This is a genomic window from Porphyrobacter sp. HT-58-2, assembly GCF_002952215.1.
In the GTDB taxonomy this organism is placed as follows: Bacteria; Pseudomonadota; Alphaproteobacteria; order Sphingomonadales; family Sphingomonadaceae; genus Erythrobacter.
Window position 1 is genome coordinate 395446 of the sequence record NZ_CP022600.1, and the last position, 111557, is coordinate 507002.

The following is a 111557-nucleotide window of genomic DNA, read 5'->3' on the forward strand; positions in this document are numbered from 1 at the left end:
GGACCGACCATGATGGTGATGTCCGCGATTGCTGGCGCGGTAAACTACCTCTGCCTTCGGCTGCTTCAACGCATCAAGGAACCGGACGTCAATCTCCGGGCCGCGACCACTTTCAGCTTCAACGACTTCATCTCCAACGGCGGCATCCTGATTGCCGGCGTGCTGGTGTTCTGGCTGGGTACGAACTGGCCGGACTTGCTCGTCGGTTTCGCTACCGCCCTCATCGCCATCAAGGGCGGCGTCGAAATCCTGCGCGACGCACGCACCGAACCCAATACAACGACGGGAGGTCGTCATGAATGACAAGCTCGAACTCGACATTCCGGTGCTATTGCCCGACCTTCCCGACGCAGCTGACGCATGTCTCGATCGTCTCTTAGCAACGCTGACGAAGCGCGAAGGCGTCGAGCGGGCGCATGTCATCTGTGTCGACGACGATACGCCAGCGGCGCTGTGCATCCATTTCGACGCTGCCAAGCTGCCTTTGCCGCGTTTGCGCGAAATCGTGCGCGCGGCCGGCGCTGAAATCACCGAGCGCTATGGTCATGCAATCTGGCAAGCGACGGGGATCAACCACGAGCGTCGCGCTCGAACGATCAGCGCTGCGCTGTGCGCCTTGCCCGGCGTGGTACAGGCCAGCGCCAGTTCAGGGGGGTCTGTGCGGGTCGAATATGATCGCCGCGAGACCACCGAAGAGGAAGTGCTTTCGGCCCTTCGCAAACTCAAGGTTGGCATCGAAAAGCGGGTCAGTGCCGATGATCATGCCGGTCATGATCATGGGGCTGGTAGCCATGGTGCGGCCGAGGAACGGCATAGCTCCGGTGATGGTCACGATCACAGCCACGCTGATTTTCTAGGCCCCAACACTGAACTGATCTTTGCCCTCGCCTGCGGCGCGCTGCTGGGAATGGGCTTCGCAATTGAGAAGCTGATAGCCGGTCCGCCCGCTTGGCTCCCGACCGCCTGCTATATGGCAGCCTATTTTTTCGGTGGTTTCTTCACGCTGCGCGAGGCGAATGACAACCTTCGGTTGAAGAAGTTCGAGATCGACACCCTGATGCTGGTCGCCGCCGCCGGGGCAGCCGCCTTGGGGGCGTGGGCCGAAGGCGCACTACTCCTGTTCCTGTTCAGTCTCGGACACGCGCTGGAGCATTATGCCATGGGCCGTGCCAAGAAGGCAATTGAAGCCCTGGCGAAGCTCGCCCCTGAGACCGCAACGGTGCGCCGCGATGGGGCGACCAGCGAAATCGACGTCGAACAATTGGTGGTCGGCGACATAGTCATCGTGCGTCCGAACGAGCGCTTGTCCGCCGACGGCTTCGTTCTGAAGGGATCGAGCGCGATCAACCAGGCGCCCGTCACCGGCGAAAGTATCCCGGTCGACAAGATACCGGTAGCTGACGTGGTCGCCGCACGCGCCAAGCCCGACATGGTTGATCCGCAAAGCCGGGTATTTGCCGGTACGATCAATGGCAGCGGCGCGATCGAGATTGAGGTGACCCGCCGCTCCAGTGAAAGCGCGCTCGCGAAAGTTGTGAAGATGGTGAGCGAAGCGGAGACGCAAAAATCCCCGACGCAGCGCTTTACCGACCGTTTCGAAAGGGTCTTCGTCCCCGCTGTCCTGATTATGTCGGTCGTGCTGCTATTTGCCTGGACCGTTATCGACGAGCCGTTCCGCGACAGCTTCTACCGCGCGATGGCGGTGCTGGTTGCGGCGAGCCCCTGCGCGCTTGCCATTGCGACGCCAAGCGCGGTTCTATCGGGTGTGGCGCGCGCAGCGCGCGGCGGTGTACTTATCAAGGGCGGCGCACCCTTGGAAAATCTCGGTTCCCTCAAGGCAATAGCATTCGACAAGACCGGCACTTTGACCGAAGGCCGCCCGCGCATTACCGACATCGTCCCTCTCGGTGGCACTGATGAAAGTGAACTGCTTGCGACTGCGGTCGCTGTCGAAGCATTGAGCGATCATCCACTGGCCCAGGCGATCGTCAGGGATGGTAGCGCACGTCTGGGGGCGCGCGCCCTGCCCCATGCCGCCGATCTCAAGAATCTTACCGGCCGGGGTGTTACCGCGACCGTGGACGGCGAGACGGTGTGGATCGGCAAATCCGAAATGTTCGGTAAGGACGCAATTCCGGCGCTGGGGCAGGAGGCACAGGACGCGATAGCGTCACTGCGCGAAAACGGACGAACGACGATGCTGGTCCGAAAAGGGAATCGTGACCTCGGCGCGATCGGCCTGCTTGATACACCTCGCGAAGCGGCCAAATCCGCGCTGCTCCGCTTGCGTGAGTTGGGCATCACCCGGATGATCATGATCTCGGGGGATCATCAAAAGGTTGCCGAAGCCATCGCCAAGGACGTCGGGATTGATGAAGCATGGGGTGATCTCATGCCGGAGGACAAGGTTTTCGCGATCAAAAAGCTTGCGGGCGAAGACAGGGTCGCGATGGTTGGCGACGGCGTCAATGATGCACCTGCCATGGCCAGTGCTACGGTCGGCATCGCCATGGGGGCAGCAGGATCGGATGTGGCGCTGGAGACAGCCGACGTTGCCCTCATGGCCGACGACCTCGCGCACTTGCCATTCGCTGTGGGCTTGAGCCGGCACACACGCGGGATCATCAGGCAGAACGTATTTGTGAGCCTCGGCGTTGTAGGGTTCCTGGTTCCCGCCACGATCATGGGTCTCGGCATCGGTCCAGCAGTGGCCGTGCATGAGGGATCGACCATCATTGTGGTGGTTAATGCACTTCGGCTTTTGGCGTACCGCGCCTGACCAATTGGGGGTTCTAACCCTAAGGCAGCGCACGCTCTGACAATCAATCACGGCCTGCATTCACGATCTGCGCAATATCCGCCGGTATTGGCATAGAGGCAAAAGCACTGACGTCCGATCGCCCGGTATTTCCCATCGGCGTGCGACCGGTCAGTGTGCCCAATGGCGCTAGAAACAGACGCAGCACCTGGCCTGCAACCTCGGCCCATTCGCGCCGCGACACCGCGAATGCCAGCATTACGCCGTGCGAGTGGAGATGCAGCGGCAGACTACCCTGAGCGATGATGTGCCCGCGTTCGAGCCTTTGCCAGGCACTGACGTGATCGCCGTTGGCACGCGCGACGCGATATGCCGCCAGCTCTTTTCGATAGGCTGTTCGAATGATGCTCATTGCCCCAATCTTCGCTTTGTGTTCGAGTCGCTGAGGCTTATGCACCCTGTAGCAGCTACAGGGTCAAGCGATGAAAATCGGCGAACTATCGAAGGCCACCGGCACCAATGTCGAAACCATCCGGTATTACGAGCGGATCGGGCTGCTGCCGCCACCACCGCGCACATCAGGCAATTACCGCTCTTACGGGCTATCGGAACGTCAGCGACTTTCTTTCATCCGCCATTCGCGCGATCTGGGGTTCACTATCGAGGACATCCGCTCGCTGCTCGATTTGTCCGATCATCCAGACCGCGACTGCCAGGCGGGTGACCTTATCGCCTCTCGCCAACTCGCGCAGGTTGAAGCCAAAATTTTCCAGCTCACTGCTTTGCGGGACGAATTGAGCAGGATTATTGGCCGCTGTCGTGGGGGCCTTTCCATCGACTGCCGGGTAATCGCTGCGTTAGCGAAACATGAGCTGTGTGACGGCGACCACCGTTCCGACTGTTGAAGGGCTGTGGCAAGCGTGCGGGCCCAATCGATAACTAAGTGTGCGCCCCCTGCCGTCACTCACCACTGGAACGCAAGCGATGCCCTCACCGCGCGGCTTTCGATAGCGGAGAGGCTTTCATCGTCGTTCGCGTCCCACCCTCGGTTGTCGAGCAGGTTTGATCCGGCGATACGCAGGGTGGGTGCAGTCTCGCCCTCGCCCAGCGCCCAAGTGATGCCGAGCGACAGGTCGGTGCGCGCCGGGATGATGGCGGTGCCGTCGCGCCGGGCAGGGGCGTTGCCGAGCAGATATGCGCCCGCATCGACCGCAAGGCGCGGTGTCGCTTGCCACTGGGCGTTGACCGAACCACGCCAGCGCGGCTGGTTCACCACCTCGGCGCGAAGACCGCTCGCTTCGGTAATGATCGCATCGAGATAGAGCGCCCCCGCAACCACCTGCACCGGGCCGAGGGGCGCGACCAGTGAGGCCTCGATCCCCCGGTGCCTGCGGGTGCCGTTCAGCAGCCACACGCCCGCGTTGTCGAACCCCGGCGCGCCCTTGGTGATGTCGAAGCCGGAGACCAGCAGCGTTGCCTCGGGCGTGATCCGCCACTTGGCCCCGACCTCACGCTGAGTGGCGCGCAAGGCGGGCAGCGTCTCGTTGGCGTTGACCGCGATGGCAGGCGCGGTGCCGCTTTCCTCCAGCCCCGTGACCCACGCGCCATAGACCGAGATTTCATCGGCCAGCGCCACTGTGGCGGCGAGGTGCCCGGCCCACTCGCGGTCAGTGCGCGGGGCAGCGCTGGTGCCGGTGGGGGTGTAGGCCTTCGTGTAATGCACCCGCTGGACACTGCCCGAGACCAGCAACCACTTGGCAAGCGGATAGCTGGCCGAGGCGGCAAGGCGCCCCTCGCGGATCGCATCGCGCGCGGCGATGGTATCAGGCGCGCCGGGATCGGCGATGGCGAGCGGCTCACCGATGGTGACGTTCCCCCCGGTATCGTCGCGCGCGTCCGACAGGTCGGAGCGTTGATCGCGGCCAATCACGGCAAAGCTCACTCGCGCCGGTCCGTAGGGCGCGTTCCATTGGCGTTCGAGCAGGCCCTCGCCCGAGACTGCGCGCCCGTTGGTCTCGCCAAAGGCGCTGGCATTGATCGTCCCCACCCCGTCTGCGCTGACATTGTCGAGGAAGACGAAAGCCTCGCGGTCGGTGGCGAAGGTGCCGTAGGCAAGCGCAGCCCTAGCGCGCCAGCCATCGCCCAGCGCGCGTTCGGCTGCGCCCCAGCTCAACGTCTCCCAGCCCTTGGTGCGCGCCCAGTCCGGGGCGGCGGCGGTGTCGGGGGCAAAGGTGGGCGTCACCTCAAGGTTTGTTCGCCAGACAACGATTTCTCGGACATAAGCGGAACATGGGCTACGCTAAACGCTTCAACCGCGCCATTGGCTCGTTGAGTGGGTGGAATTCACCTGCTGGAAGTCGCCTGGCCTGCTCCCAGAGGTAATCGCCGGTCAGACTGATGTGCGCCCAGCCCATCGGAGAAAGGTGCGCAAGCAGTGCCGCATCGAACGTCGTGCCGACAGCGTTGAGGTGCTGGGCGGCCCGGTCGAGATAGACCGTGTTCCAGTAGGAAATCGCCGCAATCAGCAGGTTCAGCCCAGATGCGCGAAATTCCTGATTTTCCAGCGAGCGATCGGTGAACCGACCCTGCCGGTTGGTATAGATGGCGGCGGCAAGCGTGTGCCTCGCCTCGCCTTTGTTGAGACCGGCCTGACAGGCACGTCGCAGTTCCGGTTGTTCAAGCCAATCGAGCGTGAACAAAGTGCGCTCGATACGGCCCAGTTCAGCCAATGCAAAATCCAGCCTGTTCTGGCGTTTGTAGGCGGCAAGTTTTCGCAAGATTACTGACGGCGCCACCGTGCCATCCTTGATTGAGGCGACAATCCTGACGATGTCATCCCAATCGGCCTCGATCGCTGCCGTTTTGATGGTGCGGCCCATCAGATTTTCGATGCCCTTGTATGTCGATGGCGCAGCGATCGAACCCAGCTTGCGGTCGCCAATATCGCGCAGCCGGGGCGCGAAGCGGAACCCGAGTAGGTGGCAGAGTGCGAAAACATGATCGGTGGCGCCGCCGGTATCGGTATAGTGCTCATGCAACGGAAGGTTGCCGGCGCCCAGGACAAGCCCGTCGAGCACGTAAGGCGCTTCACCTGCCGTCGCGGACATGATCCGTGATCCGAATGATGCGAAGTGATCGGAAAGGTGAGAATAGATTTTCACGCCAGGTTCGGCGCCATATTTGGCATTGACGTCCGCCGCCCCTGAACGGCTCCGCCCCGACCGGAAGAACTGGCCATCGGACGACGAACTGGTGCCAGCGCCCCAATGCCGCGCGAAGGGTAATTCGTGATGGGCTGAGATGATCATGGCCAGCGCGGCCTGATAGTTCTCGGGTGAAAGATACCAGTTGTGGGTCCATGCGAGTTGGGCATAGCTGACGCCTTCGCTGGCATTGGCCATCCGCTCCAGCCCGAGGTTGGTGCCATCAGCCAGAATTGCGGCGAGTACCGTGCTGGGGTTGTCGTGCTCCTTGCCTGAGCGCAGGTCACGGAATGCGTTCAAAAAACCAGTGCGTTCGGCGACTTCAAGCAGCAGCTCGGTGATGCGCACGCGGGGAAGCAGGGTATCGAGCTTGCGATCGAGGGCTTCAGCTTCCGGTGGGGTGACAGGCGGCATTTGCTGAAGCTTGAGCCGGTCTCGTTCGAGCGACACTCCCTCAAGCTTGTTTGTTTTCAACTGCTTGGCAAATCGGCGCAGCCGCCAGTCAAGATTTCGTGCCCGGTCAGCGAGGTAGGATGCAGCATTTGAATCGAACGGAAGCACATCCGCCACTTTGGCGGCGTCGCGCCGACCCAGCAAATAGGCATCGAAGCGCTGATAGTTGCGGGTTCCCTCGATCCATACATCACCGGCGCGCAAACGATCACGCAAGGTTGCCATGATCGCAATTTCATAACGTCGGCGGTCGATACGGCCGCTTTCGGTGATGAGACGCTTCCACTGCCGATTGGGGAATGGCAGTGGAACGCCATCGGGAAGGTCGCGCGACTTTCGTGTGTTCGCATCGCGAATGACATCGATGGCTTTGATCAGTGCCGTCCCTGTTCCAGACGCCTTGAAGGTGAAGGCGTCCAGAAATGCCGGGCTGAAACGCCGTAGCGTGGCGTAACGCTCGGTTGCCGTTACCAGTGCGTCCTCGCCGGCAAGATCAGCAAGGGCATCTACTTGGGCCTTTGCCGCAACAAGCCGGTGCCAGCCCACCGCTTCGTCAATCAATTCGAGCGGATCGCCGCCATTCTGGACAGCCTCATCAAGTGCTGTAATCGTGGCGCCAAACAGCCGCATGAGTTGCCCCACCGACTGAATACTATCTTGGTAGCGACGCTCGCGCCCACGCCGCGCGCGCGTGAACATGCCGCCGATAAGTCGGTCAAACATTTGGATCGCGCCATCGGCAAGTCTGGCCTCAAGGTCGATCACTGCGGCCGTCAACGTCGCCCGCCTGCGATTGACGCTGTAATCCGAAAGCAGGAATGCCGGTGCCACGCCGCCCTCGCGGACAAATTGGGCAAAGCGGAATTCCGGAATGGCGCCCCCAACTACCGGGTGGATACCTATGCCGCGAACATAGCGCAGGCGCTCAAGCAAGCCATTGATATTGGCCGCAGTCGGGGCTTCTTCGAAATTACGCAACCACGCCAGCGGTGTCATGCCGAAATCCGGGTTGTTGATTACGAGTTCGTCTAGTCGTGTCAGTCCAGCAGAGCTGAGGCCTTCGACGATTGCGGCTGCGGCAGCTTTGCGTGCGCGTGCCCGGCCAGCAAGACCGGCGCGTTCCAGTGTGTCGCCTGACGGAAGAATGAACCGCTCACCCTTCAGGCCAACCATGAGGGCGCGAACAATCGGTTCACCTCTGTCTGTATACTCGGCGGCTTGCGCGGCAAGATTCAGGGCAAGTGCCAGGTCGCCGCGTCGAAACGGGCGTATGCCAAGATAACGCGCCACGAGATCGGCATGATCGGTACGGGTTTGCGCGCGCTGACCATATGCAGAGAAGGAGGAAGGATCGACGAATAACTGTGCCGCGAGGTACTGAAGAATGACGTCGGGAAGCCCGATCTCGGGTTGCAGACCAAAGCCGGGATGTCGCATCAAAGCGATTTGTGCAGCCAGACCGAGGCGATTTGCTGGACCATAGCGGCGCCCAACCAATTCAACATCTTCCGCAGAAAGGGTATAATGCCCAATGATCGCGGTTTCTTGGACAGGAGGATCGAACAGGCGCCGGCGCTCGTCTCCGGTCAGAAGTCGGCGTCGTGCCATTTTGCTCTCCCGCTGAGGCGAATAACAAAATTGACACCAAAGCGGCTTGCACTGGAGGGAGGCCATTCGTTGCCGGTTGATCCCCGAGCAATCACCCGGCGCAGCAAGACAGTTTGGCGACATCCTTATCAAACGTTTGGGCCGCCAGTTTGAGGCCTTCCACAGTGGTCAGGTAAGGAAATATCGTTGCACCCAATTCCAGGGTGGTCATGCCGTGTTTGATCGCCAGCACCAGTGTCTGGATCGAATCCGCGCCTTCGGGTGCCATGATCTGGCCGCCCAGCAAACGGTCGTTCGCCTTGTCGGCAATCAGTTTGATGAGACCCCGCGTATCGCGTGCTGCCAGTGCCCTTGGCACAGCATCGAGCGGGAGCAGCGAAACCTTGATGTCCAGGCCTTGCGCCCGTGCTGTCGTTTCAGTGAGGCCGGCGCTGGCGACTTGCGGGTCGGTGAAGACGACGGATGGCATGGAGGAATTGTCGTAGCGGTATTGGTTGCCCGTCACCGCGTTGCGCGCGGCCAGTTTTGCGCCATAGGCGGCCATGTAGACGAACTGGTCCCGTCCCGTTACATCGCCCGCCGCGTAAATGCCTGGAACCGACGTTTCGAGGTGGTCATCGACGACGATTCCACCATTACGGGCAAGCACTATGCCGCGCTCCTCCAGCCCAAGCCCGTCGCTATTGGGTCGGCGTCCGGTGGCGATGAGCACCTGTTCCGCCGCGACTGTGTCACAATGCCCCTCGCAGGTCAATTCGACCCCGCTCTGTGTTTGGGCGATACGCTGATAGCCGACACCTGCGCAAACCCGCACGCCCTCGGCTTCCAAATAGTTTTTCAGCGCGGCACTCACTTCCGGGTCCATTTCGGGGAGCAGGCGGCTTCGGCAGCAGATGGTGACATCAACGCCCAGACGCGAAAACATCTGTCCCAGTTCTACCCCGATCACCCCGCCACCGATCACCAGCAGCGATTTGGGCAAGCGATCCAGCGCCAGCGCCGATGTGCTGGTTAGGTAGGGCACGCTGTCCATCCCCGGAATCGGCGGCACGGCGGCGTGCGCACCCATCGCCAATATGACCTTGCCGACCTTCATGGGCGCATCGCCGACAATCAGCGCACCATCGGCAAAGCGTGCCTTGCCCTCGATATAGCTCACACCGTCATAGGCGGGCAGCAGATCGACATATTTTTTTTGGCGCAGCGTCGTGACAAGATCGTCCTTCGACGCCGCCAATACGGACCAGTCATCCATCTGGACAGCGCCCCCAAGGCCGGGAAAGCGCGCGGCGGCAAGCCCACCATGCACCGCTTCGGCGGCGCGGATCAGCGTCTTGGAAGGAACGCAGCCAACATTGACACAGGTGCCGCCAATCGTGCCGTGACCGACGAGCGCCACTTTCGCGCCCAGATCGGCAGCGGCGATCGCGGCGGAGAACCCGGCAGAACCCGCGCCGATGACGGCCACGTCAAATCCTTCCTGCCCGGGGCGGTTGCAACAGTCGTTCATTGCTTATCGCTTTCTTGAGGCGCTGGCGGCGCCCCGCTCAGTTTTGAATAGCGCGCGCCGGATAACCCGCGTTGGTTGATGCAGCGGCAATCGCAGCAGCATTGGTGCGGCGCGGGTTATAGGTTGCGCGCGCGGTCTTGGCTGCGAAATCGACCGTGACCGCCGTTACCCCGGCGACGCCTTCCATCGCCTTCTTCACGGTGATCGGGCAGGTGGCGCAGGTCATGTTCTCTATGGCAAAGGTGGTTTGCTTCTGAGCGGTTGCGGTAGCCGCGGGGCGATCTTGCGCCGTGCCACTAACTGCATAGGCGACCCCGCCGCCAGCCATAGCCAGCACGGCCATAGCGATACATACTGTCTTTTTCATGGGTATTTCCTTTCAATAGAACCAGGGTGCCCACCAGTCGATGGTGAGCGCCAGGATGGCGACGGCAAGGCCCAGCCACAGCACCGCCTTGGTGGTCCAAGCCGATTGTGGACGAGCGCAGTAGGAACCGTCTTCACAGGGCGGTTTCGGCTTGAAATAGACATGCCAGAAGCCGTAGCCGAGCAGCGCGAGCGTTACGCCTGCGACATAGGGCTTGTAAGGTTCGAGCGCCGTCAGGTTGGCGATCCACGCGCCGGAAATTCCGAGCATAACCAACAGTAGCGGGACGACGCAGCAAGCCGAGGCGAGCCCCGCGCCGATCAATGCGCCCGCCGCAACCCAGTTTGCCTGCTTCGGCTCGTGGTTTTCGGTGAGGGCTGGCTGTCCCGCTTCCGGCGTTGAGACCATGGCTTGAATCCCTTGTTCCAACTGAGTGATTCGCAGTGTAGGCTCTGTAGCCACTACAGACTCAAGAGGTATTTTCATGGAGCAACAGGTCGGCATCTTGCGTGCCCAGCTTGCCCGGAAAACAGGCTGCAATCTCGAAACCATCCGCTATTACGAGAAGGTGGGATTGCTGCCGGGGCCGCCTCGCAGTTCCAACGGCTACCGCGTCTATTCGCCGGAACTGGTGCAAAGGTTGCAGTTCATCCTGCGCGCGCGCGACCTTGGCTATGCAATGGATGAGATACGGTCATTGTTGTCGCTCACCGATACCGGTGCACAAACCTGCGCGGAGGTTATGGCGAGAACCGAACTCCACCTTGAAGATGTCCGCCGCCGCATTGCAGATTTGCAGAAGATAGCGGTGACGCTGGCGACCACGTTAGCCAGATGCACTGGAGATGACGTTGCCGAATGTCCCCTCCTGGAAGCACTCCAGTTTTTACCCCATCAAGGCAATTGACGCCATCTTTGAGGGATTTGATTTTGTGATGTCAGCTTGGAGTATAGCCTAACCGGACGTCAGGGCGCTACCGCGGTTTCTGTCAGATTAGGGTACTAAACGGAATTTGTTGACGAATGTCGTTGCGTATCATAGATTTCAACCTGACATTTTGATGGAGAGAGTGCGCAGTGAAGGGGCAACGGATCGGCTATGTCCGGGTCAGCACGTTCGATCAGAATGTGGATCGCCAATTGGAAGGTCAGTCGCTCGATCGGACCTTCACCGACAAGGCATCGGGCAAGGACGTCAACCGCCCCCAGCTTGAGGCTCTGCTCACTTTCGCCCGCGAAGGCGATACCGTCGTCGTCCACAGCATGGATCGGTTGGCCCGCAATCTGGATGACCTGCGCAAGCTGGTCCAAGGCCTCACCAAGCGAGGTATCCGGATCGAGTTTGAGAAGGAAAGCCTGTCCTTCTCGGGGGAGGACTCCCCGATGGCCAATCTGATGCTCTCGGTCATGGGTGCGTTTGCTGAGTTCGAGCGCGCCCTGATCCGCGAACGGCAACGCGAAGGCATTGCGATCGCTCGGCAGCGCGGCGCCTATCGGGGGCGGAAACGGTCGCTCTCGGATGAGATGATTGCCGATCTGCACCGCCGCGTTGCCGCCGGTGAACGCAAGGCGACCATCGCGCGCGACATGGGCATCAGCCGCGAAACCCTCTACCAGTACCTTCGCGCCGCTGCCTGACACCAATGTTCACATTATGTCCGGAAAATCGTTGTTCAGCGTACAAAGCTTGAGGTGACGCCACCAAGCTCCACGCAAGGTGCGATGCCAGAGGTCTCCCGCTCGGCTTCGTGCTGACACCGGGACAGGCCCACGATGTGCAGGGCTTTGCTCCACTGTTCCGCATGATAACCGACCGGATCGAGGCCTTCTTGGCCGATCGGGGATACGATGCCGATGCCATCCGCGAGGAGATCGAGGCGGCAGGCGTCGAGGCCGTGATCCCGGCCAAGGTCAACCGTCGTAACCCCGCTCCGCATGACCGCGCCAAATACAAATGGCGAAACCTGATCGAGCGGCTGTTCAACAAACTCAAGAACTGGCGCAGGGTCGCGACACGCTACGACAAGACCAAGGAATCCTACCTCGGCTTCGTCGCGCTCGCCTCAGTCAAACTCTGGATACCCGTTGTCCACGAAACCTAGATCTCAACAAAATGCAGATTGAGACACCAACTATTAGATGGGCCACATAGAGGCTTGTGTGTCACATCCCTTGAAAAGCGGCTCAACGACACGTTGCTGCCAGTGCCCTCGCCTTTCGCAACAGCGATGGCACCTTTCCGCCGCTTGTCCGAAAGGGATCGCTCAACGGACACCTTGCGCTTGCCAAAGGTCAGACTTCCCTGTCCTCCGCATATCCGGCTGGCCCGCTCTCTCATTGAGGTGGTACGCGCCATGTTCTCACAAGGGGGCCTCATCCGTTACAAATGAACTACGAGCGCCAAACTATAACTCTCGGACGATTACGAGTGGCGTATATCAACCAAGGGCATACGGTTTCCGATGCCGCGGCAGGGCGACTTCGCAACAGTGTTTGTGCCCGCAGAAGAAAGCGGCGTCGCCCGGTCGCACTTCGAGCCCTTTCTTAAAATAGACGAGCAGCCTGTGTGTGGTGGGAGCGCGAGCTTCACCTCCCCCACCGATGTGCCCCAAATTGATGTCGAAAGGTAAGGCGGCATCAATCGGATCCGGCGAGTCGCCCATCCAACGGAAAATCGAGCCTATTCAACAGGCTACGGACCTGTCAATCAGATGCGATTGGCGATTTCTGGTTCAATCAGATTTGATTGGAAAGCTGCCACTTCCAGAGCGCGCTCGCTATCACCCTGTATTACCACGATAATTCTGGGGAATAGATGCTGCGATCCGTCGCGTAGGGTGTATAACGTTCCCCACTGCCCGAGCGGAGCCGGTCTCTGATCCAGATTCGATCCGAGGGATTTGAGGCGGCCTAGCCACGGCGTATTTTCCGTACTCATTCCATACGAAACGCCGAACCGCGTTCTAAGTGCCTGAAAACTGGTGCTGCTGGGGAGGATTGAACTCCCGACCTCACCCTTACCAAGGGTGCGCTCTACCACTGAGCTACAGCAGCGCCGGAACAGGCGCGCCCTATTGTCGCGCTGCCCCCCATTGTCAAGCGGGGGTTGATGACGGCGCGTCTATTCTCCAAGGCGTTTCATATGAGTGAAGAGCCCCGCAAGAATCTTTCCCGTGAGGAGCGCCTAGCGGCGAAGCTGCGCGAAAATCTGCGACGCCGCAAGGCGCAGGCGCGCGCGCTTGGTGATTCGGATAGCGCGCGGCCCCTTCCCAATTCACCCCCGGAAAGCTAACGCGGCGCCCAGAGATTGATCGTCTGGACCAAGCCGCCCGCTCCCTGCGCCCTTCCACCCGGAGCCTATCGGGTTACCATCCGGGTGGAAGGGCGGGGGAGTGGGCGGCGCGGCACAACGGAGAAAGAATGCCCAAGCTCATCCTTGTTCGCCACGGCCAGAGCCAGTGGAACCTCGAAAACCGCTTCACCGGCTGGTGGGATGTTGACCTTACCGAAAGGGGCATAGCCGAAGCGATCGCAGCGGGCGCGTTGATGAAGGACAAAGGCGTGCTGCCGTCCTATGCCTTCACCTCGCTCCAGACCCGCGCGATCAAGACGCTGCATCTGGCGCTCGAAGCGGCGGGACGCCTGTGGATCCCCGAGGTCAAGGACTGGCGCCTCAACGAGCGGCACTATGGCGGGCTGACCGGGCTCGACAAGGCCGAAACTGCGGCAAAGCATGGCGATGATCAGGTGAAGATCTGGCGCCGCAGCTTCGACATTCCGCCCCCGGTTCTGGAAGCGGGGAGCACCTATGACCTCGCGTCAGACCCGCGCTATGCCGGGATTGCCATCCCCAACACCGAAAGCCTCAAGCTGACGATCGAGCGCGTGCTGCCTTATTGGGAAAGCACGATCCTGCCGATGCTCGCGGCGGGTGAAACCGTGATCATCGCCGCCCACGGCAATTCCCTGCGCGCGCTGGTGAAGCACCTGTCGGGCATTTCGGATGCGGACATCACCGATCTGGAAATTCCCACCGGCCAGCCGATCATCTATGACTTCGATGGCGATCAGGTCGCAGGCGAACGCTATTATCTGAAGGACGCATGATGGACGTGACCGGGGGCAAGGTTGCCATCGTTATGGGGAGCCAGTCGGACTGGCCGACCATGAAGTGCGCCGCCGAGGTGCTCGACGAACTGGAAGTCGCCCATGAAGCGCGGATCGTCTCGGCCCATCGCACCCCTGACCGGATGGTGGCCTTCGCCAAAGGGGCCGAGGGCGAGGGCTTCAGCGTCATCATTGCAGGCGCGGGCGGTGCGGCGCATCTGCCCGGCATGATCGCCAGCATGACCCACCTGCCGGTGCTGGGCGTGCCGGTGCAGTCGAAGGCGCTGTCGGGGCTCGATAGCCTGCTCTCGATCGTGCAGATGCCGGGCGGCATTCCCGTCGGTACGCTGGCAATCGGCGAGGCCGGCGCACGCAATGCCGGACTGATGGCTGCTGCGATCCTCGCGCTGGGGGACGAGTCGCTGTCGGAACGCCTGCAGGACTGGCGTGCCGCGAAGAGCGCCGCCGTGGGCGAGGTTCCGGAGGACTGATGCTTCCACCCGGTTCCACCATCGGCATTCTTGGCGGCGGGCAGCTGGGCCGGATGATGGCCGTGTCCGCGCTCCAGCTCGGCTACCGCGTAATCGGCTATGCCCCCGAAGGCGACAATGTCGCGGCCGATGCCTGTTCGGATTTCATCACCGCCGATTGGGACGATGCGGCGGCGCTCGCGCAGTTCGCGGCGGCCTGCGATGTGGTGACGTGGGAGTTCGAGAACGTCCCCGTTGCCACCGTCCAGGCCCTGCCCAGCCCCCTGCTCGCCTGCCCCTTGCGCGCTTTGGAGGTCGCGCAGGACAGGTTTCACGAGAAACATTTCGTCAGTCAGCTGGGCGGCACCCCTGCGCCCTATGCGAAGGTCGAGAGCGAGCAGGACCTCGCCGACGCCTTTATCACCATCGGCACCCCCGGCATCCTCAAGACCGCGCGCGATGGCTATGACGGCAAGGGCCAGTGGCGGGTGCGCACGGTGCTGGAGGCGGGCAGCACGCATTTCCCGGGCGTGCCGTGCGTCTACGAAGGCTTCGTCACCTACGAGACCGAATTCTCGGTCATCCTCGTGCGGGGCAAGGACGGAACGATAAAGTTCTGGGATTCGACCGCGAACCTGCACGAAGGCGGGATGCTGGCGCTGTCGGTGCTGCCGGCGGGCGCGCTGGTCGAGGCACAGGTGCGCGAGGCGCGCGATCTGGCGGGCAAGGTGGCCGATGAACTCGGCTATGTCGGCGTCCTCACGCTGGAATTCTTCGCCACCCGCGATGGCCCGGTGTTCAACGAAATGGCGCCTCGCGTCCACAATTCGGGCCACTGGACCATCGAGGGCGCGGCCACCAGCCAGTTCGAAAACCACATCCGCGCGATCTGCGGCCTGCCGCTGGGCGTGACGAAGACCCGCTTCGCCAGCATCGAGATGCGCAACATCGTCGGCGAGGATGCTCTGAAAGCCCACGCGATTCTGGCTGAACCGGGTGAGCCGCACCTCCACCTCTACGGCAAGGCCGAAGCCCGCGAGGGGCGCAAGATGGGCCATGTCACCCGCGTCGGGCACGTGCTGAAATGAAGCCGGAAATCGTGCTGATCTACGCCCGCGCCGCCAATGGCGCGATCGGCAATGAAGGCGACCTGCCCTGGCGCCTGCCCGCCGATCTCAAGCGGTTCAAGGCGCTGACCATGAACAAGCCGATGGTGATGGGCCGCAAGACCTTCGAGAGCCTGCCCGGCCTGCTCCCCGGCCGCCGTCATATCGTGCTTTCCCGCCGTGACTGCTTTACCGCCGAGGGTGTGGAGATGGCCGGATCGGTGCAGGAGGCACTGGCGCTGGCGGCGACAGGCAATGACAGCGGCGAGGTCGCGGTGATCGGCGGGGCGGCGATCTACGACGTGTTCATGCCGCTTGCCCACCGCATCGAGATGACGCAGATCCATGCCGATTATCAGGGTGATACCTTCATGGCCGAGCCGGGACGCGAATGGGTGCTGACCGCGCGCGAGGATCACGCTGCGGCAGGCGGGCATCCGGCGTTCTCCTTCCTGACCTACCGCCGCGCGGGGGCGCACGCCTGATGCGCTGGCTCGATCACCGCCGCCCGATCCCTGCCGCCCTGCGCGGAGCCATAATCGCGCTCGGCAATTTCGACGGATTCCACCGCGGCCATCAGGCCGTGGCGGGCGAGGCGATCGGGTGGGCCAAGGCGGAAGGCCGCCCCTCGATCATCGCCACCTTCGATCCGCATCCGGTGCGCTTCTTCAAGCCCGACGTGCCGCCGTTCCGGCTGACAACGCTCGAACAGCGGCAGGAGCTCTATCTCGCGGCGGGCGCGACCGCGATGCTGGTGTTCCACTTCGACGCCGAGCTGGCAGGCACGAGTGCGGAGGATTTCATCGCCAAGATCCTGATCGACCGCTTCGGCGCGCATGGCGTGGTGACAGGGGGCGATTTCACCTTCGGCAAGGGCGCCAAGGGCAATGTCGAACTGCTGCGCGATTTCGGCGGCGCGATGGGGTTGCAATCGCGGGTGGTTGAGGCGGTCGCAGAAGGAGGCGAGGTCGTCTCCTCCAGCCGCATCCGCCAGGCGCTGCGCGACGGCGATCCGCAGCAGGCCGCGCGCCTGCTCACCCGGCCCTTCGCGATCCGCGGCATTGTCGAACACGGCGACAAGCGGGGCCGGACGATCGGCTATCCCACCGCCAATGTCGCGATCGACAGCTACCTGCGGCCCAGATACGGCATCTACGCCGTCACGGGCCGCATTCTGGCGACCGGCGAGGTGCTGAAAGGCGCGGCCAATATCGGCATCCGCCCGCAATTCGAACCGCCCAAGGAATTGCTCGAACCCTATTTCTTCGACTTCTCGGGCGATCTCTACGGGCAGGAAATCGAAGTCGCCTTCCACCATTACCTGCGCGGCGAGGCGAAGTTCGACAGCCTTGAGGCGCTGATCGAACAGATGGACAAGGATTGCGCCGAGGCGCGGCGACTATTAGGGCAGCGCGGAATTTGAACCCAGCCCGTTCGTCTCGAGCGGAGGTTCGAGCGCAGCCGAGAACCGCAGTCGAGAGACCCCGCGCCAATGTGTCTCGACTTCGCTCGACACGAACGGAAATGTGAAGTGCGATGACCGACGAAACCACAGCGCGCGCCAAAGAAGCGAAAGACTATCGGGACACCGTCTTCCTGCCGAAGACCGATTTCCCCATGAAGGCCGGCCTCCCCCAGAAGGAGCCGGGCATTGCCGCGCGCTGGGAGCAGATCGGGCTCTATGACGCCCTGCGCAAAGCCCGTCGGGGTCGGGAAAAGTTCATCCTTCACGACGGCCCGCCCTATGCCAATGGCGACATCCACGTGGGCCATGCGCTGAACCACATCCTCAAGGACATGGTCTGCCGCACCCAGAACCTGCTGGGCCGCGATGCGCCTTACGTGCCCGGCTGGGACTGCCACGGCCTGCCCATCGAGTGGAAGGTCGAAGAGCAGTATCGCAAGGAGAAGAAGGCCAAGCCCGTCCTCACCGGCGCGGGGCGTGACGAGGCGGCGGTCATGGCGTTCCGCGACGAATGCCGCGCCTATGCGCAGAAGTGGGTCGACGTGCAGCGCGGGCAGCTGAAGCGCCTCGGCATCATGGGCGATTGGGACCACCCCTACCTCACCATGCAGAAGGAGAGCGAGGCGGTGATCGTCGCCGAGCTGCTCAAGCTGGCCGAGGCGGGGAACCTCTATCGCGGCTCGAAGCCGGTGATGTGGTCGCCGGTCGAACAGACCGCGCTGGCTGAGGCGGAGGTCGAATACGAGGACATTGTTTCCACGCAGATCGACGTGGCGTTCGAGATTGTGGAATCGCAGTCGCCGACGATCCAAGCACTTCTCGACAAGGGCTGGCCGGTCGCAGCTGTCGTTTGGACGACAACTCCTTGGACGATCCCCGTCAACCAAGCGATCGCATTCAGCGAAACGACGGATTACGTTCTATTCTACGAGGGCGGTGGCGTTCAGCACTATCTGGTCGCGGCTGACCTCGCCAGGCAATTCGAACGACGCGCTGGCTTGATTTCTGGTCCTGACACTTATGAGCTTCCAAAAGAGGGTGATCCGTCCTGTTACATCTATGCTGAGCGGGTGAAAGGCTCCGAACTCGCTGGCACCCTCGTCCGCCACCCGATGCACCACCTCGGCGGGTTCTACGCGACCCCGCGCCCGTTGTTGCCCGGCGACTTCGTCACCACCGATAGCGGTACCGGCCTCGTCCACATGGCGCCCGATCATGGCGAGGACGACTTCGACCTCTGCAAAGCCAACGGCATCAACCCCGTCTTCGCGGTGATGGACGACGGGCGTTATCGGGACGACTGGGGCTGGCTGGGCGGCGCGGACGAGCGCCGCATGAGCGTCATCAACCCCAAGTTCAACGCGCCCGACGGCCCGATCTGCTCGGACCTGCGCGAAGCGGGCGCGCTGCTCGCCGCGAGCGCGGATTACGCGCACTCCTACCCGCACTCGTGGCGCTCCAAGGCCAAGGTGATCTTCCGCTGCACCCCGCAATGGTTCGTGCCGATGGACAAGCCTTTGCCGGGTGTCTCGACTTCGCTCGACACGAACGGAGTTGAGAGCACCACCCCCCAGCCGTTCGCGTCGAGCGAAGTCGAGACGCTGAGAAGCACCGCCCTCGCAGAAATCCAGCGCGTGCAGTTCATCCCCGAAAAGGGCCGCAACCGGATCGGTGCGATGGTCGAAGGCCGGCCCGACTGGGTGCTCTCCCGCCAGCGCGCATGGGGTGTGCCGATCACGCTGTTCGTGCGGCCTGACGGCTCCTATCTGCAAGACCCCGCCGTCAACGCCCGCATCGTCGCGGCGGTGAACGCGGAAGGCATGGACGCGTGGAACAGCGCCAACAAGGCGGCGTTCCTTGGGCCCAACTACGACCCCGACGACTACGCAATGGTCACCGACATTCTCGACGTGTGGTTCGATAGCGGCTGCACTCACGCCTTCGTGCTCGAAAGCGGGCGCTGGCCCGACCTGCAATGGCCCGCCAACCTCTACCTCGAAGGCTCCGACCAGCACCGCGGCTGGTTCCAGTCCTCGCTGCTGCAATCCAGCGCCACGCGCGGGCGTGCGCCTTACGATCAGGTCTTGACCCACGGCTTCACCATGGATGCCAAGGGCAAGAAGATGTCGAAGAGCCTCGGCAACACGGTCGATCCGCTGAAGGTGATGGAAACCTACGGCGCGGACATCATCCGGCTGTGGGCGCTTTCGGTCGACTTCACCGAGGATCACCGCATCGGCGACGAGATCCTCAAGGGCGTCGGCGACCAGTATCGCAAGCTGCGCAACACCTTCCGCTACCTGCTCGGCGCGCTCGACGGCTTCGTGGGCGACATGAGCGATGCGGGGGAATTGCCGGAGCTGGAGGTCTATATCCTCGCACTGCTGTCCGAACTGGACGGCAAGCTGCGCGCGGCGGCTGAGGCTTACGACTTCAACCTCTACACCCGCCTGCTGGTGGATTTCTGCAACGAAGACCTCTCGGCCTTCTTCTTCGATATCCGCAAGGACTCGCTCTATTGCGACGGGCCGGATTCGACCACGCGCAACGCCTATCGCACGGTGCTCGACCTGCTGTTCCACGCGCTGGTGCGCTATGCCGCGCCGGTGCTGGTGTTCACGGCGGAGGAAGTGTGGCTCTCCCGCTATCCCGAGGACGGCGAGGAAGATGACGCGGGCCAGCGCGGAAGCGTCCACCTGCTCGAATGGCCGAGCGTGCCGGGCGTGCGGGCCGATACCGCCAAATGGGACGCGCTCAGGGCGCTGCGGGATCAGGTCAACGAAGCGATCGAGCCGCTGCGCCGCGACAAGACCATCCGCTCCAGCCTCGAAGCGGAAGTGGTGGTCCCCGCCAGCGCCGTGCCAGAGGGCGTGTCGGACGAACAACTCGCCGAACTGTTCATCACCGCGACAGTCACGCGCGGGCAGGGCGAGAGCGTGATCGTGACCAAGACACAGCACCACAAATGCAGCCGCTGCTGGCGCCATCTGCCCGACGTGGCTGAGGAAGGCGCGCTGTGCGGTCGCTGCGATGAAGTGGTCAGCGCGATGGATGCGGGGGCTGGGGCATGAAGGGCCTTTTCACCCGCAACCGGCTGATCGGCCTGGTGCTGGCGGCCATCGTCGCCATCATCGATCAGGCGGTGAAATGGTACGTGGTCGGCCCGCTCGCGCTCCGGCAAGTCGGCAGCATCGACCTGCTGCCCTTCTTCGACCTCACCTATACCGAAAACCGGGGTGTCTCGCTCGGGATGTTCCAGGCGACCGACATGGAGACGCGCTGGGCGCTGGTGCTGCTGACTGCGGTGATTGCGCTGGTGGTGCTGGTGTGGATGATGCGCGAGAAGGTGCTGGCCGACATCATCGGCCTTGCGCTGATCCTCGGCGGGGCGATCGGCAATATCCGCGATCGCTATGATCTGGGCTATGTCATCGACTATGCCGATTTCCACATCGGGGACTTCCGCCCCTTCCTGATCTTCAACATCGCCGACGCCGCGATCACCATCGGCGTTCTAATCATCCTTGCCCGCAGCCTGTTCGTGCGCGACAAGGAGGAAACCGAAACCGGGGATGCGCCCCGTGGAGAGCCCAATGATGCGTAACCTCACACCCGTGATCCTGCTGGCCGGCGTTTCAGCGATGCTGGCGGCCTGTGGCGGCGGCGGCGGGGTGTTCAACCGCGCCCGTCCCGATGAATTCGCGGTGCAGCGTCAGGCGCCGCTGGTGGTGCCGCCCGATTTCACCCTCACCCCGCCCGCCCCCGGCGCCCCGCGCCCGGCGGAAGGCAATGCGGCTGAGCAGGCGCTTGATGCGCTGTTCGGTGGCCCCGCGCCGCGCAGCCGGATCGAAGCGAGCCTGATCGACCGTGCCGGCAATGCCGCGCCGAGCATCCGCAGCCAGGTCGGCGACACCGGCACCAACACCGTCGCCAAGGGCCGGGTCACCCGCGACATCATCGCCGCACCGGAAGGTGACGGGCAGTCGGCTTCTACCGTAATTCCGAGCGCCTAAAGCCTCGCCGCACTGCGCCTCACGGTCTAGAGCTGAAAACGGTCGCGCAGCGACCGCCATCGCGACCGCCCGCCCGCAGCGCCGAAGGCGCGAGGATTTCGCATCGCGGAGGCGATGCGGACAACAAAAACGTTGAGCCCCCACCCCCGGCCCCTCCCCAAGGGGAGGGGGGTAGAGTCAGTCCTCACCCTCGCGGGTCACCAGCAGCTTGTCGATGCGGCGGCCGTCCATGTCGACCACCTCGAAGCGCCAGCCCTGATCGTTGAAGTGTTCACCTTCGTGCGGCAGTTTCTTGAGCACCGAGAGGGCATAGCCCGCCGCCGTGCCGAACTCGCGGTCCTCGCCATATTCCAGCCCCAACCTGTCAGCCAGAGCGTCGGCTGACAGCGAGCCTGAAACCAGCAAGGATCCGTCCTCGCGCTCGATCACGCTCGGCAGATCGCCATCATCGCTGTCGCTGGCGAAATTGCCGACGATCGCGGTGAGCAGATCGACGGGGGTGACGATCCCTTCGAAATGGCCGTATTCATCATGCACCACCGCCATCGCCACTTCGGCCTGCTGGAGCACCCGCAGCGCGTCCATCGCGTCAAGCTGATCCGGCACCACTTCGACTTTGCGCATCATGTCGCGCAGGGCCACCGGGCGGCCCGCCACCAGCGCCGCGAGCACATCGCGCACCTTGACGACGCCGAGGATCGTGTCGGGCGAGCCTTCGGCCACCGGCAGCAGCGAATGGGAGCTGTCTTCGATCGTCTCGCGGATTTCCGCCAGGCCGGCGTCGGCCTCGATCCAGTCGACTTCGGTGCGCGGGGTCATCATTTCGCGCACCGGGCGTTCGGCCAGCCGGACAACGCCGGTGAGGATCTGGCGCTGTTCCGCCTCGATCACGCCTGACCGGGTCGCTTCGGCAAAGATCATGCGCAGCTCTTCGGCGGTAACGGTACCCTCGTCGCCGCCACGAATGCCGAACAGGCGGATGATCGCGGCCGAGCTGGAATCCAGCAGCCACACCAACGGCGCAGCGGCCTTGGCGAGAAACGCCATCGGGCGGGCCATCACCAGCGATACCGGCACCGCCGCGCGCAGGGCCAGCTGCTTTGGCACCAGTTCGCCGACGATCAGGCTGAGATAGGTGGTGAAGGCGATCACCACGGCAAAGCCGGTCTCGTCCGCGAATTTCTCGGGCAGGCCCATGGCCGCCAGCCGTTCGCCCACCGGCCCGCCCAGACTGGCCCCCGAATAGGCCCCGGCGATGATCCCGATCAGCGTGATGCCAATCTGCACGGTGGAGAGGAACTTGCCCGGGTTCGCCGCCAGAGCAATGGCGATGCGTGCACTGGCAGAGCCGGCTTCCGCCTTGGCTTCGAGCGCGCTGGTCTTGGCCGAGACGATGGCGAGTTCGGACATGGCAAACACACCGTTGAGCACAACGAGCGCGAGAATGATGGCCAGATCGATCCAGGGAAAAGGTGTCACGCTGCCCGCGCTAGCACAAACTGCGCGCCGTGCCACCAATCCAGAGCATCCAATGCGACATGGCGCCTGTTGTTCAACATCGGTCAATACAGGCCGCGCCATCGGGTGGAGCGTCAGACCCTGGCCGAAGCCTTGCTGTCATCCGGGCGGCGTGGCATTCTCGGAACAAGACAAGAGGGAGGAATGGCTTATGACGTTTTCACGGATCCTGCTGTCAGGCACCGCCGCGCTTGCCCTGCTGGGCACCAGCGCCTGCGTGACCGACCCCAACACCGGTGAAAGGAAGATCTCCCGCACTGCCATCGGCACTGGCCTTGGCGGCACGCTTGGCTATCTGCTCGGCGGGGCGATCGGCGGCGATGCCGGGCGCATCATCGGTGCCGGGATCGGCGGATCAGCCGGGGCGATCCTCGGCAAGCAGTATGACGACCAGATCAAGGAACTGAAGGAACAGACCGCGGGCAGCGGTGTGGATGTCGAGGAAGTGGGCGATCAGGAAGCGATCCTCGTGCGCCTGCCTGACGGGGTGACCTTCGCCACCGGGTCGGCGGCGATCAATCCCGGCTTCTACGAAACACTCAACAATGTCGCCGAAACGCTGATCAAGTACCCGAACAGCCTGATCGACGTCTACGGCTTCACCGACACCACCGGCTCGCCCGCCACCAACCAGCGCCTGTCCGAACAGCGCGCGCAGGCCGTCGCCGACTATATTGCCGCGCGCGGCGTGGCCCGGTCGCGCATTGCGACACAGGGTTTCGGCGAACAATATGACTATCTGCGCGTCAAGACCGGCGACAATGTCAACGAACCGCTCAACCGCCGGGTCGAGATCAAGATCATCCCGATCAGCCAGGACGATGTGAACGCCGCGCGCGCCGGGAACTGATCGTTTTCGAGGCGGGGCTGCCTCCGCAGCCCCGCTTCCTCGCTCACGCGGCCTGAGGGCCGCATCGCTGCGGACGCGCGGTCGCGCTTGCGGGCCACCCAGATGGGTGGCCCGTTTCAGTTCCGCCCCAAGAATTGTCGAGTTGGTGCTGCTCTACCGGAGCGCCTTGGCCCGCTCCGCCAGCCGCTCCACCGCCGCGGCATGGATCGCGGGCGAGCACACCAGCACGCCGAAATCGCGCGGGTCATGCTTGTTGTAGGCGAGCGGCTGGCCGAAAGCATCGGTGACTTCCGCCCCCGCCTCGCGCGCAATCAGCGTCGCAGCGGCGATATCCCATTCGTAGCCCCAGCGCAGCGTCGCGACCAGATCGGCGCGGTCATCGGCGACCATCGCGATCCTCAGCGCGATCGAATTGGGCTGATCGACCGCGACCAGATCGCTGTCCTCGCGCGGCAGGCTGTGGGTCGGCACCCGCGCACCTGCGAATTCCGTGCGCTGGCTCGCCCGGATCGGCAAGCCGTTGAGGGTCGCGCCCTGTCCCGCCACCGCCAGCCACTCCTCGCCCCGCGCCGGTGCCGCCAGCATCCCGATCAGCGGACGACCCGCGCTCACCAGTGCGACGGAAATCGCCCAGCCCGCCCTGCCGCGAACGAAGTCGCGCGTGCCGTCGACCGGATCGACCAGCCAGATCAGCCCGCTGGCGGTGCGCACCTTGTCATCGGCCGTCTCCTCCGAAAGCCACGCGGCAGACGGCAGCAGGCGATGCAATTCGCGCTTCAGAAACCGGTCCACTTCGAGGTCGGCCTCGCTCACCGGATTGTCAGGACTCTTGTCCCAGCTGCGCAGGGCATGGCCCGCTCCTGGCCAGCGCGCATGGGCGATCCGGCCCGCCTCGCGGACGATTGCTTGAAGGCGATCCCTGTCAATCATGAGAGCCTTGCTGTTGCGCCTGCACAGAGCACTTTTCAAGAGGGTCGATCCGTGCTTAGGCCCCGCGTGGACGAACCTCTCCCCAGAGACACGCATTGAAGGGATCGATACGCAATGAACGTTCACGAATATCAGGCCAAGGAACTGCTCGCCAAGCACGGGATCGCGGTGCCGGCAGGCCATGCCGCGCTCAGCGTCGAAGAAGCGGTGGAAGCCGCCAAGAAGCTGCCCGGGCCGCTCTATGTCGTGAAGGCGCAGATCCATGCAGGCGGACGCGGGAAGGGCAAGTTCAAGGAGCTTCCGGCTGACGCCAAGGGCGGCGTGCGCCTCGCCAAGAGCCTCGATGAAGTGCGCGCCCATGCCGAGGAAATGCTCGGCAACACGCTGGTCACTATCCAGACGGGCGAAGCGGGCAAGCAGGTCAACCGCCTCTACATCACCGACGGCGTCGACATCGCCAAGGAATACTACCTCTCGCTGCTGGTCGACCGCGCGTCGGGCCGCGTCGCCTTCGTCGTCTCGACCGAGGGCGGGATGGATATCGAGACCGTGGCGCATGACACGCCGGAACTCATCACCACCTTCAGCGTCGATCCGGCGCAGGGCTTCCAGCCGCACCACGGCCGCGCGGTGGCCTTTGCGCTGAAGCTTCAGGGCGATCTCAACAAGCAGGCGCAGAAACTCGCCAAGCAGCTCTATGACGCCTTCCTCGCCACCGATTGCGAGATGCTGGAGATCAACCCGCTGGTCGAAAGCGAAGATGGCAAGCTGCTGGTGCTCGACGCCAAGATGAGCTTTGACGGCAACGCGCTCTACCGCCACCCCGATATCGAAGCCCTGCGCGACGAGACCGAGGAAGACCCGGCCGAAGTCGAAGCCAGCGAATATGACCTCGCCTACATCAAGCTCGACGGCAACATCGGCTGCATGGTCAACGGCGCGGGCCTCGCCATGGCGACGATGGACATCATCAAGCTGAACGGCGCCTTCCCGGCCAACTTCCTCGACGTGGGCGGCGGCGCCACCACCGAAAAGGTGACCGCGGCGTTCAAGATCATCCTCAAGGACCCGGCGGTGGAAGGCATCCTCGTCAACATCTTCGGCGGGATCATGAAGTGCGACGTGATCGCCAACGGCATCGTGCAGGCGGCCAAGGACGTGAACCTGCAGGTGCCGCTGGTGGTGCGTCTGGAAGGCACCAACGTGGCCGAAGGCAAGGCGATCCTCGACAATTCGGGCCTCGCCATCGTGAGCGCCGACAATCTGGGTGACGCCGCGCAGAAGATCGTCGCGGAAGTGAAGAAGGCCGCCTGATAGGGCGCCAATACATCCCGGGCGAAGCGGATCGCGTATCATCTTCGCCCGCATTTATGGCAACCCGCCCTGCTTGACGTTTACGTAAACGCAAGCTAGGCGGGCGGCCAAGGCGCTGAAGGGCGTCACGTGATTCTTTGAGAGGAAGGACAAGCCATGAAGATCCTCGTCCCCGTCAAGCGGGTGATCGATTACAACGTCAAGCCGCGGGTCAAGGCCGACGGCACCGGCGTTGACCTTGCCAACGTCAAGATGAGCATGAACCCGTTCGACGAGATCGCGGTCGAGGAAGCCATCCGCCTCAAGGAAAAGGGCGCGGCCACGGAAATCGTCGCCGTCTCGATCGGCCCGGCCAAGGCGCAGGAAACCCTGCGCACCGCGCTCGCCATGGGTGCGGACCGCGCGATCCTCGTCGAGACCGAAGAAGAAGTCGAGCCGCTGGCGGTTGCGAAGATCCTCAAGGCGATTGCCGATGAAGAAGCCCCCGGCCTCGTCATCCTCGGCAAGCAGTCGATCAGCGACGACAGCAACCAGACCGGCCAGATGCTCGCCGCGCTGATGGGCCGTCCGCAGGGCACCTTTGCCAACACCGTCGAAGTCGACGGCGACTCTGTCACCGTGAAGCGCGAAGTTGATGGCGGCCTCCAGACCGTGAAGCTCGCGCTCCCCGCGATCGTCACCACCGACCTGCGCCTGAACGAGCCGCGCTATGCCTCGCTGCCGAACATCATGAAGGCGAAGCAGAAGCCGCTCGCGACCAAGACCGCCGGTGATTACGGCGTCGATCTGACCCCGCGCCTCAAGACCCTCAAGGTCGCCGAGCCACCGGTGCGCCAGGCGGGCGAAAAGGTCGCCGACGTCGCCGCGCTGGTCGAGAAGGTCAAGGCGCTCGGCATCGCTTGAAGCCACTGATTTTTCCCGCGGTGCCGTTCGTGTCGAGCGAAGTCGAGACACACCGCACCGGCCTCTCGACGACGCTCGAGGCGAACGGGACAGGGAATTGAAAGGATTATCAGATGAAGACTCTGGTTCTCGTCGAACATGACAACACCAAGGTGAACGACGCGACGCTCGCGGTGGTCACCGCTGCATCGAAGCTCGGCGAAGTCCACCTGCTGGTTGCCGGTCACAACTGCGGCTCGGTGGCCGAAGCTGCCGCCAAGATCGCGGGCGTGGCCAAGGTCCACGTTGCGGACGATGCGGCTTACGCCAACGGCCTTGCCGAAAACGTCGCCCCGCTCGCCGCCGCGCTGATGGCCGAGCACGACGCCTTCCTCGCCCCCGCCACCACGCAGGGCAAGAACATCGCCCCGCGCGTCGCCGCGCATCTCGACGTGATGCAGGTCAGCGAGATCCTGTCGGTCGAAGGCCCCAAGACCTTCACCCGCCCGATCTACGCCGGCAACGCCATCGCCACCGTCGAATCGACCGATGCCAAGCTCGTCATCACCGTGCGCGGCACCGCCTTTGAAAAGGCGGCGACCGAAGGCGGCTCGGCTGCCATCGAAGCCGTCAGCGGCCCCGGTGATGCCGGCACCTCCAGCTTCGTCAGCTCGGAAATCGCCAAGAGCGAGCGTCCGGAACTGACCAGCGCCAAGATCATCGTCTCGGGCGGCCGCGCGCTGAAGGACGCGGAGACCTTCGAAGCGACCATCACGCCGCTCGCCGACAAGCTCGGCGCCGCCATCGGCGCGAGCCGCGCGGCGGTCGATGCGGGCTATGTCCCCAACGACTATCAGGTCGGCCAGACCGGCAAGATCGTCGCCCCGGAAGTGTACTTCGCCATCGGCATCTCGGGCGCGATCCAGCACCTTGCGGGCATGAAGGATTCCAAGGTCATCATCGCCATCAACAAGGACGAAGACGCCCCGATCTTCCAGGTCGCGGATATCGGCCTTGTCGCGGACCTCTATGCCGCTGTGCCGGAGCTGACCGGCGCGCTGTAAAATCATCAAACATTTGCAGACTTGAGCTTGCAAGAACCTCCGGTAGGATGATCGTCCTACTGGAGGTTTTTTCATGCGATCTGGCTTTCTCGCGTGCTGCGCGCTTGCTGTTTCAGCACAGGCGGCGCTGGCAGCGGACGAATATCCTGCCGACCTGTTGGCGCGCGAAGAGGTCAGCATACTCAAGCCGATCACGCAGTGGAGCATTGATTACGGCGAAAACAAGTGCCGTATCTCTCGCCTGTTCGGGACGCAGGAAGCGCCGCACCTGCTGTATATGGAACAGGCCGCGCCCGGAAACCTCTTTGCGCTGGCCATCGCCGGCTCCGAACTTGGAAAGGTCCAGCGTGACAGCGTCCTTAAGCTGGGCTTGGCCGAAGACCAGATCGCCCGCGAGATTAGCGGATTGACCGCCGATTTCGGCCAGATCGGGCGCGGCGTCATCAAGAAGGACGCGCGGCTTCGCGAAGCCACGCCCCTGAAAGAGGGCGAGGTGCGGTGGCTGAACGGACGGCTCGATCCGAAGGAGGGCGCCGCGATCAAGCGCATCGTGCTGGCCCGCCGCAACAAGGCAGTCGTCTTCGAAACGGGCGCACTGGACATGGCGGCCGATGCGATGAATGCCTGCACCAGCGATCTGTTGGCGCATTGGGGTCTCGACCCCGATCAGCACAAGCAGTTTCGTGCCGCCAGGATTCTCAACATCGACGCGATCGTCAAACGCATCTTCAACACCTACCCGCGCAGAGCCGCGCTGCAGGAGGAAGAAGGCGATGTCAGCACACGCCTGATCGTGGAAGCAGACGGAACCGTGTCGGACTGCATGATCGAAGGGCTGACCGCCAACGAGGCGCTGAAGCCCGAATTGTGCAAGATCCTGCGGGACGCGCGCTTCGAACCGGCCCAAGGCGCGGACGGGCAGCCGATAAGATCATTCTACATCGTCCCGGTTGCCTATCGCCTGTTCTGATCGAAAGGCTGCATCATCCCCACCGGCCCCTGCACAGGTCTGCGTTGATGCAGCGGATCGTCGCAACGTGATGCCGCCTTGTCCGGTCAGAAGCTAAACGCTTCATCGCAAAAGACTTTATTCTGATCGAAGCCTTTGGCAGGTTGCAAGCTTGCCGGAGGTATCCCGATGATCGCACGCAAAGCATCCGCCCCGCTGGCCCTTGCCGGGATAGCGCTTGCGGCCCTTGCCGCACCTGCCCATGCCAAGCCGGTGGTGCTGAAACCCACAACCAACTGGAATGTCGATTATGGCGACGAGGTATGCGCGCTCACCCGCATTTTCGGCGAGGGAAAGAACAGGCATCTCCTGACGCTGAGGCAATATTGGCCTTCCGGGGAGGCCGGCGTCATCGTTGCCGGCCCAGCCTTCCAGAACTTCGCCAATTTCGAGAAAACCCGCTTCCGTGTCTCGGCCGATGATCCAGAACGGGTCGTTCGCCCGATGAAGGGCAGCGCCGGGTCTTTCGGCCCTGCCGTGATCTTCTCGACGATCAGCTTCACCGGAGATCAGCCTGCCCCGAACACGCCGGACAGCCCCGAAGCCAAACCGGCGCTTGAACAGCTTGCCGCCGCCGATGGCGAGAAGGTGCAATATCTCGAAGTCCAGCAAGGCTGGCGCATCATCCGGTTCGACACCGGGCCGCTGACCGAGGCCTTCAGGGTGATGAATGACTGCACCGCCGCGCTTGCGAAGGACTGGGGGCTTGAACCCGAGCGCCTTCGGACAGCGCTGAACGGGCCACGCCTGGTCGATGAGGCTGCGGTCATCAAGGCAATCGTTGCCCGCTACCCCAGAGGCGCGCAGGCAATCGGCGAGCAGGGGGTCATGCGGCTGCGTATGATCGTGAGCCCTCAGGGCGAGGTGGAAGAATGCACTCTGGTCAAGGCAACCGCGACATCGAAGCTGGAATCGCCCGCCTGTGAAGTGATGCAGGCCGCCACATTCGAACCCGCACGCGATGCTACGGGGGAGCCGATCCGGGCATTCTCCGCCACCAGCATCACCTATGTGATCGAATGACAGGCCTCGTCACATCACCACAGTGGTGATGAAATGCAGCGTCATCCCCACCAGCCCGCCGACCAGTGTGCCGTTGATGCGGATGAACTGGAGGTCGCGGCCCACCGCGCCTTCGACCCGGTCGGTGATGGTCTGCGCGTCCCAGCGGCGCACAGTCTCTGACACCAGCCGCACGATCTGGTCGCCATAGCGGGTCGCCACGCCCACCATGGTGCGCCGCGCGAAGCGGTTGATCTGTTCCTGCAACCGCTCGTCCTGCTGGAGCGCCTGCCCCAGCTCTGACAGCATGTTGCGCATATCCGCCCCCATCCCGCTTTCAGGGTCGCGCGCGCGGCGGATCAGCGACTGGCGGATGCGCTCCCACACGCCGGTCCACCACACCGCCACCGCCGGATTGGCGATCAGGTCGCGTTTCATCTCCTCAACCTTGGCGCGGGTTTCGGGATCGTGCTGCAGGTCCTGGCCGAGCTTCGCCAGTCCCTCCTCAACCTTCCCGCGCAAGGGATGGTCGGGGTTCACCAGCACCTCAGCCAGAAGTTTATAGAGCCCGTCGAGCACGTTGGAGGAGATGGTCTTGTCCAGCCCCGTCCAGCGCAGCACGCCCGCCACGCGCTGGTGGATGATGTCGCGCAGGGTGTCCTCGTTGTCCTCGATGGTCAGGCCCGCCCAGCGCACGAAGCCGTCAATCAGCGGCTGGTGACGCTTGTCCGCCATCGCGCTCTCGATCATCCGACCCGCCAGCGGTGCGATGTCGAGCTTGGCGAGCTGCCCCGCCAACCCGGCCCGCACCTGATTGCCGAGCCGGTCGGGATCGAGGCTTTCCAGCACCTCGGCCAGCAGCTCCGCCGCGCCCGAGGTGATCCGCGAACGGTCATCGATGCTGCCATTCGCGCCCCGTTCAGGTGACGCGGCCAGAAACTCCCCCGCCGCCTTGGCAATATTCATGCCGCTCATGCGCCGCGCCACCACTGCTGGCGTGAGGAAGTTCTCGCGCAGGAATTGCGCCATGGTGTCGGCGATGCGGTCCTTGTTTTCCGGGATGATCGCGGTGTGCGGGATCGGCAGGCCGAGGGGCGCACGGAACAGCGCCGTCACCGCGAACCAATCCGCCAGCCCGCCCACCATCGCCGCTTCGGCAAAGGCATTGACATAGCCCCAGGCCGGATGACCCGTCACCGCCAGTGCGTGGGTGGCAAAGAAGATGCCCGCCATTGCCGCCAGCATCCCCGTCGCGGTCCAGCGCATCCGCCGGGCGCGGTCGACCGTGAGCGGCTGACCGCCGAACGTGAGTGGCCTCGAAAGACGCGTTGCCATGACCCGCCCTTAGCGCGGTTGGGGCGTAACAGTCACGCCCTTACCGTCACTCGGCCGGTTCTGCGCCGGGGGGGAGCCGACGCGCCGGAGCAGGCTTCGCTCCGCCGGGAAGGCCGGGGAACGGCAGATCGGGTTCGGAATCGCCCCGCGGACGGGTTTCGTCGCTCCGATCGTCGCCGGGCTTGTAGGTCAGCATCTTCGCTCTCAGCCACGGCCCGACACGCTTTTCGAAACCATCGGCCAGACTGAAGCCGGCCGGCACGATCAGCAAGGTCAGCAAGGTCGAAAGGATCAGCCCCCCGATCACCACGATGCCCATCGGCTGACGCCATGCCCCGTCGCCCGACAGCGACAGCGCCACCGGCACCATCCCCGCCGTCATCGCCACGGTGGTCATGACAATCGGCTGCGCCCGCTTGTGTCCGGCATCAAGGATCGCGTCGAGCTTGCCCACGCCCTTGTTCATTTCCTCGATGGCGAAGTCGATCAGCAGGATCGAGTTCTTCGACACGATGCCCAGCAACAGCAGGATGCCGATATAGACCGGCATGGAATTGGGCAGCCCGATCAGCCAGATCAGCAGCACGCCCCCCAGCGGCGCCAGCGCCAGCGAGGTCATGTTGACCAGCGGGCTCATCAACCGCTTGTAGAGCAGCACCAGCACCGCAAACACCAGCAGCACGCCCGCGATCACAGCGATGATGAGGTTCTGCACCAGCTCCTGCTGCCACTGATCTTCGCCCACCACGTCGCGGATGACGCCGGTGGGCAATTCCTTCAGCACCGGCAGCGCATCGATCTGGGCCTGCGCTTCGCCCTTGAGCACGCCCGCGGCCAGATCCGCGCCGACCAGCACCCGGCGGTTCTGGTTGTAACGCTGGATCGCGGTCGGGCCGGAACCGAAAGTGATGTCGGCCACGCGGCTCAGCGGCACCGATCCGCCATTGGCGGTCGGCACGGGCAGGTTCTCGATCGTGCGGAAATCGGACCGCGATTCGCGCGAAAGCCGCACCACGATCGGAATCTGGCGATCCGAGAGCGAGAAGCGCGCGGCGTTCTGCTCGATCTCGCCAAGCGTCGCGATGCGGATCGTCTGCGACAGTGCCGCGGTCGTGATCCCGAGCTCTGCGGCGATCTTGTCGCGCGGGGTGATGATGATTTCGGGCCGGTTGATGTCGGCGTTGATGCGCGGCGCGACGAGCGATTTCAGCCCCTTCATCTCCTCGACCAGCCGGGTTGCGGTCTGATCGAGCAGTTCGGGATCCGAACCGGCCAGCATCACCGTCATGTCACGGCCCGAACCGAAGCCGCCGGATTGCGATCTGAACCGCACGCGGGCATCGGGCATCCGCGCCAGCACCGGTGCCAGCTCGCGCTCGAAATCGATCGAGCTGCGCTCCCGGTCATCCTTGAGCTTGATGAAGATCGACGAGCTTTCGCCCAGCCGGATGCGTTCCAGCAGACGTTCGACCTCAGGCTCCTGCCGCAGGCGGTCAGCCACGGCGTTGACCGCCGCCTTGGTCTGGGCGAGCGTGGTGCCAGGCACCATCTCGACTTCGACCTGGCTGTTTTCGTCATCGATGTTTGGCTGGAACTGGCCGGGAATCTGGGTGAACAGCACGATCGTCACCAGCAGCGAGAACCAGCCGATGCCGAGCATCCACACCCGGTGATCATAGAACCGCGCAACCATCCAGCGGGTGCCGCTGGCCAGTGCGCCGCCTCCCGCTGCGAGCATTTCGATCAGCTTGAACGTCCCAAGCGCGGCGACGAAGGACGCCAGCGATACGAACAGCACGATCACCACCTCGAACAGCTTGGCAACCAGCGCGTTGGCCATGGTGTTGGTATCGGCCGAGACGACGGCAGCAATTTCCTTGTGCACGCCCAGCCCGAGCAGGCCTTTCCACGGGGCGGCCACTTTCAGCTGTTCGGCAATGGCGGCAGACACGGTGCCGCCCGCCAGTTCGAACATCACCACCGCCGGAACCGCGAGCAGCACGATGACGGTCAACAGCAGCGCCGGGACATAGATGAACCGGTGGCGCGGGCCTTCCAGCCCGGCGCGGCGGGCGCCCATCTTGCCGCTGTCGAGCGTCCAGGCCAACACTCGCATGTACATGTCGAGCGCCGGGCCGCCGCCATGTTCGGCATGGCCTTTGGCCTTGAGGAAATAGGCCGCCATCAGCGGCGTGATCATGCGCGCCACGGCAAGGCTCATCAGCACCGCGACGACCACGGTGATCCCGAAATTCTGGAAGAACTGGCCCGACACGCCCGGCATCAGGCCCACGGGCAGGAACACTGCGACGATGCAGAAACTGGTGGCGACCACCGGCAGGCCGATCTCGTCAGCGGCGTCGATGCTCGCCTGATAGGCGGTCTTGCCCATGCGCATATGCCGCACGATGTTCTCGATCTCCACGATCGCGTCATCGACCAGCACGCCCGCCACCAGCGCCAGCGCCAGCAGCGACAGGAAGTTCAGGTTGAACCCGAGATAGTCCATGAAGAAGAAGGTCGGGATCGCCGAAAGCGGGATCGCCACCGCGCTGATGAAGGTCGCCCGCCAGTCGCGCAGGAACAGGAACACCACCACCACGGCCAGCACCGCGCCTTCGACCAGCGCCCAGATCGAGGACTTGTACTGGCTGCGGGTGTAGGTGGTGTTGGTGGAAAGCTTGATGAACTTGACGCCGGGATTCTCCGCCTCGATCGCATCCATTTCCTTCAGCGCGGCATCATAGACCGTCAGATCGGACGATCCGCGCGCGCGGCTCATGGCGAAGTTGACGACTTCCTTGCCGTTCACTTCGCTGATCGAGGTGCGTTCGGAATAGCCGTCACGCACCGTGGCCACATCGGCGAGGCGCACCGTGCGCCCGCCGCCAAGCTGGATCTGGGTCTGCGACAGGGCATAGGCCGTGTCCGAATTGCCGAGCACGCGCAGCGACTGGCGGGTGCCGCCAATCTCGGCAAGACCGCCTGCCGCATCGAGATTGCTCTGGCGCAGCACGGCGTTGATCTGCGACGCGGTGACGCCGAAGGACTGCATCCGCGACGGGTCGAGGATCACCTCGATCTGCCGGTCGACCCCGCCGAAGCGGTTGACTTCGGCCATGCCCTCGATCTTGAGCAGGCGCTTGGCCACGGTATCGTCGATGAACCAGCTGAGCTGTTCGATCGTCATGTCGTTCGCTTCGACCGCGACATAACCGATCGGCTCGCCCACCACGTTGACCTTGTTGACCTGCGGTTCGAGAATGCCGTCGGGCAGGTTCCCGCGGACGCCGTCAATCGCGGTCTCGACCTCGTTGACCGCTTCGATCAGGTTGGTGCCGATCTCGAATTCGACGAAGGTCTGCGAAGAGCCCTCACGCGCGGTCGACTGGATCGAATCGACCCCCGCGATCGAACGCAGCGCGCTTTCGACCCGCTGCGTGATCTGGTTCTCGATCTCGGTCGGAGAGGCGCCCGGCTGGGCAATCGAGACGCGCACCGCCGGGAATTCGACATCCGGATTGTTGGTCACGTCCATCCGCGTGAAGCTGACAATCCCGGCCAGCAGCAGCACGGTGAAGAACACCAGCGGGATCACCGGGTTGCGGATCGACCAGGCCGAGATGTCGCGTAAAGCCATGAAATTCCTGCCTGTGCCTCGTCGTCCAGCGCCTCGTCCTGAAAGATACGGGCGAACCCGCGGGCAGGATGGACGCCTTGCCTTACTTCTTCAAGGGCTGCGGATTGACGCTTTCGCCCGGATTGAGGAACCCGCCGGCGCGCAGCACCACGCGTTCACTGCCGTTGAGACCGTCGATGATGGCAATGCCGTTGGCCGTCACCGCGCCGGTCTTGACCCCCCGGCGGATCGCCTTGTTGTCCTTGTCGACGACATAGACGAAGCTGCCCTTGTCATCGGCCAGCACGGCGCTTTCGGGGAGAACCGTGGCGCTGAAGCTGCCGGAACCGATGCGCGCCGTGGCAAAGCCCCCGGGACGCAGTTCTGGCGCGAAGCTGAGCGCGATGCGCGCCGTGCCTTGCCGGGTATTCTGATCGATCACCGGGGACAGCTGCCAGATCTGGCCGGAAAACCGCTGATCCGATCCGGTCGGGATCACTGTCGCCATGGTGCCGACAGAAACCTTGGAAAGCTGTTCCTCGGACAGCTGGGCAAGCATTTCCATCTCGCCGCCGCTGGCGATGGTGAACAGCGCCGGGGAACCGCCGCCCACCGTCTGACCCGGCTCGACATTGCGGGCAAGGACATAGCCGGTCGCGGGCGCATAGACATTGAGCCGGTCATTGCGGGCGCGCAGTTCGCGCAGCTGGGCTTCGGCGACCTTGACGCGGGCCACCGCGGCATCGCGGGTCGCGGTCAGGCGGTCGATATCGGCCTTGGAGACGAACCCGCGCGCCACCAGTTGCAAGGCACGGTCAAGGTTCGCCTGAGCGAGATTGGCATCGGCGCGGGCAACTTCGATCTGGGCGGATTGCGCCTCGGCCTGCTGCACCTGCACCGAACGGTCGATCACCGCCAGCACCTGACCCTGCTTCACCCAGTCCCCGGCATCGACCGTCACGCGCAGCACCTGCCCGCCTTCACCCACCACGCCGACCGGCATGGGGCGCCGCGCGGCGAGTGTGCCGGGCGATTCGATCTCTCCCGCAACAGTGGTCTTGCCCGGAGTCACGACCGTCACCGTGGGCGCCTGCGAATTATCGTCCCCGGCCGGAACGGGATCGCCGCCGGCCAGCGCGAAATAGGCGGCGATCGCCAGCAACAGCGCAAACAGCCCTCCGCCACCGACGATCAGCCAGCGCGGAATCGCGGGCGCGCGCAGCGAACGCACGCCGGCAAGCTCGGTCGCGACGCCATCGGCGGCTTCGGCAGTGATGGTCGTTTCGTAATTCATCGCCATTCCCTCACCCAGAGCGATGCGGCAGGATCGGCCTTTCCGCCACTGAGTGTATTACTAGCATAAGTCACCATGCGCAACGCCTCATAGAATGTGCGGCGCTTCCGGGCAATGCATGCATCGACCGGTGACTTACAAGCTAGACGAAGGGCGCAGCCGACGGTTCCCGGCAACACGGCCCGCTTGCGGCAGGTTCTAGCGCACGCGGCCCCGCTGGATCAGATTGACGATGCCCAGCAGCACCGCCGCACCCAGCAGCGCACCGAACACGCCCGACCAGTCCGGCGGCCATGCGGCGATAGTGCCGCCGCCGGTAACAAACGACAGCAGGCTATTGCCGATGAACGAGCCGACCACCCCGACCACGATGTTGGCCAGCACCCCCATCGATGCGTCACGCTTCATCATCAGACTGGCCAGCCAGCCGATCACGCCGCCCATGATGATGAACCAGATGAAACCCAGCATCCCCTTGCCTCCCGCTTTGCGCGCTGCCCGAAAGGGCGGCCCGTTATCGCATCTGCCGCGAAACACCGTTTGCCCGCAACGCCTGACGGGCGAAGCGGGCCTCGGACGGGGTGAACGGAACGCGGGTCAGTACTTGAGCTGGCGCTCGTAGAGATCGCGGTAGTGCTGGATCTTGGTGACGCGCAGGCCGTGCATGCCCGAACGGTCAACCGCGCGCTGCCACGACGCGAATTCCTCAAGCGTGAGGCCATAGCGCGCCAGCGCCTCGTCGAGGGTCAGCAGCCCGCCGTTGACGGCGGCCACAACCTCGGCCTTGCGGCGCACCACCCACCGCTTGGTATCGGGAGAAGGCAGGTCGGCGAGGGTCAGCGGCTCGCCGAGCGGGCCGATCACCTGTGCGGGGCGGATGTCCTGGTTCTCGATCATTGCATTTCTCTCGCATCGCCACGGGGCGCGTCGGGCGCTTTGCCCTCCGCATCGCCGGAGCGGGTCGCTTCGTGGGTCACGGTCTTCGCACCGGAGACTTTAGATTGTCCTAAATCATCACGGTTAACGCCGGGTTCGTCATCGCCGAGCATCGCAAAATAGCTCGCCGCCGCATCCCCGAAGCTGGCAGCAACCGCCTCGATCGGGGCTTGCGATTCGGAGCGCATCAGCAGCCGCAGATCGCGCGCAGCATTGAGCCGGGCGGTCAGCTCGCTCCATTCGACCGCGCGCAGGGCATCGCCAAGACGCCGCTGGCGCAGCGATTCGGAACGCTCTGCGCCTTGGGGAATCGCCGCCGCACGCAACCGGGCGCGTTCGCCGGCATCAAAGGCTCCGGCAGACGCCGCGCGGGACGCGGCGAAAAGGTTGGTTTTCTCGAACATCACCCCCTCTCATAGCCCCAGTGCGTCAAGATCGGGTAAAGCCGCCATTTACCCCTGCTTAGGATTAGTCCGGTCCGGGATGGCAAGAATCGCGCCGCTTCGCGCAGCACTGGCGCGATGGGGAGAGGATCGCTATATCGCGCCCGCTCATGGACACCCCCGCTCTCCTCGATGCCGGCCCGATGGCCGCGCCGCTCCTTGGCCCGGACGAAGCCGCCGCGCTGTTCGATCTGCCGCGTCCCGCCGCCGAGTGCCGGATCGTGGTGGCGATGAGCGGCGGGGTCGATTCCTCGGTGGTCGCCGCCCTCGCCCACGCGAGCGGCGCAGAGGTGATCGGGATCACGCTCCAGCTTTACGATTACGGCGCGGCAACGGGCCGCAAGGGCGCATGCTGCGCGGGCGACGACATCCGCGATGCGCGCGCAGTGGCTGACCGGCTGGGCATCGCCCATTACGTCTTCGACCATGAAAGCGCCTTCCGCGAGGAGGTGGTGGAACAGTTCGCCGACGAATATCTCGCCGGGCGTACCCCTGTCCCCTGCATCCGCTGCAACATGGGGCCGAAATTCACCGACCTGTTCCGCATGGCGCGCGAGCTGGGGGCGGATTGTCTTGCCACCGGGCATTACGTGCGGCGGGTGATGACAGCCGACGGCCCGCAACTGCACCGCGCCTTCGATCCCGCGCGCGACCAGTCCTATTTCCTTTATGGCACCACCGAGGCGCAGCTTGCTTACCTGCGCTTTCCGCTCGGCGGGATGCCCAAGCCGCAGGTGCGCGCGCTGGCCGAAGCGGCGGGCCTGCGCAACGCGGCCAAGCCGGATTCGCAGGACATCTGCTTCGTGCCGGACGGGAACTACGCCAAGATCGTCACCAAGGTGCGCCCCGAAGGCGCAGCCCCCGGCAACATTGTCCATGCCGCGACCGGCGCGGTGCTCGGCGAGCACAAGGGCATCGTCCACTTCACCGTGGGCCAGAGGAAGGGGCTGGAGATCGGTGGCCAGCCCGAGCCGCTCTATGTCATCGGCCTCGATGCGGATCGCCGCGAGGTGCGGGTCGGGCCGAAGCGGATGCTGGCGGTGACCGCCGCGCATATCACCGAGACGAACCGGATCGGCCCGCTGCCCGATGCGCCGCTGACGGCGAAAGTGCGGAGCCTTGCCAAGCCGGTGCCGGTGACGCTCGAAGGGATGCTGGGAGACGGCGCGGCGGTGACGATCCGCTTTGCCGAGCCCGAATTCGGCGTCGCCCCCGGGCAGGCGGCAGTGATCTATGCCGGGGACCGGGTGATCGGCGGCGGGTGGATCGACTCGACCGAGAAGGTGGCGGGCTAGAGGCGCCTTGCCGGCCTTGCACGCAGGCCGCTCGCAGAATGGCACTCACCCGCCGGCTGGTCGCGCCAGACCCCGCCTTGCCCCTGCCTTGACCCCTGCCTGACCTGCCTCAGCCTGCCCTCAAATCGGGTGTTTCACGTGAAACATCGGGAAGCAGGAGAGGTCGCACGGATTACCCGTCCCACGGTTCCAGCACGCAGCCATACCCCTCGCGATAGGTCGCGGTCGCCTCGGCGACCAGCGGGAAGCGGGCGGTGACGCTCTTGGCTTCGGGGTTGTCGCGCAGGGTGACGGCCTCCATCCCGGCGAGCTTGTCCTTGGCGCAATCCTCAAGGCTGCGTCCGGCGACAAAGCGGCACGAACAGGCAACCCGCGCGGAGTAGGCCGAGGCGATGCTCCCGTAACCATTGATCGGTTCGCGGAAGGCCCACGCCGCCCCGCCCGCCCCCAGGGCGATGATCGCCAGCAGCCACAGGCCCCAGCGCGCGCGGCGCCTTGCGGTCGAGGAGGGTGATTTCGCCATTGCCAAGCCTTCGTCCATCGGGAATTGAGGGCGCGATGACCCTCCGAGATGCTGTCCTTAATCGTGCGCCCCTGATCGCGCCAGTCCTGCTTGTTCTGTCGGCTTGCGGCACCGCCCCGCCTGAAGACGAACCCCTGTCGGAAGCCGCGCTGGCCGCCGTCACCGACGATGCCGGCGCGCCGAAGGATCAGCTTGCGCGGGCGGTTGATGACCTGTTCACCGCGCCCGGCGTGGGCGAAACCCGGGCGGTCTTGGTGATGGCCGACGGCAAGATCGCGGCGGAACGCTATGCCGAGGGCTACGGCCCTGAAACCCGGTTCATCAGCTGGTCGATGGCCAAGACCGTGACCGGTATTCTGATCGGGATGCTCGTGGCCGACGGCAAGCTTGCGCTCGACGATCCTGCTCCCGTCCCGCTGTGGCAGCGCCCCGGTGATCCGCGCGCCGAGATCACTCTGCGCCACCTGCTCCAGATGAGGAGCGGCCTCAGGCACACCGAAAGCGGCGATCCGCCTTATGAATCCTCCGAGGTCAGGATGCTGTTCCTCGACGGGCGCGACAACATGGCCAAGTGGGCCGAGGAACAGCCGCTGGAGGCCGAGCCGGGCAAGCAGTTCGAATATTCGAGCAACACCAGCGTGATCCTCGCGGACATCGCCGCGCGGGCGCTGACCAGCAGCACCAGACCCGAGGCGCGGCGCAAGGCTGTGGCGGATTATCTCCAGGTGCGCCTGTTCGGCCCCCTCGGCATGACCAGCATGGTGCCTGAATTCGATGCCTCAGGAACGCTGATCGGCGGCAGCCTGATGCACGCGACCGCGCGCGACTGGGCGAAGCTCGGCGAGATGCTGCGCCAGAAAGGCCGCGCTCCGGGCGGTGAACAGCTCGTACCTCAACGCTGGGTGGAGGCGATGGTCACGCCTTCACCGCCAGCCCGCACTATGGCTTCCAGACTTGGCTCAACCGCCCAATTCCCGGCGCTCCCGCGAACGAGCACCCCCTGCTGCCCGACCGCGCGCCGCAAAGCCTGTTCTCGCTGATCGGGCATATGGGACAATATGTCATGGTCTCACCCAGTCAGCGGGTGACTTTGGTGCGGCTTGGCCATTCGGACAGCGCCGAGCGCAAGGCGATGCTGCAACAGGCGGCAGATGTGCTGGAATTATATCCCACGTCTTAGTTTTCCGCACGCCATCCGGCGCGCGGTCCTCGCTAGACGCGCAGCAAGCTGCGCCCGCTGCGGGCGGGCGGTCGCCCTTGCGGTCGCTGTGCGACCGATCAGAGGTAGAAAGCGCCCTCGACCACGGTGACGCATGGCCCACCCAGCCATGCGCGGTCGCCGTCGAGCCTGAGCGTCAAATCCCCGCCGCGCGTGGATGCCTGATGCGCGGTGAAGCTGTCCCGCCCCAGCCGCCGCGCCCAATAGGGGGTCAGCACCGCGTGAGCCGAGCCGGTGACCGAATCCTCGTCCACCCCGCCGCCGGGGACGAACACCCGGCTGACAATGTCGGTGCGCTCGCCCGGGGCCGTGACGATAAACTGGTCCTTGCCCAGCAGTTCGAGGCCGCGAATGTCGGGCGTCAGCGCGCGGATCGCGGCTTCGTTTTCGTAAAGATAGATGTTGTAGCCCAGCTCTGACCGGAACACCTCCAGCGGCGCAGCCCCCAGCAGGCGGATCGCTTCGGCCTGATTGGCGGGGGTATCGGCCTCGGTCACTATCGCGGGAAGCGCGAGTTCATAGCCATCACCAGCCCGCACCACCTCCAGCACACCCGACTTGCGGGTGCGGAAAGTCACCCTGTCTCCCCCGTCGCGCTGCAAGAGGACATGCCCGCTCGCCAACGTTGCATGGCCGCACAGGGCGATTTCATAGGTGGGGGTGCACCAGCGCAGCTCCCAATCAGCCGCTCCGCTCGCGTCGCGCACCACGAAGGCGGTTTCGGCGAAGAGGTTTTCCGCCCCGATCTGCACCAGCACATCGTCCGGTAACCATTCATCAAGCACCATCACCGCTGCCTGATTGCCGCCGAAAGCCTGCGCGCTGAAGGCATCGACGTGCCAATAGGGGATCGCGGTGCTCACGGGTAAAGCAGCGTATCCGCCCACGGCGCATCCGGGCCGGAGCGGGTGAATTCGCGGCGGTCGTGGAGGCGGTTGTCGCGGTCGATCCAGAATTCGATCCGGCGCGGCGAGAGCGTGAAGCCGGTCCAGTGTGCCGGGCGCGGCACCTTGCCTTCCGCCTCGTGCGCGGCCCACAGCTCCTGCACGCGAGCGAGGTATTCGGCCCGCTCAGGCAAGGGACGCGATTGGTCGCTGGCGGCGCTGCCGACCTGGCTCTTGTAAGGGCGCGAGTGGAAATAGGCGTCGGCGCGCTCGGGACTGACTTCGGTCAGCGGCCCTTCGATGCGAATCTGACGGCGCAGGCTCTTCCAGTGAAACAGCAGCGCGGCCTGCATGTTGGCGCGAATCTGCCCGCCTTTGCGGCTTTCGGCATTGGTGAAGAAGGTGAACCCGCCGCCTTGCATCTCGTCCTTGCCGTGGCCCTTCAACAGCACCATCCGCACCGAAGGCGCCGCATCCGCCGTCGCCGTGGCGAGCGCCATGGCGTTGGGATCGTTGATCTCGCCCACTTGCGCTGCGGCGAACCACTCCTCGAACAGGGCAAAGGGATCGGCCCCGGCGGGCAGGACGCTATCGGCCAGCTGGGCATCGTCGAGGGGGGTGGCGTCGGGCATGAGCGATGGTTCCTTGGTGATCCGGGGCGGGACATAGGCATGCTTGCTCCCTACGGAAAGTGCAGCCCTTGCAATTTCGCCAGTCCCTTGCACCCAGCGCAAGCTTGCGCGCAGCCGCTGTTGCACCTAGCTAACACGGCATGCGCGATCCCTACAGCACTCTTGGCGTCCCCCGCACCGCGTCCGAAGCGGACATCAAGAGCGCCTATCGCAAGCTCGCCAAGGAGCTGCACCCGGATCGCAACAAGGACAATCCCAAGGCGGCGGAGAAATTCTCCGAGGTGACCCGCGCCTATGACCTGCTGTCGGACAAGGCCAAGCGCGCGCAGTTCGACCGGGGGGAAATCGACGCCGAGGGCAACCCTGCCAACCCGTTCGCGGGGATGGGCGCACGGCCGGGCTATAGCCGCGGCGGTGCCTATGGCGGCGGGCCGGGGGGTGGCGATTTTGGCGGGTTCGGGGCTGATGATGTCGACCTTGGCGACCTGTTCGAAGGGCTGTTCGGCGGACGCGCGCGCCAGCAGCAGCCTCCGCCGCGGCGCGGTTTCGGGCGTCAGCCTCCTCCGCCCCCACCCAAGCGCGGCGCGGACATCCAGTATCGCCTTGCCGTGCCTTTCGTCGAGGCCGCCGCCGGACGCGACCAGCGGATCACGCTGGCCGATGGCAAGGCCATCAACCTCAAGCTGCCCGCCGGCGTCGAAGACGGCACGATGATGCGCCTCAAGGACAAGGGCCATCCCGGCCCGGGCGGACATGGCGACGGGATTGTGATGGTCGAAGTCGGCAGTCACCCCTTCTTCCGGCGTGATGGCGACAATATCCGCATGGACCTGCCGATCACGCTCGACGAAGCCGTGCGCGGCGCGAAGGTGAAATGCCCCACGGTCGACGGCGCGGTGATGCTGACGATCAAGCCGGGCTCGTCGGGCGGCACGGTGCTGCGCCTTGGCGGCAAAGGCTGGACGAAGAAAGCGGGCAAGACTGTCGACGGCAAGCCCGAACGCGGCGATCAGCTGGTAACGCTCGAAATCCAGCTCCCCGCCGATCTCGCCGCACTCGAGGAACGGCTCGAAGGCTGGGTCGACATTGCCCGCCCACGGGAGAAGTTCGGCCTTTAAGGCCGGGCGGCGGGCCAGCAGCCGGTGATCGATGCCGCCTTCCCCCGCCAGGTCATCGCGGTCATTCGCCGCGTTGTCGGCGGCACCTATGACGACGGCTTCATCCACGCCGGCAACCTCGCCTATCTGTCGATGCTGGCGATCTTCCCGTTCTTCATTCTCGGCGCGGCACTGTTCGAGTTGATCGGCGGACGCGACAACGCGCTGGGGCTGATCGAGGCGGTCGCCCGCGCGCTCCCGCCCACAGTCGCCGCAGTGATCGAACCGGTCGCCAAGGACGTGATCTATGCCCGTTCGGGCTGGCTCTTGTGGCTGGGGGCAGCAGTGGGGCTGTGGACCGTGTCGAGCCTGATCGAGACGATCCGCGACATCCTGCGCCGCGCCTATGGCACCCGCCCCGTCGATGCAGCCTGGAAAACGCGGCTGTTTTCGGCCGGGCTGACGCTGGCGGCGGTGGTGGTGCTGATGCTGTCGCTGTTCGCACAGGTGGTGATCGGAACGGCGCAGCAGGTGATCCGCGCCCTGGTGCCGCAATTGGGGGAACTGATCGGCACATTGCAGCTTACGCAGATCGTCCCCGCGCTCGGGCTGACGGGCTCGCTTTATGTGCTGTTCGCCTCGCTCACCCCGGCGGAGTATCGCGGCAAGGGCTCGTCCAAGTGGCCCGGTGCGCTGTTCACCGCGCTGTGGTGGCTGATCGTGGCGGCAGCCCTGCCGGTGGTGCTGCGGCGTTTCTTCACCTACGATCTCACCTATGGCAGTCTGGCCGGGAGCATGGTGACGTTGCTGTTTTTCTGGCTTGTCGGGCTTGGCCTCGTTATCGGCGCGGAACTGAACGCGGCGCTGGCGCTTGAGGGGCAGGACAAGACCCCGGACGAACCGCTTGAGGAGAATGCGTAAATGAACGGACTGATGGCAGGCAAGCGCGGCCTCATCATGGGGCTCGCCAACGACAAGTCACTGGCCTGGGGCATCGCCAAGAAACTGGCGGAACAGGGGGCAGAGCTGGCCTTCTCCTATCAGGGCGAGGCGCTGGCCAAGCGGGTGATCCCGCTCGCCGCCGAACTTGGCAGCGATTTCACCTTCGAATGCGATGTGTCGCGGATGGAATCGCTCGATGCTGCCTTCGCCGCCCTCAAGCAGCGCTGGGACACGATCGATTTCGTCGTCCACGCAATCGGCTTTTCCGACAAGAACGAGCTGCGCGGCAAATATGTCGACACCAGCCTCGACAATTTCCTGCTGACCATGAACATCTCGGCCTATTCGCTGGTCGCCATCGCCCAGCGCGCGAGCGCGATGATGCCGGAAACCGGGGGTGCGATCCTGACGCTGAGCTATTATGGTGCGGAAAAGGTCGTGCCGCATTACAACGTCATGGGGGTTGCCAAGGCGGCGCTGGAGACCAGCGTGAAGTATCTCGCCAATGATCTCGGCCCGCGCAATATCCGGGTCAACGCGATCAGCGCCGGGCCGATCAAGACGCTGGCGGCCAGCGGAATCGGCGATTTCCGCTACATTCTCAAGTGGAACGAGTATAATTCCCCGCTGCGCCGCAATGTCACGATCGAGGATGTCGGCGGGGCGGGTCTCTACCTGCTGTCCGACCTGTCATCGGGCGTGACGGGCGAGACGCACCATGTCGATGCAGGCTATCACGTTGTCGGCATGAAGCAGGAAGACGCGCCCGATATCGCCCTGTCCTGAAGTCGCAACCCCGGCAGGCAGGCCATGCACGCCATGCGCGTGAATGGTCTGACCGGCTTGCTTGGCTTCAGCCGCAAGCAAGCGTCGTTGTGAGCCGCCTGGTGTCAGCCATCAGAACTCACCATAAGGGCTGATGTCGGACATTAGGCCACCACCATCCTTCACCACGCGAGTTTCAGATAGGTTCTCGACGCGCCTGAACAGATATTCGTACATCACCCGGTCATTCACAATCAGTTCTGCCCGCGAAGAAGCAAAGGCGCCCCTGCGCAAGACCTGAACGATCTTGATGCCAAGCTCGCTATCCGAACCTTTTGGCAGGACCAGCGCATAGAATTTGAGGTCTTTATCCGATGGTGAGCCCTTGTCCCCGCTCGCCCCGCGCGTGCCGCTGATCTGTCCCGTCGCACGATCGATCACATCGAGCTTGTAGCCCGCATCCTTGAAGACGGTCACCGTTTGCTCGAACGTTGTCTCAATCGGCATGGCATAGGCATGGCGCTGGTAATTGTTGTCGAGGGCGAAAATGGAGCGATCGGGCTGCAGGGCTGATCCACCATTGCACGCCGAAACGACAAGGGCCGCAAAGGCCAAAACCAGCGACCGCGTGAACCCTCTCATGCCCCAACCTCTCGCATTGCAGCCCGTATCCTCAACGGGACTGGTGCTGCTCACAGACTCCCTTCCTTCGGCACGTTCAATACGTAGCCGCACTGATGGAACGCGGCGGGATTGGCCGAGCCGGGAACACTGGCATGCCGGGATCACCCGCCTCCCGCGAAATGGAACCGGATCAACCCTCGGCCGCAAAATGGCTTTATCCCGCCCCGCTTCCACGTCACAAGACAGGCCATGCGCACCGTTCTTGTCACCGGGTCGGCCGGGTTCATTGGCTACCATCTTTCACAGCTGCTGCTGGAGGAAGGCTTCCGCGTCGTCGGCTATGACGGCATGACCGATTACTACGACGTGCGCCTGAAACAGCGGCGGCACCAGATGCTGCTCCAGCACCCGAACTTCACCTGTGTTGAGGGGATGCTGGAGGATTTCGACACGCTGCACGCGCTGGCGATGGCAGAGCGGCCCGATGTGATCGTCCACCTCGCTGCGCAGGCAGGGGTGCGATACTCGCTCGAGAATCCCCGCGCCTATGTCGACGCGAACCTCGTGGGTGCGTTCAACGTGATGGAGTGCGCGCGCGAACTGGGGGTCGATCATCTGCTGATGGCCTCGACCAGCTCGGTCTATGGCGCGAACGAGGAGATGCCGTTTCACGAGGGCCAGAAGGTCGACACGCCGCTGACGCTCTACGCTGCGACGAAGAAGGCTAACGAGGCGATGGCGCATTCCTATGCCCATCTGTGGACGCTGCCGACAACGATGTTCCGGTTCTTCACGGTCTATGGCCCGTGGGGGCGGCCCGACATGGCGCTGTTCAAGTTCACCCGCGGGATCCTCGAAGGCACGCCGATCGACATTTACAACGACGGAGAAATGTACCGCGATTTCACCTATGTGACCGATCTGGTGCGCGGGATCCGGCTGCTGATCGACGCAGCGCCGGTGCGGCCCGACAGCCCGGAGGACATCGCGGACGGAGACAGCCTTTCCCACGTGGCACCGTTCCGGGTGGTCAATATCGGCAATGGCGAGAAGGTGCGGCTGATGGACTTCGTCGAGGCGATCGAAGCCGAATGCGGCCGCGCGGCGGTACGGAATTACCTTCCGATCCAGCCGGGTGATGTGCCTGCAACCTGGGCCGATGCGTCACTGCTGAAGGGGCTCACCGGCTATGCCCCCGCCACCCCCTTCCGCGAAGGCGTGGCACGCTTCGTGGCGTGGTACCGCGACTATTACGACGTGTAGCGACGCTTACTTCGGCGGCGGGGGAAGCTGGCCTTCGCCCGGAAGTTCACTCCCGCGCTCACGCTCCAGGCGCTGCATGTATTCGCGCTCGATCATCTCGACGCGCTCCTGCTCGGCGGCGGCCTCGGCGTCGATGTTGGAAAGGCGCTCCTGACGCGCCTGTTCGATCAGCCGGCCGAATCGCACGCCTTCCGCCTCGGACTTGTCCTTGGCCCAGGCCTCGACAAACTTCTGATTGCAGCCGGTGAAGCCGCCGGCGCCCGCCGGTTCGCAGCTCATGGCGCCGAAATCGCCGACATACTTGATCTGATCGACCTGCCGCGCGAGCGACTTGTTGGCCGGACTATCGCTGTAACGCAGGTTCGAAGGGATCCGATAGCGGTCTTCCTGAACCAGAATCTCGCACACCACCACTTCACCCGGCTGGGCGACCGGGCATTCGGATTCGTCGTAGGCGATGACCATGTTGACCTTTTCGTTCGCGCTCTGCGCCGCAGCGGGGCTGGCGGCGGCAACAGCAAGAACGGCAAGAGCGGCGGGGGCGAGCAGGTGCTTCATGGCGCGTGGATCCTCTGACGGTGCGCAAGGTATCGAACGGTCAATGCCCGTGACCAGGGGGGCTTGTCTAGTCCGCAGGGGCTGAACCGCGGGTGAAGGCGCGTCGGCTGTCTACAGCCGCTCGCTCACCTTGATCGCGATACGGCACCCCAGCCGGATCGCCCCGGCCAACAGCGGATAGGCGGGCGCACGTTCGGCCCCGTTGGCAAGGGCGGCATCGCGATGTTCGCGTTCATCCTCGCGGAAAGCCTCGATCATTTCGGCCAGTTCGGGGTCTGCCCCGCTTTCCGCCAGCTTGTCGAGCTGTTCGGAATAGTGCTTGTCGATCTCGGTCTCGACCGCCGCAGTGCAGGCCATCGCCGCCTCCGGCCCCAGCAGCGCTGTTCCGGCCCCCAGCACATAGCCTGCCGCCGACCAGAACGGATGCAGCGCCGTCGGACGCACCCCGCGCTTCACCAGCAAAGCATCGAACTTTTCGCGATGCTCACGCTCCTGCTCGGCCATGTGGCGGATCTCGGCCGAGTGCGGGCCGCGATCACCCATCACCGCAAGCTGGCCCTCGTAGATGCGGGTCGCGCCGAATTCCCCGGCCTGGTCGACCCGGATCATGCGGTGGAGTTCAGCCTTTTCCATCATCGCTTTCCTTCGTGAGCCTCAGCCTTACTTCCGATACGCGGCGAGCGCCACAATGGCCGCACCCGCCGTGCTGGAAATCAGGAAATTGAACCCCGCCAGGCTGATGCCGAACAGGCTCCACGGGGCGACATCACAGCGGATCAGGGGCGCGGCGGAAAAATCCATCACGTCGACGCCCGACGGCAAGGCGGAACAACCCGTGATTCCCTGCCACCAGCCATATTCGACCCCGGCGTGAAATCCGCCGATCAGCCCGGAGGTGATGATCGCAAGACCCGCCAGCGCGCTCCACAGCTGCGCGGGCTTGAGCACATAGGCCGCCAGCCCGATGCCGAGCGCGGCGAAGTGCGGATAACGCTGCCACCAGCACATCTCGCACGGCGGCAGGCCGAAGCCATACTGCGCAATATAGGCCCCGCCAAGCAGAGCGGCGGGCACCATCACGGCCAGCAGCCGCGCCCGGCGCGGATAACGACCCGGACTGTCCATGCCGCGCGCCTTAACGCTTGCCGGAACGCGGGGCCGGACGCAGTGCCACGGTGCTCTTGGTCGTGCGCCGCAGGGTTTCCATCGCATAGTGCAGCTGGAAGTCCTTGACCCCCTGCTCCTCAAGCTGGGCAGCGGTCAGCTGGAAGCGCGGATCGGCGATCGTGTCGGCCTCCATCTCCTCGTCCTTGAGCGCGAGTTCATTGATGAGATGGCCGCGCAAATCGCTTTCCCGAGTCTGGTATTTCTGGCGCAAGGCGTAATCGGGATCGGAGATCTGCGGCACCGTGATGTCGGGGCGAATGCCGCCTTCCTGCACCGACTTGCCTGCCGGAGTGAAGTACCGTGCGGTGGTCAGCTTGAGAGCGGCGTCCTTGCCCAGCGGCAGCAGCGACTGGACTGAACCCTTGCCGAAGCTGCGTTCGCCCATGATCAGCGCCCGGCGGTGATCCTGTAGTGCGCCCGCCACGATCTCGGATGCGGAAGCGGAACCTGCATTGATGAGCACGATCATCGGCACACCTTCCGCCATGTCGCCGCGATAGACGGTTTCGGCATCGTAGAGCATCGTCTCGCCCCGCGCCCGGCCACGCTGGCTGACGATCCGGCCGCTGGTGAGGAACAGATCGGAGAGCGCCACCGATTCATCGAGGCTGCCGCCCGGATTGTTGCGCAGGTCGAGCACCAGTCCGCTGACCCGCCCACCCGGCGCTTCCTTGCGGATTTGCTGCCACGCCTCATAGACATTCGCGCCGACATTGGCCGAAAATTCGTTGACGGTGATCACCGCGACATTGCCAGCCGCGATCTCGTGCGTGACCGGCTCCAGCTCGATGACGCCGCGCGTCACGTTCACTTCCAGCGGCTCAGTGCGGCCGGGACGGAAGATGGTCAGTTGGATCGAGGTGCCGGAAGGCCCGCGCATCTGTGCGACGGCGTCATCCAGCTTGGTGTCGACGATCAGCTTGCCGTCAAGGTGCGTGATGAAGTCGCCCGCCTTGACACCCGCCGTCTCGGCCGGACTGCCGCGGAAGGGCGAGACCACCTTGACCGCACCATCCTCCATCACGACCGACAGGCCAAGGCCCGAATACTGCCCGTCGATCATCGTCTCGAGCCGCTGAAGATCGCTGCCGTCGAGATAGGCCGAATGGGGATCGAGCGCCGCCAGCATCCCGTCAATCGCGCCGCGGATCAACTTATCATCCTCTACCGGCTCGACATAGCTCGCCTTGACCCGCTGGAAGACCGCGAACAGCTTGGCGAATTCGGGGCCGGCACGACCGTCGACCTGCGCCATGGTGGCGGTGGTGGCCGGGATCAGCGCGACCGCGGTGACAAGCGCGGCGCTGCGCAGGAGAGCGGCGATCTTCATGGGTGGTGCAAGGCTCCTTTGATGGACGAGTGTATAGGCTTGCCCGCCTTAACGCCAGATAGACGCAAGCAAATGCGGATCGTGGCGGTCTGCGCCTTTGCAGCAGAGCATCCCGTTCGCTGTCCTGCAAGCCTGTTTAACGCATGTATTGCAAGGGGTTGACCGGCGTTCCATCGCGCCGCAGCTCGAATGTCACTTCGGTGCCGCGCTGTCCGGTCAGCCCCAGCGGACTGCCGTCGATCACTGCATCGCCAACCGCCACATCAACCTTGGCAAGCCCGGTGACGAGGCTTGTCCAGCCGCCAGCATGTTCGATGATGACGATTCGCCCGAAACCGCGATAGGCCCCGGCAAAGGCCACGCGCCCGCGTGCCGGGGCGACCACCTGCGCTCCGGCAGCAGGGGCCAGCACCAAGCCGGTCGAAGCCAGCCCGCTGTCGCGTCTGGCACCAAAGCCTGTCAGGGTGCGGCCCAGCACCGGCAGCTGGAAATCACGCGGTGGCGCAGCGCTGGCGGCAGGTATCGGCATGGGAGTGGCGGCAGTCGAAGGCGCAGCATCATCGCCGCGGACCACCGCCAGATTGCCCGGACGCAGCACCGGCCCAGGCAGAGCCGCCAATTCGTTCCTCAAGGCCGCGACTTCGTCCAGCTTGTCCACCAGCCCGTCGAGATCGCGCGCTTCCTCGGCCAGCGCCAACGCCCGCTCCGCCTCGCGCACAGCCGCCCCCCGCGCTGCGCGTGAGGCGGTGCGCTGGCGATTCTCCAGCGCCGCCAGCGCGTTGCGGCGTTCGCGCAAATCATTCTCGCTGCTGCGCAAGGCCTCCAGCGCACGCAAAGCCTGTGCTTCAAGTGCGCGGCCACGGTCGAGTTCGCTGCGCAAAGACGCGGTGCGCTCGCGAATCTGCGGCACTGCACTGCCAAGCACGGCGCGGACGTGGACCACATCCTTGAGCGAGCCGGGCTGCAAGGCCGCCAGCGCCAGTGGACGCCGCGCGGCTGTCTGCAGCGCGGCAGCGAGGCGCGCGGTCGGTTCCTGTTTCCTGGCGAGGCGGGCCGTCAGTTCGGCGCGCGCCTGCCGGGCGAGGCTCAATCGCGCGCGGGCGACTTCGATCCCGGCCTCGGCCTGCTGAATCCGGGCCGCCAGCGCAGCGGCTTCGCTGGCGGTGCGCTGGGCTGCTTCAGTGGCGGCCTCGGCTTCGGCAGTGAGGCGCGCGGCGCGCCCTTCGGCAAGCCGGCTTTCGCGGGTTGCGCGAGCAAGCGCGGCCTCGGCCTCGTCTGGCGCCATCAGCGCGACAGCAGGCGCAGCGACGCCCGCGGGCAGCGCAAGGCCCAGTCCCGCAAGGGTACCGGCCATGGCAAGCAAGGTCAGGATCGCGGCGCGACGCATGAAAGCCTCATGCCCGATGATAGGGATGGCCCGCAAGGATCGTGGTGGCGCGGTAGATCTGCTCCATCAGCATCGCGCGGGCGAGCATGTGCGGCCAGGTGGCGGGGCCGAAGGCCAACAGCAGGTCGGCAGCGGCGCGCTCGGCGTCGGAATGCCCGTCCGCCGCGCCGATCATGAAGCGGGTTTCGCGCACACCCTCGTCGCGCCACTTGCCGAGCAGGCTTGCGAAGGCTTCCGACGACATTGCCTTCCCGCGCTCGTCAAGCAGCACGGTTCGGCAGGGCGTAAGCGGCTCTGCCGCCTTGCCCGCGCCGGTATCGGGCCATTCGGTGATCTTGCAGGGCCAGGTCATGCGCTTGGCATAACGTTCCACCAGATCGCCCTCTGGCGACCGGCCAATCTTCCCGCGCGCGATGATGTGGAGGAGAATGAGCGATTCCTTTTGCTCTCACGGCACAAGGCTTCGCCTTGGCCTCCGAGGGGGCGGCCTAACGGCCGACGGGCGGTCGCCCTTGCGACCCCTACGGGGCCGAGCCTCCCACCAAACGGACCGCAGCGCGGTCCGCAAGGCCGACCGGCCACCCGCAGGCGCTCAAGCCCGCAGGGCTTGAAACAGCACCGAGGACGAGGGCGCGGAGGCGCCCTCGCAGAGAAAACTAATTTCTACCCAGCATCGACGTTTCAGACCCCTCGAACGACCACATGCGTTCAAGGTTGTAGAAACTGCGCACTTCAGGGCGGAACAGGTGGATCACCACATCGCCGGCGTCGATCAGCACCCAGTCGGCCGCTGGCAGGCCTTCAACCCGCGCGTGGCCATACCCGGCCTGCTTGATCTTTTCCGCGAGCTTCTGCGCCATCGCCGCGACCTGCCGGGTCGAACGCCCGCTGGCGATCACCATGTGATCGGCAATCGAGCTTTTCCCCTCAAGCGGTATCGAGACGACTTCCTGCGCCTGATCGTCGTCAAGCTGAGCCAGCACCAGCTGGTGCAACGCGGCGGAGCCCATCTCAGGCTTGCCCAATGACTGGGCGAGCTTGGCGGCGGCCTGCGCCGGGCCAAGCGGGATGGAAGCGGCAAGGGCTTCGGTAGTCGGCAATCGGGTATCTCCAGAGTTCAGGGCGATGATGGCGCACAGGTCGCAGGTCGGCCAGCGGAAGAGCCGAAACGCTGGTGCAGCGTCTCATGCGCCCTCCTCTGAGCGGAGCCTGCGAAATGTCAGCCGATCGCGCAGCGGTGGTGAAGACTGTCCGCGTTCCGAACCTTCGCCGAGCAAAGCTGCGGCCCACCCGGCATGGGCACGACGAAGCGCCGTGGCCGAGCGGTGGTCAGGATCGAAACGCAATAACACCAGGGCCGGTGCGCTCCATTGCCCCCGTTTCCGAAAGCTGGCTGCGGACACCTGATAGCGCCTGAGCCAGGCCATGGCGGGGCTCGTCATGGCAGCTGCATCATAGCCGGGCCGCGCGATCACCGCAATCGGCATTGTCCGGGCGAGCCGCCGCCAGTCCTTCCAGCGGTGCAACTGGACGAGATTGTCGGCCCCCATCAGCCACACAAAATGCCGCTTGGGATAGCGCCGTACGAGCCGCGTCAACGTGTCGACGGTGTAGCGGGTGCCAAGCTGCTGTTCGATTGCGGTCGGCACGATCCGGGCGCGGCGCGCCTGGCGCCTTGCGGACAGCATCCGCGCCTTGAGCGGTGCCATCCCGGCCTTGGGCTTCAGAGGGTTGCCCGGAGAAACCAGCCACCAGGTTTCGTCCAGCCCCAGCGCATCGGCCGCGAACAGCGTGATCCGCCGGTGGCCGCCATGGGCCGGGTTGAAACTTCCGCCAAGCAGGCCGGTGAGGACAGGCGTGGTCATTGCCCGCTCAGGGACGCGTCTGCCCGCTCCCGCGCACCTGCCACTTGTAGGTCGTCAGCCCTTCGAGCGCGACCGGGCCGCGGGCGTGCAGCCGCCCGGTGGCGATGCCGATTTCCGCCCCCAGTCCGAACTCGCCCCCATCGGCGAATTGCGAGGATGCATTGTGCATCACGATCGCGCTGTCGACCTCGGTGAGGAAGCGTTCGGCAGCCGCATCGTCCGCTGTCACAATGGCATCGGTGTGGGCCGAGGAATGGCGCGCGATGTGGGCGAGCGCCTCGTCCAGCCCGTCGACCATCGCGACCGAGAGGATGGCGTCGAGATATTCGGTGTCCCAGTCATTCGCGCTGGCCGGAATCACCCGCGAATCGAGCGCCTTGATCCGGGCGTCGCCGCGCACTTCGCAGCCCTTGTCGATCAGCGCCGCGACCAGCGTGGCGGCCTCAGCGAAGGCGGAATCGATCAACAGCGTCTCCATCGCCCCGCAAATACCGGTGCGGCGCAGCTTCGCGTTCAGCGCGATGTTCAGCGCCATGGGGGGATCGGCGGCGGCGTGGACATAGGTGTGGCAGATACCGTCGAGGTGCGCGAGCACCGGCACCTGCGCATCGGCCTGTACCCGCGCGACGAGGCTCTTGCCCCCGCGCGGCACGATCATGTCGATCAGGCCTGCCGCCGTCAGCATTGCGCCCACACAGGCGCGGTCCTGCGAGGGGATAAGCTGCACCGCATCGGCCGGAACGCCACCTGCCACCAAACCTTCGACCAGCGCGGCGTGGATCGCGCGGTTGGAATGCACCGCCTCGCTCCCTCCGCGCAGCAGCGCCGCATTGCCGGCCCGCACGCACAGGGCAGCCGCATCGGCGGTGACGTTGGGACGGCTTTCGTAGATGATCCCGATGGTGCCGATCGGCACACGGATACGCTGCAATTTCAGACCATTGGGCCGCTCGCTCGCATCGATCACCTGTCCGACCGGATCGGGCAGATCAGCCACGGCGGCGACTGCATCGGCAATCCCTGCCAGCCGCGCTTCATCCAGCCGCAACCGGTCAAGCATCGCGCCCGAAAGCCCGTTCGCTTCGCCCGCTGCGATGTCTTTCGCGTTGGCTTCGAGCACGGCCGGGGTTGCAGCACGAAGGGCAGCCGCAGCCTGGTGGAGCGCGGCGGCGCGGGCAGCGCTCGGCATGGCGGCGAGACCGCGCTGGGCCTTGCGGGCAGCCCGGGCCAGCCCTTCGATCAAAGCAGCAGGATCGGAGACATTCTGGGCGGAGGGAAGGGAAGATGCATGTGTCATCCCATGACCTCTAGCATCCGTAGAGCCGCCTGTCAGGTCACCCGATTCGCTGGCCTTGAAGCGCAAGTGTCGTACGCTCATGCGACGCGTGCATCCGTTCACCGCGAATCCCTTTCGACTCGCCTGCACAGGTCGGTTTGGATTCGACCATAGGTAATCGCGCTGATAGCGGCGACTGTGGGCGTGAGAACAAAATCGGGGCCGCAATTGTCAGACAGAATTTCCGCACAGACGTGGGGTGAACGGCTGCGACAGTGGTTCCCCGATCGCGAGTTCTTCATGCGCGCCGATGGTCAGGTGCGCTTCATCAAGCTGTCCTCGAAACTCCAGATCCGCGTCGCCGCTGCGGTGGTTGCGCTTGTGGTGCTGTGGCTGGTCGCGCTCGCCGTGATGGCATGGGGCCAGTATCGGGCCGAGGCTGACCTCGCCTCTTTCGCGGAACAGAAGGCCCGCGTTGCCAAGTCGGAAGAACGGCTCAAGGCCTATGGCGGCAATCTCGACAAGGTGGTGGACGATCTGCGCGCGCGGCAGGATTTCCTCGATGATATGGCGCGAATGCTGCCTGAAGACATGATCGCAGAAGGCGATGTGACCGGCACGGTCACGGATTCGAGCGCCGAGGCCAGCGACACCGTCCAGAAGGTGGGTGCGCTGATTCCGCAGGCGCGCGGCCTTGCCGAAATCGAAGCCCGCCAGCTTGCCTTTGTGGAACGCCTGACCCGCTTTGCCGACGCACGCGCGCGGCGCGCCGAGGCCGCGATGCGCAAGCTCAATCTCGATCCGCGGCTGATGAGCCGTGAAACGCAACAGGCCATGGGTGGCCCGTTCGAGGCGCTGGCCGGCTTCGGCGGCGACAAGGACGACATCGACCCGCGGTTCGAACGTCTCGGCCTCAGCCTTGCGCGCATGGCGGTGCTGGAACGTGCGCTTGACGGGATCCCGCAGGTTGTTCCGGCCTCGGTCGAGAACATCTCATCCGGCTTCGGCTATCGGCGCGATCCGTTCAACGGGCGCGCGGCGATGCATTCCGGTATCGACTTCAAGGGCGCGGTCGGCTCGCCGATCTTCGCTGCCGCCGATGGTCGTGTGACCTTCGCCGGATGGAAGGCCGGTTATGGCAAGGCGATCGAGATCAGCCACGGTAACGGAATGTTGACCCGCTATGCGCACCTTTCGGCTATCAGGGTGAAAGTCGGCCAGCCGGTCGCTGCCGGGGCCACTATTGGCGGGCTCGGCAACACGGGTCGTTCGACCGGGCCGCACCTGCATTTCGAAGTCCGCATCAATGATCGCGCGGTCAATCCGCGCCCGTTTCTGGAGGCTGCCCCCGATGTTCTCAAAGAAGTCCGTGGAAGCGGCTCCGACCGCCCCGGCCCCAAGGCCCGTTAACAGGAGCAGCGCGATGGGTTCGGGTTCCACCTTCTCGGTGATCGGTGCGGATGTAACGATCAAGGGCGATGTGGTCGCTACGGCCGATCTCCATATCGACGGCACGATCGATGGCGATATCAAGTGCGCCGCCCTGGTTCAGGGCGAAACCAGCAGCATCAGCGGCGCGGTAACGGCGGAAAGCGCGCGGCTTTCGGGCAAGGTGACCGGCTCGATCACGGCGCGTGAACTCGTCATCCTGCGCAGCGCCCGGATCGAGGGCGATGTGCATTACGATGCCCTCACCATCGAACAGGGCGCGCAGGTCGATGGCCGCTTTGCCCCGAATGCGCGACAGCCGGTCAAGGCTGTGCCGACGGCTTCGATCGAAGCAGCGGAATAATCGCCCCAGGCAATGTTTCACGTGAAACCCCCTCGCAGCGCGCCGCTGGAGGGGGTCTGGAGGGGCTCGAACAGGGGTCTGGCCCCGTGTTGAACCTGCTTAAAGCACCTCTGCCCGCAGCGTCTTGCGGTCGAGCTTGCCGATCATCGTCTTGGGCAGGCTTTCGCGGATCACCACCTGATCGACCCGCTCGTGCTTGCCGATCTTCGCGTTGAGCCATTCCGCCAGTTCCTCGCCCGTCGCCGAGGCGCCTTCGTTCAGCGTCACATAGGCACGCGGCACTTCCCCGCGATATTCCTCCGGCACGCCGATCACCAGCGCCTCTTTCACGGCCGGGTGTTCGAGGATCACGTCCTCGACCACGCTGGGGAAGACCTTGAAGCCGCCCACCGCGATCATGTCCTTGATGCGGTCGACGATCTCCAGAAAGCCATCCGCGTCCACCCGCGCGACATCGCCGGTGCGCAGGTACCGCTTGCCGCCATGCTCCACGAAAGTCTCGGCATCGGTTTCGGGCCGCTGCCAGTAACCGCGCATGATCTGCGGGCCGGACACGGCAAGCTCCCCCGGTTCGCCTTCGGGGGCCAGCTTCGACGGGTCACCCTTATCGAGCAGGATCACTTCAGTCCCCGGCACCAGCTGGCCGATGGTGCCGCGCTTGCGGGTGCCTTCATAGGGATTGGCCGAGACCACGCCCGAACTTTCGGTCAGGCCATAGCCCTCGCACACCCGCACCCCGGTGACCTCCTCGAACTTGAGATGCACTGGCGCAGGCATGGGCGCCCCCCGGAGATGCAGACTTTCAGGCTCGACAGATCGGTTTGCGCCAGATCCGGGTGATCGAGCATCGCCTGAAACATCGTCGGTACGCCCGGAAAGCCGGTGCAGCGGTAACGCGCGATTGTCTCCAGCACCTGCTTGGTTTCGAACCGCGGCACCATCGCGATCGAAGCGCCTGTCACCATCGCGTGATTGAGCAATGCGGTGTTGGCGAAGACATGGAAGAACGGCAGCGCGCCCATGAATACCTCGCCCGTCGGATTGCCGAAGGGGTTGAGCGCGGCGACCTGCTGGGCGTTCACCGAAAGCTGGTCATGCCCCAGCATCGCCCCCTTGGGCCGCCCGGTGGTGCCGCCGGTATATTGCAGCAGAGCGAGATCGGCCGGGGTGATGTCAACCGGCGCGGGTGCGCGGTTCGGCGTCATGTCAGCCCAGCTGCGGATCGTCGTGCCATAGGCCACATCGGCAATCTGGCTTCGCTTCAGCAGCTTGAGCGCCAGACCCTTGTACCACGGCAGCATCTCGGCAAGGCTGCCCACCACCAGCGTTTCCAGCGCCGAGGATTCGAGCACCTTCTTCGCTGTCTTGTAGAGTTCCGGCACATCCACGGTCACCAGCACGCGGGTGCCGCTGTCGCCGACCTGCCAGCTCAGTTCCTCGACCGAATAGAGCGGCGAGAAATTCACCACCACCGCGCCCGCCATCATCGCCCCGTAATAGGCGGCGGCGTAGACCGGCACATTGGGCAGGAACAGGCCGACCCGGTCGCCCTTGCCAATGCCGATTCCCTGAAGTCCGGCGGCAAAGGCCTCGGCCTGCTGATGGATGTGGCTGTAGGTGTAGGTGCGCCCGAGGAAGTGCAGGAAAGGCGCATCGGGGTTCTGGCGCAAGGTGCGCTCGAACATGGCTGGCAGCGTGGCAGGCTCGAAGGTGGAATCGAGCGGCAGGGGGTGATGATAGGCGGCGGGCGCGAGGCTACTGACAGTCATGTCAGTAATTGTGACGCACTATCATTCGCAGCACAAGCGAAACTGCGGGATTTTCGCGATTTGCGTTGCCCCAATTTCGTCGCCCCGGACTAGATCCGGGGCTTGGGTCAAAGGCAAATGGGGCAGCGCGACTTCGGCCGGCCGAAGGACGGGCCGCGAGCGCATGCGCGCGAGCCGCAGGTGCTCAGGCCTGCAGGGCCTGAAACAGCACCGAGGACGTGCCCGCGGAGGCGGGCACGCACACAGAAAACCTCAAATGAACCCGCTTTCGGGATCGATCTTCTGTTCGGCAGCTTCGGCTTCGCGCTTGCGGGCAAGCCAGGCTTCGGCTTCGGCTTCCTGCGCGGCTTCGCCTGCGGCCTTGGCCTGCGCGTCACGCTCTGCGCGCAGTTCCTCGATCAGCTTTTCGCGGTCGTTGCGAGCCGGCGCGGCAGTGTCGGCATCCTCGGTGATCCCGGCACGCTTGGCCGCCTTGGCGACCATCGCGTCAAGCTCGCGCTGCGAACACAGGCCCAGTGTGACCGGGTCCTTGGGCTGAATGTTCTGGATGTTCCAGTGGCTGCGGTCACGAATCGCGCCGATGGTGTTGCGGGTCGTGCCAATCAGCTTGCTGATCTGCGCATCCGACACTTCCGGATGGTTGCGCAGGATCCAGGCAATGCCGTCGGGCTTGTCCTGCCGCTTCGATACCGGAGTGTAACGCGGGCCTTTGGTGCGGGTCACTTCGACCGGGGCCTTGTGCATCTTGAGCACATAGGACGGGTCATTCTGGCCCAGCTCGATCTCGGCCTGGGTCAGCTCGCCCGAGTGGACCGGATCGCGCCCGGTGTACTTGCTGCCCGCGAGGTCATCGGCCATCGCCTGCACTTCGAGAATATGGAGGCCGCAAAACTCGGCGATCTGCTCGAAGGACAGCGCGGTGTTGTCCACCAGCCAGGTCGCGGTGGCATGCGGCATCAGCGGCTTGGGCTGATCCTTGGTCGCCATGGGGAAATCTCCGTTGAAAATGAAAGGGCCGCCCCTTTCGGAGCGGCCGTCTTGGGAGCCTAGATAGGCGAAAGCGGGGAAAACGGCAAGAAATGGATTCAGAACGCGGACAAGGCAGCGAGAGATTCCGCCTCGCCTTCTTCGAGCGCGACCAGACCCGACAGGAACTGCCGCGTCGCCGCCTCCCAAGAATAACTCGCGCCATAGGCAGCGCAGGCCTTGCGGTCGCAATAGCGCGCAGCGTCGATCGCGCGGGTGAGGTCCTCTGAAAGCGCCCCGACCTCGTCGATGACGATGTCGAGCGGCCCCGGAACGGGGAAGGCGGCGACCGGGGTGCCACAGGCCAGCGCCTCGATCATGACGAGGCCAAAGGTGTCGGTGCGGCTGGGAAAGACGAAAACATCAGCGCCGGCATAGCAGCCCGCCAGTTCGGTGCCGGTCTTCTTGCCAAGGAACAGCGCGTCGGGGAACCGCGCCTCAAGGCTTGTGCGGGCCGGGCCGTCCCCCACCACCACCTTGGTGCCGGGATAGGGGCAGGACAGAAACGCCTCGATGTTCTTCTCGACCGCCACCCGGCCGACATAGAGCAGGATCGGGCCTTCCAGACCGGCATATTCGGGCGGCGGGGGCGCGTTCCGGGAGAAGCAGGCGAGATCCACGCCCCGGCTCCAATGGGTGAGCTGGGTGAGGCCCTGTTCGCGCAATTGCACCCGGATCGTCTCGGTCGCCACCATGATGCGCTGCGCCGGACGGTGGAACCAGCGGATATAGGGCCAGAACAGGCTGGCGGGCAGGCCGGTGCGGCGCGCGATGTAGTCGGGAAACTGGGTGTGGTAGGCGGTGGTGAACGGCACCTGACGGCTCAGACAATACCGCCGCGCGGCCAGCCCCAACGGCCCTTCGGTGGCGACATGCACCGCATCGGGCGCGATTTTCGCCAGCCGCCGTCCGACAGCGCCGGGGGCGGTCAGCGCCAGCCGGATTTCAGGGTAAGTCGGCGCGGGCAGCGAGGGATATCCCTCAGGCGAGATCACCGTCACGCCATGCCCCCACTGGCGCAGCACCTCGCAGGTGGTCGAAAGCGTGCGCACGACCCCGTTGGTCTGCGGGTGCCAGGCATCGGTCACGATCGCAATGGAAGCCGGCTCGGACGCCGCAGGGGCGAAGCTGTGCGGCGGCGCATCACCGTCGGGAAGGATCGTGGTATACCGGTTCACGCAGCCTCGCGTGCAAGGTTCGCCTCAGGTGCGACGGCGTCACGCTCGCGGCGCGCAATCTCGTCGGGCCAGTGCAGGATTTCCATGCGCCCGTCATGATGTTCGACCAGCGCGTTGCAGCCTTCGACCCAGTCGCCATCGTTCCAGTATTCGATCCGCTTGCCATTATGCTGGAACTCGCGGAATTCGGCGGTGTGGATGTGTCCGCACACCACCCCGTCGACCCCGCGCTCACCGGCAGCGCGGGCGACGACTTCCTCGTATTTGCCGATGAACTCGACCGCGTTCTTGACCTTGTGCTTGGCCGCCTTGGAGAGTGACCAATAGGGCTTGCCCAGCCAGCGCCGCACGGTGTTCACGGCGATGTTGCACTTCATCATGAAGTGGTAGGCGTGATCGCCCACGAAGGCGAGCCAGCGGTGTGACAGCATGACGGCATCAAATTCGTCGCCATGCAGCACCATCAGCCGGCGGCCGTCGGCGGTGTCGTGGAAGGCGGCGCGGCGGATCTCTATCCCGCCGAAATTGAGCCCGGTGAACTGGCGGAACATCTCGTCGTGATTGCCCGGGATATAGACCACCCGCGTGCCGCGCCGGGCGCGCTTCATGATGCGCCAGACGATATCGTTGTGCGCCGAGGGCCAGTAGAATTTCTTCTTCAGCCGCCAGCCGTCAATGATGTCGCCGACGAGGTAGATCGTCTCGCTGTCCGTGTGGTCAAGGAAGTCGATCAGCAGCTCGGCATTGCAGCCCTTGGTGCCGAGGTGGACATCGCTGATCCAGATCGTGCGATAGCGACGACGCGTGCCATCCTCCGGCTCGGGCGTGCGCGGGGCGGAGAGCGGGAAGCTGGCGATGTTGTCGGAGATCAGATCATCGAGGTCGGCGCCGGTCATGGGACATTCCTGAGTGGCTGGGCTCAGGCGTCTCTTGGCAGGCAATTGTTACAGGCGACTCTCAGCGCCGTGGCGGTTTCGCGTCATGTTTTCAGACTGATGACAAGCGAATCAGGCCATCGGGACGAAACCGGGCAGCGCGTCAACCCGCGCGATCCATGCGCGGATGTGGGGGTAATCGCCCAGCCCGAACCCGCCCTCCTCGGCGACATGGGTATAGGGATAGAGCGCGACGTCAGCGAGCGTGACCGCTTCACCGCAGAAAAAGGCGTTCGTAGCCAGATGCTTGTCCATCAGCTCCAGCGCCGCGCAGCCCGCCATGCGCTTGGCCATGATCTGCGCGCGTTGCTGTTCCGAGAGGTTGGCCTCACCCACGAAACGCAGCCAGAAGCGCAGCGTGGCGACATTGGGTTCGTGATTGTACTGCTCGAAGAACATCCAGCGCAGCATGTCAGCCTGCGCGAACCGCTCCTGCGGGATCAGCGCCGAACCATGGGCGAGATACCAGCAGGCGGCGTTGCTTTCCGGCAGGAAGCGTGTCCCCTCACCCTCGCCGATCTGAAGCACCGGGATACGACCATTGGCGTTGACGGTGGCGAGAAACTCCGGGGTGCGCGTTTCGCCCTTCATGATATCGTAGGCGCGCGTCGCAAGCGGCAGGCCAAGCAGCGCGGCTGTCAGCTTGATCTTGTAGCAATTCCCGCTGCGGGGGTCTTCGTGGAGGGTGAGAGTGTCAGCCATTGCCGCCTTCTTTGGCAACCTCCAGCACGATCTTGCCGATATGCTCGCCCGCCTCCATCCGGGCGTGCGCGGCGGCGGCCTCAGCGAGGGGGAAGGTCATGTCCATGACAGGCGACAACTCGCCATCGCAGAACAGCGGCCAGGCATTGTCGGCGATCTCGTCGGCGAGTGCTGCCTTGAAGGCATCGGTGCGCGGGCGCAGGGTTGATCCGGTGAGGGTCAGACGGCGCATCATCACCGCCGCCATGCTTAGTTCTGCTTTTGCCCCGCCGAGCACAGCGATGGTGACGTGTCGACCATCTTCGGCGAGGCATTTGAGATTGCGCGCCACATAATCGCCCGAGACCATGTCGAGCACGATGTTCACACCCTTGCCCCCCGTATGGGCCATGACCGCCTCGACAAAATCGGCCTCGCGGTAATTGATCGCGAGGTCCGCGCCGATGCGGGTCGCGGCGGCGCATTTGGCGGTGTCGCCGCAGGTGACAATGACATCCAGCCCGAAGGCCTTGCCAAGCATGATCGCCATTGTCCCGATGCCGGACGTGCCACCGTGGATCAGCACGCTCTCCCCATCGCGCGCGAGGCCGCGCTCGAACAGGTTGTGCCACACGGTGAAGAGCGTTTCGGGCAGCGCGGCGGCTTCCGACAGCATCATGCCTTCCGGCACCGGCAGGCAATGCTGCCAATGCGCCGCGCAATATTCGGCATAGCCCCCGCCCGGCGTGAGCGCGGCGACATATTGCCCGATCATCTCGCGCGGGACTTCATTGCCGACCGCGACGATCTCGCCCGAAACCTCCAGCCCCAGCAATGGCGAGGCACCCGGCGGCGGCGGATAGGCGCCCGCGCGCTGGAGACAGTCGGGCCGGTTCACCCCGGCATAGGCGACCTTGATCAGCACATCGTCAGGGCGCAGGCGCGGCAATGGCACAGTGCCAAGCTTCAGCACATCGGGAGCGCCCGGCGCGTCGAAAACGATTGCAGCCATGCTTTCCGGCAACTGCGCACCCATGCTTGCGACCATTACCACTGTTCCCCCGTTATCGCCCGATTAACCAATCGGAATGGGCGAATAACCGTCTCGCCGATTGACAGCAAGCCGCTTGGGGCAGATGCTGCATGGCAATGGAAGAACCGGATCGCCCTCGCCCCAGTGGAGACGCGGCTTCTCGCCTCGCAGGCGAAGACCTCGGCCCCTATTCGCAGGCCGAGCTGGATGAACGCATCGCCCTGCTCGAAGCGGAAATCGTCCGGGTAAAGGCCCACCGCGCCAAGGCTGCAGCGCACCGCGCGGCGGCCGACGCCCTGTTCGGAAAGGGTGGCGGATGATCCACGCCCAGCCTGATCACGTAACTGCGACAGGGGATTCGCAATTTCCTGCCCCCACCCCATATTGTTTGCAACCGGCTCTCTCCGCTCGCCAGCCACGAGCAACCACCGCCCGCTGAAAAGGCCTCTCCCATGCCCAGCTTCGCCCAGAACCTCGAACGGACCCTGCACAATGCGCTCGGCAATGCGTCCGAACGTCGGCACGAATATGCCACGCTCGAACACCTGCTGCTGGCGCTGATCGACGATGAGGACGCGGCCGCCGTGATGGCCGCCTGCGGGGTTGACCTGGCCGAGCTTGGTGAGGTGGTGAAGCAGTATCTTGATCAGGAATATCAATCACTTAAGACAGAAGACGGCGCTGATCCGCAGCCCACGGCGGGCTTTCAGCGGGTGATCCAGCGCGCCATTCTGCACGTCCAGTCGTCAAGCAAGGATACCGTCACCGGCGCCAACGTGCTGGTCGCGCTGTTCTCCGAGCGCGATTCCTACGCGGTCTATTTCCTCCAGCAGCAGGACATGAGCCGGCTCGATGCGGTGAGCTATATCAGCCACGGCATCGGCAAGGGCGGCCGCCAGATCGAAGGCAAGACGCCCCAAGGCACCGACAAGCCTGAGGAAGCCGCGCAGCAGACCAAGGACGCAGGGGGCAACAAGAAGGAAACGGCGCTCGACCAGTTCACCGTCAACCTCAATGCCAAGGCCGAGGCCGGGAAGATCGACCCGCTGATCGGGCGCGGGCCGGAGGTTGACCGGACGATCCAGATCCTGTGCCGCCGTTCCAAGAACAACCCGCTCTATGTGGGCGATCCCGGCGTCGGGAAGACCGCGATTGCCGAAGGCCTCGCGCGCAAGATCGTCGAAGGCGATGTGCCTGAAGTGCTGGCCGAAGCGGTGATCTATTCGCTCGACATGGGCGCGCTGCTCGCCGGCACGCGCTATCGCGGCGATTTCGAGGAGCGGTTGAAGCAGGTCGTCACCGAGCTTGAGGCGATGCCCAACGCGGTGCTGTTCATCGACGAAATCCACACCGTGATCGGCGCAGGCGCGACCAGCGGCGGAGCGATGGACGCTTCGAACCTGCTGAAGCCCGCGCTCTCCAGCGGCGCGATCCGCTGCATCGGGAGCACGACCTACAAGGAATTCCGCAACCACTTCGAAAAGGATCGCGCGCTGCTGCGCCGGTTCCAGAAGATCGACGTGAACGAGCCGACGGTCGAGGACACGATCAAGATCCTGAAAGGCCTGCGCAGCGCGTTCGAGGATCACCACAAGGTCAAATACACCCCCGACGCGATCAAGACCGCGGTGGAACTCTCGGCGCGCTACATCAATGATCGCAAGCTGCCCGACAAGGCGATCGACGTGATCGACGAGGTCGGCGCCATGCAGATGCTGGTGCCGCCCAGCCGCCGCAAGAAGACCATCACCGCCAAGGAAATCGAAGCGGTGATCGCCACGATGGCGCGCATCCCACCCAAGTCGGTCAGCAAGGACGACAAGAAGGCGCTGGAAAACCTCGAACGCGATCTGAAGCATGTCGTGTTCGGACAGGACGAGGCGATCACGCGTCTGGCGACCGCCATGAAGCTCAGCCGTGCGGGCCTGCGCGATCCGGACAAGCCCATCGGGAGCTTCCTGTTCTCTGGCCCCACCGGGGTCGGCAAGACCGAAGTCGCGCGCCAGCTCGCCACGATCATGGGGATCGAGCTGAAGCGCTTCGACATGTCCGAATATATGGAGCGCCACTCGGTAAGCCGCCTGATCGGCGCACCTCCGGGCTATGTCGGTTACGATCAGGGCGGGCTGCTGACCGATGCTGTCGACCAGAACCCGCATTGCGTGCTGCTGCTCGACGAAATCGAAAAGGCGCACCCAGATCTCTACAATATCCTGCTGCAGGTGATGGATAATGGCCGCCTGACCGACCATCACGGCAAGACGGTCGATTTCCGCAATGTGGTGCTGATCATGACCACCAATGCGGGCGCGGCCGACATGGCGCGGCAGGGCATCGGCTTTGGCGACGTGAGCAAGCAGGATGCGGGCGACGAGGCAGTGAAGAAGATGTTCACCCCCGAATTCCGCAACCGCCTCGATGCAATCGTGCCGTTTGCCTATCTCGGCAAGAACACCGTGGCGCGGGTGGTGGACAAGTTCATCCTCCAGCTCGAACTGCAACTGGCCGAACAGAACGTCCACATCCAGTTCGACAGCGATGCACGCGGCTGGCTCGCGGACAAGGGCTACGACAAGCTCTACGGCGCCCGCCCGATGGCCCGCCTGATCCAGGAAAAGATCAAGCAGCCGCTCGCGGAAGAACTGCTGTTCGGCAAGCTGGCCGATGGTGGCGAAGTGCATGTCAGCATCAAGGACGGCAAGCCGGTGTTCGAGATGACCCCCGCCCCGCCCAAGGTGAAGCCGACAAGGAAGGCAGCGGCGAAGAAGAAGCCCGCGGCCAAGAAGCCCGCGCCGGAAACCGACGAGGGCTGAGGGCGTCAAACCACAAATGGGGCGCGGGAGAGGAACCTCTGCCGCGCCTCTTTTGTTGAAAGCAGCATGAGCGCGCCTTTCGCATGGATCCGCCCTGAGGCGTGGGGCATCCACATCGTGCCCGCCGATGTCTGGGTCGATCCCTCGCGTCCCGTCCCGCGCGCGCTGGTGACCCATGGCCATGCCGATCACGCGCGCGGCGGACATGGTGAAACCATCGCCACCCCGGCAACGCTGGCGATCATGGCGCTGCGCTATCAGACGCGGGAGGGTGCCTCGCCGGTGGAATATGGCGAGAGCGTCGCCATCGGCGGGGGGGTAACGGCGACCTTCCTGCCGGCCGGACACGTACTGGGCAGCGCGCAAATCCTGCTCGAGCACGCCGGCGAGCGGGTCATCATCACCGGCGATTACAAGCGCGCGCCCGATCCGACCTGCACGCCCTTCGCGGTCACCCCCTGCAACATCTTCATCACCGAGGCGACCTTCGGCCTCCCGGTCTTCACCCATCCCCCCATCGGCGAGGAAATCGCCAAGCTGCTCACCGCGCTGGCCGACAATCCGGACTCCTGCGTGCTGGTGGGCGCCTATGCGCTGGGCAAGGCGCAGCGGGTGATCGCGGAGCTGCGGGCGGCGGGCCACACGGAGACGATCTGGCTCCACGGCGCGATGGAGGCGATGTGTCGCCTCTATGAGGAACACGGCGTCGCGCTGGGCGATCTGCGCCTTGTCAGCGATGCGCCTTCGAAAGAGGCGATGCGGGGGGCGATCATCCTTGCGCCTCCGCCTGCCCTCAATGATCGCTGGAGCCGCCGCCTGCCCGATCCGATCACCGCCATGGCTAGCGGCTGGATGCGGGTGCGCGGCAGGGCGCGTCAGCGCGGGGTCGAACTGCCGCTGGTGATCTCCGACCACGCCGACTGGAACGAACTCACCCGCACCATCACCGATGTGAACCCGACCGAAACCTGGATCACCCACGGCCGCGAGGAAGCCTTGCTGCGCTGGTGCGAGCTGAACCAGCGCCGCGCCCGCGCACTGGCACTGGTCGGCCGAGAAGACGAAGACGATTGAGGACGAGGATGACTGACATCCCCGTCCCGGCCTTGTTGCCCTTACTTGATCGCGGTGAGATCGGCCTCGATCTTCACCAGCGTCTCGTCGGAGATCATGCCCTGCGAATAGGGGGCGAGAACCCGCAGGCTCAGGGTCTTGAACTGTTCGTAGGCCGGATGCTGATCGACCGGGCCGAGGTGCTTGGCCAGCACCGCCTTGGCGCGATCATCGGCCATCAGCGCCTCGATCGGAGTGTCGAGCGTGAACAGCGCGGCAGGTGCTTCAACCGGTGCCGATGTATCGGTCTGAGCCAGCACGGCAGCGGGAGTGGCCATCGCCGCAAGGGCAACACCGAAGGCAGCAAGAGGCGAGAAAGTCATGCAGGGGGTTCCTTGATCACGACGCAGGACAAATCTGTGTCTGCCCGGCGCTTTATCGCATTTCCATGTCGACGCAATGAACGGTTGCCGGAGCTTGGCTGATGGAGGAATTTGCCGCACTGCTCGATGCGCTGGTCTACACTACAAGCCGCAACCGCAAACTGGCGCTGATCGCCGCCTATCTGCGAAGCGCGCCCGATCCCGACCGCGGCTGGGCGCTCGCCGCGCTGACCGAGGGGCTGGATTTTCCGGCGGTCAAATCCTCGACCATCCGCAACCTGATGATGGAGCGGGTCGATCCGGTGCTGTGGGCGCTGTCCCGCGATTTCGTCGGCGACACGGCGGAAACGGCCAGCCTGCTGTGGCCGGAACCTGAGAGTGCTGTCCCTCAGCCGCCACTGACGCTGGCCGAGGTGGTCGAGCGCCTCACCGCGCTTACGCGCGCCGGGGCTCCCACCGCGCTTTCTGCGCTGTTCGACAGGATGGATGCGCGCGGGCGGTTTGCGCTGATCAAGCTCGCTACCGGGGGGATGCGCGTTGGCGTATCGGCACGGCTTGCCAAGACTGCCTTCGCACAGGCCTTTGGTGTGGCAGTGGAGGAGGTTGAAGAATACTGGCACGCCCTTGCGCCGCCTTATGCCGAACTGTTCGCATGGGCGGCAGACGGCGGCCCCGCGCCCGATCTGGCGGGCGTACCGCGTTTCCGCCCCTTCATGCTCGCGCACCCGCTGGAAGATGGCGCGGTGGACCTCAAGGACTATGCCGCCGAATGGAAGTGGGACGGCATCCGCGTGCAGCTGGTGCGTGCCGGAGGCGCAACGCGGGTCTATTCGCGCTCGGGCGACGATATCTCCGCGACCTTCCCCGAATTGCTGGATGTTCTGCCGATCGACGCGGTACTCGATGGCGAATTGCTGGTGCGCGGCTCGACCCAAGGCGGGGAGGCAGGCGGCGCGGCGAGTTTCAATGCGCTTCAGCAGCGGCTCGGGCGCAAGAGCGTCTCAAGGGCGATGCTGCGCGATTACCCGGCTTTCGTGCGACTTTACGATGTGCTGCTGGTGGAAGGACGCGACTGGCGCGAGCATCCGTGGAAGTTGCGCCGCGCGACTTTGGAAGCGCTGATGCCGCGCCTGCCCGCCAGCCATTTCGATCTCTCCCAGCTGGTCGAGGCGCCCGACTTTACGGCGCTCGCCGCGATCCGCGATACCGCGCGCGACGAGGCGATCGAAGGGCTGATGCTCAAGCACCGCGAAAGCCCCTACGTGGCTGGGCGCAAGGTGGCGCTGTGGTACAAGTGGAAACGCGATCCGCTGCTGATCGACTGCGTGGTGATGTATGCCCAGCGCGGTAGCGGCAAGCGGTCGAGCTTCTATTCGGACTACACCTTCGGCTGTTGGGACGGGGATCCAGATGCAGGGGCGGAGCTGCTTCCCGTGGGCAAGGCCTATTCCGGCTTCACCGATGCGGAGCTTAAGAAGCTCGACCGCTTCGTGCGCCAGAACACCCTCAATCGCTTTGGCCCGGTGCGCGAAGTGAAGCGCGAACTGGTGTTCGAAGTTGCCTTCGATAGCGTCCACACCAGCAAGCGCCACAAGAGCGGCCTCGCCATGCGCTTCCCGCGCATCCACCGCATCCGCTGGGACAAGCCCGCACACGAGGCGGACCGGATTGAGGGGCTCAGGGCGCTGGTGAAGGACTAGCCCAGCGCCGCCGCAACCGCCTCGGCATGGTGCTTGGCGTTTTCGGCATAGTGCATCACGCCCACGCGCATTCCGGCAATCGCGGCATCATCGAGATCACGCATCTTGCGCGCCGGACGTCCGCCCCACAATTCGCGCGGCTCGATCACCTTGCGCTCGGTCAGCATCGCCCCCGCGCCGAGCATGGCGTCGCTCCCGATCACCGCCTTGTTCATCACGATCGCCCCCAGGCCTACAAAGCCGCGATCGTGGATCGTGCAACCGTGCACCACCGCCATGTGGCCGATCAGCACATCATCGCCGATCACCAGCGGGCAGCCATCCGGGTCGCCGGGGCGCGGCGGGTCGCAGTGGAGCACAGAGCCGTCCTGGACATTGGTCCGCTCGCCAATCCGGATCGAGAACACGTCGGCGCGCAGCACGCAATTGTACCAGATCGACGAGCCTGCCCCGATCACCACATCGCCGATGATGGTGCAGCCGGGCGCGATGAAGGCGGTGTCGTGAATTTGCGGAGTCTTGCCGTGGATAGGCACGATGTTGACGCCGGGGCGTGTGGTCATGTGTGGCTCTCCCATTGGTCGCGGGTGATGGCATAGGCGATGATGCGCGGGTTTTCAGGGTCGAAATCGGCGCTGTCGAAGTCGAGATCCTCGCGCCGCTCCATACCGAGCCGCAACATCAGGCCCCAGCTGGGTGTATTGCCTTCGACGGTCAGCGCGATAACCTCGTCCGCTCCGAAGCGGGCAAAGGCGATATCAAGCGCCGCAGCGGCGGCTTCTTTGGCATAGCCCTGCCCCCAGGCATCCTCGCGCAGCCGCCAGCCGACTTCCATCATCCCTTGCGGCCCGCCCGGCTGATTGGAGCGCTTCAGCCCGCAAAAGCCGAGCAACGCGCCGTCTTCGCGGCGCTCGACCACCCAGAAGGTATGACCGTGATCGGTGTGGTAGGCTTCGAGTCGTGCCTCCACGGCCGCCCGTCCGGCGTCGTCGACCACCCCGCCGAGCCAGCGCATGACGGCAGGCGTATTGGTGACGCGCCAGAACTCCGGCCAATCCTCCGCGCGCCAGTCGCGCAAGGCAAGGCGGGGCGTTTCGTGCCTGAATTCACCCATTGAGCAGGCGCGCGACATGCGCGGCATGATAGGTCAGCACCCCGCTGCATCCGGCGCGCTTGAAGGCGATCAGCTTTTCCATCACCAGCGCATCACGGTCCCCGATGCCGGCAGCCTGCGCGGCCTCGATCATCGCGTATTCGCCGCTCACCTGATAGGCGAAGACCGGCACGTCGAAGCGCTGCTTCACCCGGTAGATGATGTCGAGATAGGCGAGACCGGGCTTCACCATCACCGAATCCGCGCCCTCAGAGATATCCATCGCCACTTCGCGCATCGCCTCGTCGGCGTTGGCGGGGTCCATCTGGTAGGCCTTCTTGTCGCCCTTGAGCAGGCCGCCGCTGCCCACCGCATCGCGGAACGGGCCATAGAAGGCGCTAGCGTATTTGGCGGCGTAGGACATGATCTGGACATTGGGATGCCCGTTCATCTCCAGCGCCATGCGGATCGCGTGGATGCGCCCGTCCATCATGTCGCTGGGCGCGATGATGTCCGCGCCCGCGTTCGCCTGATTGACCGCCTGATCGACCAAGACCGCCACGGTCGCGTCGTTCAACACATAGCCGGTATCGTCGATCAACCCGTCCTGCCCGTGGCTGGTATAGGGATCGAGCGCCACGTCGGTCAGCACGCCGATATCGTTCCCGCAGGCGTCCTTGATCGCGCGGATCGCCTGGCACATCAGGTTATCGGGATTATGCGCCTCGGCCCCGTCGTCGCTACGCAGTTCATGCGGCGTGTTGGGGAACAGCGCGATCACCGGAATCCCGAGATCGACCGCCTCCTTCGCCCGCGCCACGATGCCATCGACCGACCAGCGCGATACGCCGGGCAGGGTCTTGACCGGCTCCTCCACGCCCTTTCCCGCAGTGACAAACAGCGGCCAGATCAGGTCGGCGGGTGTGACAAGGGTCTCGCGGTGGAGCGCGCGGCTCCAGCCGTGGGCGCGGGTACGGCGCAGGCGGGTGTTGGGAAAATGTCCGGTCATGGCGCGAGACTTACGCGCAATCGCGGCTTGACGACAAGCTCTCGTTACAGGGTGCGCGCTGCTGTCCCTGCCCGGGCCATGTCGATTTTCTCGATCTCGCGCACAGGTTCCTTGGCCTCGCCCGGCAGCGGCTCGAGATCCTTGAGCGCCGCGCCGACCTCGATTTCCTTCAAGCGGAGCAGCTGGCGGCGGAAATCGATCAGCTCGGTGCCGGAAAGCTCGGCGCGGGTGACAAAGGCGACGCTCGCCGGGTTGATCGCCCGCCCACCGCGATACATTTCGTAATGGAGGTGCGGGCCGGTCGAAAGGCCGGTGGAGCCGACATAGCCGATCACCTGCCCGCGCCGCACGCTTTGCCCGGCGCTCACTGCCATGCGGCTCATGTGGCAATAGCGGGTCGAAAGGCCGCCGCCATGCTCCAGCCGCACCGCGATGCCGCAGCCGCCCGCGCGCCCTGCCGCGCTGACCCGGCCATCCGAGACCGCGACGATCGGCGTGCCATAGCGCGCCTTGAAATCGAGCCCGGCGTGCATCCGGGTATAGCCAAGGATCGGGTGACGCCGCATCCCGAAACCCGAAGTCGTCGGCCCCGGCACCGGCGCCAGCAGCCCGCGCCGCTGTTCGCCCACGCCCGAGGCCTCGTAGAACCGGCCGTCCTTGCCCCAACGCATCAGCTGGGTGCGTGCCTTGCCGGCGCGATCGACCCCGGCATAGAGCAATTGCCCGGCCTGCCGTTCACCGGTCGCTGCGCGGCGATAGCTGATGATGATGTCGAATTCGTCGGTGGCGCGCACCTCGCGGTCCATGTCGATCTGCGCATCGAGGGCCTTGAGATATTCCTGCACCGCGCTCGCCGGTACGCCTGCCTGCCGCATCGAACGGTAAAGGCTGGAGCCCACCACCCCGCGCACCCGCAGAGGGGTATCGTCGACGCGGATCACATTGCGCTTCAGCGCCAGCGGGCCGGACGGAACCACCGGTGTGCCGTCTTCGGCGATCTCGCCCACGCCAGGCCGGGTCAGCGCCAGCTCCAGATCGAAGCGGGCGCGGAAGGCGAGGCTGTCGAGCGGGCGCGGCTCGCCGGGTGCCGGGCGGCGCCCCAGCAGCACGTCCATCTGCGTCCCCGGCGTGATATCGCCCAACGGCACCGCCTGCCCGATCAGCGCCGCTGCACGATCAATGTCGCCGGCCGCCACGCCCGCACGGCGCAGCATGGAGGCAAAACTGTCGCCCGGCGCAAGCGTCACCATCAGCTGGATCTGCGGCCTTTCCGGCGCGCTCTTGAGCGGGATAACGGCCTGCGTTGGCCCCATGCGGCGACCGCTATCGCCCCCCAGCGCCAGCGGCAGGATCATCTGGCTGCGCAATTCGCTGTCGACCTCTTCGGCCTGCGGCATGGCGGGGCGGGCTTCGAGCGGGGTGAGATCCGGCCAGAAGGCCAACGCGAACACGCCCAGCCCAACCATCGTCGCCAGCCCGCGCAGCCAGCGGCGGCTGCCGATATCCTCGGCCAGATCGGGTGCAAGATCGAGGCCTTCGAACCATCGCGAGACGCCAAGACGCCATTCGTCATAGCGTTGCCCCCAGCCGTTGACGCGGGCAATGACCTCGCGCCGGGCAACCTGCGCTTTTGTCGGCGGTGCCAGAGCCTTGCCGTGGCGCATGTAGGACATGAGCTCGCGCGCGGTGGCTGGGTCGATCGGCGCGGCTGCAGGTTCAACCGGCGTCACCACGCCATCGGGATCGCCGGCCGGCTCATGCCCGAAGTTCACATTGCGCACGTGGTTCAACATTCTCGCCCCGAAAGCGGTGCATGACGGGGCGGCTTGCCCGGTGTCCCGGTTCCTCCCTTGTCGCATTTCTGTGCCAGAACAAAGTAAATCCCGCCTTAACCAGCGACCAGACGCGCGCCCTGTGCGATAAGAGGTTGTGCGTAGGTCACAGATGCCCTGCCGCTTGGCCTTGCCGGGGGACGGCAAGCCTGACAGAACCCGGTGTGTCGTGACCTCTCCCGTCTCTTCCCGTCCCGCCGAGGATGCGCGCGTTCGCGCTGTACTCGGGCCGACCAACACCGGCAAGACGCACCTCGCGATCGAACGGATGTGCGGCCATTCGAGCGGCATGATGGGCTTTCCGCTGCGCCTTCTGGCGCGCGAGGTCTATGACCGGGTGCGCGCGATCAAGGGCGACAATCAGGTGGCGCTGATCACCGGGGAGGAACGGATCGAGCCGCCACAGGCGCGCTATTTCCTCTGCACTGCCGAAGCCATGCCGAGGACAGCGGGCGAACACGCCTTCGTCGCGCTGGACGAAGCGCAGCTGGGCGCTGATCCCGAACGCGGGCATATCTTTACCGACCGGCTGCTCCACGCGCGCGGGCGCGAAGAAACGATGATCCTCGGTTCCGCGACATTGGAGCCGATGGTCAAGGCGCTGATCCCGCGCGCCGAAGTGACCAGCCGCCCGCGGTTTTCGACGCTCAGTCACGCGGGGGTATGCAAACTCTCGCGCCTGCCCAAACGCTCTGCCGTGGTCGCTTTCAGTGTCGAGCAGGTCTACGCCATGGCAGAGGCCTTGCGGCGGTTCCGGGGCGGGGCGGCGGTGGTGATGGGCGCGCTCTCGCCCGAAACCCGCAACAAGCAGGTCGCGATGTTCCAAGCGGGCGAGATCGATTACATCGTCGCCACCGATGCCATCGGCATGGGGCTGAATCTCGATCTCGATCACGTCGCCTTCGCCTCGCTGACCAAGTTCGACGGGCGCAGGAAGCGGCGGCTCACCCCGTCGGAGATGGCGCAGATCGCCGGGCGCGCCGGGCGGCACCAGCGCGATGGCACCTTCGGCACCCTTTCGGGGATGGGCAAGGGCGATGCCGAACCGCTCCAGTTCACCGACGAGGAAGTCTACGCGATCGAGGAACACAAGTTCGCGCCCCTCACCAACCTGTTCTGGCGCGAGGCTGATCCGCGCTTCGATTCGCTCGAACGCCTGATTGCCGATCTCGAAGCACGGCCCGACAATCCGGTGCTCCGCCCCGCCCCCGAAGCCATCGACATGGCGGTGCTGAAGCGCCTCGCCGGGGAAAGCATCGCCGACACGGTGAAGGGCGCAGGCAGCGTGCGGCGCTTCTGGGAAGCCTGCTCGCTGCCCGATTTCCGCAATCTCGGGGTGGAACAGCACGCCCGCTTCGTCGCCCGCCTGTGGAATGACCTTGCGCAAGGCTATCTGGGCGCGGATTTCGTCGCCGCGCGCATCGCCGAGCTTGACCGGATGCAGGGCGACATCGACACGCTGCAAGGGCGAATCGCAGCGATTCGCAGCTGGGCTTACATCTGCCAGCGGCCCGACTGGGTGCTGGCAAGGGACGAAATGGCCGCGCGGGCACGCGCGGTCGAGGCGAAGCTCTCGGACGCGCTGCACGCGCGGCTGACCGAGCGTTTCGTGAACCGAAGGACGACACTCTTGATGAAATCACTGGGGCAGGATGCAAGTGCGCTGCCCGTCACGCTTGAACCCGATGGCCAGCTGATGGTGGAGGGCGAAAACATCGGCCGCCTCGAAGGCTTCCGCTTCCATGTCGATCCTTCGGCAGGCGTGGCTGACCGGCGGATGCTGTTGGCGGCGGGCGAGAAGGCGCTGCCCGCGCTGCTGGCCGAACGCGCCGAGTGGCTGCTGTCGCAGGGGAGCGGCGAGCTCGAAATCAGCGGTGGCGCAATCCGCTGGCAGGGCCGCGCACTGGCCGAGGTAACCTTCCCCGGCCATCCCGGCTCCGGCAATTTCGGCACGCCGCGCCTCACCTTGACCCGCGATCTCACCCTGCTGCCTGAAACGGCGAAAGCCAATCTCGAGGCCGGACTGGCAGCATGGCTCGAACAGCAGCTCGAACCGCTCGAGCCGCTGCGCAAGCTGGCCGAGGCGGCGCGCGATCCGGACGCCGGGTCGCAGGCGCGCGCGCTCGTCATTACGCTGATCGAAGCACGCGGGGTGATTTCCCGCGAGGAGGCAGGGCTTGAGAACCTGCCCAAGGAAATGCGGCCCTACCTGCGGAAGCTGGGCGTGACCTTCGGTGCGCTCGACATCTTCGATGCGCCGCTGCTGAAGCCCGCCCCGCGCCGCTTGCTGCACGCGCTGGGGCTCGATCCGCGCCCGCTCAACCCGGCGATGCTGCCGGTGCTGGCCGAGGGCAGCTGGGCCAAGGGCCGCCTGCCCGCCGGTTACCGCTATGCCGGAACGCAGGCGATCCGTGTCGATCTGGCCGAAAAGATTCTGCGCGCCGCCTTCGAAGCCCGCGCGGGCGTCGTCGCGGCCCACCCCAAGGAGCGCAATCGTCCGTTTCGCGTCGATCTGTCGCTGGCCGTGTCCATCGGGCTGGAGGAAAGCAATGCCCGCCGCTTGCTGGGCAGCGCCGGTTTCCGTTTCGAACGTGCGCGGCCGCTGGCGGAAGGCGCGCATGGCCCGGCCGCGCCCGACCGGTGGTATTGGCGCCCGCGCCGTCCGGGCGACAAGGATGAACGGCGGGAGGCGCGCAGGGATCATCGCAAGAATGGCCACAAGGATCATGGTCAGAAAGGCGGCGCACCGCGCGGCAAGGGTTCGCAAACGGCTGCCAGACCCTCGCGTGATGGCGCTCAGCGCGGCCCAGGCCGGGGTCAGACCCCGCCCAGACCCCCTGTTGACACCGGCCCGGCGCGGGCCGGGGGTGCGTTCGACAAACTGGCGGATCTGCTCAAGGGATGAGCCATGACGGTGCGGGAGGGTCGATGCGGATTGATCGTCTGCTGGTCTATCTGCGCTTCGCCCGCACCCGATCGGCTGCCGAGGCCCTGATCGCAACCCGTGCTTTGCGGCGCAACAGAATCCATGTGCTGCGCGGCAGCGAACAGGTACGTATCGGGGATGTGCTGACTATCGCCCTGGGAAGCACTGTAAGGGTGATCGAGCTTATCGCGCTTCCCCAGCGGCGCGGCCCGCCTGCCGAAGCCCGCGCCCACTATCGCACGTTTGACCAATTTCATGAGGTTGACCCGGACAGTCTTGACCGTAAAGGGCAAATGACAATAACCGCCTCACCTTGCGCGGGGGCAACCCCGCCCGATGATCCCGCAGACCGCCTTTGAAAGAGCCGCAATGACCTACGTCGTCACCGAAGACTGCATCAAGTGCAAGTACACCGATTGCGTGGAAGTGTGCCCGGTCGACTGCTTCTACGAAGGCGAGAACATGCTGGTGATCAACCCCAGCGAATGCATCGATTGCGGCGTGTGCGAACCGGAATGTCCGGCTGAGGCGATTCTCCCCGATACCGAGGACGGGCTGGAGAAATGGCTCGAACTCAATACCAAGTTCTCCGCCGTCTGGCCGAACATCACCAGCCAGAAGGCCCCGCCCGAAGATGCCGACGCGCACAAGGGCGAGAAGGACAAGTTCGAGAAGTATTTCAGCGAAGAACCGGGCGAAGGCGACTGATTTCCCGCCTCTTGCGCCTTGTCTGCATAGCTAGGAAGGCTTGCGCAAACGCCGACTCGCAATTTTGTTGCAGACATGCTATATAATAAGACAACCGCGCCGGTTCACACCCGCGCAGGCGTTGAAAACCAGAAAGGCCTGACACCAGCAATCCCCTAACCGGATGATCGCACCCGGCGCTTGCTTCCCCTGAGGCCCGCTTCAGCAAGCATCCGCGCCGCCGGGATGATTGTCCGCTCTCCGTTGTCAGGGACAGGCCCATAGAAAGGAACTTGCATGGCAAGCACCGCAAACGCATTCACCGTCGGCGATTATGTTGTCTACCCCAAGCACGGCGTAGGCCGGGTGATCGAGCTCCAGAGCGAGGAAATCGCCGGAATGCAGCTCGAACTCTACGTGCTGCGCTTCGAAAAGGAGCGCATGACGCTCCGTGTGCCGGTCAACAAGGTCGAATCGATCGGGATGCGCAAGCTGTCGTCGGACAAGACGCTCAAGCAGGCGATGGAAACGCTCAAGGGCAAGCCCAAGGTGAAGCGCACCATGTGGTCGCGCCGCGCGCAGGAATACGAAGCGAAGATCAACTCGGGCGACCTCGTGTCGATTGCCGAAGTGACCCGCGATCTGTTCCGCCCGGAAGACCAGCCGGAGCAGTCCTATTCGGAACGTCAGATCTTCGAAGCGGCCTCCAGCCGCCTCGCCCGCGAACTGGCGGCGATGGAAGAGACGGACGAACCGACCGCGCTCGGCAAGATCCTCGACGTGCTGCGCGAACACGCGCCGCAATATTACGACAGCGCCGAGGAAGCCTGAGGCTTTCGTCGCGCCGCCCAAACAAAGGGGCCGTCCTGCGGGGCGGCCCTTTTTTGTTGGTGCGCTGTCGCCACTTGCACGCCGCGCCTTGGTGTATTATATCGGCAATACGCCAACCGGAGAAGCCGCATGAGCAAGCCTGTCGTCCTGTCCCTAGCCGCTTTCGCTTCCGCCGTGATGCTGACCGGTTGCGACGGCGCCGATATCGAGATCAATGGCCAGAAGGGCGTCCCTCTTGCGGAGATCGAGCTGGCCGGCCCGCCGCCTGCCAAGGTCTTCCTGGCTTCTGGCGACACTGTGATCCTGACGGAAGGCGATAGCTTTGCGATCAAGGTCGAAGGCAGCGGGACTGAATCCTTGCGCTTCGTGCGCGATGCGGAACTGATCGGCATTACCCGCGAGGATGGCTGGAAGGGCGGCGGCAGCGCCACCATCCGCATCACCATGCCTGCGCCCAGCGAAGTCGTGATCGGTGGCAGCGGCACCATCAAGGCGCCAACCCTCGCCAGCGATGCCGCGATCAACATCGGCGGTGCTGGCACAGTGGAATTCGGGACAATTGCAGCGGAAAAGCTCGCCATCAACATCGGCGGCAGCGGCAAGGTGAAGGGTAGCGGCACCGCGAGAGAGCTTGAGGTGCTGATCGGCGGTAGCGGCGATGTCGTCGCGCCGGGGCTGAAGGTCGATGTGGCCGACATTACCATCGGCGGAGCCGGGGACGTTGCCTTTGCCTCGGATGGAACCGTGGAAGCCAGCATCGCCGGGGCGGGCGACGTGACTGTTACCGGCATGGCCAAGTGCACTGTCAGCGCGATGGGTTCAGGCACGCTCAACTGCGCCCCGGCAAGCGGCACTGGCGCGACTACGGAGATCCCCTCATCTGAGGCAAAGTCCGCAGAATAGCAGTTGCCTGATCACAACTTGCGCGCGACAATCCGCGCATCATGCAAGTCTACAAGCTCCTCGCCCTCGGGCTGTCTGCTCTGGCCCTTCAGGGTTGTCTCGCCAGAGCCGCAGTCGATGTTGTCACGCTGCCGGTCAAGGCCGTCAGCGCCGGGGTGGACGCGGCCACCACCAGCCAGTCCGAAGCGGACGAGAAGCGCGGCAGGGAAATCCGCAAGCGCGAGGAACGGCTGGGCGAGCTGGAGCGCGATTATGCCAAGCAGATGAAACGCTGCGGTGACGGCAATGACGAAGCTTGCGAAAAAGCGCAGGCGATCCGCGCGGAGATGAAGGCGATCATGCCCGGTATCCCGGTGGAGCCGGACAGGCGCTAGGCCGCCGCCCGCCGAAGCCGGTCGTTGATCGCGCGGCCCACACCCTCATCCGGCACCGTAGCCACTGCGATGCGCGGCTGCCGGGCGCGCGCGGCCTCGTGCAGGCAAGCATAGAGCCGCGCCGCCGCTTCGTTGATGTCACCGCTGGCCGACAGCGTGCAGTCACCATGAACAGCGCCAAAGCCGATCAGGAATTCGTCCGGTTCGGCTGCACCGGCATTAAGCCGCACCGGCTTGCCCGGCGCATAGTGGCTGGCGAGCTGGCCGGGGGCTTCGATCCCGCGCTCCCCGGTGGCCCGGACGATCTTCACCGGGTAATGTGGATCAAAATGGATGTCATTCAGCGCCGGAAGATAGATCGGTCCTGGCCGCAACTCGTGCCACACGCCCTCGGGATCGATCAGGAGGATGGTCGATTCCACCCCGTCCTCGCATGGGCCGCCATCGAGCACCATGTCGATCCGTCCGTCGAGCGAGGCGAGCACATGCTCGGGCGTCGTCGGACTGATGAATCCCGACCGATTGGCCGAAGGCGCGGCAAGCGGGAAATCCACCGCCTGAAGCAGGGCGCGCATCACCGGATGCTGCGGCGCGCGCATGGCGATTGTCGGCAATCCTGCCGAGACTGCCCCGGCCAGTCCGGCATCCGCCCGGCGCGGCACGACCAGCGTAAGCGGCCCCGGCCACTCCTTCCCCGCCAGCACCCGTGCCGCTCCGGCGAAAACGCCGTAACGCTCCGCCTGCTCCAGATCGCGCACATGCACGATCAGCGGATTGAAATCCGGACGACCCTTGGCGGCATAGATCCGCGCCACCGCTTCGGGCGAGTCAGCCCGCGCGGCAAGGCCGTAAACAGTCTCGGTCGGCACCGCGACAAGCCCGCCCGATTCGAGGATGCGCGCCGCTTTGGCGATCCCCTCGACGTCTGCCAGCACTATGTCTGTAACGTTCTTGCCGCTCATGCCTCTCGCGCTATAGACTGGCGCGCGGCCTGCCAAGTGCGGGCGTTTCTTACCTCCTATCCGCCGACCTGAAGGACACCCCCGAAGTGACCCCCTTTACCCCGCCGACCGCCGACCAGTTACTTGCCATCCGCGTCAATGCCGGGATCGACGAGCTGGCGCAGACCGAACGCTTCGCCCATGCCGAGCCCGATCTGGTCGAAGCGATTGTCGAAGGCGTCGGCCAGTTCGCGGCGGGGGAATTCGCGCCGCTCAACCGCAAGGGCGATCTGGAAGGGGCAAAGCTCGAAAACGGTGTCGTGCGCCTGCCGGAGGGTTTCGAGGCCGCCTATGACGCCTATGTCGAGCAGGGCTGGAACGCGATTGCCTCTCCGGCGGCACATGGCGGACATGGGCTGCCCTTCACGCTGGCCTGCAACGTGCTGGAGAACCTCGGCGCGGCGAACATGGCCTTCACTCTGCTGCCGATGCTGTCGGTCGGCGCAATCGAGGCGCTGGAGCATCACGGCTCCCCCGCCCAGCAGGCGATGTATCTCCCCAAGCTGGTGAGCGGGCGCTGGTCTGGCACGATGAACCTGACGGAACCCGCGGCAGGAAGCGATGTCGGTGCGCTGCGCTCCACCGCCGAACCCATCGGCGCCGATGAGTTTGGGGGCAAACACGCGGGCAAGTACAAGATCACCGGCCAGAAGATCTACATCACCTGGGGCGAGCATGATCTGGCCGAGAACATCATCCATCTGGTGCTGGCCCGCCTGCCGGGCGCGCCGGAAGGATCACGCGGCATCTCGCTGTTCGTGGTGCCGAAGTATCATGTGAACGCCGACGGCACCCTCGGCCCGAAGAACGACCTGCGCTGCGTCAGCCTGGAGCACAAGCTGGGCATCAACGCCTCGCCGACCTGTGTCATGTCTTACGGCGACAATGGCGAGTGCATCGGGGAACTGGTCGGCCAGCCGAACAAGGGCCTCGCGGCGATGTTCACGATGATGAACAATGCGCGCATCAATGTCGGCAATCAGGGCGTGCAGATCGGCGAGCGCGCGACCCAGCAGGCGCTCGCCTATGCGCGGGACCGGGTGCAGTCGGCGCGCGCCGGTTCGCCCGACAAAACTCCGGTGGCGATCATCGAGCATCCCGACGTGCGCCGCATGATTCTGCGCATGAAGGCGCTGACCGAAGGTGCGCGCGCGCTGCTCTATTATTGCGCCGGGCAGGTCGATCGCGGCAATCTCGGCGATGAGGCGGCCAAGGCGCGCGGGGAGATCGTGGTGCCGTTGATCAAGGCGTGGGGCACGGATGTCGGGGTGGAGGTCGCGGGGCTCGGCATCCAGATCCATGGCGGAATGGGCTTCGTCGAGGAGACCGGCGCCGCCCAGCACTGGCGCGATTCGCGCATCGCCCCGATCTACGAAGGCACCAACGGCATTCAGGCGGCCGACCTTGTTACCCGCAAGCTGGGTCTCGAAGGTGGCGAAGCACTGGTCGCGCTGTTCGAGACCATCGCGCGGGAGGCAACAGAGGAATTCGCGCTCTCCGCCCTTGCCCGCGACTGCGCCAATGTCGCGCGCTGGATGCGGGACGAAGCGAGCCTTGATGACAGGCTGGCGGGCAGCGTCCCGTTCTGCACCATGGCGGCCGTCTGTGTGGCTGGGTGGCAGCTTATGAAGCAGGCCGCGGCGGTCGCGGCAGGCGCAGCGCCGGAGCTGGCCGCAACCAAGCCGGTGACGGTGCGCTTCTTCCTCGACCGGGTCGTGCCGGAAGCCGCAGGGCTCAAGGCTGGTGCTGTCGCGGGTGCTGACGGGCTCTACGCCCTGCCCGCAGAAGCGCTGGTGGGCTGAGATGGCAGGCGGCGAGCCTTGGGAGCGGATTGCTGCCGCACTCGAACGGCTCGCGCCTCCGCCGCCTCCACCGACCGACTGGCTGGCAGCGCCTGCCTATGTGTGGGAAGGCGATCGCGGGCGGGCGGTGCCTGTGCTCGATGCCCAGCCGCTAACGACGCTCCACGGGATCGACGCGCAGAAAGCTGCGATGGCGGGCAATTGCGCCCGCCTCGCATCAGGGGCAGCAGCCCACGACGCGCTGCTGTGGGGTGCGCGGGGCATGGGCAAGTCGGCGCTGGTGCGGGCCTGTGTGGCGGAGGTGCAGAGAGAAACGCACGGCTTGGCCCTCGTCCAGCTCGCCCCCGGCACTCTGCCCAGCTTCCCGGCACTGATCGCTGAACTCGCAAGCGTTGAGCGCGCCTTCCTGCTGTTTATCGACGATCTCGGTTTTGGCGCTGACGGGCGAGCCGAAATGCTCGCGCTCAGGAGCCTGCTCGACGGCGGTATCGCGCCGCGACCGGGCCATGTCCGGATTGTGGTGACGGCAAACCGCCGCTCCATCACCGAGCGCGAGGATACCTCCGCCGCGCTCCATGAACGCGACGAGCGTGACGATGCACTGGCGCTGGCCGATCGCTTCGGGCTGACGCTGGGCTTTCACCCGGCGGACAAGGATACCTATCTCGCCATCGTAGCCAGCTACCTTGCACCGCTCGGCCTTCCCTATGACCGGGAGGAGGCAATGGCCTTCGCCATTCAGCGCGGCAATCGTTCAGGCCGCACCGCGCTGCAATTCTCCACGGAGATCGCCGGGCGTGCCGGGATGCGGCTTTAGTTCGCCTTCTGCCCCGCCTGCTGCCGCAGGTAGTCCGCCTCGAAATCGGCGCGCGGATCGGTCAGGCGGCGCGGGGGGAGCGACTTGCCTTTGAGCCGCGCGATTCCCGGCGCAGGTTCTGCCGAAGGCGCGCGCACCCGCCAGATGATCCCGGCCGTATCGTCCGACACCAGCAGCGCGCCATCGCCCGCCCATTCAACCCATGTCGGCCGCCCGCGGGTGGTGCCGTCCGCCTTGAGGAACCCGGTCAGCACCGGAACCGGCTTGCCCACCGGATTGCCGCGGTCATCGAAATCCACGAACACCACGTCATAGCCCGACGGCGGCTTGCGGTTCCACGAACCGTGCCGTGCGATGAAGGCCCCGCTGGCGAAATCGTCGCCCATGCGGTGGCCCTCGGCGGTGAACACCAGCCCCAGCGCCGCCACGTGCGGGCCAAGCGCGAATTCGGGATTGCGGACATACTCCATCAGGAAGCGCGGCATCGGCGCCTCCACCCGGCGATCGCGGTTGACCTTGTAATAGACCCACGGCCAGCCGTATTGCGCGCCGATGGGGACGTTGGTGAGATAATCCGGCACCAGATCGCTGCCGAGCATGTCGCGTTCGTTCACGGTGGTCCACAACTCGCCGGTCCAGGGGCTGAAATCCATGCCATTGGGATTGCGCAGCCCCACGCCGAACTGGCGCTGGACATTGGCGGCCAGATCATACTCCCAGATCATCGCCCGGCCTTCCTCCACGGCCATGCCCTGCTCGCCGATATTGCTGACCGAGCCAACGGCGACGTAAAGCCGCTCGCCATCGGGGGACAGCTCGACATTGCGCATCCAGTGGCCGCCGCCGCCCGGCAGATCCATCAGCTTGCGCGGGGCGCCTGCCACCTTGTCGCTGCCGAGCGAATAAGGGAACGCGAGCAGGGCATTGTGATTGGCGACGAACAGCGTGTCATCCTTCCATGCCAGGCCAGAGGGCGAATCGAGCCCTTCGGACAGGATCACCTGCTTCGTCTCCGCCCTGCCATCGCCATCGGCATCGCGCAACAGCACGATCTGGTTGGGAGATTCGCCCGCTGATCCGGCCTTTTCGAACAGAATCGCCGCAATCCAGCCCTGAATTGTCGCCATCACCCCGCCATCGCCGCCATCGGTCTTGGGGGCGCGGGTCAGCGTGACCAGCACATCACCATTGGGCAGAGCGTAGAGAATGCGCGGGTGATCCAGCCCCTCGGCAAAGCGCATCACTTCGAGGCCCTTGGCTACCTCGGGCCGCTCGTCCGCCTGCCAGCCCACCGGCTCGGCGATCTGGACGGTCGGGAAGCTTTGCGGGTCACCTTCCTGCAGCACAGGATCGGTGCCAGTGACCTCTTCCACCGAGAGATCGGCGGTGTCACCCCGGCTAAGGAACCAGAACAGGCCGCCCAGAACCAGAACAATGATACCGAGAGCGATTGCGATTTTGCGTAGGATTGCCATGTGGGCGGGATAAGCCCGGTGCGCGCTTGCGGCAACCGGGAAGCAAGGAAAGAATTCGCGCCCATGTATGATTTCAAGCCCGCCGCCCCGCTTTCCGCCGCAGAACTCTACCGCGAGCTGCTGGGCGCCGCCGATGCGCTGACGGCGGGCGAGCCCGACGGCGTGGCCAACATGGCCAATGTCGCTGCGCTCCTGTGGGAGTTTCTGCCCGATCTCAACTGGGCTGGCTTCTACCGGGTCGCACCTGCCAAGACTGGCAATGGGGAAGAAGAGCTGGTGCTGGGCCCCTTCGTGGGCCGTCCCGCCTGCATCCGCATTCCCTTCGGCACAGGCGTATGCGGCACAGCGGCAAAAAGTCGCGCCACGCAACTTGTCGCGGACGTCCACGCCTTCCCCGGTCACATCGCTTGCGATGCGGCGAGCCAGTCGGAACTGGTCGTCCCGGTGTTGCGCGACGGCGCGCTCGTGGCTGTGATCGACCTCGACAGCCCGCGCCCCGAACGCTTTACCGAGGAGGACGCGACAGGGATCGAGGCGCTGGCGGCACTGTTGTCGGACAGGATCTGAGGGCTTCGCTAGAGCGAATTCCCGAAACGGGACAGCGCGCGAAGCGCCGCTTGGGCAGATGGCCGTTGGAGTGGTAAGGATTGGCTAACCATCAGCCAACTCTGGCTGATTCAGGGGGGTTTGCCCATGTCCAAGCTGTTTCCATCACTTCCGCTCGCCGCGCTGGCGCTGGCGCTTCCGGTAACGGTGCAGGCGCAGAATTACGCCGATCTGCCGCCGCTTACGCCGATGAACGAAGCTGAGCTGCGCACACTCCCTGCCGATATGCGCAGCGCGCCAACGCGGGTGGTTGCCGATGAAACCGTGACCATGGTCAACGGAGTCGAGACCATTACCCGCACCCGCCGGATCGAAGCACCGCAGCCGCTTCCCGCTACCCCGGCCGTTGCGCATCAGAGCTATGCGCCGGGTTATGCCCCGAACTACGCCCCGATCCACACAATGCCGATGGGCTATGCCCCGGCGGTGTTCGAACGCCAGCAATGGATCGACGAATGCCGTCGCCGCACGCGCGGGCAGAACCGCAGCAACACCGGCAAGATCATCGGTGGGTTGCTGGGCGCGATTGGGGGCGGATTTGCCGGATATGAGATCGCCGGCGCAGGCGACCGTCTGCTCGGCACCGTGCTCGGTGTTGGCGGCGGCGGGTTGCTGGGCGGGTTGATCGGCAGCCTGTTCGATGGCGACCGCAAGAAGAACCTCTACGATTGCGAAGCCGCGCTCGACAGCTACCTTTCGGCCTATGGCGCGCCCGGCGCCCGGATCGCCAGCCGCGAGATCGCCTATCCCGCCTATACTCAGAGCTACGCCTATCCGGCCTACTCCTATGGCTATACCTACGCCCCGCCGCCGCAAATGGTGCTGGTGCCGGTGCGCACCGAGGTGCAGCAGCAGGTCGTGGTGCGCGAGACCGAGCGTTTCGAAGGTGTCCCGGCACAGCGGATCATTCCTGCGCCGCGCCCCTCACCGAAGATGATCAAGACCCGCTGATCGGTCCAGCTTTGGCCCCTTGTCCAGGGGGCAGACAGACAGCCCCGCAGGTTCAGGCGACCCTGCGGGGCTTATGCTGTAAAGGCGTGACGGGTGAGGATGATCAGAACTCGCCGCCAGTAAGCCGCTGGCAGAGCAGATCAAGCTGATCGAGCGTCGTGTAGCGGATCGTCACGGTACCCTTGCGTGGATCGCCTTCAGGCTTGATCCTGACGCTCAGGCCGAGAAATTCCTCAAGATGTTGCTGCACCGCGAGAATATCCGCATTCTCACCTGCTGAACCCTGATTTTCACCCACGGCAGCCGCACTTTCCTTGCGGCCCTGCTTGCGCGTGAGCGTTTCGACATCACGCACGGAAAGGCCTTCGGAAACGGCGATTTCCGCCAGCTCCACCGCGTCGTCCCGCCCGATCAGCGCACGGACATGGCCGGTGCTGAGCTTGCCTTGCTCGACCAGATCGAGCACGCGGCCCGGTAGCGCCATCAGTCGCATCATGTTCGCGACATGGCTGCGCGATTTCTCGACCATCTTGGCGATGTCGACCTGGATCATGCCCTCTTCTTCCGAGAGGCGATGATAGGCGCGTGCTTCCTCGACCGGGTTCAGGTCTTCGCGCTGAAGGTTCTCGATCAGCGCCAGCGCCATCACCTCTCGATCAGACAGATCGCGCACCAGCGCCGGGATCTCATGGAGCCGCGCCTTCTGCGCCGCGCGCCACCGCCGCTCACCCGCAACCAGCTGATATCCCTGCATTTCGGGGTGAGGGCGAACGATGATGGGCTGAATCACCCCGCGCGTGGCAATCGAGGCTGCCAGTTCGGCCAGCGCCGTTTCGTCGAAGTGCTTGCGGGGGTTGCCTGGCAGCGGCTTGATTGAAGCGAGCGCCAACATCCGCAGAGGCGACCCTCCCGAAGCCGGCGCCTCGGCTGGAATATCATCACGGCGCACCAGCGGCTCTTCGCGCCGTGTCTCCCCCAACAACGCACCCAGACCCCGACCAAGCCGACGCGGCTTGTCATCGCCGCGTGAATTCATCGCAATATCAGTGCCTTGTAAACTGTTCTCGGTCATGCAGCCTGTCTTTCTGCGGGAAATCGGCCGATCAGCTCACGCGCCAGCGACATATAGGCGCGGCTGCCGGTGCAATGCTGGTCGTAGATCAACGCCGGAAGCCCATGGCTCGGCGCTTCGGAGAGGCGCACATTGCGAGGGATCACCGTGTCGAACACCAATGAGCCGAGGCAGTCGCGCACATCGTCGGACACCTGATCGGTCAACCGATTCCGTCGGTCAAACATGGTCAGCGCCACGCCGATAATACCAAGATCGGGATTGAAGCGCTGCTGCACCTGATCGACCGTCTGGAGCAGCTGGGACAACCCTTCCAGCGCAAAGAACTCGCATTGCAGCGGCACCAGCAGGGTATCGGCTGCGCACAAGGCATTGAGCGTCAGCAGGCCAAGCGAGGGCGGGCAGTCGATGAAGCAGATGTCGTGCCCGGTGTGCTTCGCCAACGCCTTGTCCAGGCGGTGCGTTCGCCCCTCCACCGCAACCAGTTCCACCTCTGCACCCGACAGATCGACTGTCGCGGGGACGATATCGAGCCGAGGGATCGCCGTCGACACGATTGCGCTGTCGAGCGCAACTTCATCGACCAGCAGATCATAGCTCGAAACTTCGCGCGCAGCAGCGTGAACACCAAGGCCGGTGGAGGCATTGCCCTGCGGATCGAGATCAATCAGCAATGTCCGCCATCCGGTTGCAGCCATCGCGGTCGCGATGTTGATTGCTGTGGTGGTCTTGCCCACCCCACCCTTCTGGTTGGCAATCGCGATGGTCAGCATGGTGCTCCCGTCCTTCCCGCGCGCCGATTCAGGATGAATCCGCACAATGATCGCGTGTCAGGCCTTCACAATGATTCCCGCGTCGGGATCGGTCAAGGAATGTTTCACGTGAAACATTGTCCGAATCGAAGGCTTCAAGCTCTCCAATTCCTGCGCCGCCGAGCGTCCCTTGGGCAATACATAGGCGGTCTGCCTTGTGGAGAAGGGTGCGGACAAAGCGAGGAGTTTGTCGAGCGGAGCAAAGGCACGTGCCGAAATGGCGCGGGCCGGGAACGGCGCGACCCGTTCGAGGCGCTGGCCTTCGACACGGCATTTCTTCAGATCCAGCGCGGCAATAGCGGATTCGAGGAATTCCACCCGCCGCGCGCGGGACTCCACCAGCACCACGGGCATATTCGGACACAGCGCAGCGATCACCAACCCCGGAAACCCCGGACCGCTCCCCAGATCGAGCCACGGCCCCTGCGCATTCGGCCCCAATGTTTCTGCCTTCACCAGAGCTTCGCTACCACGTGAAACATCGACGAGCTGTGCCGAATCGGCAATGTGTCGCTGCCAGATATGCGGCTCGGTGGCTTTGGCGATGAGGTTCTGGCGCTGGTTCTCCGCCAGCACCAGCGCAGCGAAGCGCTCCAGGCGCGCCATGCCTTCTTTGTCGGTGAGACCGGCGACGTAGGCGCGGGCCTGTTCTTCGGTGACGATCATGCTGCCTGCCGACGACGAGCATGGACCAGCAGTGCCGAGAGCGCAGCCGGCGTCACCCCCGGTACCCGTCCCGCTGCGGCGAGGGTCCCCGGCGCGGCCTTGGTCAGGCGCTCGACCATTTCGTTCGATAGCCCCGGCACGTCCGCGTAGGGAAAGTCCACCGGCAGCGGCAGCGCCTCGCTCGCGCGAAGATCGCGCAACTCGGCATCCTGCCGTGCGAGGTAAGGCGCATAGGCGGCATCCTCGGCCATTTCCTCGGCAAGCAGTGGGTCGAGCGCAGTCACCTCGCCTAACCAGGGCGCGAGCGCCTCAGGCGTCACACCATCGTAGCGCAGCCAGTCCGCGAGCGGCTTCTCTCCGTGATCGCGCCGCACCGGCAGACCGAGATCGGCGAGTTCGCGGGCATGGACCTTCTCGGAATGTTTCACGTGAAACATTTCGCGCACTTCTTCACGACGTTCCCACCAGCGGCGACGTTCCTCGCCGATGCACCCAGCATCGATACCCAGCCCCGTCAGGCGGGTTGCAGCGTTGTTGGCGCGCAGACGCAGGCGATATTCAGCGCGGGCAGTAAGCATGCGGTAAGGCTCCGAAACGCCTTGGAGCGTCAAATCGTCAACCATCACAGCGATGTAACTATTGGCACGGTCGAGCGGCGGAGCCTGCTTGCCAAGCGCCGCAGCGGCGGCCTCCAGCCCGGCAACAAGGCCCTGTGCAGCGGCCTCCTCGTAACCGGTGGTCCCGTTGATCTGGCCCGCACAATAAAGGCCGGGGATCGCGCGGACCTGCAAATCCGGCGTCAGGGCGCGCGGATCGATGTGATCATACTCAACCGCATAGCCCGGCTGCACGATCTCCACCCGCTCGCACCCCGGCATGGTTCGGACCACCTGCTCCTGCACATCCACCGGCAGCGAGGTGCTGATGCCATTGGGATAGACCAGATGGGTAGTCAGCCCTTCTGGTTCGAGGAACACCTGATGCCCCTCCCGGTCGCCAAAGCGGTGAATCTTGTCTTCGATCGACGGACAATAACGCGGTCCCGCCGCCGCAATCGCGCCAGAGAACAGCGGCGAGCGGTGAAGGTTGGCGCGGATCGCATCATGGCCCGCCTGTGTGGTGCGGGTGATGGCGCAGAACACCTGCGGGTTAATGCGGGCGGGCGTGAGCGGCGACATGGTCCAGGCCTCACCGTCCGAAGGCTGTTCCTCCAGAACCGCCCAGTTGATCGTCCGACCGTCCAGTCGCGGGGGTGTGCCAGTCTTGAGCCGGGCCATCGGCAGGTCAGCCCCACGCAACTGAGCAGCGAGGCGCTTGGCCGCATTCTCACCGATGCGTCCGCCCTCGAAACGCTCCTCGCCGCGGAACAATACGCCGCCGAGGAAGGTGCCAGTGCACAGGACGATATGTTTCACGTGAAACATTGTGCCGTCGGCCAACTCAAGCCCGGTGACACACCCAGCTTCAAGCCGAAGTGCCGCAGCCTCACCCTGCACCAGCGTGAGGCTGGCCTGCGCCCGCACCATGGCCTGCACCGCCGCCTTGAACCGCACGCGGTCGGCCTGCACCCGCGGGCCCCAGACGGCGCTGCCCTTCGAGCGGTTGAGCATGCGGTAGTGAATTGCACCAGCGTCAGCGGCACGGCCGAGAACGCCATCGAGAGCATCGACCTCGCGCACCAGATGGCCCTTGCCAAGTCCCCCGATGGCAGGATTGCAACTCATCGAACCGATGGCATCGAGGTCGAAGCTCACCAGCGCGGTGCGCGCACCCATCCGGGCCGCCGCGCAGGCAGCCTCCACCCCGGCGTGACCGCCGCCGATGACAAGGACATCGAAGGAATGCATGGGGCGCAAATAGGGCTTGGTGCGGGGATCGTCAAAGCGGATTTGGTTGGGCGAGCCGATCGCTCCGCCCAAAATGTTTCACGTGAAACATTTTGCCCCGCGCAGCTTCACTTTCCGATGCAGAAGCGGCCAAACAGGGTGTCGAGCATGTCCTCGGTCGTCGCGCGTCCGATCAGCCGGTCAAAGGCAAGACGCGCGCGGCGCAGTTCTTCCGCTACCAACAGTGGGTCTGAGAGTGTGCGCGCCGCTTCAAGTGCCTCGGCGGCCTCGGTCAGCCGCGCGTGCTGGCGGGCGTTGAGCGCTGCTTCCCCCGGCTTGGGGAGCGCATCGCGTGCGGCTTCGACCAGCGCCGTCTTCAACGCAGCAACCCCCTCGCCCGTCCTTGCCGACAGGGCAAAGCGGGCGGAGGCCTTCGGAGCAAAATCCTCGCGGTCGGCCTGCGGGGCAATCTCCCAAGCGCGGTCCGGCCCACCCCCTTCAGGCCCCAGCCACAGCACCACATCGGCCCGTACGAGTTCGTCCTTGGCCCGATCGATCCCGATGGCCTCGATTTCATCCGCCTGCGCCGTCTCCCTCAGGCCCGCCGTATCGACGAAAGTGAACGGCACTCCGCCGATGGCAACCGCGCGCTCAATCACGTCACGGGTGGTCCCAGCGATCGGCGAAGTGATCGCCGCCTCGCTTTCGACCAGCGCATTGAACAGGGTTGATTTGCCGGCATTGGGTGGCCCGGCGAGCACAACGCGGAAGCCCTCCCCCAAGCGTTCCGAACGCGGTCGAGCAAGCCATTCCCGCAACTCTCCCGCCAGCGCGGCAATGTTCCACGTGAAACATTCGGGAAGATCGGCGGAGTCTTCCTCGTCCGAGAAATCGAGCACGCCTTCGACCTCCGCGGAAAGGCCCAGCACCCGCTCACGCCAACCCTCAACCTGCCGTGACAAGGCGCCCCCGGCATTGGCGAGCGCGGCAGCGCGTTGCAATTCCGTCTCGGCGCAAAGCAGATCGCCCAGGCCCTCCGCTTCGGCCAGATCGATGCGGCCATTGGCAAAGGCGCGGCGGGTGAACTCGCCCGGTTCGGCAGAGCGGGTATCGGGGAGCCCCGCCAGCGCCGCCTCCACCGCCGCGATCACCGCGCGCCCACCGTGGCAGTGAAATTCGGCCAGATCCTCACCAGTCGCGGTGTTCGGGCCGGGGAACCACAGCACCAGCGCCTCATCCAGCAGCGCCCCGTCAGCACCCCGCAATCTTGCCAGTGACGCGCGGCGCGGTTGCGGGACGCGTCCGGCCAGCGCCCGCAACGCCGCACTCGCCCGCGAGCCGGACACGCGGATCACCCCCACCCCAGCTGGCGGCGCGCCGCTGGAAAGCGCGAAGATGGTCGGCCCGTTGGTCACAGAATCAATCGGAAGACTTGGATCCCGACGCAGCCTTCATCCCGCTCTCTACAAAGTTCTGGAACAGCTTCAGCCCCATTTGCCCCATCGGCGCAAGCGCGGCCGCATATTGCTGCAACTGATCCGGGCTGGACACACCCTGCATCGCCTTGGTGATGTTCTCGACATAGACATTATTCGCCGCGCTCACATCGGGCAGCCCGAGAAAGCTGCGAGCCTCTTCAGGGGTGCAATCGACCTCGATGGTGATCTTCATGGACGTGTTCTCCTGTCTGCTCCCCCATTTGGGCTTGGCAGCGAAGCAAGGCAAGAGATAGGACGGAGGCAAAGCTGCGAACCACGGGAGAGACACCATGAGCCTCAACGAAACCATCCCCACCCTTGAAGGCAACGCCAGTTTCGGTGCCTATGTCGCGAGGCCGGAGGGCAGCCCGCGCGGTGCGATTATCGTCATCCAGGAGATTTTCGGGGTAAACCCCGGCATCCGCCAGAAATGCGACAAGCTCGCTGCGGAAGGCTGGCTGGCCATTGCGCCGGATCTGTTCTGGCGGCTGCAACCGGAAACGTCGCTGGATCCTGATGTCGAAAGCGAATTCCAGACCGCCCTCGATCTGATGGGCAAGTTCGATCAGGACACCGGCGTCCGCGACATCGAAGCAACGATCCATCACATCCGCCAGACGCTCGGCGTCGCCAAGGTCGGCTGCGTCGGTTACTGCCTCGGTGGGCGGCTCGCATTCATGACCGCGGCGCGCACCGATATCGACGCGAGTGTGGGCTATTACGGGGTCGGGATCGACGGGTTGCTGGGTGAGAAGCACGCTATCGCCAACCCGCTGATGCTCCATATCCCGACAGAGGATGGATTTGTTTCACGTGAAACACAGGCGGCGATCCATGCGGGTCTTGGCGATCATCCGCGCGTGACCCTGTACGATTACGAAGGCCTCGACCACGGCTTCGCGACCGAACATGGCAAGCGGCGGGTTGAGGATGCTGCCAACCTCGCCGACAGTCGCACAGCTGCTTTCTTCGCGGAGCATCTGGTGTGAGCGCCGCTAACCTCGCCCGCTGGCACACCTATATGGAAAGCGGGAGCGATCCCGCCTTGCTGTCGGAACTGCTGGCCGATGATGCAGTCTTCCATTCGCCCGTCGTGCACACCCCGCAGGTGGGGAAGCCCATCGTGATGGCCTATCTCGTCGCTGCCAGCCATACGCTGGGGAACGACAGCTTCCACTATGTCCGGGAACTTGTGGACGGGGACGAGATGATGCTTGAATTCGTCACCGAGATGGACGGGATCACGGTCAACGGAGTCGATATCATTCGCTTCAACGATGACGGAAAGATAAGCGATTTCAAGGTTATGGTTCGGCCGCTGAAAGCGATCAACAAGGTCTGGGAGATGATGGCGGCGCAGCTGGGCGCGGCCAAGGCCTAGTTCAGCACAGCGAAGTTGACGATCATCTTGCGGACTTCAGGGTCAAGGCCTTGTGGAAGGTCTCGCTCCAGCATCTCGCGACGGCTGTCGATGCTCTCGGCGATCATCACCCGCTTCATCGCCCAGTCGGGACAGGTGCGCTCAAGAATTCCGCGCTTATCGAGTACCGAAACACCGCTGTGGCGCGGGTCCGCTGTGATCGTGTCCATCAAGGCAGCGACTTCCCCCTGCTCGCCTTCAAGCAGCTGGAGAAAATTGCGGCCATTGAACAGCAAGAGCCCGGTGATACCCCGTGCCGGATTGTTGCGCGCACTGGCGGCAAGGATCGCGTCGACTTCCTCGCGCGGCAAGGTCGGCGCGGTGCTGATGTAGAGATACTGGCTTAGCACTGGTCCGACCTGTCTTTCCCGTCCCTCGCGGCCGCCCCCCGGCGGCAACTACTGATTCATCGTAGCGAAGAAGTCTTCGTTGGTCTTGGAGTCCTTCATCTTGTCGAGCAGGAATTCCATCGCATCTACGGTGCCCATCTGCATCAGGATGCGACGAAGCACCCACATCTTGCTGAGATTGTCCTTTGCAACGAGCAGTTCTTCCTTGCGGGTGCCGGACTTGCCGACATCGAGCGCCGGGAAAATGCGCTTGTCGGAAACCTTGCGATCGAGCACGATTTCCGAGTTACCGGTCCCCTTGAACTCTTCGAAGATGACTTCGTCCATACGGCTGCCGGTGTCGATCAGCGCGGTGGCGATGATGGACAGAGAGCCGCCCTCCTCGATATTGCGCGCCGCGCCGAAGAACCGCTTGGGCCGCTGGAGCGCATTGGCGTCGACACCGCCGGTCAGCACCTTGCCCGAAGACGGAACCACAGTGTTGTAGGCACGGCCGAGACGCGTGATCGAGTCGAGCAGGATCACCACGTCATGCTTGTGCTCGACCAGACGCTTGGCCTTTTCGATCACCATTTCAGCGACTTGCACGTGGCGGTTGGCAGGCTCGTCGAAGGTCGAGGAAATCACCTCACCCTTCACGGAACGCTGCATATCGGTGACTTCCTCAGGCCGTTCGTCAACCAGGAGGACGATCAGGAACACTTCCGGGTGATTGTCGGTGATCGCCTTGGCGATGTTCTGGAGCAGCACCGTCTTGCCGGTCCGCGGCGGGGCGACGATCAGGGCGCGCTGACCCTTGCCCTGCGGGGCGATGATGTCGATCACCCGCGCGCTCTTGTCCTTGACCGTCGGATCAAGCGTGTCGAGGTTGAGCTTCTGCTCAGGATAAAGCGGCGTCAGGTTGTCGAAATTGGTGCGCAGGCGAACCGCGTCGGGATCGTCGAAATTGACCTTGGCAAGGCTGGTCAGCGCAAAATAGCGCTCCCCATCGCGCGGGGCGCGGATTTCGCCCTCGACGGTGTCACCCGTGCGCAGGCCCCACTTCCTGACCTGATTGGGCGAGACATAGATATCGTCCGGCCCGGCCAGATAATTGGCCTCGGGGCTGCGCAGGAAGCCGAAGCCATCCTGCAGCACCTCGATGGTGCCGATGCCCATGATCTTTTCTTCGTATTCCTCGTCCTCGGCCAGTTCGCGCAGAATGCTGAACAGCAGGTCCTGTCGGCGCATGGTCGAGGCGCCTTCAACGCCCAGCTCTTCAGCCATCGCGACCAGTTCGGCCGGGGTCTTTCGCTTGAGGTCCTTAAGATGCATTTCTTGTTTATTCCGAAAGTCTTAGAGTGGCCGGACGGTCAGTACCGCAGTGAAACGGCGGCGCCCTTTTGGCAGGGCTGGGCTTGGGGAAAGCAGACCTTGTGCAGAGCGGACTGGCGCTCTGATACCCGGATAGGTGTTGCCGAAATAGGACTGCGCGAAGGCAAGGTCAATCGGCGATTGAAGACGGTCTGAAAGGGGGCAGGACAGGGCCTGGCGCGCTCTCAGAAGGGTTTGAGATAGACCAGCACAACCACAAGAACGAGCACAAGGCCGGGAACTTCGCCGACCATCCGCAGCTGCTTTTCAGTGAGCGGACGCGCCCCGCGGGCCATCTTCTTCGTCTGGCCCACCAGCCAGCCGTGATAGCCTGTCAGCCCGAGCACGAGGGTCAGCTTGGCATGCAGCCAGCCGTCCGAAAACCAGCCGCCCGACCATGCCATGGTCAGTCCCAAGACCCAGACGATGATGAGGCTCGGCGTCAGAATGATCGCCCGCAGCTTGCCCATCCGGGTCGCCCATTTGGCCTCCCCCGCTGAGCCCGGTTCGTGATCGAGCATGTAGATGCACTGACGCGGCAGCATGAACAATCCTGCGAGCCAGAACACCATGAAGATCACGTGCCCCGACTTCAGGAACAGGTAGATTGAGGAGAGCAGTTCCTGCATTCCCTTAGCCCCTCAGCGCCGCCAGAAGTTCCTCGACATGCGCAATCGGCGTGAATTGCCCGATCCCGTGGCCAAGGTTGAAGACATGCGGGCGATCCTCGAACGCAGCGATGATGGTCTTGACCCGCGCCGCCAGCGCCGGGCCGCCTGCTTCGAGCAACAGCGGATCGAAATTGCCCTGCACCGGCATGCCCGAAGGCAGGCTCTGGTGCGCCCAGACCGGATCAAGCGTCTCGTCAAGGCCGACCGCGTCGACGCCGGTTTCGCGGGCATAGGCCGGCAGTTTGGCTCCTGCGCCCTTGGGGAAACCGATCACCGGGGTATCGGGGTGGGACTCTTTCAGCTTCGCGGTGATGGCGGCATTGGGAGCAACAACCCATTTTTCGAACTGGTCAGGCGCAAGGCTCCCCGCCCAGCTGTCGAAAAGCTGCACCGCCTCGGCACCGGCATCGATCTGACCGCGCAGGTAGGTGACCGAGACATCGACAATCGCGTCGATAATCGCCTGAAGCCGCGCCGGATCGCGATAGGCGAGCAACCGCGCCGGGCCCTGATCCTTGGAACCCTCGCCCGCGATCATGTAGGTCGCGACCGTCCAGGGGCTTCCCGCAAAGCCCAGCATCGTTACCTTGGGGCCGATCTGCTGGCGGGTGAGACGCACGGTTTCGTACACCGGCTCGAACCGCTCGAAAGCCGGGGTGAAGCTGTCGAGCTCTACTTCGAGCAGGGTCGGCGCAAGATGCGGGCCTTCCCCTGCCTGGAAGGTCAGTCCCTGCCCCATCGCGTGCGGCACGATCAGGATGTCGGAGAACAGGATCGCCCCGTCGAACCCGAAACGCCGCAGCGGCTGGACTGTGATTTCTGCTGCAGCCTCACTGTCATAGACCAGTTCGAGGAACCCGCCTTTTTCGGCCCGCAGCTCACGATATTCCGGGAGATAGCGTCCTGCCTGTCGCATCAGCCACACGGGCGGGACGGGCTGGCGGACACCTTTGAGCGTATCGAGAAGCGGACCGGGCATAGGGTTCCTTAGATCAAAACAAATCAGTTTTTAAAAGGATTGATGGAGTCTGTTGGCCCTGTGGATAGCGGGAATTACCGGGACTTGCCCGATTACCCCCAGCTGGCCGCCATGATTCAAGCCCCCACCGAATCCGCACGGATTGGACGTCAAGCCAGCTTTATCCCCACTATTCCCAGCCTGTCGACAAAACTTGTCCTGTGTGGGCAAATACCCCGGTGAAAAGCAGATGAGCGGGTGGCAAAATCGCTCACCAGCTTGTGAGGCTTGCTCTCCCGTGGTTTATGCGGCGCTCTATCCACAGGCATCCGGCGATGAACGGGGCGATGAACCGACTCAACCTGCACCTTGTATCGGATTCGACCGGCGAGACGCTGGAAATGATCGCCAAGGCGGCGCTGGCGCAGTTCGACAACCCCAGCGTGAACCGTCATTTCTGGCCGATGGTGCGGTCCTTGCAGCATCTTGACCGGATCGTGCCAGATCTCGCCGCGCATCCGGGTCTGGTGCTTTACACGCTGGTGAACCCGGAGACCCGCAAGCGGCTGGAGGAGCATTGCCGCCATCTTGGTCTGCCTGCCGTCCCGGTGCTCGATCAGGTCACCGCCGCTTTCGAGGCACAGCTCGGGCAAGAGGCGCATGGTCGCCCTGGCCGCCAGCACATGATGGACGAAAGCTATTTCAAGCGCGTCGATGCGATTCAATACACCATCGCCCACGATGATGGCCTCGGGCATGAAGAATGGGAGGAGGCCGACATCGTGCTGGTGGGCGTTTCGCGCTCGTCCAAGACGCCGACGTCGATCTACCTTGCCAATCGCGGGTTCAAGGTCGCCAATATTCCGCTGGTGGTCGAAAGCCCCCCGCCCAAGGCCCTGTTCGGCCTCCGGCATCCGCTGGTAGTGGGTCTGACAACTTCGCCCGAACGGCTGGTGCAGATCAGGCGCAACCGCTTGCTATCGCTGAATGAAGCGACTGAAACCGCCTATGTCGACAATGATCGCGTGAAAGCGGAACTGCAATTTGCGCGGCGGATGTTCGGCGATAATGGCTGGCCGGTGATCGATGTCACGCGTCGCTCGATCGAGGAAACCGCGGCGGCGATAATCCGCCTCGCTCAGGAGCGCGACCGGCGCCCGACAAGCGTTGATGGGGTCGACAAGCCGATATGAGCAAATCCCTGATTCTCGCCAGTAAATCCGCGTCGCGCCGGGCAATGCTCGATGCGGCGGGCGTGGCCTATGAGTCGATCCCTGCCGACATTGACGAACGTGAGGTGGAGACCGGGCTGGAAGGCGCTGCCCCTGCCGAGGTGGCCGAGGCGCTGGCCGTGGCCAAGGCGGCAGCGGTCGCGGCTCTCAATCCGGGCGCGCTGGTGCTGGGATCGGATTCGCTGGTGGTGTGCAATGGCCGCCGCTTCGACAAGCCGCGCAGCCGGGAGGAAGCGGGCGAGCATCTGCGGTTCTTCTCGGGGCAGGTGATGGAGCTCCACTCCGCCGCGGCGCTGGTGAAGGACACAGGGTGCGAATGGAGCCATGCCAGTATCGCCCGCCTGCACCTGCGGGATCTTTCGGACGAATTTATCGAATATTATCTCAACCTTGAATGGCCCGCTATCGGCCACACCGTCGGCGCCTTCCGGATTGAGGGGCCGGGGGTGCAGCTGTTCTCGGCCATCGAGGGCGACCAGTTCACCGTGCTCGGCATGCCGCTGCTGCCCCTGCTCGGCGCTCTGCGCGAGGAAGGGGTTTTGATCGCATGACGAAACCCTTTGCTGAAGTGATCGGCGACCCCATCGCCCAGTCCAAGTCCCCGGTAATCCACAATTTCTGGCTCGCCAAGTTGGGGATCGAGGCGGAGTACCGGGCCTGCCATGTTCGGGCCGAAGACCTCGCCGATTACCTCGCCGCCCGCCGTGCCGACCCGCTCTGGCGTGGCTGCAACGTCACCATGCCGCACAAGCAGGCTGTGATGCCGCTGATCGACCGGATCGATCCGCCTGCCGGTGAAATTGGTGCGGTAAACACGGTGCTAAGGGGGAGCAAAGGCGAGCTAAGCGGCACCAACACTGATGCAAGCGGGTTCCTGGAGCCGCTCAGGGCCGAGCTGAAACAGGCACATCATTTCCGCATGGCGCGCATCATCGGCACCGGCGGGGCGGCACGGGCGATCATCATCGCACTGGCGAGTGAAGGCTTCACGCTGGTCGTCGCCGGGCGAGACGAGGGCAAGGCACGCGCCTTGCTCGACGAACTGGCGCCGAAGGGTGAGCACTATACCGCCCCACTTTCCCATTTCGCCGACCCGACCGATTTTGCCTTCGATGATCGCGAGGGGTGCCTCGATCTGGTGATCAACGCCTCCAGCCTTGGCATGACAGGCCAGCCCCCCGCCCTTCGACTGGAGTCATGCGCCGCCCGGTGCCATTGCCTATGATATCGTCACCGCCCCGCTCGATACGCCCTTCCTGCAAGGTGCGCGCGCCAAGGGCCTGCGCACAATCGACGGGCTGTCGATGCTGATCGGGCAGGCGGCGGTCGCTTTCGCAAAATTCTTCGGCCAGCCCGCCCCGCGCGAGTATGACGCCGAGCTGCGGGCGATCCTGACATCATGACCAAGCCAAAGATCATCGGCCTCACCGGCTCCATCGGCATGGGCAAATCGACTGTCGCACAGATGTTTGCCGATGCGGGAATCCCTGTGTTTGACGCCGATGCCGAGGTCCGCGCCATGCAGGGGCCAGGGGGCAAACTGCTCCCCGCGATCGAGGCTGCCTTCCCCGGATCGACCGGCCCCGAAGGCGTCGACCGCGACCGGCTCGGCCATCAGGTGTTTGCCGACAAGGCCGCGCTCGCCCGGCTCGAGGCCATCGTCCACCCCGCCGTGGCGGCAAAACGCGCCGCCTTTCTCGAACAGCACGCCGACAAGCGCGCGGTGGTGTTCGACATCCCGTTGCTGTTCGAACGGGGCGGGCATGAGAGCGTCGATACCATCGTCGTCGTCTCCGCGCCCGAGGAGGTGCAACGCGCCCGCGTGCTTGCGCGTTCGGGCATGACCGTGGAAAAATTCGAGCATATCTACGGGTTGCAACTCCACGACTCGGAAAAGCGCGCCCGCGCCGATCATGTCATCGACACCGGGACCAGCCTTGACGAAACCCGCGCACAGGTCGCCGCGCTGATTGGTGCAATTTGATAGCCAGCACCCCTTGCAAGTCCCCGAACTTGGGCAGATAGTCCCGCAAATGCGTGAGGTCATTTTCGACACCGAAACCACCGGACTCGATCCCAAGACAGGGGACCGGATGGTGGAAATCGGCTGCATCGAAATGGTCGGTCGGGTGGAAACGGGCCGCACTTTTCACGCCTATTTCAACCCCGAACGGGATATGCCGCCCGAAGCTGAACGGGTGCATGGCCTGTCTGCCGCCTTCCTCTCGACCAAGCCGCGTTTTGCGGAAACTGCGGCAGACTTGCTGGAATTTCTCGGTGATGCGCCGCTGGTGGCGCATAATGCCGGGTTCGATTTCGGGTTCCTCAACCACGAGCTTGAACGGGCCGGATTCACCACCATCAGCATGGAGCGCATGGTCGATACCGTCGCCATCGCGCGCAGGAAGCACCCCGGCGCGAAGCTCAGTCTGGATGCGCTTTGCACGCGTTACGGGATCGACCGGAGCCACCGGGTGAAGCACGGCGCGCTGCTTGATGCCGAACTGCTGGCGCAGGTCTATGTCGAGCTGACCGGCGGACGGCAGATCGGGCTGGGGCTCGTCCCCAGCGACACGCCTGTATCCGACAATATCGGATCAAGCGCCGCCAACGCGCCCTGGCACCGGCCTTCCGCCGACAAGCCCCGACGCGAACCTCGCCCCCATGTTGCCAGCCCGGAGGAGCTGGAACGCCATACCGCCTTCATTGCCGGCATCGCCAACGCGATCTGGACCCGCTGAGGGACGCAGCGGAACAACAATCAATCGGGATCCTCATCTCTGACGGGAGGACTAAACTTCATGGATATTCGCATTTCCGGCCACCAGATGGACACGGGCGCGGCGCTGCAGGAGCACGCCACCGATCGCCTCGGCGCGGTCGTGGACAAGTATTTCGACCGCGCGCTTTCCAGCCACGTGACCTTTGGCAAGGCTCCGGCAGGCGCGTTCAGCTGCGACATCGTGACTCACGTGATGCAGGGGCTGATCCTCAAGGCGCAGGGGCAGGCGCATGATGCCCACGTCGCTTTCGATGATGCCGTGGGCAAGATCGAAAAGCAGCTGCGCCGTTACAAGCGCCGCCTGACCGACCGTCACGAACAGGCCGATCACGCCCGTGACGAGGAAGAGGCCGCCTATACGATCTTCGCTATCGAGGAAGACGAGGAAGAAGAGGTGGTCGCCGACGCGCCGCTGGTGATCGCCGAGACTCGCGTCGACATCCCCACCGCCAGCGTTGCCGACGCGGTGATGCTGATGGACCTCAGGAACACCACCGCACTGTTTTTCAAAAATGCTGGCACGGGGCGGCATAATATGGTCTACAGGCGCGCCGATGGCTCGATCGGATGGGTTGAGCCGAAATAGGGCCGAGCAGCGCACTTGCCGTTACGGCGAGGCGCTGTTTGAAAGGCTCAGGCGGCGGCAGCAGGAGGGGCTCCGCCTCGGGCCGATCAAGTTTTTCAGGCAGGATCGGGCCGAAAAATCGCCAACGCAGGGCGCATTCAATCGGGATTGCTGAAATAATGGACGTCAATCTGGCTCTTTCCCCACAGGCGATTGCTTTCGCCCGCCTCGACTCCAAACCCAAGGTACTGACGCGAACGGCGGAACTTCTGGCCGAGGCCTATGGGCTGGACGCGAGTGAGGTGCTTGAAAACCTCGAAGCGCGTGAGGCTTTGGGCAGCACCGGCTTCGGGCGCGGGGTTGCTATCCCGCACTGTCGTTCGAAGCAGGTTCGCCGCCCGGTGCTGGCGCTGATCCGGCTGGAAGCGCCGATCGATTTTGCTGCTGCCGATTCCCGCCCGGTATCGCTGATTTGCGGGCTTGTTTCGCCCGAGAATGCCGGGGCGACGCACCTCCACGCGCTTGCAGCGATTTCGCGCCTGACCCGTGACGAGACGATGCTTCAGATGCTCGCTGATGCACCCGATACCGAAGCGGTCTATGCCCTGCTGACCAACCAGTTTCTGCGCAACGCCGCCTGACCTGCTGAAGCCTGTTCCATGCCTGCCAGTGACGAACTCTCCCCGGCAAGCGGCGCCGATCAGCATTACCGGGCGCTTGAGCGGCTCTACGCTTCGGCGCCGGTCAACGCCAAGTTCGCCTCGCAGTTGCAGATACCGGGAGAGGGGCGTTCGCGGCTGACCTTCACGGTGACGCCGGAGGATTATCACGCGGCAGGCGCGGCGCACGGCACGATCTACTTCAAGATGCTCGATGATGCGGCCTTCTATGCCGCGAACACTCTGGCAACTGACCGTTTCCTGCTGACCACCAGTTTCAACCTCCACTTCACCAAGCCGGTGCGGACCGGCACTGTCACAGCGGAAGGACGCTGGGTCAGCGGGCGCCGCCGCGTGTTTGTGGCCGAGGCGCGGCTGGTCGACGCTGAGGGTGAGGAAATTGGCCGCGGCACCGGCACCTTCATGCGCAGCCGCATCGCGCTTTCCAGCCTGCCGGGTTACGCTGCGGGCGGGGTTTCGGGGCTGTAGCCGTGGAGGGGAGGCTCCCCGCCCACCTCGAAGCGAGCGCGATCATGCGGCTTGCCCAATCGCAAGGCGGCTTTGCGGCGGTGCTGGAAAAGGGCGAACATGACGCCGGGACGATCCTGCTGGTAACCCTGTGTCGCGGGACGGGCGCGGTGCTTTACGAAAGGATGCCGCAGCTCGACGGATCGCGTTCATTTGTTGCTGCAAAGCGGGAAAACAAAGAAAATCCTACGGAATTTTCCGAGTATCTGACCCGCCGCCGCGCGCAGGACCGCGATTTATGGCTGGTTGAGGTGGATATCGCGGATCCCGAACGCTTCGTCGCAGCTTTGAACGAATATCGTTGACGTAAACGGCACCGGCGTTAACGGCCCGCGCAATTCCTCGCGCAGGCTGGCAGGGCGGCAATTCGGCCGTATCGATCAGCACGCAGACGGGGAGCGGCCGGCAGGCTTATCCGAACCCCCCTCATCCTGAAACGATCTGGACAAGGTTCCCGCCTGCGCCTGTGCGCGCTCACCGCCGAATTTGTAGAGTTCATGAGTCGCAAGACCACCACGATTGTCGCGATTGCCGCAGTGGCCTTCGCAACCACTTTGTTTCCCGGCGGCGATGATGCTGCCGCACTGGCGCAAGCCGCCACTGGACAGCTCGCCGTTTCCGCTCAGGCCGAACAGCCTGCCGAGCTCGTTCCCGAAACCCCTCTCGCCTTCGTTTCCGAGGAAGTGGTGCAACCGCTTCCTGCCGAACCCGCTGCCCCGGTGCTGACCGAGGCGGGATCGCTCACCGAGCTGGTGGGCATGATCGACACCGCCGCCCCGCTCGACAGCGAGTTGCATTGCCTTGCCGGCGCGGTCTATTTTGAGGCGCGCGGTGAACCGCTTGCCGGACAGCTGGCCGTGGCGCAGGTCATCATCAACCGCGCAGAAGACGCGCGCTTCCCGCGTTCCTATTGCGGCGTTGTCGCCCAGCCCGGCCAGTTCTCTTTCATGCGCGGCAGCCGGATGCCGCAGGTTCGCACCGGCTCGCCCGCGTGGGAACGCGCCATTGCCGTGGCCCGGATCGCGCATCAGGGCATGTGGGAATCGGAAGCCGGCGATGCGGTGTTCTTCCACGCCCGCTATGTGAAGCCCGGCTGGAGCCGCACCAAGACGCGTCTCGCCCAGATCGACACGCATATTTTCTATCGCTGATCGCTCATCCTCGCCGCGTTTCGCCCTTCGGGCGAGCGGCTGCGGGCGGGCGGTCGCCCTTGCGGCGCTGCGCGCCGTCCCCCCGCCCTCAGTTAGCGAAGCGGTAGGGCGACAAGAATGCCCTCAAGTAGCGAAGCGATAGGGCAACAGTGACTCGAGGATCAGGCTGAAAGCCTGACCCAAACAGGCGTATGGTCGCTCGCCTTCTCGCGTCCGCGATAGGCCTTGTCGACGCCGCAGGCCTCCATCCGGTCAGCGCATTCTGGCGAGAGCAGGATGTGATCGATCCGGAAGCCATGATCGCGCTGCCAGGCCCCCGCCTGATAGTCCCAGTACGTCCACACCCCGCCGCGCGGATTGTGGGTGCGGATCGCGTCGGTCCAGCCATCGGCGAGAAAGCGCGCATAGGCGGCGCGGCTTTCGGGCTGCATCAGCGCATCGTCCTGCATCGCTTTCACTGACCACACGTCATCATCATGCGGAATGACGTTGAAATCGCCGAGCACCACTGCGGGAACTTCCTCGGCCCAAATCTGCGCCATGCGCTCGCGCAACTTCGCCATCCACGCCAGCTTGTAGGTGAATTTCGGCCCCGGATGTGGGTTGCCATTGGGGAGGTAGAGGCAGGCGACGCGCACGCCCGACACGTCGGCTTCGAGGTAACGCGCCTGTTCGTCATCGCCCTCATTCGGGCCGGGGATGCCCAGACCCCGCTGCACTTCGGTGAGGGTGTAGCCCGCGCGGGTATCAACGAGGATCGCAACCCCGTTGAAGCTTTTCTGACCGTGCCAGATCGCGCTGTAGCCGATCGCCTCGAAGTCCGCAGCGGGAAAGCCTTCGTCCTGCGTCTTGATTTCCTGCAGGCAGGCGGCTGCGGGGCGGGTTTCCTCGAGCCATTCGATGAGGCGCGGGCCGCGCGCCTTGATGCCGTTGATGTTGAAGGTGGCGATTTTCATGGGCGCCCTGATGCCGCAAAGCGCAGCGCCCGTCTAACCTAAATCCCGAAGCTGGCCCCGCAACCGCAACCGGCGGCGGCCTGGGGGTTTTCGACCTTGAAAGCCGCGCCGCCCAGCGATTCGACGAAATCGACCGTGCTGCCCGCGATCAGATCGAGGCTCATGGGGTCGACCACCAGCTTGACGCCATCCGTCTCCGAGATGGAATCGTCCGCTTCAGGTGCGTCGGCAAGGTCGAACTTGTACTGAAAGCCCGAACATCCCCCGCCTTCGACCGCAAGTCGCAGGATCGCCGGACGCGATTGCTTGCTGGCGATGAAGGCCACACGCTTGGCGGCGGACGGGGTGAGGATCAGGGGCTCGGCAGTCATGACAGCAATTTAGGCCTGAATTGCCCTGCTCTCAAGGGTCAGACCGCCTGAATGTAATTGCGCAGCGCCTCGGCCTCGTGCTGCACCTCGTCCATCTTGTGCTTCACGAGGTCGCCAATCGATATGAAGGCGACCAGCGCGCCGTCCTCGACCACCGGAAAGTGGCGGAAGCGGCGGCGGGTCATCATGCCCAAGGCCTCGTCGATGGTGGTGCCGGGTTCGACCGTGATCGCAGGTGAGGTCATGATCTCGCCCACTGGCAGATCGAGGCATTCGCGCCCCTTGTCGGCAAGGCGGTAGATCACGTCGCGTTCGGACACGATGCCCACCACCCGGCCATCGCGCAGCACTGGCAGCGCCCCGATGCGTCGGTTCGCGAGCGTCTGCACGACTTGCGAAACCGGGGTCGAAACGTCGCAGGCGATGATGTCCGAAGGGCCGCGCTGTTCGATGATTCGGGCGATGTTCATGACCGACTCCCTCTCTCTGGGATCAGGAAGGTGACACGTTTGCTGCGAAAAGGCGAATCCGCCCGCCGCGCCGGGATTGCACCCCTTGAACGCCCCGTTGCAGCTTTCGCGCGTTGCCAAGCGCCCGCGCGCACGGCATGGCGGGGGCATGGCTCGCAAGTCTCCGCTCGATGATCCTGTAAACGCCGCCCACGCCTGGGCGCGCTACCGCCAGATCATGAAATGGCTGCTCGCCGCGACGGTGCTGACTGTCGCGATCGCGATGGGTCTGCTGTTTGCCTATAACGGCATGATTTCCGTTCATTTCTACATCGCGGTGGCGCTCGGTATCAGCCTGACGATGCTGCTCGGTGGGGGCTTGATGGGGCTGGTGTTCCTCAGCAACGGCACCGGCCACGACGAATCGGTCGACAATCAGATGCCAAGCCGGGACGAATTCTGGAGCCCGAAAGAGGACTGAGGGGGGGTTCGAGCCCTGTCGCCGCTCGAGGCGAATGGAACTGCTTAGGCAGGAAGGAGTCGAAATTCCTCCACCGGAACCCCGCCGATCAGGTGTTCTTGAATGACTCGCTCCAGCACTTCGGGGCTGCACGAGTGGTACCACACCCCGTCCGGCCACACGACCGCGACCGGGCCTGCCGCGCAAATTTGCAGGCAATCGGCCTTGCTCCGCTGCACCCCGCCGCCCGGCCCGCGCTTGCTTTCTTCATTGCGCAACGGGCCGACAAGGCCGAGTTCCTTCAGCCGCGACTTGAGAAAGCCCCAGGCCTCCTCCCCCGCCTCGCGTGAGCAGCATTTCTGCTTTTCGGACAGCGCGCACAGCATGATGTGGCGCGTGATGGCCGTCCCCCGCGCCGGGTCGCCGAAATGCTTGTTGAGCGAATGGCGCGCGGATTCGAGTTCCTTGCGGCTCATTCCGGCTTGTCCCGCTTCAGCCAGCGATCCAGCCACGCAAACACGGTATTGTGCCATTGCAGCGAGTTCTTCGCGCCGAGTACCCAGTGGTTTTTCATCCGGGAAAACGAGCAATTGCGCCGGGATGTCGCGCTGGCGCAGGATGGTGAAGGCGCCGAGGCCCTGCGTATAGGGTACGCGGAAGTCCTTTTCTCCCAGCACCACCAGCATCGGGGTCTGCCACTTGTCGACGTGGTTGGCGGGGTTCCACTTCTCGTAGGTTTCGCGCGCGTCTTCGTAGGAGCCGCCGAAATCCCAGTGCGGGAACCACAATTCTTCCGTGGAATGGGCGAAGGCGCGGTTGTCGAACAAGCCGTTGTGATTGACGAGGCAGGCGAAGCGGTCAGCCCATTGTCCGGCGATCCAGTTGACCATGTAGCCGCCATAACTCGCCCCCATCGCGCAGGCGCGGCTGCCGTCAATCTGCCGGTCGAGTGTCAGCGCGGCGTCGAGCCCCTTTTTCAGGTCTTCCAGCGGCTTGCCACCCCAATCACGGTTGATCGCATCGGTGAAGTCCTGCCCGTATCCGGTGCTGCCGTGGAAATCGATCGAGATCACGGCATAGCCTTGACTGGCGGTGACGCGCGGGTTCCAGCGGGTTGACCAGCTGTCGTTGAAGCTCCCCTGCGGGCCGCCGTGGATGTAGAGGATTGCCGGGATCGGCCCTTGCTGATCGGCAAGCCGGGTGATCTGGCCCCACACCGTATCGCCATTGGCACCGGCAAAGCTGAAGCGCCGGGTGACGATATTGGCCATCTGGCCCATCCGACTGGTTGCCACATCGGTCAAGGGGCGCGCCTGTCCTCCGGCGTCCGACAGGAACAGTTCCGCCGGCGCCCCCAGCGAATCGCGCGTGAACAGCATACCCCCGCCCGGAAGCGGTACGAGATTGGCAATATGCGCCTCGTTCCCGGCCATCAGGTTCAGTTCGGTCACCTTGCCGCTTGCCGGGTCGATGCTGAAGGCTGGCGTGTCGAGCACCTTCTGCGCGGTGGCGATCAGGCGCTTGCCGTCGGCACTCCATGTCAGGCTGCCGAAGCTCAGGTCGGTCGCCTGCGTCAGGTTGCGGGCCTTGCCTGTCTTCAGATCGAGCAGTCGCACGGACAGCCGGTCGGCCTCGTAGGTCGGGCGGTCCATCGCCAGCCATGCAAGATAACGGCCATCGGGTGATGGGGCAGGCATGGTGTCGGTCGCCTGATTGTCTGCCGTCAAAAGGCGCGGCGCGGCGCCGGAAAGGTCGGAGACATAGAGGTCTAGATTGGTCGAGGTCGGTTCGGCTGCGTTCGAGAGTCGTGCGGTGAAATAGAGCCGTGATCCATCGGGCGCGAAGGCAATGTCCTCACCTCCGCCAAAGGGAAGGATCGGGGTGTCGGCGGTGATGCCGGTGGCAGGATCGCGGCCGTCGACCGGCACTCCATCGCTCTGCACCGCCCCATCCTTGAGCGGAAAGACAAAGACGCGGTTATGCACACCCGGCGTTGCCCAGCGGTCCCAGTGACGCACGAAGCCATCCTTGGCGTCATAGAGCCGACCAGTGCCGGGGCCGGGCAGGTGCTTGGGGTTCGCGTCGGCGCAGCCAAAGGTCGGGCATTCGCGCGGAATTTCCCCCCATAGTGCGATGGCGCTGCCATTGGGGGCGAGTTTGAACCCCGCGACATCGGCATGGGGGAACCCCGCGACGAGCTGTGGCTGGCCCACCGTTCCGTCCTTGGCCAGCGTGGTGCGCCACACTCTGCTGCGCGGCTCGACACCTTCGCCTTGCGGGTGTTCGCCGCTGAGGAAAAAGAGCTGGTCGTCGCTGCCGAAGGCAAGATCCGACGCCCGGATCGGCAGGGCAAGCGGGATGGGAGCGGCGCCGGGGTTCCCGAGGTCGATCACATAATGCGTTGGTGAGCGCTTGAGGGTGGCCGGATCGGTGACCGTGACACTGAAGACCGCAAGTGTCCCCGCCGCATTGACCGCTGGCGCCCCCAGACGCGGGAGGGTGACGAGATCCTCGGCACTCATCGGCGGCGCGGTGACGCCGGGGACATCCTGTGCCGCAAGCGGCGTGGCTGAAAGAACGGCGGCGACAACAGCGCCGAAAGCAAGAATGTTTCGCATGGGAAGCGGGATTAGCCCGCCTTGTCGTCTTGTGCCAGTCTCAGCGCCGCTTGCCGACGATCCGCGCGATTTCCGCCTGCACCAGCTTTTCCACCATCGCGGGCAGGTTGGCTTCCAGCCATTCGGCCAGCATCGGACGGAGCAACTCGCGGGTCAGGCCTTCGAGCGAGGTTTCCCCCGAACGCACGATCTGCGGGCGGGCAGGCGGTTCGGCCAGCATCGCGAGCGCAGCGAGGTTTTCCTGCATTGCATCGCGCACCGTTTCGGCGATCAGCGGGGTTTCGCCTGCCGCATCAAGCGGGAGCGCCGATGCTTCCTCGGCTACCTCCATATCGGCCAGATCGAGCACTTCTTCTGCATCACGGACCTGATGGGTGCGGGCGATCGGGGCGATCGGCGCGTCTTCGTCATCGGTCACCAGCGTCCGCCGACGACGGGCTTCCAGCGCTCCGGCGCGGTTGTCGCGTGCGATCACTTTCTTGATCGATTCGAGGATCTCCTCGACCGAAGCTTCCCCACTCTGACCAATATTATCCTGGCCCATCATCCGACCCTTATCACACCCCGGCCCCGTCCCGAATCGGCACAGCCGTCATTCGCCGGGCAATAGTTGCGGGCCGATCATTGCGTCGGCGGGGGGAATGTCAACGGTTCTGGTCGATTTCGCAGCGGGTTCGGGATCGCGGTCCCAGTCCCACATCTTGCTGCTCACCCGGCTTGCGTTGACCGTGGGATCGTACAGCACCCCGTCGATTTCGAGGTTGAGATCGCGCGCTTCGGCCTTGCCCATCAGCGCCAGCAGGTTGAACCCAGCAACGTAGGCGTTGCGCCGCGCCGTCACGAGCTGGGCGCGGGTCTGCACCAGTTCCTGTTCGGCGTTGAGCACTTCGATGATGGTGCGATTGCCGATCGAATTTTCCGCGCGCACGCCTTCAAGGCTGAGTTCGGCGGCTTCGACTGCGGCCTGCGCGCTCTTGATGACGGCATTGGCCGCTTGCCAGTTCGACCAGGTCGAACGGGTTTCGGCGATGATCTGCCGTTCGGAGGCGATGACGTCCTCCAGTGCGGCGCTTTCGCGCGCTCCGGCCTGACGCTGACGGGCGGCAGGCAAGCCGCCCTGGAACAGGGGAACCGTGACCCGCACCCCGGCATTGGCGGTGACTTCGCGCTGGACGAGGCCGGGGAAGTTGCTGACCAGCGTGCCGAAGAAGTCGCTGTACTGGCCATTGACGAACAGGCCGACGGTGGGCAGTCGCCCGGCGCCCGCCACCTTGGTGTCGAAACCGGCAGCCTCGGCGCGCAGCTTGGCAGCTTCAAGGTTGGGGTTGTTCTCCAGCGCGCTGACAATCGCCTCGTCCACCGTGGCCGGCAGGCCGGGCAGCGGTGGCGGCGGGGCCAGTTCGCCCGGAGCCCGCCCGACAAGACGGATATAGGTTTCACGCGCGGCGATCAGGTTGGCCTCGGCCGTTTGCAGATCGCCTTCCGCCACGGCGAGGCGCGAGCGCGACTGGGCGACATCGGTGATGGTCAGATCCCCGATCTGGAAGCGGTCGCTGGTGGCTTCGAGATTGGTGCGCAGCACCGCGACATTGTTGCTCGCCAGCGCCACCAGCGCTTCAGTGCGCAGCACATCCATATAGGCAGCGACGACCTGCGCGAAGATGGTGCTTTCGGTGTTGCGCAGATCGGCCTGCCCGGCCTCGACCCGGTCCTTGGCTGCGGCGATGCCGTTGCGCACCGCGCCGCCCGAATAGACCGGCACCAGCAGCGCGGTCGTCACCCCGAGGTTACGCTCCGGCGGGGCAAAGGCGTTGGCCGATTGGCGGATGAACTCGATATGGGTCGCGGTGACATCGACCGACGGGAGGCCCGGCGCGCGCTGGATCGGCACGCCTTCGTCAGTCGCGCGCTGGTTGGCGCGGGCCGCTTCGAGCGTGGGGTTGGTGGTGTAGGCCGCCGTCAGCGCCTCGCGCAGATTATCGGCCTGAACGGGCGCGGCTGCCAACGCGGCGAGCGTCAGCAAGCCTGCCTGTCCGGCCAGCCGCAGCGAGGCAGAGCAGTGCGTCACGCGAAGGACCAGCCCCGGGGCGTGTCGAAAGCGTGGAGGACGGGGATGCCGAGATCTTCCACGGCGACGAGATTGACCTGTCCGGCAACCTTGCGTCCGGAGGCAAGCCGTGTGACCTGCCGCAGCACGAGGCCGCTGACGATGCGGCCATCATCGGCCAGTTGCGCAGCGAGGCCATCGGGCAAGGCCTCGATCGCGCCATCGATGACGATCAGCGAAACGTTGCCCTCGGCGACAGGCTTCAGCGCCTTTGCTTCCGCAGGGCTCAGGCTTTCAACGCTTGCCACCAGCGGGCGCAGGAGCGCGGCGAGGTAGCCGGTGCCGCCGTCGATCACCAGCACGCGGTCATCCGCCGCAGGGGCGGCCTCGCTCAGCAGCTTGCCATAAAACAGCGGGGCGGCGAGGTGGCCCTGATCGCCGAGCGTGATGGCACGGTCGATATAGGCGAGTGCGGCCTTGTCGGCGGGGAGGAAATCCTCGCGCGGCACGGCCAGCATCCGGGCCAGCACATATTCTTCATTGACGCCGCTGGTGCGCAGCTGGCTGTCGATCATCGCGCGGCGCGCAATCGCGCTATCGGGCAGGGTCATGGTCATCGTGCTCATGTCATCTCCGCAAGACTGTATTATGAGTGCAATACAGTCCGTCAACCCCTCCTTAAACGTGCGCGCCGCCGGTTCCAAGGCCTTTGGGCTGCGTGTGAGAGCAGGATGCGCTGGCGATTTCGCCCTTTGACCTCGCCGCGCGCCGGTGCTTAGGGGGGCGCCGGTTCCTATGGGATTCCATATCGACACAGTGAGGGATGGCTTCGATGAGTGACATGACGGCGAATGGTGGCGAAGTGCGGATCGAGACTGATTCGCTCGGCGAGGTGGCGGTTCCGGCCCACGTCCACTGGGGCGCGCAGACCCAGCGTTCGATCGTCAATTTTCCCATTGGCGGAGAGAAGATGCCACCCGCGCTGGTGCGGGCGCTCGGCATCCAGAAGCTTTCGGCAGCCAAGGCCAACATGAAACTGGGCGTGCTTGATGCCGGGATCGGCGAGGCTATCGTCCAGGCCGCGCGCGAGGTGATCGACGGCACGCTGGCCGACCAGTTCCCGCTGGTGGTGTGGCAGACCGGTTCCGGCACCCAGTCGAACATGAACGCCAACGAGGTGATCGCGAGCCGCGCGAACGAGATCCTGACCGGCAAGAAGGGCGGCAAGACCCCGGTTCACCCCAATGATCATTGCAACATGGGGCAGTCGTCGAACGACACCTTCCCGACCGCGATGCACATTGCCGCGGCGTGCGAGGCCATCGAACATCTGGTTCCGGCGCTGACCAAGCTGCACGGCGCGCTGGACGCCAAGGCGAAGGAATTCGGATCGATCGTCAAGATCGGTCGCACCCATTTGCAGGATGCGACTCCGATGACGCTCGGCCAGGAGTTCTCAGGCTACGCAGCGCAGGTCGCCTATGGGATCAAGCGCGTCGAAGCGGCGCTGCCGCGCGCGCTCGAGCTGGCGCAGGGCGGCACGGCGGTCGGCACCGGGATCAACGCCAAGGTCGGGTTCGACACCGCCTTTGCGGCCGAAGTGGCGGCAGAGACCGGCCATCCCTTTGTCACCGCGCCCAACAAGTTCGAAGCGCTCGCCGCGCATGATGCGATGGTCGAGATGTCGGGCGCATTGAACGTGCTGGCGGTCAGCCTGATGAAGATCGCCAACGATATCCGCCTGCTGGGCTCCGGCCCCCGCAGCGGCCTCGGCGAACTCAGCCTGCCTGCCAATGAACCGGGCTCCTCGATCATGCCGGGCAAGGTCAACCCGACCCAGTGCGAGGCGATGACGATGGTCTGCGCACAGGTGATGGGCAACAATGTGGCTGTCACGGTCGCCGGATCGCACGGGCATCTGGAATTGAACGTGTTCAAGCCGGTGATCATCTACAACGTGCTGCAGTCGATGAAGCTGATCGCCGATGCGTCCCACGCCTTCACCGACAATTGCGTCGTCGGGATCGAGGCCAACCAGACCCGCATCACCCAGTTGCTCAACGAAAGCCTGATGCTGGTCACCGCGCTGAACCCCCATATCGGCTACGACAATGCCGCCAAGATCGCCAAGAAGGCCCATGCCGAAGGGACGACACTGAAGGAATCCGCGCTGGCGCTCGGCCTGCTGACCGAAGAGCAGTTCGCCCAGTGGGTGGTGCCTGCAGACATGATCAAGCCCCGGGATTGAATCATCGCGGCGCTGCCTTGGGTGGCCACCAACAACATTCGTCGATTGTGAACAACCGTTCATCATTCGACCAAGGCGAGTCTCTGCCCGACAACCTTCGCCCTGCCCGGTAGCCTTGACCGGGCAGGCGCG

General features: G+C 64.5%; 111 protein-coding genes, 1 tRNA gene and 4 pseudogenes (1 of these 116 running past the window's edge). 56 read left to right on the forward strand and 60 right to left on the reverse strand.

Annotation, left to right across the window (positions count from 1 at the left end; all coding sequences use genetic code 11):
* Nucleotides 1-303 carry the 3' portion of a cation diffusion facilitator family transporter gene (locus CHX26_RS01920; protein WP_104940923.1) on the forward strand. Its footprint begins 309 nt before the window's first position, so only the last 303 of its 612 coding nucleotides appear in the window; the start codon falls outside the window, past its left edge; it ends in the stop codon at nt 301-303.
* The gene (locus tag CHX26_RS01925; protein WP_104940924.1) at nt 296-2779 is read left to right on the forward strand and encodes a heavy metal translocating P-type ATPase; all 2484 of its coding nucleotides are present in this window, start codon (nt 296-298) and stop codon (nt 2777-2779) included. The genes CHX26_RS01920 and CHX26_RS01925 overlap by 8 nt, the downstream gene beginning before the upstream one ends.
* 43 nt (nt 2780-2822) lie before the next feature.
* Here the strand turns inward: CHX26_RS01925 and CHX26_RS01930 are convergent, their stop codons facing one another.
* Nucleotides 2823-3170, reverse strand: coding sequence for a DUF3703 domain-containing protein (locus CHX26_RS01930; protein ID WP_081096481.1), 348 nt, complete (start codon nt 3168-3170; stop codon nt 2823-2825).
* Nucleotides 3171-3240: 70 nt separating this feature from the next.
* Between CHX26_RS01930 and CHX26_RS01935 the strand changes: the two genes are divergently transcribed.
* Nucleotides 3241-3663: a MerR family transcriptional regulator gene (locus CHX26_RS01935; RefSeq protein WP_104940925.1), complete on the forward strand. Its 423-nt coding sequence runs from the start codon at nt 3241-3243 to the stop codon at nt 3661-3663.
* Between the two features lie 59 nt (nt 3664-3722).
* Here the strand turns inward: CHX26_RS01935 and CHX26_RS01940 are convergent, their stop codons facing one another.
* The 5 genes from CHX26_RS01940 to CHX26_RS01960 form a co-directional block, all read right to left on the reverse strand.
* Complete coding sequence (locus CHX26_RS01940; protein ID WP_172449651.1) at nt 3723-5000, reverse strand: TonB-dependent receptor domain-containing protein; 1278 nt, start codon at nt 4998-5000, stop codon at nt 3723-3725.
* 52 nt (nt 5001-5052) lie between these two features.
* The gene (locus tag CHX26_RS01945; protein WP_104940927.1) at nt 5053-8022 is read right to left on the reverse strand and encodes a Tn3 family transposase; all 2970 of its coding nucleotides are present in this window, start codon (nt 8020-8022) and stop codon (nt 5053-5055) included.
* Between the two features lie 91 nt (nt 8023-8113).
* Nucleotides 8114-9490 carry a mercury(II) reductase gene (gene merA, locus CHX26_RS01950; RefSeq protein WP_021222959.1) on the reverse strand — a complete coding sequence of 459 codons (1377 nt, stop codon included), beginning with the start codon at nt 9488-9490 and terminating at the stop codon, nt 8114-8116.
* A 79-nt stretch (nt 9491-9569) separates the two neighbouring features.
* Entirely contained in the window at nt 9570-9899 is a 330-nt protein-coding gene (locus tag CHX26_RS01955; RefSeq protein ID WP_004213249.1) for a heavy-metal-associated domain-containing protein, read from the reverse strand.
* A gap of 12 nt (nt 9900-9911) precedes the next feature.
* Nucleotides 9912-10307: a mercuric transporter MerT family protein gene (locus CHX26_RS01960; RefSeq protein WP_014072602.1), complete on the reverse strand. Its 396-nt coding sequence runs from the start codon at nt 10305-10307 to the stop codon at nt 9912-9914.
* A gap of 76 nt (nt 10308-10383) precedes the next feature.
* On the opposite strand from CHX26_RS01960, the gene CHX26_RS01965 reads away from it, so the two are divergent.
* From CHX26_RS01965 to CHX26_RS01980, 3 genes are all read left to right on the forward strand, one after another.
* Nucleotides 10384-10806: a MerR family transcriptional regulator gene (locus CHX26_RS01965; RefSeq protein WP_104940928.1), complete on the forward strand. Its 423-nt coding sequence runs from the start codon at nt 10384-10386 to the stop codon at nt 10804-10806.
* Between the two features lie 170 nt (nt 10807-10976).
* The gene (locus CHX26_RS01970) at nt 10977-11537 is read left to right on the forward strand and encodes a recombinase family protein (RefSeq protein ID WP_004213255.1); all 561 of its coding nucleotides are present in this window, start codon (nt 10977-10979) and stop codon (nt 11535-11537) included.
* A 110-nt stretch (nt 11538-11647) separates the two neighbouring features.
* Entirely contained in the window at nt 11648-12001 is a 354-nt protein-coding gene (locus CHX26_RS01980) for an IS5 family transposase (RefSeq protein ID WP_104940929.1), read from the forward strand.
* An 877-nt stretch (nt 12002-12878) separates the two neighbouring features.
* On the opposite strand, the gene CHX26_RS01985 is transcribed toward CHX26_RS01980, so the two are convergent.
* Nucleotides 12879-12953, reverse strand: a tRNA-Thr gene (locus CHX26_RS01985).
* A gap of 366 nt (nt 12954-13319) precedes the next feature.
* On the opposite strand from CHX26_RS01985, the gene gpmA reads away from it, so the two are divergent.
* The 8 genes from gpmA (at nt 13320) to CHX26_RS02030 (ending at nt 21060) form a co-directional block, all read left to right on the forward strand.
* On the forward strand, nt 13320-14006 hold the full coding sequence (gene gpmA, locus CHX26_RS01995) for a 2,3-diphosphoglycerate-dependent phosphoglycerate mutase (protein WP_104940931.1): 687 nt from the start codon (nt 13320-13322) through the stop codon (nt 14004-14006).
* Nucleotides 14006-14497, forward strand: coding sequence for a 5-(carboxyamino)imidazole ribonucleotide mutase (gene purE, locus CHX26_RS02000; RefSeq protein ID WP_104940932.1), 492 nt, complete (start codon nt 14006-14008; stop codon nt 14495-14497). Before gpmA ends, purE begins: the two co-directional genes overlap by 1 nt.
* Nucleotides 14497-15564 carry a 5-(carboxyamino)imidazole ribonucleotide synthase gene (locus CHX26_RS02005; RefSeq protein WP_104940933.1) on the forward strand — a complete coding sequence of 356 codons (1068 nt, stop codon included), beginning with the start codon at nt 14497-14499 and terminating at the stop codon, nt 15562-15564. Before purE ends, CHX26_RS02005 begins: the two co-directional genes overlap by 1 nt.
* Nucleotides 15561-16067 (forward strand): dihydrofolate reductase, encoded by a 507-nt coding sequence (locus CHX26_RS02010; RefSeq protein ID WP_104940934.1) that lies wholly within the window; start codon nt 15561-15563, stop codon nt 16065-16067. Before CHX26_RS02005 ends, CHX26_RS02010 begins: the two co-directional genes overlap by 4 nt.
* Entirely contained in the window at nt 16067-17005 is a 939-nt protein-coding gene (locus CHX26_RS02015; protein WP_104940935.1) for a bifunctional riboflavin kinase/FAD synthetase, read from the forward strand. Before CHX26_RS02010 ends, CHX26_RS02015 begins: the two co-directional genes overlap by 1 nt.
* Nucleotides 17006-17118: 113 nt before the next feature.
* On the forward strand, nt 17119-20118 hold the full coding sequence (gene ileS, locus CHX26_RS02020) for an isoleucine--tRNA ligase (protein ID WP_104940936.1): 3000 nt from the start codon (nt 17119-17121) through the stop codon (nt 20116-20118).
* Complete coding sequence (lspA, locus tag CHX26_RS02025) at nt 20115-20651, forward strand: signal peptidase II (protein WP_104940937.1); 537 nt, start codon at nt 20115-20117, stop codon at nt 20649-20651. The genes ileS and lspA overlap by 4 nt, the downstream gene beginning before the upstream one ends.
* The gene (locus tag CHX26_RS02030; RefSeq protein ID WP_104943188.1) at nt 20644-21060 is read left to right on the forward strand and encodes a DUF3035 domain-containing protein; all 417 of its coding nucleotides are present in this window, start codon (nt 20644-20646) and stop codon (nt 21058-21060) included. The genes lspA and CHX26_RS02030 overlap by 8 nt, the downstream gene beginning before the upstream one ends.
* Before the next feature lie 177 nt (nt 21061-21237).
* Here the strand turns inward: CHX26_RS02030 and CHX26_RS02035 are convergent, their stop codons facing one another.
* Nucleotides 21238-22539: a hemolysin family protein gene (locus CHX26_RS02035; RefSeq protein ID WP_104940938.1), complete on the reverse strand. Its 1302-nt coding sequence runs from the start codon at nt 22537-22539 to the stop codon at nt 21238-21240.
* 190 nt (nt 22540-22729) lie between these two features.
* Here CHX26_RS02035 and CHX26_RS02040 point away from each other — a divergent pair, with 190 nt between their 5' ends.
* On the forward strand, nt 22730-23428 hold the full coding sequence (locus tag CHX26_RS02040; RefSeq protein WP_104943189.1) for an OmpA family protein: 699 nt from the start codon (nt 22730-22732) through the stop codon (nt 23426-23428).
* A gap of 153 nt (nt 23429-23581) precedes the next feature.
* On the opposite strand, the gene CHX26_RS02045 is transcribed toward CHX26_RS02040, so the two are convergent.
* A complete protein-coding gene (locus CHX26_RS02045; RefSeq protein ID WP_104940939.1) occupies nt 23582-24358 on the reverse strand; it encodes a 3'(2'),5'-bisphosphate nucleotidase CysQ in 777 nt (258 codons plus the stop codon).
* A gap of 114 nt (nt 24359-24472) precedes the next feature.
* Between CHX26_RS02045 and sucC the strand changes: the two genes are divergently transcribed.
* The 5 genes from sucC (at nt 24473) to CHX26_RS02070 (ending at nt 29650) form a co-directional block, all read left to right on the forward strand.
* Nucleotides 24473-25672, forward strand: a complete 1200-nt coding sequence (gene sucC, locus CHX26_RS02050; protein ID WP_104940940.1) for an ADP-forming succinate--CoA ligase subunit beta — start codon at nt 24473-24475, stop codon at nt 25670-25672.
* A 156-nt stretch (nt 25673-25828) separates the two neighbouring features.
* Complete coding sequence (locus CHX26_RS02055) at nt 25829-26575, forward strand: electron transfer flavoprotein subunit beta/FixA family protein (RefSeq protein WP_104940941.1); 747 nt, start codon at nt 25829-25831, stop codon at nt 26573-26575.
* A 113-nt stretch (nt 26576-26688) separates the two neighbouring features.
* Nucleotides 26689-27618: an electron transfer flavoprotein subunit alpha/FixB family protein gene (locus CHX26_RS02060; RefSeq protein WP_104940942.1), complete on the forward strand. Its 930-nt coding sequence runs from the start codon at nt 26689-26691 to the stop codon at nt 27616-27618.
* A 73-nt stretch (nt 27619-27691) separates the two neighbouring features.
* Nucleotides 27692-28588: an energy transducer TonB gene (locus CHX26_RS02065; protein ID WP_104940943.1), complete on the forward strand. Its 897-nt coding sequence runs from the start codon at nt 27692-27694 to the stop codon at nt 28586-28588.
* Between the two features lie 168 nt (nt 28589-28756).
* On the forward strand, nt 28757-29650 hold the full coding sequence (locus tag CHX26_RS02070) for an energy transducer TonB (protein WP_104940944.1): 894 nt from the start codon (nt 28757-28759) through the stop codon (nt 29648-29650).
* A 9-nt stretch (nt 29651-29659) separates the two neighbouring features.
* Here CHX26_RS02070 and CHX26_RS02075 read toward each other — a convergent pair whose 3' ends face one another.
* The 6 genes from CHX26_RS02075 to CHX26_RS02100 all read right to left on the reverse strand — a co-directional run bounded on the left by CHX26_RS02075 (nt 29660) and on the right by CHX26_RS02100 (nt 37220).
* On the reverse strand, nt 29660-30964 hold the full coding sequence (locus tag CHX26_RS02075) for a DUF445 domain-containing protein (protein WP_104940945.1): 1305 nt from the start codon (nt 30962-30964) through the stop codon (nt 29660-29662).
* 46 nt (nt 30965-31010) lie between these two features.
* Nucleotides 31011-34604 (reverse strand): efflux RND transporter permease subunit, encoded by a 3594-nt coding sequence (locus CHX26_RS02080; RefSeq protein WP_104940946.1) that lies wholly within the window; start codon nt 34602-34604, stop codon nt 31011-31013.
* A gap of 82 nt (nt 34605-34686) precedes the next feature.
* Nucleotides 34687-35877, reverse strand: coding sequence for an efflux RND transporter periplasmic adaptor subunit (locus tag CHX26_RS02085; RefSeq protein WP_172449652.1), 1191 nt, complete (start codon nt 35875-35877; stop codon nt 34687-34689).
* A 198-nt stretch (nt 35878-36075) separates the two neighbouring features.
* The gene (locus CHX26_RS02090) at nt 36076-36348 is read right to left on the reverse strand and encodes a GlsB/YeaQ/YmgE family stress response membrane protein (RefSeq protein WP_335682311.1); all 273 of its coding nucleotides are present in this window, start codon (nt 36346-36348) and stop codon (nt 36076-36078) included.
* Nucleotides 36349-36474: 126 nt separating this feature from the next.
* Nucleotides 36475-36774, reverse strand: a complete 300-nt coding sequence (gene sciP / locus CHX26_RS02095; protein WP_104940948.1) for a CtrA inhibitor SciP — start codon at nt 36772-36774, stop codon at nt 36475-36477.
* Nucleotides 36771-37220 carry a hypothetical protein gene (locus CHX26_RS02100; RefSeq protein WP_146107626.1) on the reverse strand — a complete coding sequence of 150 codons (450 nt, stop codon included), beginning with the start codon at nt 37218-37220 and terminating at the stop codon, nt 36771-36773. Before CHX26_RS02100 ends, sciP begins: the two co-directional genes overlap by 4 nt.
* Before the next feature lie 146 nt (nt 37221-37366).
* Here CHX26_RS02100 and mnmA point away from each other — a divergent pair, with 146 nt between their 5' ends.
* On the forward strand, nt 37367-38551 hold the full coding sequence (gene mnmA, locus CHX26_RS02105; protein ID WP_442956915.1) for a tRNA 2-thiouridine(34) synthase MnmA: 1185 nt from the start codon (nt 37367-37369) through the stop codon (nt 38549-38551).
* 172 nt (nt 38552-38723) lie between these two features.
* On the opposite strand, the gene CHX26_RS02110 is transcribed toward mnmA, so the two are convergent.
* Nucleotides 38724-39074 (reverse strand): hypothetical protein, encoded by a 351-nt coding sequence (locus CHX26_RS02110; RefSeq protein ID WP_104943192.1) that lies wholly within the window; start codon nt 39072-39074, stop codon nt 38724-38726.
* A 35-nt stretch (nt 39075-39109) separates the two neighbouring features.
* Here CHX26_RS02110 and CHX26_RS02115 point away from each other — a divergent pair.
* Nucleotides 39110-40254: pseudogene (locus CHX26_RS02115) on the forward strand (serine hydrolase domain-containing protein).
* A gap of 98 nt (nt 40255-40352) precedes the next feature.
* Here the strand turns inward: CHX26_RS02115 and CHX26_RS02120 are convergent.
* Together CHX26_RS02120 and pdxH are read right to left on the reverse strand one after the other, a co-directional pair.
* Nucleotides 40353-41156, reverse strand: coding sequence for a PhzF family phenazine biosynthesis protein (locus CHX26_RS02120; RefSeq protein WP_104940950.1), 804 nt, complete (start codon nt 41154-41156; stop codon nt 40353-40355).
* Entirely contained in the window at nt 41153-41809 is a 657-nt protein-coding gene (gene pdxH, locus CHX26_RS02125) for a pyridoxamine 5'-phosphate oxidase (protein ID WP_104943193.1), read from the reverse strand. Before pdxH ends, CHX26_RS02120 begins: the two co-directional genes overlap by 4 nt.
* Before the next feature lie 140 nt (nt 41810-41949).
* Here pdxH and CHX26_RS02130 point away from each other — a divergent pair, with 140 nt between their 5' ends.
* The 3 genes from CHX26_RS02130 to fabI are packed head-to-tail and all read left to right on the forward strand — an operon-like array spanning nt 41950 to nt 44634.
* Nucleotides 41950-42927, forward strand: coding sequence for a DnaJ C-terminal domain-containing protein (locus CHX26_RS02130; RefSeq protein WP_104940951.1), 978 nt, complete (start codon nt 41950-41952; stop codon nt 42925-42927).
* Between the two features lie 24 nt (nt 42928-42951).
* Entirely contained in the window at nt 42952-43827 is an 876-nt protein-coding gene (locus CHX26_RS02135; protein ID WP_233997241.1) for a YihY/virulence factor BrkB family protein, read from the forward strand.
* Complete coding sequence (gene fabI, locus CHX26_RS02140; protein WP_104940952.1) at nt 43828-44634, forward strand: enoyl-ACP reductase FabI; 807 nt, start codon at nt 43828-43830, stop codon at nt 44632-44634.
* Nucleotides 44635-44745: 111 nt separating this feature from the next.
* On the opposite strand, the gene CHX26_RS02145 is transcribed toward fabI, so the two are convergent.
* The gene (locus tag CHX26_RS02145) at nt 44746-45255 is read right to left on the reverse strand and encodes a hypothetical protein (protein WP_104940953.1); all 510 of its coding nucleotides are present in this window, start codon (nt 45253-45255) and stop codon (nt 44746-44748) included.
* A 231-nt stretch (nt 45256-45486) separates the two neighbouring features.
* Between CHX26_RS02145 and CHX26_RS02150 the strand changes: the two genes are divergently transcribed.
* Nucleotides 45487-46500, forward strand: a complete 1014-nt coding sequence (locus CHX26_RS02150; RefSeq protein ID WP_104940954.1) for an NAD-dependent epimerase/dehydratase family protein — start codon at nt 45487-45489, stop codon at nt 46498-46500.
* A gap of 6 nt (nt 46501-46506) precedes the next feature.
* Here CHX26_RS02150 and CHX26_RS02155 read toward each other — a convergent pair whose 3' ends face one another.
* The 9 genes from CHX26_RS02155 to CHX26_RS02195 form a co-directional block, all read right to left on the reverse strand.
* Nucleotides 46507-47058 (reverse strand): hypothetical protein, encoded by a 552-nt coding sequence (locus CHX26_RS02155; protein WP_104940955.1) that lies wholly within the window; start codon nt 47056-47058, stop codon nt 46507-46509.
* A gap of 111 nt (nt 47059-47169) precedes the next feature.
* A complete protein-coding gene (locus CHX26_RS02160; RefSeq protein WP_172449653.1) occupies nt 47170-47691 on the reverse strand; it encodes a demethoxyubiquinone hydroxylase family protein in 522 nt (173 codons plus the stop codon).
* Between the two features lie 27 nt (nt 47692-47718).
* A complete protein-coding gene (locus tag CHX26_RS02165; RefSeq protein WP_104940957.1) occupies nt 47719-48183 on the reverse strand; it encodes a disulfide bond formation protein B in 465 nt (154 codons plus the stop codon).
* Between the two features lie 10 nt (nt 48184-48193).
* Entirely contained in the window at nt 48194-49555 is a 1362-nt protein-coding gene (locus CHX26_RS02170) for a S41 family peptidase (RefSeq protein WP_104940958.1), read from the reverse strand.
* Between the two features lie 136 nt (nt 49556-49691).
* On the reverse strand, nt 49692-50942 hold the full coding sequence (locus CHX26_RS02175) for a murein hydrolase activator EnvC family protein (RefSeq protein WP_104940959.1): 1251 nt from the start codon (nt 50940-50942) through the stop codon (nt 49692-49694).
* 7 nt (nt 50943-50949) lie between these two features.
* Nucleotides 50950-51372 carry a 23S rRNA (pseudouridine(1915)-N(3))-methyltransferase RlmH gene (locus tag CHX26_RS02180; protein ID WP_104940960.1) on the reverse strand — a complete coding sequence of 141 codons (423 nt, stop codon included), beginning with the start codon at nt 51370-51372 and terminating at the stop codon, nt 50950-50952.
* Between the two features lie 226 nt (nt 51373-51598).
* Complete coding sequence (rsfS, locus tag CHX26_RS02185; RefSeq protein ID WP_104943195.1) at nt 51599-51952, reverse strand: ribosome silencing factor; 354 nt, start codon at nt 51950-51952, stop codon at nt 51599-51601.
* A gap of 174 nt (nt 51953-52126) precedes the next feature.
* A complete protein-coding gene (locus tag CHX26_RS02190; protein WP_104940961.1) occupies nt 52127-52807 on the reverse strand; it encodes a nicotinate-nucleotide adenylyltransferase in 681 nt (226 codons plus the stop codon).
* A 7-nt stretch (nt 52808-52814) separates the two neighbouring features.
* Nucleotides 52815-54104, reverse strand: coding sequence for a glutamate-5-semialdehyde dehydrogenase (locus CHX26_RS02195; protein WP_104940962.1), 1290 nt, complete (start codon nt 54102-54104; stop codon nt 52815-52817).
* A gap of 183 nt (nt 54105-54287) precedes the next feature.
* On the opposite strand from CHX26_RS02195, the gene CHX26_RS02200 reads away from it, so the two are divergent.
* Together CHX26_RS02200 and CHX26_RS02205 are read left to right on the forward strand one after the other, a co-directional pair.
* The gene (locus CHX26_RS02200) at nt 54288-55493 is read left to right on the forward strand and encodes a M23 family metallopeptidase (RefSeq protein ID WP_257790847.1); all 1206 of its coding nucleotides are present in this window, start codon (nt 54288-54290) and stop codon (nt 55491-55493) included.
* Between the two features lie 13 nt (nt 55494-55506).
* Nucleotides 55507-55875, forward strand: coding sequence for a bactofilin family protein (locus CHX26_RS02205; RefSeq protein ID WP_104940964.1), 369 nt, complete (start codon nt 55507-55509; stop codon nt 55873-55875).
* Nucleotides 55876-55974: 99 nt separating this feature from the next.
* Here the strand turns inward: CHX26_RS02205 and CHX26_RS16260 are convergent, their stop codons facing one another.
* The 7 genes and pseudogenes from CHX26_RS16260 to CHX26_RS02235 all read right to left on the reverse strand — a co-directional run bounded on the left by CHX26_RS16260 (nt 55975) and on the right by CHX26_RS02235 (nt 62476).
* A complete protein-coding gene (locus CHX26_RS16260; protein ID WP_442956936.1) occupies nt 55975-56412 on the reverse strand; it encodes a class I adenylate-forming enzyme family protein in 438 nt (145 codons plus the stop codon).
* A 45-nt stretch (nt 56413-56457) separates the two neighbouring features.
* Nucleotides 56458-57644: pseudogene (locus CHX26_RS02210) on the reverse strand (AMP-binding protein); the annotation flags it as partial.
* Between the two features lie 252 nt (nt 57645-57896).
* Nucleotides 57897-58631: a DUF1013 domain-containing protein gene (locus tag CHX26_RS02215; protein ID WP_104940965.1), complete on the reverse strand. Its 735-nt coding sequence runs from the start codon at nt 58629-58631 to the stop codon at nt 57897-57899.
* A 98-nt stretch (nt 58632-58729) separates the two neighbouring features.
* Nucleotides 58730-59767, reverse strand: a complete 1038-nt coding sequence (locus CHX26_RS02220; protein ID WP_104943196.1) for a glycosyltransferase family 4 protein — start codon at nt 59765-59767, stop codon at nt 58730-58732.
* 77 nt (nt 59768-59844) lie between these two features.
* Nucleotides 59845-60744, reverse strand: a complete 900-nt coding sequence (locus CHX26_RS02225) for a UDP-2,3-diacylglucosamine diphosphatase (protein ID WP_104940966.1) — start codon at nt 60742-60744, stop codon at nt 59845-59847.
* 111 nt (nt 60745-60855) lie between these two features.
* The gene (locus CHX26_RS02230; RefSeq protein WP_104940967.1) at nt 60856-61485 is read right to left on the reverse strand and encodes a glutathione S-transferase family protein; all 630 of its coding nucleotides are present in this window, start codon (nt 61483-61485) and stop codon (nt 60856-60858) included.
* Entirely contained in the window at nt 61478-62476 is a 999-nt protein-coding gene (locus CHX26_RS02235; RefSeq protein WP_104943197.1) for an NAD(P)H-quinone oxidoreductase, read from the reverse strand. The genes CHX26_RS02230 and CHX26_RS02235 overlap by 8 nt, the downstream gene beginning before the upstream one ends.
* 131 nt (nt 62477-62607) lie before the next feature.
* Between CHX26_RS02235 and CHX26_RS02240 the strand changes: the two genes are divergently transcribed.
* The 3 genes from CHX26_RS02240 to CHX26_RS02250 all read left to right on the forward strand — a co-directional run bounded on the left by CHX26_RS02240 (nt 62608) and on the right by CHX26_RS02250 (nt 66384).
* A complete protein-coding gene (locus CHX26_RS02240) occupies nt 62608-62817 on the forward strand; it encodes a DUF1192 family protein (protein ID WP_442956916.1) in 210 nt (69 codons plus the stop codon).
* A 132-nt stretch (nt 62818-62949) separates the two neighbouring features.
* Nucleotides 62950-65310: an ATP-dependent Clp protease ATP-binding subunit ClpA gene (clpA, locus tag CHX26_RS02245; protein ID WP_104940969.1), complete on the forward strand. Its 2361-nt coding sequence runs from the start codon at nt 62950-62952 to the stop codon at nt 65308-65310.
* 66 nt (nt 65311-65376) lie between these two features.
* The gene (locus CHX26_RS02250) at nt 65377-66384 is read left to right on the forward strand and encodes a ligase-associated DNA damage response exonuclease (protein WP_104940970.1); all 1008 of its coding nucleotides are present in this window, start codon (nt 65377-65379) and stop codon (nt 66382-66384) included.
* Between the two features lie 41 nt (nt 66385-66425).
* Here CHX26_RS02250 and CHX26_RS02255 read toward each other — a convergent pair whose 3' ends face one another.
* Nucleotides 66426-66746: a hypothetical protein gene (locus CHX26_RS02255; protein ID WP_104940971.1), complete on the reverse strand. Its 321-nt coding sequence runs from the start codon at nt 66744-66746 to the stop codon at nt 66426-66428.
* A 101-nt stretch (nt 66747-66847) separates the two neighbouring features.
* Between CHX26_RS02255 and CHX26_RS02260 the strand changes: the two genes are divergently transcribed.
* The gene (locus CHX26_RS02260) at nt 66848-68446 is read left to right on the forward strand and encodes a cisplatin damage response ATP-dependent DNA ligase (RefSeq protein WP_104940972.1); all 1599 of its coding nucleotides are present in this window, start codon (nt 66848-66850) and stop codon (nt 68444-68446) included.
* On the opposite strand, the gene CHX26_RS02265 is transcribed toward CHX26_RS02260, so the two are convergent.
* From CHX26_RS02265 to CHX26_RS02280, 4 genes are read right to left on the reverse strand one after another with little or no spacing between them, the layout of a single operon-like run.
* Complete coding sequence (locus CHX26_RS02265) at nt 68443-69009, reverse strand: gamma carbonic anhydrase family protein (protein ID WP_104940973.1); 567 nt, start codon at nt 69007-69009, stop codon at nt 68443-68445. The two genes, CHX26_RS02260 and CHX26_RS02265, sit on opposite strands and share 4 nt — an antisense overlap.
* Complete coding sequence (locus CHX26_RS02270) at nt 69006-69560, reverse strand: GNAT family N-acetyltransferase (RefSeq protein ID WP_104940974.1); 555 nt, start codon at nt 69558-69560, stop codon at nt 69006-69008. Before CHX26_RS02270 ends, CHX26_RS02265 begins: the two co-directional genes overlap by 4 nt.
* A complete protein-coding gene (hemB, locus tag CHX26_RS02275; RefSeq protein ID WP_104940975.1) occupies nt 69553-70548 on the reverse strand; it encodes a porphobilinogen synthase in 996 nt (331 codons plus the stop codon). Before hemB ends, CHX26_RS02270 begins: the two co-directional genes overlap by 8 nt.
* 44 nt (nt 70549-70592) lie before the next feature.
* A complete protein-coding gene (locus tag CHX26_RS02280) occupies nt 70593-72341 on the reverse strand; it encodes a M23 family metallopeptidase (protein WP_104940976.1) in 1749 nt (582 codons plus the stop codon).
* Between the two features lie 151 nt (nt 72342-72492).
* On the opposite strand from CHX26_RS02280, the gene CHX26_RS02285 reads away from it, so the two are divergent.
* From CHX26_RS02285 to CHX26_RS02310, 6 genes are all read left to right on the forward strand, one after another.
* Nucleotides 72493-75285, forward strand: coding sequence for a helicase-related protein (locus tag CHX26_RS02285; RefSeq protein WP_104940977.1), 2793 nt, complete (start codon nt 72493-72495; stop codon nt 75283-75285).
* 23 nt (nt 75286-75308) lie between these two features.
* Nucleotides 75309-75665 (forward strand): S4 domain-containing protein, encoded by a 357-nt coding sequence (locus CHX26_RS02290; protein ID WP_146107627.1) that lies wholly within the window; start codon nt 75309-75311, stop codon nt 75663-75665.
* A gap of 10 nt (nt 75666-75675) precedes the next feature.
* The gene (gene fdxA, locus CHX26_RS02295) at nt 75676-76014 is read left to right on the forward strand and encodes a ferredoxin FdxA (protein WP_104943198.1); all 339 of its coding nucleotides are present in this window, start codon (nt 75676-75678) and stop codon (nt 76012-76014) included.
* A 276-nt stretch (nt 76015-76290) separates the two neighbouring features.
* Entirely contained in the window at nt 76291-76824 is a 534-nt protein-coding gene (locus CHX26_RS02300) for a CarD family transcriptional regulator (RefSeq protein ID WP_068864495.1), read from the forward strand.
* Nucleotides 76825-76953: 129 nt separating this feature from the next.
* Nucleotides 76954-77727 carry a GIN domain-containing protein gene (locus tag CHX26_RS02305; RefSeq protein WP_104940978.1) on the forward strand — a complete coding sequence of 258 codons (774 nt, stop codon included), beginning with the start codon at nt 76954-76956 and terminating at the stop codon, nt 77725-77727.
* 41 nt (nt 77728-77768) lie between these two features.
* On the forward strand, nt 77769-78101 hold the full coding sequence (locus tag CHX26_RS02310) for a hypothetical protein (RefSeq protein ID WP_104940979.1): 333 nt from the start codon (nt 77769-77771) through the stop codon (nt 78099-78101).
* On the opposite strand, the gene CHX26_RS02315 is transcribed toward CHX26_RS02310, so the two are convergent.
* A complete protein-coding gene (locus tag CHX26_RS02315; RefSeq protein ID WP_104940980.1) occupies nt 78098-79063 on the reverse strand; it encodes an L-threonylcarbamoyladenylate synthase in 966 nt (321 codons plus the stop codon). The genes CHX26_RS02310 and CHX26_RS02315 overlap by 4 nt on opposite strands.
* An 86-nt stretch (nt 79064-79149) precedes the next feature.
* Here CHX26_RS02315 and CHX26_RS02320 point away from each other — a divergent pair, with 86 nt between their 5' ends.
* Together CHX26_RS02320 and CHX26_RS02325 are read left to right on the forward strand one after the other, a co-directional pair.
* Complete coding sequence (locus CHX26_RS02320; protein ID WP_104940981.1) at nt 79150-80904, forward strand: acyl-CoA dehydrogenase; 1755 nt, start codon at nt 79150-79152, stop codon at nt 80902-80904.
* Between the two features lies 1 nt (nt 80905).
* Entirely contained in the window at nt 80906-81721 is an 816-nt protein-coding gene (locus CHX26_RS02325; RefSeq protein ID WP_104940982.1) for a DUF815 domain-containing protein, read from the forward strand.
* Here the strand turns inward: CHX26_RS02325 and CHX26_RS02330 are convergent.
* Nucleotides 81718-83196, reverse strand: a complete 1479-nt coding sequence (locus CHX26_RS02330) for a PQQ-dependent sugar dehydrogenase (RefSeq protein ID WP_104940983.1) — start codon at nt 83194-83196, stop codon at nt 81718-81720. The genes CHX26_RS02325 and CHX26_RS02330 overlap by 4 nt on opposite strands.
* Nucleotides 83197-83259: 63 nt before the next feature.
* Between CHX26_RS02330 and CHX26_RS02335 the strand changes: the two genes are divergently transcribed.
* Together CHX26_RS02335 and CHX26_RS02340 are read left to right on the forward strand one after the other, a co-directional pair.
* Nucleotides 83260-83763 carry a GAF domain-containing protein gene (locus CHX26_RS02335; RefSeq protein WP_104940984.1) on the forward strand — a complete coding sequence of 168 codons (504 nt, stop codon included), beginning with the start codon at nt 83260-83262 and terminating at the stop codon, nt 83761-83763.
* 126 nt (nt 83764-83889) lie between these two features.
* On the forward strand, nt 83890-84753 hold the full coding sequence (locus tag CHX26_RS02340) for a hypothetical protein (protein ID WP_104940985.1): 864 nt from the start codon (nt 83890-83892) through the stop codon (nt 84751-84753).
* 103 nt (nt 84754-84856) lie between these two features.
* Here the strand turns inward: CHX26_RS02340 and CHX26_RS02345 are convergent, their stop codons facing one another.
* The 6 genes from CHX26_RS02345 to CHX26_RS02370 form a co-directional block, all read right to left on the reverse strand.
* Nucleotides 84857-85789, reverse strand: a complete 933-nt coding sequence (locus CHX26_RS02345) for a ParB/RepB/Spo0J family partition protein (RefSeq protein ID WP_233997242.1) — start codon at nt 85787-85789, stop codon at nt 84857-84859.
* A 32-nt stretch (nt 85790-85821) separates the two neighbouring features.
* The gene (locus CHX26_RS02350) at nt 85822-86598 is read right to left on the reverse strand and encodes a ParA family protein (protein WP_104943199.1); all 777 of its coding nucleotides are present in this window, start codon (nt 86596-86598) and stop codon (nt 85822-85824) included.
* Nucleotides 86599-86655: 57 nt separating this feature from the next.
* Complete coding sequence (gene rsmG, locus CHX26_RS02355; protein ID WP_104940987.1) at nt 86656-87303, reverse strand: 16S rRNA (guanine(527)-N(7))-methyltransferase RsmG; 648 nt, start codon at nt 87301-87303, stop codon at nt 86656-86658.
* Nucleotides 87300-89150, reverse strand: a complete 1851-nt coding sequence (gene mnmG / locus CHX26_RS02360) for a tRNA uridine-5-carboxymethylaminomethyl(34) synthesis enzyme MnmG (RefSeq protein WP_104943200.1) — start codon at nt 89148-89150, stop codon at nt 87300-87302. The genes rsmG and mnmG overlap by 4 nt, the downstream gene beginning before the upstream one ends.
* A 107-nt stretch (nt 89151-89257) precedes the next feature.
* A complete protein-coding gene (mnmE, locus tag CHX26_RS02365; RefSeq protein WP_104940988.1) occupies nt 89258-90544 on the reverse strand; it encodes a tRNA uridine-5-carboxymethylaminomethyl(34) synthesis GTPase MnmE in 1287 nt (428 codons plus the stop codon).
* Nucleotides 90545-90548: 4 nt separating this feature from the next.
* Entirely contained in the window at nt 90549-90800 is a 252-nt protein-coding gene (locus CHX26_RS02370; RefSeq protein ID WP_172449654.1) for a DUF6489 family protein, read from the reverse strand.
* 97 nt (nt 90801-90897) lie between these two features.
* Here CHX26_RS02370 and CHX26_RS02375 point away from each other — a divergent pair, with 97 nt between their 5' ends.
* Nucleotides 90898-91596, forward strand: a complete 699-nt coding sequence (locus tag CHX26_RS02375; RefSeq protein WP_104940989.1) for a dienelactone hydrolase family protein — start codon at nt 90898-90900, stop codon at nt 91594-91596.
* 32 nt (nt 91597-91628) lie between these two features.
* Entirely contained in the window at nt 91629-91988 is a 360-nt protein-coding gene (locus CHX26_RS02380; RefSeq protein ID WP_104943202.1) for a nuclear transport factor 2 family protein, read from the forward strand.
* Here the strand turns inward: CHX26_RS02380 and CHX26_RS02385 are convergent.
* The 4 genes from CHX26_RS02385 to hemE all read right to left on the reverse strand — a co-directional run bounded on the left by CHX26_RS02385 (nt 91985) and on the right by hemE (nt 95380).
* Nucleotides 91985-92377, reverse strand: a complete 393-nt coding sequence (locus CHX26_RS02385) for a BLUF domain-containing protein (RefSeq protein WP_172449655.1) — start codon at nt 92375-92377, stop codon at nt 91985-91987. The two genes, CHX26_RS02380 and CHX26_RS02385, sit on opposite strands and share 4 nt — an antisense overlap.
* A gap of 48 nt (nt 92378-92425) precedes the next feature.
* Nucleotides 92426-93691 (reverse strand): transcription termination factor Rho, encoded by a 1266-nt coding sequence (gene rho / locus CHX26_RS02390; RefSeq protein ID WP_104940991.1) that lies wholly within the window; start codon nt 93689-93691, stop codon nt 92426-92428.
* Nucleotides 93692-93915: 224 nt separating this feature from the next.
* Nucleotides 93916-94359, reverse strand: coding sequence for a CopD family protein (locus CHX26_RS02395; RefSeq protein ID WP_104940992.1), 444 nt, complete (start codon nt 94357-94359; stop codon nt 93916-93918).
* A 4-nt stretch (nt 94360-94363) separates the two neighbouring features.
* A complete protein-coding gene (gene hemE / locus CHX26_RS02400) occupies nt 94364-95380 on the reverse strand; it encodes a uroporphyrinogen decarboxylase (protein WP_104940993.1) in 1017 nt (338 codons plus the stop codon).
* Between the two features lie 326 nt (nt 95381-95706).
* On the opposite strand from hemE, the gene CHX26_RS02405 reads away from it, so the two are divergent.
* The 10 genes and pseudogenes from CHX26_RS02405 (at nt 95707) to CHX26_RS02450 (ending at nt 102276) form a co-directional block, all read left to right on the forward strand.
* Nucleotides 95707-96552 carry a pyruvate, water dikinase regulatory protein gene (locus CHX26_RS02405; protein ID WP_104943203.1) on the forward strand — a complete coding sequence of 282 codons (846 nt, stop codon included), beginning with the start codon at nt 95707-95709 and terminating at the stop codon, nt 96550-96552.
* Nucleotides 96549-97142 (forward strand): Maf family nucleotide pyrophosphatase, encoded by a 594-nt coding sequence (locus CHX26_RS02410; RefSeq protein WP_104940994.1) that lies wholly within the window; start codon nt 96549-96551, stop codon nt 97140-97142. Before CHX26_RS02405 ends, CHX26_RS02410 begins: the two co-directional genes overlap by 4 nt.
* A pseudogene (gene aroE, locus CHX26_RS02415) lies at nt 97139-97994 on the forward strand (shikimate dehydrogenase). The gene CHX26_RS02410 and the pseudogene aroE overlap by 4 nt, the downstream one beginning before the upstream one ends.
* On the forward strand, nt 97991-98575 hold the full coding sequence (coaE, locus tag CHX26_RS02420) for a dephospho-CoA kinase (RefSeq protein WP_104940995.1): 585 nt from the start codon (nt 97991-97993) through the stop codon (nt 98573-98575). The pseudogene aroE and the gene coaE overlap by 4 nt, the downstream one beginning before the upstream one ends.
* A gap of 49 nt (nt 98576-98624) precedes the next feature.
* Entirely contained in the window at nt 98625-99332 is a 708-nt protein-coding gene (gene dnaQ / locus CHX26_RS02425) for a DNA polymerase III subunit epsilon (RefSeq protein WP_104940996.1), read from the forward strand.
* Nucleotides 99333-99392: 60 nt separating this feature from the next.
* Nucleotides 99393-99959, forward strand: a complete 567-nt coding sequence (gene hpf / locus CHX26_RS02430) for a ribosome hibernation-promoting factor, HPF/YfiA family (RefSeq protein ID WP_104940997.1) — start codon at nt 99393-99395, stop codon at nt 99957-99959.
* A 158-nt stretch (nt 99960-100117) separates the two neighbouring features.
* On the forward strand, nt 100118-100579 hold the full coding sequence (locus tag CHX26_RS02435) for a PTS sugar transporter subunit IIA (RefSeq protein WP_104940998.1): 462 nt from the start codon (nt 100118-100120) through the stop codon (nt 100577-100579).
* Between the two features lie 18 nt (nt 100580-100597).
* Nucleotides 100598-101086 carry a PaaI family thioesterase gene (locus CHX26_RS02440; RefSeq protein ID WP_104940999.1) on the forward strand — a complete coding sequence of 163 codons (489 nt, stop codon included), beginning with the start codon at nt 100598-100600 and terminating at the stop codon, nt 101084-101086.
* Nucleotides 101087-101088: 2 nt separating this feature from the next.
* On the forward strand, nt 101089-101430 hold the full coding sequence (locus tag CHX26_RS02445; RefSeq protein WP_104941000.1) for a DUF1491 family protein: 342 nt from the start codon (nt 101089-101091) through the stop codon (nt 101428-101430).
* Nucleotides 101431-101622: 192 nt separating this feature from the next.
* Complete coding sequence (locus tag CHX26_RS02450) at nt 101623-102276, forward strand: cell wall hydrolase (protein WP_104941001.1); 654 nt, start codon at nt 101623-101625, stop codon at nt 102274-102276.
* 161 nt (nt 102277-102437) lie between these two features.
* Here CHX26_RS02450 and xth read toward each other — a convergent pair whose 3' ends face one another.
* The 3 genes from xth to CHX26_RS02465 are packed head-to-tail and all read right to left on the reverse strand — an operon-like array spanning nt 102438 to nt 104073.
* Complete coding sequence (xth, locus tag CHX26_RS02455) at nt 102438-103232, reverse strand: exodeoxyribonuclease III (RefSeq protein ID WP_104941002.1); 795 nt, start codon at nt 103230-103232, stop codon at nt 102438-102440.
* A gap of 38 nt (nt 103233-103270) precedes the next feature.
* Nucleotides 103271-103603 (reverse strand): HesB/IscA family protein, encoded by a 333-nt coding sequence (locus tag CHX26_RS02460; RefSeq protein WP_104941003.1) that lies wholly within the window; start codon nt 103601-103603, stop codon nt 103271-103273.
* A 38-nt stretch (nt 103604-103641) separates the two neighbouring features.
* The gene (locus CHX26_RS02465) at nt 103642-104073 is read right to left on the reverse strand and encodes a CBS domain-containing protein (protein ID WP_104941004.1); all 432 of its coding nucleotides are present in this window, start codon (nt 104071-104073) and stop codon (nt 103642-103644) included.
* A gap of 148 nt (nt 104074-104221) precedes the next feature.
* Between CHX26_RS02465 and CHX26_RS02470 the strand changes: the two genes are divergently transcribed.
* A complete protein-coding gene (locus CHX26_RS02470; protein ID WP_104943204.1) occupies nt 104222-104533 on the forward strand; it encodes a hypothetical protein in 312 nt (103 codons plus the stop codon).
* 44 nt (nt 104534-104577) lie between these two features.
* Here the strand turns inward: CHX26_RS02470 and CHX26_RS02475 are convergent, their stop codons facing one another.
* The 5 genes and pseudogenes from CHX26_RS02475 to CHX26_RS02495 form a co-directional block, all read right to left on the reverse strand.
* A complete protein-coding gene (locus CHX26_RS02475) occupies nt 104578-104988 on the reverse strand; it encodes a (2Fe-2S) ferredoxin domain-containing protein (RefSeq protein ID WP_104941005.1) in 411 nt (136 codons plus the stop codon).
* Nucleotides 104989-105138: 150 nt separating this feature from the next.
* Nucleotides 105139-107130, reverse strand: a pseudogene (locus tag CHX26_RS02480) (dipeptidyl-peptidase 5); the annotation flags it as partial.
* Between the two features lie 40 nt (nt 107131-107170).
* Nucleotides 107171-107674, reverse strand: coding sequence for a DUF2497 domain-containing protein (locus tag CHX26_RS02485; protein ID WP_172449872.1), 504 nt, complete (start codon nt 107672-107674; stop codon nt 107171-107173).
* A 48-nt stretch (nt 107675-107722) separates the two neighbouring features.
* Complete coding sequence (locus CHX26_RS02490) at nt 107723-109198, reverse strand: TolC family outer membrane protein (protein ID WP_104941006.1); 1476 nt, start codon at nt 109196-109198, stop codon at nt 107723-107725.
* Complete coding sequence (locus tag CHX26_RS02495) at nt 109195-109803, reverse strand: protein-L-isoaspartate O-methyltransferase family protein (protein ID WP_104941007.1); 609 nt, start codon at nt 109801-109803, stop codon at nt 109195-109197. The genes CHX26_RS02490 and CHX26_RS02495 overlap by 4 nt, the downstream gene beginning before the upstream one ends.
* A 215-nt stretch (nt 109804-110018) precedes the next feature.
* Between CHX26_RS02495 and fumC the strand changes: the two genes are divergently transcribed.
* Complete coding sequence (gene fumC, locus CHX26_RS02500; protein WP_104943206.1) at nt 110019-111425, forward strand: class II fumarate hydratase; 1407 nt, start codon at nt 110019-110021, stop codon at nt 111423-111425.
* Nucleotides 111426-111557: the final 132 nt, after the last annotated feature.

Bases quoted from the DNA above. Each gene is read 5' to 3' on its own strand.
- rho (WP_104940991.1), bottom strand. From the start codon at position 93,691: ATGCATCTTAAGGACCTCAAGCGAAAGACCCCGGCCGAACTGGTCGCG.
- CHX26_RS02010 (WP_104940934.1), top strand. From the start codon at position 15,561: ATGAAGCCGGAAATCGTGCTGATCTACGCCCGCGCCGCCAATGGCGCG.
- CHX26_RS02375 (WP_104940989.1), top strand. From the start codon at position 90,898: ATGAGCCTCAACGAAACCATCCCCACCCTTGAAGGCAACGCCAGTTTC.
- dnaQ (WP_104940996.1), top strand. From the start codon at position 98,625: ATGCGTGAGGTCATTTTCGACACCGAAACCACCGGACTCGATCCCAAG.
- CHX26_RS01935 (WP_104940925.1), top strand. From the start codon at position 3,241: ATGAAAATCGGCGAACTATCGAAGGCCACCGGCACCAATGTCGAAACC.
- CHX26_RS02495 (WP_104941007.1), bottom strand. From the start codon at position 109,803: ATGAGCACGATGACCATGACCCTGCCCGATAGCGCGATTGCGCGCCGC.
- CHX26_RS02345 (WP_233997242.1), bottom strand. From the start codon at position 85,789: ATGAATTCACGCGGCGATGACAAGCCGCGTCGGCTTGGTCGGGGTCTG.
- CHX26_RS02230 (WP_104940967.1), bottom strand. From the start codon at position 61,485: ATGGCTGACACTCTCACCCTCCACGAAGACCCCCGCAGCGGGAATTGC.
- CHX26_RS02005 (WP_104940933.1), top strand. From the start codon at position 14,497: ATGCTTCCACCCGGTTCCACCATCGGCATTCTTGGCGGCGGGCAGCTG.
- coaE (WP_104940995.1), top strand. From the start codon at position 97,991: ATGACCAAGCCAAAGATCATCGGCCTCACCGGCTCCATCGGCATGGGC.
- CHX26_RS02155 (WP_104940955.1), bottom strand. From the start codon at position 47,058: ATGAAGCACCTGCTCGCCCCCGCCGCTCTTGCCGTTCTTGCTGTTGCC.
- CHX26_RS02170 (WP_104940958.1), bottom strand. From the start codon at position 49,555: ATGAAGATCGCCGCTCTCCTGCGCAGCGCCGCGCTTGTCACCGCGGTC.
- CHX26_RS02250 (WP_104940970.1), top strand. From the start codon at position 65,377: ATGAGCGCGCCTTTCGCATGGATCCGCCCTGAGGCGTGGGGCATCCAC.
- CHX26_RS02090 (WP_335682311.1), bottom strand. From the start codon at position 36,348: ATGCTGGGTTTCATCTGGTTCATCATCATGGGCGGCGTGATCGGCTGG.
- CHX26_RS02110 (WP_104943192.1), bottom strand. From the start codon at position 39,074: ATGGCGAAATCACCCTCCTCGACCGCAAGGCGCCGCGCGCGCTGGGGC.
- CHX26_RS02465 (WP_104941004.1), bottom strand. From the start codon at position 104,073: ATGAACATCGCCCGAATCATCGAACAGCGCGGCCCTTCGGACATCATC.
- CHX26_RS02065 (WP_104940943.1), top strand. From the start codon at position 27,692: ATGCGATCTGGCTTTCTCGCGTGCTGCGCGCTTGCTGTTTCAGCACAG.
- CHX26_RS02160 (WP_172449653.1), bottom strand. From the start codon at position 47,691: ATGGAAAAGGCTGAACTCCACCGCATGATCCGGGTCGACCAGGCCGGG.
- mnmA (WP_442956915.1), top strand. From the start codon at position 37,367: ATGGACACCCCCGCTCTCCTCGATGCCGGCCCGATGGCCGCGCCGCTC.
- CHX26_RS02040 (WP_104943189.1), top strand. From the start codon at position 22,730: ATGACGTTTTCACGGATCCTGCTGTCAGGCACCGCCGCGCTTGCCCTG.
- sciP (WP_104940948.1), bottom strand. From the start codon at position 36,774: ATGATCGAGAACCAGGACATCCGCCCCGCACAGGTGATCGGCCCGCTC.
- CHX26_RS02015 (WP_104940935.1), top strand. From the start codon at position 16,067: ATGCGCTGGCTCGATCACCGCCGCCCGATCCCTGCCGCCCTGCGCGGA.
- CHX26_RS01965 (WP_104940928.1), top strand. From the start codon at position 10,384: ATGGAGCAACAGGTCGGCATCTTGCGTGCCCAGCTTGCCCGGAAAACA.
- CHX26_RS01945 (WP_104940927.1), bottom strand. From the start codon at position 8,022: ATGGCACGACGCCGACTTCTGACCGGAGACGAGCGCCGGCGCCTGTTC.
- xth (WP_104941002.1), bottom strand. From the start codon at position 103,232: ATGAAAATCGCCACCTTCAACATCAACGGCATCAAGGCGCGCGGCCCG.
- CHX26_RS01925 (WP_104940924.1), top strand. From the start codon at position 296: ATGAATGACAAGCTCGAACTCGACATTCCGGTGCTATTGCCCGACCTT.
- CHX26_RS02440 (WP_104940999.1), top strand. From the start codon at position 100,598: ATGCCTGCCAGTGACGAACTCTCCCCGGCAAGCGGCGCCGATCAGCAT.
- CHX26_RS02285 (WP_104940977.1), top strand. From the start codon at position 72,493: ATGCCCTGCCGCTTGGCCTTGCCGGGGGACGGCAAGCCTGACAGAACC.
- CHX26_RS02395 (WP_104940992.1), bottom strand. From the start codon at position 94,359: ATGCAGGAACTGCTCTCCTCAATCTACCTGTTCCTGAAGTCGGGGCAC.
- hpf (WP_104940997.1), top strand. From the start codon at position 99,393: ATGGATATTCGCATTTCCGGCCACCAGATGGACACGGGCGCGGCGCTG.
- CHX26_RS02075 (WP_104940945.1), bottom strand. From the start codon at position 30,964: ATGGCAACGCGTCTTTCGAGGCCACTCACGTTCGGCGGTCAGCCGCTC.
- hemE (WP_104940993.1), bottom strand. From the start codon at position 95,380: ATGCCCGGTCCGCTTCTCGATACGCTCAAAGGTGTCCGCCAGCCCGTC.
- CHX26_RS02205 (WP_104940964.1), top strand. From the start codon at position 55,507: ATGGGTTCGGGTTCCACCTTCTCGGTGATCGGTGCGGATGTAACGATC.
- CHX26_RS02300 (WP_068864495.1), top strand. From the start codon at position 76,291: ATGGCAAGCACCGCAAACGCATTCACCGTCGGCGATTATGTTGTCTAC.
- fabI (WP_104940952.1), top strand. From the start codon at position 43,828: ATGAACGGACTGATGGCAGGCAAGCGCGGCCTCATCATGGGGCTCGCC.
- CHX26_RS02165 (WP_104940957.1), bottom strand. From the start codon at position 48,183: ATGGACAGTCCGGGTCGTTATCCGCGCCGGGCGCGGCTGCTGGCCGTG.
- CHX26_RS02150 (WP_104940954.1), top strand. From the start codon at position 45,487: ATGCGCACCGTTCTTGTCACCGGGTCGGCCGGGTTCATTGGCTACCAT.
- lspA (WP_104940937.1), top strand. From the start codon at position 20,115: ATGAAGGGCCTTTTCACCCGCAACCGGCTGATCGGCCTGGTGCTGGCG.
- CHX26_RS02130 (WP_104940951.1), top strand. From the start codon at position 41,950: ATGCGCGATCCCTACAGCACTCTTGGCGTCCCCCGCACCGCGTCCGAA.
- CHX26_RS02305 (WP_104940978.1), top strand. From the start codon at position 76,954: ATGAGCAAGCCTGTCGTCCTGTCCCTAGCCGCTTTCGCTTCCGCCGTG.
- rsmG (WP_104940987.1), bottom strand. From the start codon at position 87,303: ATGATCGTCACCGAAGAACAGGCCCGCGCCTACGTCGCCGGTCTCACC.
- CHX26_RS02280 (WP_104940976.1), bottom strand. From the start codon at position 72,341: ATGTTGAACCACGTGCGCAATGTGAACTTCGGGCATGAGCCGGCCGGC.
- CHX26_RS02045 (WP_104940939.1), bottom strand. From the start codon at position 24,358: ATGATTGACAGGGATCGCCTTCAAGCAATCGTCCGCGAGGCGGGCCGG.
- fdxA (WP_104943198.1), top strand. From the start codon at position 75,676: ATGACCTACGTCGTCACCGAAGACTGCATCAAGTGCAAGTACACCGAT.
- CHX26_RS02450 (WP_104941001.1), top strand. From the start codon at position 101,623: ATGAGTCGCAAGACCACCACGATTGTCGCGATTGCCGCAGTGGCCTTC.
- CHX26_RS02060 (WP_104940942.1), top strand. From the start codon at position 26,689: ATGAAGACTCTGGTTCTCGTCGAACATGACAACACCAAGGTGAACGAC.
- CHX26_RS02235 (WP_104943197.1), bottom strand. From the start codon at position 62,476: ATGGCTGCAATCGTTTTCGACGCGCCGGGCGCTCCCGATGTGCTGAAG.
- CHX26_RS02270 (WP_104940974.1), bottom strand. From the start codon at position 69,560: ATGGGTGAATTCAGGCACGAAACGCCCCGCCTTGCCTTGCGCGACTGG.
- CHX26_RS02215 (WP_104940965.1), bottom strand. From the start codon at position 58,631: ATGGCGACCAAGGATCAGCCCAAGCCGCTGATGCCGCATGCCACCGCG.
- CHX26_RS02265 (WP_104940973.1), bottom strand. From the start codon at position 69,009: ATGACCACACGCCCCGGCGTCAACATCGTGCCTATCCACGGCAAGACT.
- sucC (WP_104940940.1), top strand. From the start codon at position 24,473: ATGAACGTTCACGAATATCAGGCCAAGGAACTGCTCGCCAAGCACGGG.
- CHX26_RS02030 (WP_104943188.1), top strand. From the start codon at position 20,644: ATGCGTAACCTCACACCCGTGATCCTGCTGGCCGGCGTTTCAGCGATG.
- CHX26_RS02085 (WP_172449652.1), bottom strand. From the start codon at position 35,877: ATGAATTACGAAACGACCATCACTGCCGAAGCCGCCGATGGCGTCGCG.
- pdxH (WP_104943193.1), bottom strand. From the start codon at position 41,809: ATGCCCGACGCCACCCCCCTCGACGATGCCCAGCTGGCCGATAGCGTC.
- CHX26_RS02435 (WP_104940998.1), top strand. From the start codon at position 100,118: ATGGACGTCAATCTGGCTCTTTCCCCACAGGCGATTGCTTTCGCCCGC.
- CHX26_RS02380 (WP_104943202.1), top strand. From the start codon at position 91,629: ATGGAAAGCGGGAGCGATCCCGCCTTGCTGTCGGAACTGCTGGCCGAT.
- gpmA (WP_104940931.1), top strand. From the start codon at position 13,320: ATGCCCAAGCTCATCCTTGTTCGCCACGGCCAGAGCCAGTGGAACCTC.
- clpA (WP_104940969.1), top strand. From the start codon at position 62,950: ATGCCCAGCTTCGCCCAGAACCTCGAACGGACCCTGCACAATGCGCTC.
- CHX26_RS02195 (WP_104940962.1), bottom strand. From the start codon at position 54,104: ATGACACATGCATCTTCCCTTCCCTCCGCCCAGAATGTCTCCGATCCT.
- CHX26_RS02410 (WP_104940994.1), top strand. From the start codon at position 96,549: ATGAGCAAATCCCTGATTCTCGCCAGTAAATCCGCGTCGCGCCGGGCA.
- CHX26_RS02175 (WP_104940959.1), bottom strand. From the start codon at position 50,942: ATGCGTCGCGCCGCGATCCTGACCTTGCTTGCCATGGCCGGTACCCTT.
- CHX26_RS02070 (WP_104940944.1), top strand. From the start codon at position 28,757: ATGATCGCACGCAAAGCATCCGCCCCGCTGGCCCTTGCCGGGATAGCG.
- CHX26_RS02460 (WP_104941003.1), bottom strand. From the start codon at position 103,603: ATGACTGCCGAGCCCCTGATCCTCACCCCGTCCGCCGCCAAGCGTGTG.
- CHX26_RS02290 (WP_146107627.1), top strand. From the start codon at position 75,309: ATGCGGATTGATCGTCTGCTGGTCTATCTGCGCTTCGCCCGCACCCGA.
- CHX26_RS01955 (WP_004213249.1), bottom strand. From the start codon at position 9,899: ATGAAAAAGACAGTATGTATCGCTATGGCCGTGCTGGCTATGGCTGGC.
- CHX26_RS02335 (WP_104940984.1), top strand. From the start codon at position 83,260: ATGTATGATTTCAAGCCCGCCGCCCCGCTTTCCGCCGCAGAACTCTAC.
- CHX26_RS02475 (WP_104941005.1), bottom strand. From the start codon at position 104,988: ATGAGCCGCAAGGAACTCGAATCCGCGCGCCATTCGCTCAACAAGCAT.
- CHX26_RS02485 (WP_172449872.1), bottom strand. From the start codon at position 107,674: ATGGGCCAGGATAATATTGGTCAGAGTGGGGAAGCTTCGGTCGAGGAG.
- CHX26_RS02325 (WP_104940982.1), top strand. From the start codon at position 80,906: ATGGCAGGCGGCGAGCCTTGGGAGCGGATTGCTGCCGCACTCGAACGG.
- CHX26_RS02310 (WP_104940979.1), top strand. From the start codon at position 77,769: ATGCAAGTCTACAAGCTCCTCGCCCTCGGGCTGTCTGCTCTGGCCCTT.
- CHX26_RS02255 (WP_104940971.1), bottom strand. From the start codon at position 66,746: ATGACTTTCTCGCCTCTTGCTGCCTTCGGTGTTGCCCTTGCGGCGATG.
- rsfS (WP_104943195.1), bottom strand. From the start codon at position 51,952: ATGGGCTCCGCCGCGTTGCACCAGCTGGTGCTGGCTCAGCTTGACGAC.
- CHX26_RS02405 (WP_104943203.1), top strand. From the start codon at position 95,707: ATGAACCGACTCAACCTGCACCTTGTATCGGATTCGACCGGCGAGACG.
- ileS (WP_104940936.1), top strand. From the start codon at position 17,119: ATGACCGACGAAACCACAGCGCGCGCCAAAGAAGCGAAAGACTATCGG.
- CHX26_RS02240 (WP_442956916.1), top strand. From the start codon at position 62,608: ATGGCAATGGAAGAACCGGATCGCCCTCGCCCCAGTGGAGACGCGGCT.
- CHX26_RS02470 (WP_104943204.1), top strand. From the start codon at position 104,222: ATGGCTCGCAAGTCTCCGCTCGATGATCCTGTAAACGCCGCCCACGCC.
- CHX26_RS02330 (WP_104940983.1), bottom strand. From the start codon at position 83,196: ATGGCAATCCTACGCAAAATCGCAATCGCTCTCGGTATCATTGTTCTG.
- CHX26_RS02350 (WP_104943199.1), bottom strand. From the start codon at position 86,598: ATGCTGACCATCGCGATTGCCAACCAGAAGGGTGGGGTGGGCAAGACC.
- CHX26_RS16260 (WP_442956936.1), bottom strand. From the start codon at position 56,412: ATGCGCGGTTACTGGCAGCGGCCCGAAACCGATGCCGAGACTTTCGTG.
- CHX26_RS02370 (WP_172449654.1), bottom strand. From the start codon at position 90,800: ATGAAGATCACCATCGAGGTCGATTGCACCCCTGAAGAGGCTCGCAGC.
- CHX26_RS02340 (WP_104940985.1), top strand. From the start codon at position 83,890: ATGTCCAAGCTGTTTCCATCACTTCCGCTCGCCGCGCTGGCGCTGGCG.
- CHX26_RS02055 (WP_104940941.1), top strand. From the start codon at position 25,829: ATGAAGATCCTCGTCCCCGTCAAGCGGGTGATCGATTACAACGTCAAG.
- CHX26_RS02315 (WP_104940980.1), bottom strand. From the start codon at position 79,063: ATGAGCGGCAAGAACGTTACAGACATAGTGCTGGCAGACGTCGAGGGG.
- CHX26_RS02145 (WP_104940953.1), bottom strand. From the start codon at position 45,255: ATGAGAGGGTTCACGCGGTCGCTGGTTTTGGCCTTTGCGGCCCTTGTC.
- purE (WP_104940932.1), top strand. From the start codon at position 14,006: ATGGACGTGACCGGGGGCAAGGTTGCCATCGTTATGGGGAGCCAGTCG.
- CHX26_RS01960 (WP_014072602.1), bottom strand. From the start codon at position 10,307: ATGGTCTCAACGCCGGAAGCGGGACAGCCAGCCCTCACCGAAAACCAC.
- CHX26_RS02260 (WP_104940972.1), top strand. From the start codon at position 66,848: ATGGAGGAATTTGCCGCACTGCTCGATGCGCTGGTCTACACTACAAGC.
- CHX26_RS02080 (WP_104940946.1), bottom strand. From the start codon at position 34,604: ATGGCTTTACGCGACATCTCGGCCTGGTCGATCCGCAACCCGGTGATC.
- CHX26_RS02225 (WP_104940966.1), bottom strand. From the start codon at position 60,744: ATGACCGGCGCCGACCTCGATGATCTGATCTCCGACAACATCGCCAGC.
- fumC (WP_104943206.1), top strand. From the start codon at position 110,019: ATGACGGCGAATGGTGGCGAAGTGCGGATCGAGACTGATTCGCTCGGC.
- CHX26_RS02190 (WP_104940961.1), bottom strand. From the start codon at position 52,807: ATGACCACGCCTGTCCTCACCGGCCTGCTTGGCGGAAGTTTCAACCCG.
- hemB (WP_104940975.1), bottom strand. From the start codon at position 70,548: ATGACCGGACATTTTCCCAACACCCGCCTGCGCCGTACCCGCGCCCAC.
- CHX26_RS01930 (WP_081096481.1), bottom strand. From the start codon at position 3,170: ATGAGCATCATTCGAACAGCCTATCGAAAAGAGCTGGCGGCATATCGC.
- mnmG (WP_104943200.1), bottom strand. From the start codon at position 89,150: ATGCATTCCTTCGATGTCCTTGTCATCGGCGGCGGTCACGCCGGGGTG.